The 92,250-nt window shown below is 64.7% G+C and carries 66 protein-coding genes (1 of these 66 cut by a window edge); 42 read left to right on the top strand and 24 right to left on the bottom strand.

Annotated elements, in window-relative coordinates; translation table 11 throughout:
* From VGN72_19310 to VGN72_19320, 3 genes are all read left to right on the top strand, one after another.
* A protein-coding gene (locus VGN72_19310; GenBank protein HEV7301521.1) for a helix-hairpin-helix domain-containing protein crosses the window boundary here: on the top strand, positions 1–4,558 show its 3' portion. 107 nt of this gene lie to the left of the window's left edge; 4,558 of the gene's 4,665 nt are visible here — the last part of the coding sequence; its start codon lies off the left edge, out of view; its stop codon occupies positions 4,556–4,558.
* 365 nt (positions 4,559–4,923) lie between these two features.
* On the top strand, positions 4,924–5,280 hold the full coding sequence (locus VGN72_19315) for a hypothetical protein (protein HEV7301522.1): 357 nt from the start codon (positions 4,924–4,926) through the stop codon (positions 5,278–5,280).
* Between the two features lie 361 nt (positions 5,281–5,641).
* Positions 5,642–5,992 carry a hypothetical protein gene (locus VGN72_19320; GenBank protein ID HEV7301523.1) on the top strand — a complete coding sequence of 117 codons (351 nt, stop codon included), beginning with the start codon at positions 5,642–5,644 and terminating at the stop codon, positions 5,990–5,992.
* Between the two features lie 210 nt (positions 5,993–6,202).
* Here the strand turns inward: VGN72_19320 and VGN72_19325 are convergent, their stop codons facing one another.
* The 4 genes from VGN72_19325 to VGN72_19340 form a co-directional block, all read right to left on the bottom strand.
* Entirely contained in the window at positions 6,203–6,730 is a 528-nt protein-coding gene (locus VGN72_19325; GenBank protein ID HEV7301524.1) for a DUF2809 domain-containing protein, read from the bottom strand.
* A 456-nt stretch (positions 6,731–7,186) separates the two neighbouring features.
* Entirely contained in the window at positions 7,187–8,356 is a 1,170-nt protein-coding gene (locus VGN72_19330) for a L,D-transpeptidase family protein (GenBank protein HEV7301525.1), read from the bottom strand.
* A gap of 104 nt (positions 8,357–8,460) precedes the next feature.
* Positions 8,461–9,057 (bottom strand): 5-formyltetrahydrofolate cyclo-ligase, encoded by a 597-nt coding sequence (locus tag VGN72_19335; protein HEV7301526.1) that lies wholly within the window; start codon positions 9,055–9,057, stop codon positions 8,461–8,463.
* 261 nt (positions 9,058–9,318) lie between these two features.
* Complete coding sequence (locus tag VGN72_19340; GenBank protein HEV7301527.1) at positions 9,319–10,752, bottom strand: replication-associated recombination protein A; 1,434 nt, start codon at positions 10,750–10,752, stop codon at positions 9,319–9,321.
* Positions 10,753–10,860: 108 nt separating this feature from the next.
* On the opposite strand from VGN72_19340, the gene VGN72_19345 reads away from it, so the two are divergent.
* The gene (locus VGN72_19345; GenBank protein HEV7301528.1) at positions 10,861–11,727 is read left to right on the top strand and encodes a bifunctional 5,10-methylenetetrahydrofolate dehydrogenase/5,10-methenyltetrahydrofolate cyclohydrolase; all 867 of its coding nucleotides are present in this window, start codon (positions 10,861–10,863) and stop codon (positions 11,725–11,727) included.
* A 569-nt stretch (positions 11,728–12,296) separates the two neighbouring features.
* Here the strand turns inward: VGN72_19345 and VGN72_19350 are convergent.
* Positions 12,297–14,201 (bottom strand): ABC transporter ATP-binding protein, encoded by a 1,905-nt coding sequence (locus VGN72_19350; protein ID HEV7301529.1) that lies wholly within the window; start codon positions 14,199–14,201, stop codon positions 12,297–12,299.
* Between the two features lie 233 nt (positions 14,202–14,434).
* Positions 14,435–15,310: a phytanoyl-CoA dioxygenase family protein gene (locus VGN72_19355; GenBank protein ID HEV7301530.1), complete on the bottom strand. Its 876-nt coding sequence runs from the start codon at positions 15,308–15,310 to the stop codon at positions 14,435–14,437.
* Positions 15,311–15,458: 148 nt separating this feature from the next.
* On the opposite strand from VGN72_19355, the gene araC reads away from it, so the two are divergent.
* The 3 genes from araC (at position 15,459) to VGN72_19370 (ending at position 18,239) form a co-directional block, all read left to right on the top strand.
* Positions 15,459–16,319 (top strand): arabinose operon transcriptional regulator AraC, encoded by an 861-nt coding sequence (gene araC, locus VGN72_19360; protein HEV7301531.1) that lies wholly within the window; start codon positions 15,459–15,461, stop codon positions 16,317–16,319.
* Positions 16,320–16,387: 68 nt separating this feature from the next.
* The gene (locus tag VGN72_19365; protein HEV7301532.1) at positions 16,388–17,509 is read left to right on the top strand and encodes a hypothetical protein; all 1,122 of its coding nucleotides are present in this window, start codon (positions 16,388–16,390) and stop codon (positions 17,507–17,509) included.
* Between the two features lie 79 nt (positions 17,510–17,588).
* Positions 17,589–18,239 (top strand): DUF1080 domain-containing protein, encoded by a 651-nt coding sequence (locus VGN72_19370; protein ID HEV7301533.1) that lies wholly within the window; start codon positions 17,589–17,591, stop codon positions 18,237–18,239.
* A gap of 36 nt (positions 18,240–18,275) precedes the next feature.
* On the opposite strand, the gene VGN72_19375 is transcribed toward VGN72_19370, so the two are convergent.
* Complete coding sequence (locus VGN72_19375) at positions 18,276–19,703, bottom strand: hypothetical protein (protein HEV7301534.1); 1,428 nt, start codon at positions 19,701–19,703, stop codon at positions 18,276–18,278.
* 129 nt (positions 19,704–19,832) lie between these two features.
* Here VGN72_19375 and VGN72_19380 point away from each other — a divergent pair, with 129 nt between their 5' ends.
* The 4 genes from VGN72_19380 to VGN72_19395 all read left to right on the top strand — a co-directional run bounded on the left by VGN72_19380 (position 19,833) and on the right by VGN72_19395 (position 25,111).
* Entirely contained in the window at positions 19,833–22,121 is a 2,289-nt protein-coding gene (locus VGN72_19380; GenBank protein ID HEV7301535.1) for a hypothetical protein, read from the top strand.
* A gap of 99 nt (positions 22,122–22,220) precedes the next feature.
* Complete coding sequence (locus VGN72_19385; protein HEV7301536.1) at positions 22,221–23,138, top strand: transporter; 918 nt, start codon at positions 22,221–22,223, stop codon at positions 23,136–23,138.
* A 129-nt stretch (positions 23,139–23,267) separates the two neighbouring features.
* Positions 23,268–24,335 carry an NAD(P)-dependent alcohol dehydrogenase gene (locus VGN72_19390; protein ID HEV7301537.1) on the top strand — a complete coding sequence of 356 codons (1,068 nt, stop codon included), beginning with the start codon at positions 23,268–23,270 and terminating at the stop codon, positions 24,333–24,335.
* A gap of 65 nt (positions 24,336–24,400) precedes the next feature.
* Complete coding sequence (locus VGN72_19395) at positions 24,401–25,111, top strand: hypothetical protein (protein HEV7301538.1); 711 nt, start codon at positions 24,401–24,403, stop codon at positions 25,109–25,111.
* Between the two features lie 45 nt (positions 25,112–25,156).
* On the opposite strand, the gene VGN72_19400 is transcribed toward VGN72_19395, so the two are convergent.
* Positions 25,157–26,155: a substrate-binding domain-containing protein gene (locus tag VGN72_19400; GenBank protein ID HEV7301539.1), complete on the bottom strand. Its 999-nt coding sequence runs from the start codon at positions 26,153–26,155 to the stop codon at positions 25,157–25,159.
* A gap of 112 nt (positions 26,156–26,267) precedes the next feature.
* Here VGN72_19400 and VGN72_19405 point away from each other — a divergent pair, with 112 nt between their 5' ends.
* The 7 genes from VGN72_19405 to VGN72_19435 all read left to right on the top strand — a co-directional run bounded on the left by VGN72_19405 (position 26,268) and on the right by VGN72_19435 (position 33,297).
* On the top strand, positions 26,268–27,044 hold the full coding sequence (locus VGN72_19405; protein HEV7301540.1) for an SDR family oxidoreductase: 777 nt from the start codon (positions 26,268–26,270) through the stop codon (positions 27,042–27,044).
* A 37-nt stretch (positions 27,045–27,081) separates the two neighbouring features.
* Entirely contained in the window at positions 27,082–27,867 is a 786-nt protein-coding gene (locus VGN72_19410) for an SIS domain-containing protein (protein ID HEV7301541.1), read from the top strand.
* Complete coding sequence (locus VGN72_19415) at positions 27,864–29,249, top strand: FAD-dependent oxidoreductase (GenBank protein HEV7301542.1); 1,386 nt, start codon at positions 27,864–27,866, stop codon at positions 29,247–29,249. Before VGN72_19410 ends, VGN72_19415 begins: the two co-directional genes overlap by 4 nt.
* A complete protein-coding gene (locus VGN72_19420) occupies positions 29,246–30,229 on the top strand; it encodes a hypothetical protein (GenBank protein HEV7301543.1) in 984 nt (327 codons plus the stop codon). Before VGN72_19415 ends, VGN72_19420 begins: the two co-directional genes overlap by 4 nt.
* Entirely contained in the window at positions 30,226–30,993 is a 768-nt protein-coding gene (locus VGN72_19425) for a sugar phosphate isomerase/epimerase family protein (protein ID HEV7301544.1), read from the top strand. The genes VGN72_19420 and VGN72_19425 overlap by 4 nt, the downstream gene beginning before the upstream one ends.
* 15 nt (positions 30,994–31,008) lie before the next feature.
* Entirely contained in the window at positions 31,009–32,097 is a 1,089-nt protein-coding gene (locus VGN72_19430; protein HEV7301545.1) for a Gfo/Idh/MocA family oxidoreductase, read from the top strand.
* A gap of 72 nt (positions 32,098–32,169) precedes the next feature.
* Entirely contained in the window at positions 32,170–33,297 is a 1,128-nt protein-coding gene (locus tag VGN72_19435; GenBank protein HEV7301546.1) for a Gfo/Idh/MocA family oxidoreductase, read from the top strand.
* Positions 33,298–33,528: 231 nt separating this feature from the next.
* On the opposite strand, the gene VGN72_19440 is transcribed toward VGN72_19435, so the two are convergent.
* From VGN72_19440 to VGN72_19450, 3 genes are all read right to left on the bottom strand, one after another.
* Positions 33,529–34,293: a class I SAM-dependent methyltransferase gene (locus VGN72_19440; GenBank protein HEV7301547.1), complete on the bottom strand. Its 765-nt coding sequence runs from the start codon at positions 34,291–34,293 to the stop codon at positions 33,529–33,531.
* Positions 34,294–34,467: 174 nt separating this feature from the next.
* On the bottom strand, positions 34,468–35,328 hold the full coding sequence (locus VGN72_19445) for a dolichyl-phosphate beta-glucosyltransferase (protein ID HEV7301548.1): 861 nt from the start codon (positions 35,326–35,328) through the stop codon (positions 34,468–34,470).
* Positions 35,329–35,527: 199 nt separating this feature from the next.
* Positions 35,528–38,857, bottom strand: coding sequence for a hypothetical protein (locus tag VGN72_19450; protein ID HEV7301549.1), 3,330 nt, complete (start codon positions 38,855–38,857; stop codon positions 35,528–35,530).
* Between the two features lie 220 nt (positions 38,858–39,077).
* Here VGN72_19450 and VGN72_19455 point away from each other — a divergent pair, with 220 nt between their 5' ends.
* Entirely contained in the window at positions 39,078–39,677 is a 600-nt protein-coding gene (locus VGN72_19455; GenBank protein HEV7301550.1) for a phosphatase PAP2 family protein, read from the top strand.
* 190 nt (positions 39,678–39,867) lie between these two features.
* Entirely contained in the window at positions 39,868–40,521 is a 654-nt protein-coding gene (locus tag VGN72_19460) for a hypothetical protein (GenBank protein ID HEV7301551.1), read from the top strand.
* Between the two features lie 305 nt (positions 40,522–40,826).
* On the opposite strand, the gene VGN72_19465 is transcribed toward VGN72_19460, so the two are convergent.
* The 3 genes from VGN72_19465 to VGN72_19475 all read right to left on the bottom strand — a co-directional run bounded on the left by VGN72_19465 (position 40,827) and on the right by VGN72_19475 (position 43,065).
* The gene (locus tag VGN72_19465) at positions 40,827–41,366 is read right to left on the bottom strand and encodes an HPP family protein (protein HEV7301552.1); all 540 of its coding nucleotides are present in this window, start codon (positions 41,364–41,366) and stop codon (positions 40,827–40,829) included.
* Between the two features lie 86 nt (positions 41,367–41,452).
* Positions 41,453–42,127, bottom strand: coding sequence for an SGNH/GDSL hydrolase family protein (locus VGN72_19470; GenBank protein ID HEV7301553.1), 675 nt, complete (start codon positions 42,125–42,127; stop codon positions 41,453–41,455).
* The gene (locus tag VGN72_19475; GenBank protein HEV7301554.1) at positions 42,124–43,065 is read right to left on the bottom strand and encodes an AraC family transcriptional regulator; all 942 of its coding nucleotides are present in this window, start codon (positions 43,063–43,065) and stop codon (positions 42,124–42,126) included. The genes VGN72_19470 and VGN72_19475 overlap by 4 nt, the downstream gene beginning before the upstream one ends.
* A gap of 280 nt (positions 43,066–43,345) precedes the next feature.
* Between VGN72_19475 and VGN72_19480 the strand changes: the two genes are divergently transcribed.
* From VGN72_19480 to VGN72_19555, 16 genes are all read left to right on the top strand, one after another.
* Positions 43,346–44,998: a trehalase family glycosidase gene (locus tag VGN72_19480; GenBank protein HEV7301555.1), complete on the top strand. Its 1,653-nt coding sequence runs from the start codon at positions 43,346–43,348 to the stop codon at positions 44,996–44,998.
* 66 nt (positions 44,999–45,064) lie between these two features.
* On the top strand, positions 45,065–46,681 hold the full coding sequence (locus VGN72_19485) for a hypothetical protein (GenBank protein HEV7301556.1): 1,617 nt from the start codon (positions 45,065–45,067) through the stop codon (positions 46,679–46,681).
* A 67-nt stretch (positions 46,682–46,748) separates the two neighbouring features.
* The gene (locus VGN72_19490) at positions 46,749–49,670 is read left to right on the top strand and encodes a sugar-binding protein (protein HEV7301557.1); all 2,922 of its coding nucleotides are present in this window, start codon (positions 46,749–46,751) and stop codon (positions 49,668–49,670) included.
* Positions 49,671–49,721: 51 nt separating this feature from the next.
* Positions 49,722–51,239 carry a hypothetical protein gene (locus VGN72_19495; GenBank protein ID HEV7301558.1) on the top strand — a complete coding sequence of 506 codons (1,518 nt, stop codon included), beginning with the start codon at positions 49,722–49,724 and terminating at the stop codon, positions 51,237–51,239.
* Between the two features lie 54 nt (positions 51,240–51,293).
* Positions 51,294–52,502 carry a hypothetical protein gene (locus VGN72_19500; GenBank protein HEV7301559.1) on the top strand — a complete coding sequence of 403 codons (1,209 nt, stop codon included), beginning with the start codon at positions 51,294–51,296 and terminating at the stop codon, positions 52,500–52,502.
* Positions 52,499–53,122 carry an acyltransferase gene (locus tag VGN72_19505; protein ID HEV7301560.1) on the top strand — a complete coding sequence of 208 codons (624 nt, stop codon included), beginning with the start codon at positions 52,499–52,501 and terminating at the stop codon, positions 53,120–53,122. Before VGN72_19500 ends, VGN72_19505 begins: the two co-directional genes overlap by 4 nt.
* A gap of 13 nt (positions 53,123–53,135) precedes the next feature.
* Positions 53,136–55,067, top strand: a complete 1,932-nt coding sequence (locus VGN72_19510; protein ID HEV7301561.1) for an alpha/beta hydrolase family protein — start codon at positions 53,136–53,138, stop codon at positions 55,065–55,067.
* Between the two features lie 161 nt (positions 55,068–55,228).
* Positions 55,229–56,296 carry a LacI family DNA-binding transcriptional regulator gene (locus VGN72_19515; protein ID HEV7301562.1) on the top strand — a complete coding sequence of 356 codons (1,068 nt, stop codon included), beginning with the start codon at positions 55,229–55,231 and terminating at the stop codon, positions 56,294–56,296.
* Between the two features lie 157 nt (positions 56,297–56,453).
* Positions 56,454–57,344, top strand: a complete 891-nt coding sequence (locus VGN72_19520) for a type II secretion system protein (protein ID HEV7301563.1) — start codon at positions 56,454–56,456, stop codon at positions 57,342–57,344.
* A 341-nt stretch (positions 57,345–57,685) separates the two neighbouring features.
* Positions 57,686–58,474 (top strand): alpha/beta hydrolase, encoded by a 789-nt coding sequence (locus VGN72_19525; protein HEV7301564.1) that lies wholly within the window; start codon positions 57,686–57,688, stop codon positions 58,472–58,474.
* A gap of 522 nt (positions 58,475–58,996) precedes the next feature.
* Entirely contained in the window at positions 58,997–59,950 is a 954-nt protein-coding gene (locus tag VGN72_19530; GenBank protein ID HEV7301565.1) for a PEP-CTERM sorting domain-containing protein, read from the top strand.
* A gap of 144 nt (positions 59,951–60,094) precedes the next feature.
* The gene (locus VGN72_19535) at positions 60,095–60,979 is read left to right on the top strand and encodes an alpha/beta hydrolase (protein ID HEV7301566.1); all 885 of its coding nucleotides are present in this window, start codon (positions 60,095–60,097) and stop codon (positions 60,977–60,979) included.
* Positions 60,980–61,091: 112 nt separating this feature from the next.
* The gene (locus VGN72_19540; GenBank protein ID HEV7301567.1) at positions 61,092–63,389 is read left to right on the top strand and encodes a hypothetical protein; all 2,298 of its coding nucleotides are present in this window, start codon (positions 61,092–61,094) and stop codon (positions 63,387–63,389) included.
* Positions 63,390–63,517: 128 nt separating this feature from the next.
* Positions 63,518–65,809 carry a hypothetical protein gene (locus tag VGN72_19545; GenBank protein HEV7301568.1) on the top strand — a complete coding sequence of 764 codons (2,292 nt, stop codon included), beginning with the start codon at positions 63,518–63,520 and terminating at the stop codon, positions 65,807–65,809.
* A gap of 305 nt (positions 65,810–66,114) precedes the next feature.
* Positions 66,115–66,339 (top strand): DUF1328 family protein, encoded by a 225-nt coding sequence (locus tag VGN72_19550; protein HEV7301569.1) that lies wholly within the window; start codon positions 66,115–66,117, stop codon positions 66,337–66,339.
* A 213-nt stretch (positions 66,340–66,552) separates the two neighbouring features.
* A complete protein-coding gene (locus VGN72_19555; protein ID HEV7301570.1) occupies positions 66,553–66,990 on the top strand; it encodes an NUDIX domain-containing protein in 438 nt (145 codons plus the stop codon).
* Positions 66,991–67,269: 279 nt separating this feature from the next.
* Here the strand turns inward: VGN72_19555 and VGN72_19560 are convergent, their stop codons facing one another.
* The 4 genes from VGN72_19560 to VGN72_19575 form a co-directional block, all read right to left on the bottom strand.
* Positions 67,270–68,985, bottom strand: coding sequence for a GTPase domain-containing protein (locus VGN72_19560; protein ID HEV7301571.1), 1,716 nt, complete (start codon positions 68,983–68,985; stop codon positions 67,270–67,272).
* Positions 68,986–69,390: 405 nt separating this feature from the next.
* The gene (locus VGN72_19565) at positions 69,391–71,076 is read right to left on the bottom strand and encodes a GTPase domain-containing protein (protein HEV7301572.1); all 1,686 of its coding nucleotides are present in this window, start codon (positions 71,074–71,076) and stop codon (positions 69,391–69,393) included.
* A 68-nt stretch (positions 71,077–71,144) separates the two neighbouring features.
* Entirely contained in the window at positions 71,145–74,642 is a 3,498-nt protein-coding gene (locus VGN72_19570; GenBank protein ID HEV7301573.1) for a hypothetical protein, read from the bottom strand.
* Positions 74,643–74,779: 137 nt separating this feature from the next.
* Positions 74,780–75,409 (bottom strand): DUF6655 family protein, encoded by a 630-nt coding sequence (locus VGN72_19575; protein HEV7301574.1) that lies wholly within the window; start codon positions 75,407–75,409, stop codon positions 74,780–74,782.
* Between the two features lie 910 nt (positions 75,410–76,319).
* Here VGN72_19575 and VGN72_19580 point away from each other — a divergent pair.
* Complete coding sequence (locus VGN72_19580; GenBank protein ID HEV7301575.1) at positions 76,320–76,856, top strand: ferritin-like domain-containing protein; 537 nt, start codon at positions 76,320–76,322, stop codon at positions 76,854–76,856.
* A 671-nt stretch (positions 76,857–77,527) separates the two neighbouring features.
* Here the strand turns inward: VGN72_19580 and VGN72_19585 are convergent.
* The 4 genes from VGN72_19585 to VGN72_19600 form a co-directional block, all read right to left on the bottom strand.
* Entirely contained in the window at positions 77,528–78,124 is a 597-nt protein-coding gene (locus VGN72_19585; protein HEV7301576.1) for a GNAT family N-acetyltransferase, read from the bottom strand.
* 601 nt (positions 78,125–78,725) lie between these two features.
* On the bottom strand, positions 78,726–78,881 hold the full coding sequence (locus VGN72_19590; GenBank protein HEV7301577.1) for a hypothetical protein: 156 nt from the start codon (positions 78,879–78,881) through the stop codon (positions 78,726–78,728).
* Positions 78,882–79,056: 175 nt separating this feature from the next.
* The gene (locus VGN72_19595) at positions 79,057–79,926 is read right to left on the bottom strand and encodes a hypothetical protein (protein ID HEV7301578.1); all 870 of its coding nucleotides are present in this window, start codon (positions 79,924–79,926) and stop codon (positions 79,057–79,059) included.
* 338 nt (positions 79,927–80,264) lie between these two features.
* Entirely contained in the window at positions 80,265–81,278 is a 1,014-nt protein-coding gene (locus VGN72_19600) for a HEAT repeat domain-containing protein (protein ID HEV7301579.1), read from the bottom strand.
* A gap of 183 nt (positions 81,279–81,461) precedes the next feature.
* On the opposite strand from VGN72_19600, the gene VGN72_19605 reads away from it, so the two are divergent.
* The 3 genes from VGN72_19605 (at position 81,462) to VGN72_19615 (ending at position 87,185) form a co-directional block, all read left to right on the top strand.
* Positions 81,462–83,306 carry an ABC-F family ATP-binding cassette domain-containing protein gene (locus VGN72_19605; protein HEV7301580.1) on the top strand — a complete coding sequence of 615 codons (1,845 nt, stop codon included), beginning with the start codon at positions 81,462–81,464 and terminating at the stop codon, positions 83,304–83,306.
* Between the two features lie 355 nt (positions 83,307–83,661).
* Positions 83,662–85,755, top strand: a complete 2,094-nt coding sequence (locus tag VGN72_19610) for an autotransporter-associated beta strand repeat-containing protein (GenBank protein HEV7301581.1) — start codon at positions 83,662–83,664, stop codon at positions 85,753–85,755.
* Positions 85,756–86,087: 332 nt separating this feature from the next.
* On the top strand, positions 86,088–87,185 hold the full coding sequence (locus VGN72_19615; protein HEV7301582.1) for a Gfo/Idh/MocA family oxidoreductase: 1,098 nt from the start codon (positions 86,088–86,090) through the stop codon (positions 87,183–87,185).
* 282 nt (positions 87,186–87,467) lie between these two features.
* Here VGN72_19615 and VGN72_19620 read toward each other — a convergent pair whose 3' ends face one another.
* Positions 87,468–87,872, bottom strand: a complete 405-nt coding sequence (locus tag VGN72_19620; GenBank protein ID HEV7301583.1) for a sialate O-acetylesterase — start codon at positions 87,870–87,872, stop codon at positions 87,468–87,470.
* A 390-nt stretch (positions 87,873–88,262) separates the two neighbouring features.
* On the opposite strand from VGN72_19620, the gene VGN72_19625 reads away from it, so the two are divergent.
* Complete coding sequence (locus tag VGN72_19625; protein HEV7301584.1) at positions 88,263–89,348, top strand: low specificity L-threonine aldolase; 1,086 nt, start codon at positions 88,263–88,265, stop codon at positions 89,346–89,348.
* A gap of 206 nt (positions 89,349–89,554) precedes the next feature.
* Positions 89,555–91,804, top strand: a complete 2,250-nt coding sequence (locus VGN72_19630) for a sugar-binding protein (GenBank protein ID HEV7301585.1) — start codon at positions 89,555–89,557, stop codon at positions 91,802–91,804.
* 104 nt (positions 91,805–91,908) lie between these two features.
* Here the strand turns inward: VGN72_19630 and VGN72_19635 are convergent.
* Positions 91,909–92,250 (bottom strand): hypothetical protein (locus VGN72_19635; GenBank protein ID HEV7301586.1); only part of this gene is annotated, 342 nt, incomplete at its 5' end.

A 92,250-nucleotide genomic window follows, 5' to 3' on the forward strand; every position in this document is an offset into this window, starting at 1 on the left:
CGCCGTGCTCGTGCTGCTGGCGATCATGGGGACGGCGTTCATCTCGACGACGCGCCTCGACCGCCAGAACGCCGCGCTGGGCGATGGCCAGCCCCCGATCGACACCGTCGCCCAGTTTGCCCAAGACGCGATCGTCGGCGACCTGTTCGGCACCGGCTACCGCGCCCCCAACGACCCCGCCTACGAACACTTCGACGGCCCAATGATGGACCCCATCACCGGCGAGTCGAAGGACAAGTGGCTGGCCACCCGCCTGCCGGAACTGCTCGACATCGACCTGGACGCCGATGGCGCGATTACCCCTGCCAACGACCTGATCGGCGTTCCCGCCTGGCGGTTCGCCAGCGACGTCGGCCAATCGTTTGAGGACGTCGAGAAGGGCCAGGTGATGACGTTCGACGTCGCCCAGCGCTACGCCTTCATCCCCACCGCCAAATCCGTCGTCTACGGCACCGACACGCAATCCAAGGAATATCCCGCCTTTCGCGTCGTGCGTTTCGACCCCATCTTAGCCACGTGGCGCGGCGTCGTGTTCGACGCGACGGCCGCCGTCGGCGCCCGCTGGCCCTTCGCGACCACGGCGTTCTGGAACAGCAACGCCGCCAAGTACCTCGCCGGCGACGCCGACGGCGACGGCATCGCCGACTCGCTGCTGTTCCGCGTGCCCGGCCCGACCGCCAACGGCAAGACCTACTACGGCGCCCTCCGCATCATCGACAACGGCTCGGCCGTGAACGTGAATACCGCGTGGAGCAACGTTACCGACTTCGGCACCACGATCGCCCAGCGGCGCAACGCGTTCGGTGGCACCATCACGGCGCCGCCGGCGACGCTCGGGTTCTTCCCGTCGCACGTCGGGCTGATGCAGATGCTCGCGGGTTACGATTCTGCCAACGACACGTCGAACGAGATGCAAGCGCTGACGCCGTACCGCTTCGGCGACGGCAACGGCGGCGACGACGACAACGCGTCGCTGGTCCCCGCGGGCGGACCGAATCCGCCCGAGACGGCATCGCCCCGCGCCGACTTCGTGTACGGCACGCAGGGGGAGGCCTTCTTCTTCCAGTCGATCGCGCGCACGCTCAACCCCAGTTACAACACCATCAGCACCGATCAGTACGCGCCGCTGGATGTGAAGCTGAACACCGCTGCGCTCGCCTACCGTTTCACGTTGATCGACCCCACGAAGAACGCCGACCCGCCGAACGCCACGGGCTATCCGCCGACCGGTGTCACCTTCCCGTTCCAGGCAGCGCCCTCCGAGGTCGAGAAGTACTTGGGGCCCTCGGTCTACGCGACGGCGCTGAACCACGTTGGCGAGGACGTGCTTAACGCGTTCACGATCTACCCGGCCAACGGCGTCTCCAACTGGTACGACTGGAACTTCAACGTCGCCGGCGCAGCGGTCTTCAACGAGTACGACCAGACGCCGTTGACGAACGACTCCTACGCGTCTCCCTACGAGCTCACCACGCCGCGGCTGATTCGTTCGATCCGTTCGCTGTTGACGGCGAGCAATCCCGTGTCGAACTATGTGGCATCGGCCAACCCGACCGCAGTGCCGCATCCGTCGATGCTGCCGTACGTGGCGCCGGCCGTTTGGAATGGTGCCGCCACCTATACGCCCGGCAACTTCGTCACCCAAACGATCGGCGGCGTCACCCGGGTGTTCCGCCGCCTCGAAACCGCCACAGGTAACCCGACGCCGACCGAGTTCACCCTGACGGGATCGCCCTTAGCTCCGACCGCTGCGTCCACCGCTTGGTCACGCGAGTCGTGGACGGAGACGCCCGCGAAGACCAGTCTGAACATCGCCGGCTTCGGCGAGCTGTTCCGCTCGTTCTGGCAAGTGATGAGTGGCACGACCGTCGGCACAACACCGTTCGATGCGTACATCGATGAGCGGCTCCGCGTTGCGCCGACCGATGCCACGTTGTGGCTACCCCCTTCTACGCCGACGTCCCCAGGTACGCTGAACGACCCTTATGTCGGCAACAAGTTCGCCGCCTTGACGCCGTTCACCGCCGATACCGTGCAGGACGTCTCGACGCCGCCGGCCTATCCGTCGTACCAACACCCTGCGCGCATGTTCCGCTCGTCAATACGTGCCTTGCCGCTGGATACCACCGGCGGATTTGACGGCACGTCCCCAAGGTTCACATCGCAGATGCAGATGTACCTGCGTGCCGCGATTGCCGCAGTGAACGCCGAGGATCTGCGCGACAGCGATGACAGTATCACCTATCGTGATGTGCCGCTGATAATGACCAGCAGTGCCGGAAATACGAACGTTACCGCCCGCGTCTATGGTCACGAGCGTCAGCCGTACATTACTGAAGTGTACGTGAACACCGATAACGTCCGAATCCGGCCATCCGCAGCTGGCCCCAATCCGGCCGGATATATTGCGATCGAGCTCTATAATCCTCACGACAAGGCGATTGACATTAGTAACTGCCGAATTGCCTCTGTACTGCGAGCAAATGATACGTCCTACACGACGAATCTAGTCACCATGACGAACGTCGTACTCGACTTGACTGCCGCCGTTTCGAACATCGCCACTCCCAGTTTCGGACCAGGCGTTGTCATTCCCCCACGTGGTTACGTCGTGCTGGAGAACTACAACGCGGTCGGCCCGGCGGCAGGAAACGACGCGTTGGCTCGTCCCGCAACTACAGGGTTGCCCGTAACAGGTGTCGTCCCGACGACTGTTGCACCGACCGATCCGGACGCGAAAAACTACGTCTACGTGAGCGGGCTAGAAGGGGTTATCGGTGTCGGTTCCGCGATGCTTAGCCAGGAGATGGTTATATTGCGAGGTCCTGACGCGGCGACTGTAACCTCAACGATTGATCCAGCAGAAACAATGGTTCAGTACCTTCCGGTTGCCTCTACGGTTAACGACGATGAGCTAGTGCCATTAGACCAGTTTGACTTCACGGGTTTGGCCGGAATGAATGGTACGGTTACGACGGCCACGGCTTGGCACTACGCCCGGGAAAGCGTGACCGTCGGCCGAGGGTGGCGCTTCGTCTATCCTGGTAGGTATAACGCGGGCACAGCTTTCGACGACACCACGCCCACTGCGCGACATCAAGGTGTGAATGTCACGACACCTTGGACACCTAACGCAGCCGGTGGTAATGGAGCCGATTTGCCACCCACGGACGATCCGTGGGACTCAACGGTTGGCGGGACCCCACCGATCGCACCTCCGATTACATTGAACGATGTTCTGCTGACACCGCTCACTGCGGCCGCGTCCTATCCCGTAACCTTCCCCATCCCGTTACCAGGGAACGAGGCTACGGGAATGCAGGCGCTGCGGGATCCGGCTGTTCCGAACCGATTCCCGTTCGGTGGCTTTGCCCGCGTGGGGGACGTGTTGAACGTGCCGTTCATCGGGGCGTACCGCGTTGATGTGCCCACACCGCTGGGGGGCGTCGACCCCACGCCGAACACGTTCTACGAGCTCAACTCCATCACCATGGACGCCGCGATGGCGGAGGACACCGATACCGAGACCGACCCGACGCTCACGCCGCCGGTGGTGCCGGCGTGGACCGACACAACGGCCTATCGCGCGGGTGACCGCGTAGCTCAAGCGGGGCAATACTACGTTGCCATCTTCCCTCATACGTCGGCGGTCGCTAATCAGCCATCGTTGACGAACTCGGCGCCCACCGCCGGCACGTTCTGGCAGCGCGATCCGGGGCCGACCGCGTTCGCCGAGAACGTCGGGCGGTTCGTGCCGGTCGTCATGGGCGCGCGCAACGACCTGTCGACCACCGATGGCGGGACGCTTCGCTACGGGTGGGCCACGGACATCTTCGATTACTTCACCGCCATTCAGAACCCGCAGGACGACTACCTGCCCAACGTGCTGCCGCGCAACTACCGCTATCAGACCGCCACCGGGTTCACCTACTATCCTGATCCTCCGGCACCGGTCGCCAGCAAGGAGGGCGTCGGGGCCAACACTGTGAACGCGCCATCCGAAGTCGATGCGCCCATCGAAGGCTTGGTGAACGTCAATACGGCCCCGCTGCGCGTGTTGTCGCAGTTGCCCTGGACGGATAGCCAAGCCATCAACCGCAACATCGCACAGTCGATCGTCGACTATCGCCAGAGTCACGGCTACACGCCGTTCCGCAGCCTGTATGACTTGGCCCGTGTTCCATACACCGGCGTTCCACTGGCACCCGTGGGCACCACCCTCGGGGAGATGTGGGCGTTTTCCAGAACTCCGCCGGCGGTGTCGGTCGAGACGACCGATGCATTACCCGTCGATGGTGACATAACCGCAGACGTAGCGCTTGGCGATGGTGCTGTGGATACGTACAAGGAACGCCTGCTGACGCTCGTGAAGGTCAGCAACCTCATCACCACCCGGTCGGACAGCTACACCGTGTACGGCCTCGTGCAGGGATGGGAGAACGCCGGCACCGCCACGCCGGTGATGGTCAGGCAGCTCCGGACGGCGTTCACCGCCGACCGGTCGGCGGTCACGGGGTTGAACCGGGAACCCAACCTTGTGGAGATCCCGGTGAAGTGACTTGTTCGTCGATGTCTCGCATTGCTACTGCTGAACGCGGCCCCTGACCTCACCGTCAGGGGCCGCTTTTCGTTTGTCGCTACGATAACCCGAGAGGGATCGCGATCGGCGACGGCGCCGCGGAGCAGGCGAAACCTCGCGACTTGGTCGGCCGCGAGTCGCGAAGGCCGGGGGAGGCCGCGCGCATGGGGCGGGGCGCGGGGGAGTTGGCCGTGAGGACCGACCGATGCGTTGCCGCGGAGGGCCATTGAATTACGGCCTTGGGCGAGTGGGCCGGGCGTCGCGGCCGATCGATGGGGGAGGGGGAGGGGGAGGGGGAGGGGTGTGTGGCGGGTGGCGGCGCGTCGCTTCGGAGTCTTGGCCGATTGACTTCGGTGCGCAGCCGATTGGTTGCGCCTCATAACCAATTGATTGCGGTGCGCGGCCAATTGGTTGCGCGTCATAACCAATTGATTGCGGTGCGCGGCCAATTGGTTGCGCGTCGTAACCAATTGATTGCGGTGCGCGGCCAATTGGTTGCGCGTCGTAACCAATTGATTGCGGTGCGCGGCCGATTGGTTGCGCGTCATAACCAATTGATTGCGGTGCGCGGCCAATTGGTTGCGCGTCGTAACCAATTGATTGCGGTGCGCGGCCAATTGGTTGCGGGTCATAAGCAATTGCTTGAGGAGCGGAATCAATTGGTTGCGCGGCGAAATCAATGGCTCGAGAGTCATAATTAATTGACCGAGTACGCTTGTCCGTTCGCCGCGGCGCGGGCGGACAGGAGGGGACGGGTGGGCCCGTGGCACGAGCGGCGATATTCTCGGACGCGGGGGAAACGGGGGACGGGGAGGGGAACGGCCAGCGTATCGGGGAGACACGACGACTGTCCGGAGCATGACCGCGACAAGTGGCCGGCGGGCAAGGGGAGGAACGGTCTCACCCGTCGGTCTGTCCCGTTCTGTCGGGGCGACAATCGTGTCGCCCGCTTCGCGTGGCCATGAAGGTTCCACCGTCGGCGTGAGGTCGAGCGCGGCAGATTTCGTCTCGACACAAGGGGGTTGAGGCCGAGGCGGAGGATGACGACGTCAATCGTCGGCTTTGGCGGCGTCGACCGCCACGCCGGGCGTGCGCTTGTACTTCGGCGATCGCGGGCGCATTCGCGGGCACTTCGGCCCGAACCCAGCCAACAAGAACGGCAACGGCCTGCCGACTGGGGTGCATGGCGTGATCATCGCGTTCGCCGGGACGACCGCGGGCGTGGGAACCGCTGGCGGCGCGCCCACCGGGGCCGAGGCGTGGCTGCGCCTGCCGAAACGGTCTGGCAGTCCGTTTGTGCACGAGGTAGAGACGGCCGCGCCGCGCACGTTCGCGTATCGCTGCCGGTACGTGAACCGCAAGGGGGAGCTTGGCCCGTGGTCGGCCCCGGTGGTGGGGACGGTGACGCCGTAGGCGATCGACGGGGTGGGGAGAAGGCGTCGCGGGCGGGCCGTGGCAGATCTGAAGAGGGGTTTGAACGCAAGACGCGAAGGACGCAGTGGGAAGAAGCGCCGAGAAGAGGAGGATGCTGGATCGCTCTTTAGGACGTGTGGAACCTGTGGGTGGGCTCGCGACGGGGCGACATTGGCGTGCTCGGCGTCTTGCGGTCAACGCGGCTGATGTTCAGCGGCGACGGCGGGGGCTGGCGGTGTGGCTGGCGGTGCGGATGAGCAGGGCGTCGACCGCGAAGGCGAGGCCGACGCCGGCGGTGTAGCAGAGCAGGTCGGTGGCGAGGAAGCCTTGGCCGAGGACGAGGCCGCCGAGGGTGGTGTGGCGAAGGTCGGTCAGCCAGGGGCGGTGGTAGAGCTGCGAGAACTCGATCGCGAAGCTGAAGGCCAGCGCCGCGGTGGCCCGAAACCACGGCGGGCGATGGGGAAACAGCAGCGAAAGGCCGAAGAAGACCATCGCCGCCCAGAGCGTGTCGCCGGCGTACTGGCTCAGGAACGGCGGCAGTGCGCCGCCGTAACGGCGGGAGGCCAGGCCGAGGATGATCGTCGCGACGCACGCGGCCGCATAGGTGGCGCGGCGGCGCCAGGTGGAGCGAGAGGACGGGCGCGTCGCGGGGAGGTTCACGGCCACATCGTAACCGCGAACGACGGCGATGCGTCTACGAGGCCAGGTGAAGGTGTCTTCGAACTGCGGAGCGCCCACGAATGATCACGAAGGCGTACGGTGCACGATGCGTTGCTCTTATTCGTGTCCCTTCGTGCTCATTCGTGGGCCGTCTTCATTCGATGGCGGTGGTCAGGGGGGACATCTGAGCACTCACGTCGCACGCGCGTACTTCGAGCGGTGTCGATTTACGTCTTCGCGTCCGCTCCGCCCATGACCGTGGTCGAAGCGGAAGAGGTTGTTGTGGCCGCAGATGAGGTTGTGCGGATAGTGACTTGTTCTGATCTTCGTCCTGCTGGTGGTCATGGGCGGGACGCCCATGCTACGGGCGGCGCGAACGCGTTGTTGCCCGACATCACATCATTGGATACGCGATCAATGTGAATGTGCATCGCAGGTGCCTGATACGGAAAGCAAAAGGCGTCGGACTTGTGTCCGACGCCTTTGCCATCTAAGCGATCTGCGACTCGTCCACATGACGGCCGCGGCGAAGGGTTAGTCCTTCACGACGACCGTGCTCTTGGTCTCGACGAACATGTCGAAGACCTGGGCGACGTTTTCGTTGACGAGGCGGATGCAGCCGAGGCTGGCCATCTTGCCGATGCTGTCGGGCTCGATGGTGCCGTGGATGCCGTAGCTTTCCTTGCCGACGGCGTGGCCGTCGATGCCGACGAGGCCCAGCCAGTATTCGCCGAGCGGGTTTTGCGGATCGTCGGCCTGGACGATGCGGTCGCCCTCCTCGCGGGGGTTGTAGTAGGTGGGGTTCTTCAGCTTGCTCTCGGGCTTCACCATCCAGGTGCCCAAGGGCGTGCTGTCGTCCTTACCGAGACCCACGGGGAAGGTGGTGACGTACATGCTGCCCGGGCCGCCGGGGGCGCCCAGGTACAGGTCGAGCGTGAAGCCGCTCTTGCTGACGATGCCGTGGAAGGGACCCTTCAGCAGCTTCAGGGTTTGGCCCGCGCGGAGCTTGCGGGGGTCGGTCATGCCGTTGATGCGGCAGAGCAGTTCCCACGTCACGCTGTGGGTGTTGGCGATCTTCTGCAGGCGGTCGCCACTCTGCACGACGTAGGTGCCGGCCCAGGTGTCGTCTGTGAACTTGCGTGGCGAGAAGACGATCGTCTTGTTCAGCTCGGCGATCGCGGCCTTGGCGATGCGCTCGTCGGCGGGCGACAGGCGGCCGTTGATAAGGGCGGCGTTGTAGTCGTTGCGGGCGGCCAGCAGTTGGCCGGCGTCGGCCTTGGTCTTCGCCTGCGTCAGCGTCGGCACGTTCGTCGCCGCTGGGGCAGCGGCGCCGGCAGGACGCGTGGTGGACGCGTTCAGCGCTAGCGCGGGCCTGGCGGCTTCGCTGACGGTGGGTTTGGTCGTTGGGTTGGCCGCGATCGGATTTGCGCTGGCGGCGAACGTGGTGATGCCCGCGGGCGTCAGCGGCTGGGTTGGCCGTTGAGCGGCGGGCTTGGCGGGTTCGTTCGCCTTCACGACCACGGGCGTCGCGTTGGACGCCGCTGGGCTGGCCATGGGCGCGGGCGCAGCGGTCGTGTCCGCCTCGGCGGCGACGGCGTCGCTCGGGCCCGAGCGGTTGAAGTAAACGATGGAACCAGCAACGATCGTGCAGGCCAGAACGCCGATCAAAGCGCGGCTAACCCGCTTGCGGGACTTGCGACTCACGAGAACCTCCGTGTTCTCGATTTGCGATTTGCGATTGCCGACTTGCGATCGGAGAGCAAACGTCTCCGTTCAATCGCAAATCGCAACTCTCAAATCGAAAATCTTCAAGATTGGATGCAATTCGTAGCGAAACGACGAATCCCCTTATCGGTCACCAGCATACTCAGTGGGACGTCGTGTTCAAGGACGGGAAGCTGTTCGAGCACCTGCAATTCGAACGCAAGGCCACAGCTGACACCGCAAAAGTTTGGTTGGGCGAGGAAGCGATCGTAGAACCCCATGCCGCGACCAATGCGGTACCCGGTCGGCGAGAAGCCCAGGCCCGGCACCACGACGAGGTCGACGAAGTCGGCGGGAATCGGCTTGCCGCTCACCGGCTCGCGAACGCCAGGCCCGGTGGTGGTCAAACCGGTGGTGAGGCTGGTGATCTCGGTGGGCATCATGCGCTTCTGGTCCCAGGAGACCTTTGGCACGACGACGGTCTTGCCCGCCTGCCAGCAGCGCAGCGCGAGGTTGGCGGTGTCCAGTTCCTCGGGCATCGCCAGGTAGAGCATGACGACCTTGGCGGCCTGAAACTCGGGCGACGCCGACAGCAACGCACAGGCGGCGACGCTCTTGGCGTGCCGGTCGACGACCGAGTGGGCAGCCAACGCTGCCTTCAGCTCGCGACGGATGGCGGGTTTGCCGTTCACATCAGACATTACGTCGTTTCCTCACGCGTGGTTCCCGAAACGGCCGTCTTATTTTAGGTCGGACTAACTCCATCGTTAGCCCGAGCAGCCGTTGCTTGCGTGTGGAGGAGAAGTAGTCGCCGAACCGGGGGCGGTGGGTGGTGAAGCGTCACGAGGACGAGCGTCTTCGCGGCCCACTACCCACTGCACGGCTCTCTTTTCCTCCGCCATTGCGATACGCGTACTAACCCTTGCGTAACGCAACGCACAGTCGACGATAATATCATTCGGTCATTCGGCTGTGTCCGCAAGAGGATTCTCCCCCGGGTCGGGCGAATTTCGAGCTTTTAACCGGTTCATACGGGCGGCAATCTCGGCCTCAAACCCCCGATCGGTAGGGGTGTAATAAGTTCGCTCGACGCCGAGGTAGTCCTGATCGACGTAGCCCCCTTCGTGGTCGTGGGCGTACTGGTAGCCCTTACCGTGCCCGAGACGCTTCGATCCAGAATAGTGCCCGTCGCGCAAATGCTTGGGGACGGCCAGCGTGCGGCCCTCGCGCACGTCCTTCATGGCCGCCCAGATCGCCAGGGCGGATGCGTTGCTCTTGGGAGCGGTTGCCATGTAGATCGCGGCCTGGCCGAGGGTAAGCTGCGCTTCGGGCATGCCGATCTTCTCGCACACGTCGAACGCCGCCGCCGCGACGACCAATGCCTGCGGGTCGGCGTTGCCGATGTCCTCGCTGGCGAGGATTGCGATGCGCCGCGCGACGAACCGCGGGTCTTCCCCCGCTTCCAGCATGCGGGCGACCCAGTAGACGGCCGCGTCCGGGTCGCTGCCGCGCATGCTCTTGATGAACGCGCTGGCGGCGTCGTAATGCTCGTCGCCGGTGGAGTCGTAGACGATGGCCTTGCGCTGGACGGATTGCTCGGCGATGTCGAGGGTGATGTGGAGTAGAGAGGACGAGGCGTCAGGAGCATCGGAAGACGGGCTCACTGAAGTGAGCACCGCCGCCGGCGGATCGCCCGCTTGCGGGTTAGTCTTCTGGCGTTCGGTTGAGAGGACTGCGACCTCCAACGCCATGAGCGCCCGGCGCGCGTCGCCATCGCTGGTGACGGCCCAGTGGGTCAGGGCGTCGTCGTCGATGGTGATCGCCATCTTGCCGTAGCCACGTTCGTCGTCGGCGATCGCACGTTTGATGAGGGCTTTGATGTCCTCCTCACTAATCGGCGAGAACTGGAAGATCTGGCTGCGGCTGATCAGCGGACTGTTCACCGCGAAGAATGGGTTCTCGGTCGTCGCGCCAACCAGAATCACCAGGCCGGCTTCCACGTCGGGCAGCAAAATGTCCTGCTGGGCGCGGTTGAAGCGGTGGATTTCGTCCAAAAACAGCACGGTGCGCGTGCCGGTGTTGCCCAGGCGATCGCGGGCGGTGTCGAGGATTTGCCGCACCTCTTTCACGCCCACCGCGGCGGCGTTCACCTGTTCGAAGTGGCTCTTCGTATACCCCGCGATCAACGACGCCAGCGTCGTCTTCCCCGTGCCCGGCGGGCCGTAGAAAATGACGCTGGTAAGCCGGTCCGCTTCCAGCATCCGCCGGAGCAACTTCCCTTTGCCCAGGAAATGGCTCTGCCCGACAAACTCATCGAGGTTTCGCGGCCGCATGCGCACCGGCAGTGGGGCGACGCGGGTCATGTTTTTCTTACGAACGTCGCCGAAGAGGTCCATCCCTCGATTCTATCGCACCGCCGGTCGGTTTCTCACGCCCGTGCCCGGAATTCTGAACGGCGGCGCGTCGTGCCAATCTACCAGCCGTGCCTTACAATCCCATGCCCTATGGCAGCCACGATTATCGACGGTGTCGCGATCTCCAGCCGCATTAAAGAACAGGTGAAGGCCGGCGTCGTCGCCCTTGGCAAGCCGGTGAAGCTGACGGCCATCATCGTCGGCGCGACCTCTGCCGGTGAGCTTTACGCGCTGCGGCAGGGCGAAGCGTGTCGGGCCCTGGGCATCGAATATCAGCTGATCACCTTCGCGGCCGACGTGACGCAGAAGCACCTCAAACAGCAGATTCGCTTGCTGAACGTCGACCCGTCCGTCACCGGCATCATGATGCACCTGCCGCTGCCGGCCCATTTAGATGCGCCACGGCTGCAGTACGAGATCGACGTCGTGAAGGACGTGGAAGGCGTGAACCCGGCCAACATCGGTTACGTCACCTACGGCCATGTGGTGATCGCGCCCTGCACGGCGCTGGGTGTGATCGAACTGATCGAATCGACCGGCGTTGACCTGCGCGGCGCCGAAGCAGTCGTGGTGGGGGCCAGCCAGATCGTTGGTAAGCCGGTCGCGCTGCTGCTGACCGAGCGCATGGCGACCGTCACCACCTGTCACATCGCCACGCGCGATCTGAAGGCGCACACCCAGCGGGCCGACGTGCTGGTGGTGGCGGTGGGCAAGCCCGGTTTGATCACCGCCGACCACGTGCGCGACGGCGCGACCGTGATCGACGTCGGCATCAACCGCATCGCCCAGCCGGACGGCACCAAGAAGACCGTCGGCGACGTCGACTTCGACGCGGTGCGCGAGAAGGCCGCCTACCTCACCCCCGTCCCCGGTGGGGTCGGTCCGATGACCGTCGCCATGCTGGTGAAGAACACGCTGCGCTCGGCGGAGATCTTGTACGGCGTAACGAAAGGGTGATCACGTCTTCGGGCCAATAGCGAACCACGAAAACACAAAGAGTGTTGCGCCGATTGCGCGTGGATGGCGCAGCGCGAGCGTAAAGAAGGACAGTGCGCTCTTTGACAATTGAATAGGTGACGTGCGGTGCATCACGCAGCTCATCACGATCAGTCGATGGTGCAGAATGGTGCATAATGGTGCACGGAGTCGCGTTTGCGCTTACCCAGACCGCCGCGGTGAACCTTTGCCGTCTTCTTCGCGGTCCTTCGCGTCCGCCCTTCGCGAGATTCGCGTTCGCATTTTCAACGTAGAGGCGTAATAGAGACAGACAAGAACGGACCGATGCACTTGAGAAAGTGGCCCGTTACCGAGCCGTCATCCTGAGGTACTCCGAAGGATCTCCCCCCGTACTACGTCGCGAAGAGATCCTTCGGGGTACCTCAGGATGACGGTTGCTTCGTCAAATGCATGTGTCCGGACAAGAATGTCCGTCCCACCAAGAGAGGCAAAGGCCGAATACGGGGGAAGCCGGGGGGAGAGACAGGCAGGAATGCCCGTCCTACAGAAGAGGGGCCCGTGACGCGGCGCTACGGGGCGACGATGCCGTGGGTTGGTTTCCAGTTGCGGGCGTCGGCGGCGGGGTCGACGTCGCCGGCGTTGCCGAACTGTTGGCGGACGAGTTTGGCGTACAGGCCGCCGCGGGCGAGCAGGTCGACGTGGTTGCCGATCTCGACGATGTGGCCGGCCTCCAACACAACGATGCGGTCGGCGTTGCGCACCGTGCTGAGGCGGTGGGCGATGATCAAGCAGGTGCGGTCCTGCATCAGCCGTTCCAGCGCCTGCTGGACTAGCGATTCGCTCTGGCTGTCGAGCGCGCTGGTGGCCTCGTCGAGGATGAGGATGCGCGGGTCCTTTAGAATCGCCCGCGCGATGCTGACGCGCTGGCGCTGTCCACCCGATAGTGCCACGCCGCGCTCGCCCATGCGGCTGTCGTAGCCGTCGGGCAGGCGCTCGATGAACTCGTGGGCGTTGGCGGCGCGGGTGGCGGCGAGGATCTGCTCGTCGGTGGCGTCGGGCCGGCCGTAGGCGATGTTCTCGCGGATGCTGCCGGAGAAGAGGAAGCTGTCCTGCTGCACGATGCCGATCGCCTTGCGCAGCTTGCGCAGACGGTAGTCGCGCACGTCCAGCCCGTCGATCACCAGCCGGCCGGCCTTCACGTCGTACAGGCGCGGCAGCAGCGAGACGAGCGTCGTCTTGCCCGACCCGCTGGGCCCCACCAGCGCGATGCGCTCGCCCGGCGCCACGTTCAGCACGATGTTGGCCAGCACCGGGTGGTTGCGCGGCTTGGGGGGCGGCAAGTCGCGGGCAGTTTCCTCGAGTTGGATGCGCGTCTCGTCGCTGTCGTCGTCGTAGTCGAAGCTGACGTTCTCGAAGCGCACCTCGCCGCGCGAGGGGCTCACGCGCGGGGCGTCGGGTTTCTCGACGATCTTCGGCGTGATGTCGAAGACCTCGAACACGCGGTCGATCGCCGACAAGCTGGTCTGCCAGATCACGTTGATCTCGGCGAACCGCCGCACGGGCAGGTACATGACGGCGAGGTAACCGAGGAACTTCACCACCTCGCCAGCGGTGATCTCACCGGTGATCGCCAGCCAGCCACCGTAGCCGATGACGATCGTCTGGCCGATGTGGATCAACCCCTCGCTGCAGGCGCTCACCAGTTGTGAGAGGTTGCTCTGGGTCATCACGCGGTCGAGGTGTTCCTCGGTATCCTCACGGAAGCGTTCGGCCTCGCGCTTCTCGGCGGCGTAGGTCTTCACGAGCGCGATGCCGGCGAGCCGTTCCTGCACGTTGCCGCTGATCATGCTGATCTGGCTCTGCACGCGCGCCGAGGCGGTCTTCACGCGCGGGTTCAGCTTGCGGAACAGCACGCCGTACAACGGCATGATCGCCAGCGTCGCCAGCGCCAGCTTCCAGTTGATGCCGAAGATCAGCCACAGGCCGATCGCGAGGTTGAAGACGTCCAGCGCCAGGTTCAGCAGCCCACCGTTGATGATCTGCGAGGCGGTCTGAATGTCGGTGATGATCCGGCTGACGATGCTGCCGGTGCGCTCCTTGGCGTAGAAGTGCAGCGACAGTCGATGCAGGTGGTCGAACAGGTCTTGCCGCAAATCACGAATAATGCGGTTGCCCAGCTTGGCCGACAGGTGCCCGCGCGCGAAGTGTGAGATCGCATGGGCGATCGACAGCACGACGCCCAACCCGATCAGCAGCCAGAGCCATTGCGTGCGCTCCTCCCACGTCGCGGGGTTGAGCGGTTGAATGACGTGGTCGATCGCCGAACCGATGAGCCACGGGAAGGTGTAGTTCAGCGCGAACTTGCCAAAGCCGGCGAAGATGGCCAGGGCCAACAGCGCACGGTAGTCGCGCACGTAGGCGAAGAATCGCCACATGGACGAGCGCGTCTGGATGTTCTCGGGCGTTTGGGACATGTGCGGATATTCCCCAATACCGCCGATGCCCCTGCGATGCAATGGACGACAACCCGCGACCGGCCTGCATTCGCCTGACTGGCCGCCTTAGCGGCTGTTTTTGCCAGGCTCAACCGATGACCTTGAAGAGCGTGAGGAGGACCCATGATCCGTTCGCTTCACTTGCTGAAAGCAAAAAGGGCAGGCCCGGAGGCCTGCCCCTGCATCATCACATTGCGGCTCGAAAGCAGCGTCTAGTGAACCGCGCCCATGCTGGCTTCCAGCGTGCCGCACGGCCCACCACCGGTCGCTTGGGCGATCTCGAGCACTTCACCGCGGAAGGTCAGGGGGCGCTTGTACCAATGCGACAGCTCCTGCGCGTTGCGCGGTACGTAGTGGAAGATCAGCGATCGGCGGAAGCGGTCCTTGCTGGTGTTGGGATTCGACCCGTGGATCACGCTGCCGTTGAAGAACAGCACGTCACCGGCCTTCAACCGCACGATTTGCGGCTCCTTACCGGCCGGGGGCGACACGTGGTCGGTCGTGAAGAAGCGCGCGGGGTCAGCCTTCTCCGGGCAGGCGATGTCGAGGTCGCTGGTCTCCGGCACGCACATCATGCCGCCGTTCTCCTCGTCGGCGTCGTCCACCGCCACCCAGGCCGCCATGCATGTGCCCGGCGACACGCGCAGGTAAAAGTTGTCCTGATGCAGCGCCTGCCCCCGCGCGCCGGGCGGCTTGAAGTAGAACATGCTCTGCACGGCCACCGGTTCGTCCTGCAAAAGGGCCGTCAGCGCGGCCTCCAGCCGGGCGTCGAGCAGGTACTTCAGCGCCACCTTGCCCACGGACTTCTCGTCGTGCAGGTGGGGATGCATCATGCGCGGGTAAAACGCCAGCGGGTCGGCAGGGTCGTAGCCACCGTTGTTGCCGTCCACCTTGCCGCGGCGAATCTCGCTCAGGCCATCGATCGGCCCGTCCTTAGCCGCGTCCATGAACGTCTCACGGATCTCGGCGATCTCGGCGCTGCTGAAGAGCTGCCGCGCCGCGATGAAGCCATCGCGACGGAACTGCTGCAACTGCTGGGGCGTGAAGATTTCGGTGGTCGGACGCTCGGTTGTCACGGAAGCGTTCATCTCGGATTCTCCTGTTGGCCGATCGACATAGCACCGGCTCGGCCGGCCCTTGTTGCCCGCGGCAACCATGAACCAACGGCCAAAGCTTAGCCATCAACCATCGCCACGCGTGATAGCGACGGATGCTAAAAAGATATAATATACTGCTATGGCCAGCAAAGCGGTCGAACGCGACGTGACGTATCACCGGACGGTGACGGACCTGTATCCCGGTCACCTGCGCGAGGGTGCCGGTTATTACGCTTATCGGCCCGACGGCACCGCCGACTGGCTGATGATCTACACCGTCGCCGGTCGCGGCCGGTTCGGGCATGCTGGCGGCGACGCGATCGCTAAGCACGGCGACGTCACGCTCCTACGGCCCGGCACGCTGCACGACTACGGGGTCGAGGAGGCGCTGCAGCAGTGGGAGCTGCTGTGGGTTCACTTTCACCCGCGGGCGGCGTGGTTGGAATGGCTGGGATGGCCTGAAGATGCGCCCGGGCTGATGACCCTTCGCCTCGGCAGCGATGCGGTGTCCCATCGAGTACGACAGCGCTTCGTCGACATGAACGCGCTCTACGTCGGCCCGCACCGCCATGCCCGGCACCTGGCCATGAACGCGCTGGAGGAGATCGTACTGACGTGCGACGGCGTCAACCCGCTCACCCAGCAGGTCAAGATCGACGCCCGCATTCGCGACGCCATGGAACACGTCGCGCGACACCTGGCTGATCGCCACACGGTCGAAGACCTGGCCGAGGTCGGTGGGCTATCGGTGTCGCGGCTGGCGCACCTGTTCCGCGAGCAGACCGGCCGCACGCCGCAGCAGTTTGTGGAAACGCAGCGCATCAACCGCGCCACGCAGTTGCTGGAACTCAGCGGCAAGAGCATCAAGGAGATCGCCCACGAATTGGGCTTCGAAAACCCGTTCTACTTCACGCTGCGTTTTAAGAAGCACGTCGGCGTCAGCCCGAAGGCGTACCGCCAGCAGCGCAAGATGGAGGCGACGGGGGCAAGCGGGAGCTGATTGATCCACGCCCCGGTTCGTGCGCGATCGCCATGGTTCGACGAACGCAGGAATGGTAACGTTATGCCATGTTTCGACCTCGCACCTGCCTGTACGCGTTGTGCCTGACCTTGGTCATTACAACGATCGCGACCGCGCAGAAGGCGCGCATCGACTTTCTGCTGAGCGGCCACTCCCTGACGGACGAGCCGATCGGGCAGATGGTCCACGACATCGCGACCAGCCGTGGGCACGAGGTGGGGTGGCAGCGGCAGAACGGCATCGGCTCGCCGATCTTCACGCGCACGCTCGGCCATCGTGGCGACCCGCGCGATCCGGTCGGGCAGCCCTGGACCGGCTATGCCTCGGCCCGCGGTCGCGATGGCGAGGCGATCGACCTCGTGCGCGAGCTGCGCCGGCCGGCGACGATCGGTGGCGAGACCTACACGCACCTGGTGGTCGCCGAGCGGCACGACTCGCTGAGCGTCGTGCAATGGGAGAACACCGTGCCGCTGTTGCGCCACTTCTACGAGCTGGCCCGCGAGGGCTCGCCGGACGTGAAGGGCTACTTCTTCACCACCTGGGCCGACGTGGCGGGCGTCGGCAGCAGCAAGGCGGACCCGGCGGGGTGGGTGCGCTACGAGCGCGCGCAGCTGCGCTTCTGGGAAGCGGTCGTCTCGCGCATCAACGACTCGCTGGCCCGTGAAAAACGGCCGGATCGACTTGCCACGCTTCCCGCGTCGGGCGCATTGGCCGAGCTCGTGCATCGCGCAACCACCGGTAAAGTGAAGGGCGTGACCGGCGGCACGGTACGGCAGACGATGGACGCGCTCTTCTCCGACGATGTCCACCAGACGATGCTCGGCCGGTACTACGTCGCCTGCGTCACCTACGCCTGCATCACACGGCAGTCACCGGTCGGGGCAACGCATCCGCCGGAAGTATCGCGCGAGGCGGCGGCATCGCTGCAGGCGATCGCGTGGGAGTACGTGAGCGACTACTACCGCGGGAAGCCGCAGGGCCCACACCATGACTTTGCGGCACGCGCCGAGAGCGCTCGCGCCTTTGTGCCGATGTTCTGGGCGTATCGGGGCCGGCCAGAGCAGAGCGAACAATCGGTCCGGTTCTTCACGCGCGCGACGCTCGAGAACCCGTTGTGGACGTCGACCAACGTTGATGAATCGCAGTACTGGTTTCCGCGCTTGCCATGACTCGCTCGCGCGGCTCGTTCGCCATTAGCCGGATTTGCGATGGCCCCAATCTGCCGCCAGCCCGTTAAGATCTCCGCCCATGAACGCTCCCAACACGCTATCTGCCGACGAGACCGCCGCGGGCTTTCGCTTGCTGTTTGATGGCCGGACCACCGCCGGGTGGCGCGGCTACCGGCAGGAGGAGATCTACCCGCACTGGCGCGTGGTCGACGATGCGCTGATGTTCCACCCCGAGCCGAACCCGCAGTACGGGCACGACATCATCAGCGTCGACCAGTTTCGCAACTTCGAGTTTCGCATCGAGTGGAGGCTGCAGGAGGGGGGCAACAGCGGCATTATGTACCACGTGCGCGAGACGGACGACCGGCCGTACATGACCGGGCCGGAGTATCAGTTGCTGGACAACGACCGGCACGGCGACGCCCGTAACGGTCTCGATCGCCACACCGGGGCGTGCTATGCGCTCTACGCCCCCACGGAGCCCGCCAGCGCGCCGATCGGCACGTGGAACCGGACGACGATCATCGTCGATGGCGGTGACGTGCAGCACGTGCTGAACGACCGCACCGTCTGCACGTACACGCTGGGCTCGGCCGACTGGCAGCAGCGCATCACCGGCACGAAGTTCGCCGATTGGCAGGGATTTGCCGCCGAGCGCAACGGTCACATCTGCCTGCAGGACCACCTGGATCCCGTCGCGTTCCGCAACATCCGCATCCGCACGTGGTGATGCGGATGCTGCGGCCAATCGTCACCGCAACGCCGGTCACCAGACGGTGATGACCGGGAAGTGCAGGTACGGCATGCCGTCGTCAACGGTCGGCGTGACGGGTACGTCGGGGTTGCGCGCTTGCTCGATATCGTCGACGATCTTGTGGCACGCGGCGCGCTGGGCCGGGTCGGTGGGCAGTTCGATCACGACCGCTTCGATGCTGGACCGGCCGTTGATGTCGCGCATGCCGGTCTCGAACCAGACCGTCTTGGCACCGGCGGCGTACCACGCTTCAACCTTGTCGTTGTAGACGCCGGACTTGCCGTTGGCCACGTAGGCGCGGGCCTCGTGCAGGTGCTTGGAGTCGATCAGTTCCTGGATCTCCGCACGCGCTTCGGACTCGGGCGTTGCGCCGGGCCCGCCCGCTCCGCCACCGCCGAGCGTGCCCATGCCCACCGCGGCCACGCCGCCCCAACTGAGGACGCTGCTGAGCAGCAGGAATAGCAGCGCCCAACGAAGGATATAGTCGAACACCGCCAGCACGAGCACGACCAGCCACGAGTCGCCGGAGTCCATGCTGAACAGGTAGATCAGCAGCGCCCAGTAGACGCCGAGCGAGATCGGAAACGAGATGATGCCGGACATGCCACTGGCGCCGGCCGATTCCAAAGCGGCTTCCACGATCGTGGTTACGCCATCGCTGAATGCCGCGATCGCGGCGAACTTCAGGGCGGCGGTCCAGATGCCACCGAAGCTCACGCCGAGCGGGCTGGCGACGATCATCGCGAAGACCATCAGCAGCACGGCCTTGAACGCTGTCATGATGCCCAGGCCCAGGAACGTCAGCATAAAGCCGGTCCCGGTCAGTTCGTATTTGAACGCGTGGTAACCGACGTACAGCGCGAAGCCGGCGAGGAAGACGCCGATCGGCGCGTAAACGTCGCGCGTCATGTCGATCAGGTTGGACGTCGCGAAGCGATCCTTCTGTGCCGCCGTCGGCCTGCCGCGGTAGCCCAGCACCGCCTGCCCGTTACCGGCCGCGCCACCTCGCCGCGCGACGGGGCGCGGTGGCGTGGGACCGTCGACGAACGCGGGCGCCATGACCGGCGCTAGGGGCGGTGGGGCGACCTCGTCGCCGGACAGATCGAAGTTCTCGGTTGAAGTGTGACCGCCCCCCGACGGGGCCAGGTCGTACAGGTCGTCCAGTTCAACGTCACCCGCGGGCTTCGCCGCCGCCACCTTCACGGGCGCCGCGGTCTTCACCGGTTTGGCGACAACGGTTGGCGCCGGCGTTACCGGCACGACCACGCGCGGCGCAGCGGCCTTGGGCGCCGCCACTGGCACTGGCGCGTCCATCGATGCCGGCACGCTGATGATCGTGCCGCACTTGCACTTGGCGCGCTTACCCGCCAATTGCGGTTTCCATTGAAACGACTTGCCACACCCACTGCACGTGAGTTTCCCCGTAGCGGTGCTCGACATGTTATGCTCCCCGGAACGTACTGAACCCTGAGTCCATATCATCGTCGCAATCGGCGGCAAAATGGCAAGAGGCAGATTCGTCCGGCCTACTTGGCCGCTTGTGATGGCAGAACGCGGAGGACATTCTCGATGGCGCAAGTCAATCCCACGGAACCACTTGGAGCAACGGTCGATCTGGGATCTCTGTTCGGCACCGTACGGCTGATCGACCGCGTAAGCTGCGGTGACACGACCGATGCCCATCGCTTCACCGAAGGCCCTGTCGGTGCGAGTCGCGTCGAAACGATCCTCGGCCAAGCCTGCCGTGTGCTGCCGGTGGAAGGGGCGGCAAAGTACTTTGCGTATCGCCTTGGCGAGGGAAAAGGCCTACGCGTGGGTGCGGCATACGTGCTGGCGGTCGAGTATCCGGAAGACCAGCCGCGCACTTTCGTCGTGCAGAACCGTGGCGCAGAGTACGCGCGCGGCGTCTACACCGGACAGGCGATCGGTGACGTTCTTTACACCTACACGAACAACAATTGCGAGTCGTTGCGTGTGCCGCTGACAGGTCGCTTCGAAGCGCAGCGGTCACTCTTCTTCCTGCACGAACACCTCACCGAAATCTTCCAACCGCGCGGCATCGAACCCGACGAGCGCGGCACAGAAGACGAGAAGGGTATGCGCCCGCTGTCGCCCGCCGACGGCTTCTGGGTGGTGGTCACGCAGTCTCGCGACGAGAACATCCCGCTCGGCGGTGGGGCGGCCGTCGCTAGCATCAGATTGTACGAGGTGGCGGACGTCGATCGACTTTATGCCGACGTAAAGTTTCCGCCCGCCGGCCTGCCGCGACGGCATCTGTTTTTTCGCGAGGAAATGTCCGACGGCATCATCAACAGCCGCAACCCGACCGATCGCGGTGTGGAGGACCAGACTCGCTGGTTCGAGCACAAGGCACGCCTCATGCGCGTGCTGGGCGTGAACACCTGGGCCAAGGACATCCTGGAGTTCGGTGGTAATCCGCCGTTCGACACCACCTATCGCGGCAACGACGCCGGTGATCGCTGGTACCGGCAGACGCGCTTCCCCACGCGCTGGGCAGATCAATTGGCGATGCTGGCCAAGTACGGCATCGACGTCCTGCCCTACACCGAGTACGCCGGCAGCGATTCCAAGATCGATGGCCTCGGCCGCGAGAAGCGCTGCCACACGCTCGCCGGCACCAACACGTACACGCACATCGTCTGGAGCGAGAAGTACAACGCCGACGTGACCGACCCCGACACCTTCGAGGACGTGCGCAAGCTGCTCGACAGCGCGATCCTGCGGCACAAGGGCGTCGTGCCGTTCGTCGGCATCTGGTTCCGCACCCGACCGAGCCATCTGTCGATGAGCTTCTCCGACCGCTGCCTCGGCCTGTTCGCCGATGCGGCCAACGATGGCCAGCCGATCACGCGAGATCAACTGCGGGCCGACGCGGCGTTGTACGAGCGCTACCGCGCCTGGTGGTTCGAGCAGCGGAAGGCGTTCCTGCTGCAGGTGCGCGACTACCTCCGCCAGCAGGGCGTGGATGATGCTGTCGTCCTCTTCACCGCCGACAGCACCGAGCCCGGCGTGCCGTTGCGCGGCGGCATGACGATCCTTGACGAAAACCTACAGGTGCCGGCCGGCAAGATCGGCGTGGTGACCGACGACGTGGAAACCTGGCGCCGCATCCTCGCGAACCACCCCAAGGCCGTCGCGATCGACATCAATGCCGTGATTGCCAACGACCTGCACCTGACCGCCGCCACCAGCCCGCAGCCCACGTGGGGCGATTGGGAATGGCAGCATTCGGTGCCGGAGGCAGACCCGCAACGGTACAAGGACGTGCCCGGCGTGATGATGACGCTGCCGTTCAACCGCGCCTACATGGTCGGCTCACCGCGCGCGTTCGACGCGTTCCGCACGCCATCGGGTGGCGCGATGATCCACCACGCGCCGTTGAACGAAAATTCGATGCACAAGGAGCTGGGCTACTTCGTCGCCGACATGGAACGGTCGCGCATGTACAGCATGCTGAGCGAGGCCCGCGCCGTCGCCTTCGGCGACCCGTGGTACATCGGCTACATGCACGCCAACAGCTTCAACCGCGGCTTCCCCGAATACGTGCGCGACTTCAACACGAACTTCCTGGCGCTGCCGGCGCTACCGAGCGCGGTGCTATCCAACGCCGCGTCGGACGACGAAGTCGTAGTCCGTCAGATCGACGCGCGTGAACACGGTAGCTATTTAGTGATCGTAAACGTCGGCCTGACCGACAAGACGGACGTGACGGTTCGCCTGCCGCAAGCTGGGACCGTTTTGGATGCGGTGACTGGCGCGAAAATTGAGACGGTCGACCAAACGATCCAGCTGTCGTTGCGCGCCTGCCAGCTTCGCTCGCTGCGAATCGTGGGATAGGCGTAAGTCATCACCATACTCACGGTCCCTATTCGCAACGGGCGTACAAACGCAACTGGATTGCATTGGTTGGCCGTGCCTGCTATCTTCGCGCGTCCTATGACCCAACACGGACGCTACATCGGATTGGCCCTCCTCGCGCTCGTTCACGCCACCGCCGTCGGGCAGACGACGCAAGACCTGCACGACGACCACGACGATCACGGTCAGCACGGCCACGATCACACGCACGATCACGACCATGCCCACGGCGACGGCCATCGCCATCGGCCGGCGGGTACGGGGGCACACGACCACGCGGGGCACGCGCATCCCGGTGTGGGGCTGAGCCACCCGATCGTCATCGAGTCGCCGTTGCCCGAGACGAAGCTGCGCGTGAACTACAGCTTCGCCGACACCGGCGAGGGTGTCGAACACGTGGCCGAGCTGGAAGGGGAGTACGCCTTCACGCAAAACTTCAGCATCGAAGCGGTTGTGCCGTACGCGTTCGTGAACCCGGAAGAGGGCCCATCGGAAAACGGCTTGGCCGACGCCATCCTGGCGTTCAAGTTCGCTTCCTATGCCTGGGTGGACAGCAACCTGCTGCCGGCCGTCGGGCTGGAGGTCATCCTGCCGACCGGTGACGACGAGTCCGGCATCGGCAGCGACCACATCGTTGAACTGGAGCCCTTCGCGCGCTTGGGCTACTGGAACGAAAAGTTCGAGATCATCGGATCGGTCGGCGTCGGCATCCCGCTGAACCAGACCAGCGAGGAACGCGACGAGGAAGACTTCGCGCTCGCCTACGGCGTCTCCACGCTCTACCACGTCGCCCCCAGCCTTCAGGCCCTCATCGAAGTGCACGGCGAATCCGTCTTCGGCGCCGAAGACGTGGCGGCCCTCTACGTCAGCCCCGGCGTGACGTTCCAACCCTTCGATGACAAGAGCATCAACTTCGGGGCCGGCATCACCCTGCCCATCACCGACGACCGCGACTTCGATTACGCGATCAACCTGATGTCGATCCTGCACTTCTGATCGATCGGCCACCGCGCCGTCGCGCGACCCCGCGCGACGGCGCACAACGATATTCCCTCACACGCTTGATCGAGCTCTGCCGCGCGCCTAAAACGCCGGTGGGGTTCACGTTCACGAGAGGAATGTCCAATGGCCACAGTAAAGGCGTTCGCGACCGGTGGTCCCAGGTCGCAGTTGGCCGCCGCCACAATTCCGCGGCGCGAGGTGGGCCCGACCGATGTCGAGTTCGACATCCTGTTCTGCGGCGTGTGCCACTCCGACCTGCACACGGCGCGCAACGAGTGGGACGCCTGGCCGACGATGTACCCCTGCGTGCCCGGCCACGAGATCGTGGGGCGCGTGACGCGCGTCGGCACGCAGGTAAGCGGCTTCAAGCCCGGTGACCTGGCGGCCGTGGGATGCATGGTCGATTCGTGCGGCACGTGCCCCAGTTGCAGTGAAGGAATGCAGCAGTACTGCGACACCGGCGCGACCGTCTTTACCTACAACTCCCCCGACCCGCACAAGACCGCTCCCGCGACCTACGGCGGGTACTCCGAGCGCATCGTGGTCGAGGAGAAGTTCGTCCTGCACGTGTCCGACAAGCTGGACCTCGCCGCCGTCGCGCCGCTGCTGTGCGCAGGCATCACGCTCTACTCGCCGCTGCGCCATTGGAACGCCGGGCCGGGCAAGAAGGTCGGTATCGTCGGCTTGGGTGGCCTGGGGCACATGGGCGTGAAGTTCGCCCATTCCTTCGGCGCGCACACCGTTCTGTTCACCACGTCGCCATCGAAGATTGAGGACGGCAAACGCCTGGGCGCCGACGAGGTGGTCATCTCGCGCAACGAAGACGAGATGCAACGGCACGCGCGCAGCTTCGATCTGATCGTCAGCACCGTGGCGGCGTCGCACAACCTCGACCCGTTCATCTCGCTCTTGAAGCGAGACGGCACGCTGGTGCTGGTGGGCGCGCCCGAGCATCCGCACCCCTCGCCGGGCGTGTTCAACCTGCTGATGGCGCGCCGGTCGCTCGCGGGCTCGGCAATCGGCGGGATCAAAGAGACGCAGGAGATGCTCGATTATTGCGCGAAGCGCGACATCGTGTCGGACATCGAGCTGATCCCCGTCCAGCAGATCAACGAGGCGTACGAGCGCATGCTGAAGGGCGACGTGAAGTACCGCTTCGTGATCGACATGAAGAGCCTCAAGTCGTCCTGATAAAGGGGCGCTGCCCGCGGGTTGCACGTTCTCTTGGAATCGACCAACTGCTACAGTTTTATGCAATGCTGAAGCGATACCTTAACGGGCAGGCCGATCGGTTGATGGCGTGGGTGGTGCCAGACATCGACACGTGTCGGCAGGCGGCCCACGAACTGCTCACGCGCGATCCCAACGCGTCGCGCGAGGCGCTGGCGCTGGAGGCGATCGCCATCGCCAGGAAGCGCGGCGTGGCCGTGGGCGGGGTGACCGGGATCGCATCCAACCCGCTGACGATGCTGCCGGCCACGCTGGCCGATGTGGGCGCGATGCTCGCGATCGAGGGCACCATGGCTGGCACCGTGGCAGCGCTGCTGGATCCGGGGTCACTCGACGATCCCGAACAGTTCCGCACCGATGTGCTGGCCGTCGTCTTCCCCGCCGCCGTGAGCCAGGCGCTGCGGCAGGTCGGCATTCGCGCCGGTGGCCGGTTCACCAAGCAGGTGGTGCAACGCGCCGCCGGCAAGGGCGGCTTCGAAACGCTGGCGAAGATTGCCGGCAAAGTGCTGGGGACGCGGCTAACGGGCAAATCCATCCTGGGCCATGGTTTGCCACTGGTCAGCGTGGGTATTGGCGCTGGCTGGAATTGGTTGGAGGTGACGGCCGTCGGCCAGCGCGCGATCGCCTACCACACCGGCCAACCCGTGGGCATCGGCCGCGTTCGCCGGTTGACTGACCGCGTTCGCCAGCTTCGCGCCGCCGTCCGCAGTCGCGATACACAAAAGCGGCTGGAGTAACGCTCCGCGGGCAGTGGGCAGTCGTCCCAAAGGCCGCAACAGGCGTCACGTCAAACGCACGATCGGTCGGGGCGACAGCAACAGGTGGAACGCCGGGCTGGTGTCGCCGCCGATGCGCCTGACCGCGGTGGCTGCGACCGTGTTGGCCAGCTCTTGCCACGGAATCGCAATCGTCGACAGGTGCAGTGCCTCGGCGACCGGGGCGTCGTCAAACCCAAACACCACCGGCACGCGCAGGCGCGACTCCGAAGCGGCCTCCAGCAGGGCCTGCGCCAGGCGATCATTACAGGCAAAGACGCCATCGGGGCGCGTCGCGAGAACCGCCTGAGCTGGACCGATCGCATCCTCGCGGAACCAACTGGTCGTGTGGATGACCGACGCCGGCGTCACGCGCGAGGTGAACCCGCTGACGCGCATGGCGCTGCGTGCGTCGTCCCACGGGCCCGCCAGCACCGCGACCCGCGACCGCTTGGTCAGCCGTTGGCCGATCAACTCGGCGGCGCAGGCACCACCGAGCGCATCGTCGACGGACACCGAATCGATCAACAGCGCCCCCAATCCCGCAGCGGGGCGATCGTTCAGCAGCAGGCCCGACCGCCGTTGCGCCGCCAACGATGCGGCCGTGTCCGGTGATTCCCAGAGGATGGGATAGGCGCTCGCTGCCAGCCTGACCGCTTCCCCGGGTTCCACATAATGCCGCGTGTAGCGGATCGCGCTACGATTAAGCCGTTCCTCGATCGTCGACATCAGCCGCGCGCCGAAGCTGCCCGCGCGTCTCGCACGGCGATTGAATACCAGCTGCACGCTGTCCAACGCGCGACCGCCCCCACAGAGATACGTGCCCGACCCGTGCCGTCGTTCCAAATGCCCCTCGGCGACCAACTCGCGCAGCAAGCGGTCGGCGGTCTGATAACTGATCTCGTAGTGGCTGGCGATCGCCCGGGTGGAAAAGAAGCGGTCACCGGCACGGTGCAGGCCATCGCGCAGGCGCGCGATCAGCTTCTGCTTGACGAGCTCTACATGTGCGGTACGCGGGCGAGCCATAGTGCTTCTATTATCATATCACTTTCCAGATCATGTGAAATATCAATCTGGACTTGATGGTCGTGGGCTCGTTACCGTTTGAGGACAAATGGCAGCGTTGGATGGAAAAGCGGTGGTGATCGTCGGCGGCACGACGGGCCTCGGGTTGTCGGCGGCCAAGGCGTGCGCGGGCGAGGGCGCTCGCGTGGTCGTCTCCGGTCGCAACCCAGACAGCGCGGCCGCGGCGCAGCAGATCTTGGGCCGCGACGCCGCGCTCGCCATCGCCGCCGATGCGGCCGATCCGGCGTCTGCAGCACAACTGATCGCCACGTGTGAAGAGCGATTCGGTCGGTTCGACGCGCTCTACCACGTCGCGGGCGGGTCGGGCCGTCGCATGGGCGATGGACCGCTGCACGAAATCACAGACGAAGGTTGGGCCGCGACCATCGCGCTGAACCAGACGACCGCCTTCAACAGCGCCCGCGCCGCCTGCAGCGCATTCCTGCGCCGCGGGCATGGCGGGTCGATCCTGTTGATGGGCAGCGTGCTCGGCTCGCATCCTTCGGCCAAGTTCTTCGCCACCCATGCCTACGCCGCGACGAAGAGCGCCGTGATCGGCTTCGCCCGATCGTGCGCGGCCTACTACGCGCCCAACGGCATCCGCTTCAACGTGATTGCTCCGGCCTTGGTGGAAACGCCGATGGCCAAGAGAGCCGCGGGTGACGAGACCATACTTGAGTTTATCCGCACCAAGCAGCCGCTCGATGGCGGCCGCATTGGTCAGCCCGAAGATCTGGATGCGGCGGTCGTCTGGCTGTTAAGCGACGGCAGCAAGTTCGTCACTGGCCAGCAGATCGTGGTGGACGGCGGCTGGTCGGTCAGCGAGGGGCAGATTCCGGACGAGGCGTAGCAAGGGTGCGAGTGCCGTGAATGTGATGAGGAACCGAATGAAGCCATCAACCGATTTTCTCGATGCCTCTGCGAAACTAATCGAAGTCGTGCGCGCGCAACAGCCGCTGATCGAGCAGGCGGCCGACCTGTTTGCCAAGACGATCCTCGCTGGCCGGATGGTGCACGTGTTCGCCAGCGGGCACAGTCGCATCATGGTCGAAGAGATGTGGCCGCGCTACGGATCCTTCCCGGGCTTCAACCCGATCGTCGAGCTTTCGCTGACGTTTCACAACCTCGTCGTTGGCGCCAATGGCCAGCGGCAGGCGATGTTCCTGGAGAACGTCAGCGGCCTGGCCGACCGCATCGTGCGCAACTTCGCGATCACCGACGCCGACAGCGCGCTCGTCATCAGCAGCAGCGGCTGCAACGTGGTGCCGATCGAAATGGCCGCCGCGTTTCAGCAGCGCGGCGTGAAGGTCGTCTCAATCATCAGCACGCTTCACAGCGAGAAGAGCCGCAGCAACGACGCGCGCGGCCGGAAGCTGCAGGACTGCTCGGATCTCGTGCTGGACACCGGCGCGCCGCCCGGCGACGCGATGGTGCACATCGAAGGGCTCGACACGCCCGTGGCCCCCGGTAGCACGGTGGGCGGATGTTTGCTGATCAACTGCATTAAAGCTGAAGTCGCGGCGCGACTGACGCGGGCCGGCCACCCGCCGAAGGTGCTCAGTGGGGCGGCCGTGGTGGGGCGGGAACGTGCGACGCAGTTGTTCGAGTCGGCGTACGACGAGCATGCGCATCGCCTGGCGAAGCTGTACGCGACGGTCGGGGAGGGCCTGTGAGCGCCGCTGCAACGACTGGCATGATCCTGCACGACCGCGTGCCGCTGATGGCCGAGGTGGACGTGCTGATCGTCGGCGCAGGTAGCGCCGGTTGTTGCGCCGCCATCGCCGCAGCCGAGGGTGGTGCGCGCGTAATGCTGGTCGAGCGTTACGGCTTTGCCGGTGGCACGAGCACAGGCGTGCTCGACACGTTCTATGGCTTCTTCACGCCCGGCCCGCAGCCGCGCGTGGTGGTCGGCGGCATCGCGGGGCGCGTGGTCGATGCGCTGGCGAGCCACGATGCGATCTACCTGCGGCCGAACACCTACGGCGCTGGCACCGGCGTCACCTACAACCCCGAGATCCTGAAGATCGTCTGGGATCGCCTGTTGACCGCTGCGGGTGTCGATGTGTTGCTGCATGCGCTGCTGATCGATGTCGAACAGGACCCGCACGGCCGACTGATCGGCGCGGTCCTGGCGACGCGTGGCGGGCTGCGGCGCGTGCGCGCCACGCGGTTCATCGACGCCAGCGGTGATGCGGAACTATGCCATCTGGCCGGCATCGAGTACGAACGGGCCGGCGACCTGGAACCGGCGCAAACGCTTACAACCACGTTCCGCTTGGCCGGCGTCGACATTGCCGCGTTCAACGCCGCCGGTGGCAAGCAAATGCTGGCCGAGAAGATGGCGGCCGCGGATCTGGATCGCTATCCGTTGCCGCGCCGCAAGGGAAGCTTCCACGCAATGGCGATTCCCAACTCCGCCTCGACCGTCGCGGCCCGCGTGGCAGACGTGAACCCAATGGATTCGACCGACCTGACGCGCGCCGAGATCACTGGGCGCGAGCAGGCCATCACCTACGAGCGTTTCGTGCGCGAGCAGGTGCCTGGCTACGCCAACGCGCGACTTAGTGGGCTGGCGACGTTCATCGGCCTTCGCGAGACGCGGCGCGTGTACGGTGAATATCGCTTAACGCGCGACGATTGCATGACCGCGCGCCGCTTTGACGACGCCGTGCTGCTGTGCGGTGCGCCGATCGAAGATCATCGCCAAGGGAAGGATGGTCAGGACGAGACGGCTTGGGCCTACGTGCCGGACGGGGCGGCGTACGACGTGCCGTACCGCACGCTCGTGCCGCGCGGGCGGGATGAGGTGTGGGTGGTGGGCCGCTGCTTCAGCGCGACGCACGATGCGCACGCCAGCTGTCGCAGCATGGCCCAGACGATGGCAATGGGCCACGCCGCCGGCGCGGCCGCGGCGATGTCGCTGACCGGCAAGTGTGGCGCGCGCGAGGTGTCGGTGGCTTCGCTGCGCGACAAGCTGCGAACCGAGGGCGCGGTGCTGGAAACACCGACCAAGGTCGCCCAGACGGCAGCCGATGCATGGAGGCACAACCGGTGAGTGTTGCGCCCGCTGCATCGTTCGTGCGCACCGTGCTCGGTGACATTTCGCCAGAGCAGCTTGGGGCGTGTTACGCGCACGAGCATCTGATCATCGATGAAAGCTACACCACCGAGCAGTCGCCGGACTTTCTGCTGGACGATGTCGACCGCTGCGCAGCGGAACTGACCGATGCGCGCAACGCCGGCGTCAGTGCGATGGTCGATTCAATGCCCATGGCGTGCGGTCGCAACGTCGTGAAGCTGGCGGAAGCATCGCGGCGATCGGGCGTGCACATCCTTTGCCCGACAGGGTTGCACCTGCGCAAGTACTACAGTCACGGCCACTGGTGCACGCGGCTGACGAGCGAGCAACTGACGACGTTGTTCGTGCGCGAGATTCAACAGGGCATCGATGCCAACGACGGCAACGGCCCCGAGTGGATGCCGACGCCGCACCGCGCTGGCCTCATCAAGGTCGCCAGCGGGTTGGATGCGATCGACGAGCATGAACACCGCATCTTCCTCGCCGCCGCCGCGGCGCATCGGCTGACGGGCGCGCCGATCTTGACGCATACCGAGCAAGGCACCGCGGCGATGCAGCAGGTTCAGCTGTTTCAGGATAACGGTGTTGATCTGCGTCACGTCGTCATCAGTCACACCGATCGCAAGCATGACGTCGCGTATCACCGCGTGTTGCTCGCGACCGGCGTGCGCGTGGAGTACGACAGCGCGTTCCGCTGGAAGGCGGGTCAGCCGAACCACACTCTCGATCTGCTGCTGGCGCTGCTCGACGAGTTCCCCGATCAGATCATGCTCGGCATGGACGCAGCCCGGCGATCGTACTGGTCGCGCTATGGTGGCGCGCCGGGGCTGACGTTCCTGATCGGCGCGTTCGCCACGACATTGCGCCAACGCGGCGTGTCGGACGCATCGCTGCACCGCGTCTTCGTCACCACACCGGCGGCCGCGTTTTCGTTTGCGAAGAAGGAGCAAGCATGAGTGTTCAGATCGCGTTCAACAGCGCCAACCTCGTCGCCCACTACAGTGGCTACCAATTCAAGCTGGCCGAGTGGGGCAAACAGCACGAACTGGCTTCTCAGCGCACCGGCATCGCCGAGTGGAACGACATCTGCCAGCGCATCCGCGCGTGCGGGTACGACGCGATCGAGGTCTGGGTCGCGCTGGTCGAGCGATGCGAGACCGACGAAGTGATGGCCGACGCGTTCGCCAAGGCGCTGCGCGACAACCAGCTGAAGCCCGCCATGCTGGCCGGCACGCTGAACGACAAGACGGCGACCATCTGCAAGCGCCTCGGCATACCGGCGGTCGCCGGTGGGTACTGGGGCAGCGATAAGGCGACCGCGACGCGGGTGATGCGCGCGACCGGCATCCACTACAACTTCGAGAACCATCCCGAAGACTCGATCGACGCCATCCGTCAACGGGTCGACTACGGCGCCAATGGTTTTGCGGTCGCGCTGGATACCGGCTGGCTGGGCACGAAGAACATGGACGCGCCCGATACCGTTCGCCAGCTGGGCCGCCTCATCCGTCACGTGCACCTGAAGGACGTCAAGGCCCTCGGTGGGCACGAGACGGTGAAGCTAGGCACCGGCGTTGTCGACATTCCGGGCGTCATCCGCGAGCTGAAGGCAATCGGTTACACCGGCGTGCTGAGCTGGGAGGACGAGCCCGAAGATCGCAACCCGTTCGACATCGCGGCCGAGATGCGCCAGTACATCGCGCAGCATTGGGCGAAATAAGGAGATCAGTCAATCATGAGCAAACTGAAGATCGCTGGCGTCAATTTCGATCACATGCACATGGGCGATCTGCTGCGCATGGCGAGCGAGTCGGCCGATGCGGAGATCGTCGGCGTAAGCGACCATCGACCTAATCGCGTGCATGGCGTGCTCGATCAACTGAAGCTCCCGCGGTCGCTGTACGATGCAGATTGGCACGCGATGCTGTCGCGCACGAAGCCGGACCTGGTGATCATCTGCCCGTCGACCGCCGCGCATGCCGAGTGGACGGAGAAGGTTGCGGCGTTCGGTTGTCACGTGATGGTGGAGAAGCCGTTCGCGTCGACGCTCGCCGATGCCGATCGCATGATCGCCGCGCTGGCGAAGACGGGGCGGCAGCTGTTCATCAACTGGCCGCTGCGCTGGTACCCATCGCACGTCACCGCCAAGCGGTTGGTCGACGAGGGCGCGATCGGTGAGCTGCTTCAGGTGCACTACTACGACGGCAACCGCGGGCCGCTGCGCCACATCGCCGACAAGGTCGTGGTGCCCGAGGACGTCGCCAACGCTGAGAAGGCCAAGAGCTGGTGGTACAGCAAGGAAGCCGGCGGCGGCAGCCTGCTGGACTACCTGGGCTACGGCACGACGCTGGGCACGTGGTACATGGATGGTCGCGCGCCGATCGAGGTGACGTCGATGGTCGACCAGCAGGAAGGGCTGGAGGTCGACGAGCACTCGATCACCATCTGCCGCTACGACATCGCCGGCAGTGGCCTGAGCAAGTTCGAGACGCGCTGGGGCACGTTCACCGACCCGTGGACGTTGCAGCCGCAACCGAAGTGCGGCTTCGTGCTGGTCGGCCGGCGCGGCACGATCGCCAGCTACGATTACGAGAACCACGTGCGCGTGCAGACGCGCGAACAGGAGGCCGGCTACGACGTGCCGGTCGACACGCTGGTGGCGCCCGACGACAACCCGATCAACTACGTCGTCCATTGCCTGCGAACCGGCAAGCCGGCTGAGGGGCCACTGTCGCCGGCAATCGCACGCATCGGGCAGGAGATTGTCGACGCCGCCACCCGCAGCGCGCGCGAGCGGCGGACGGTCCCGCTGCGCGAGCGGTAACAAGGCGCGAGCAGCAGCAGCTTTCACAACGAATCGATCAACAGCAACCACATCAACGCAAGCGAGGACACGATGGCGAAGAAGCGAGCGTACAATGACATGAGCGAGGCGAAGTCGGGCAACATCGAGGCGCCGGTCTTACCGTACCAGCCGCCCCGGCCGCGCAAGTACAACCCGCCGATCGGCGTGATCGGTTGCGGTGGTATCTCCAAGTCGCACCTGTCGTCGTACAAGCAGATGGGGCTGAACGTCGTGGCGCTGTGCGACGTCATCCCCGAGCGTGCCAAGAGCCGTCAGGCCGAGTTCTTCCCCGATGCGCAGGTCTACACGGATTACAAGCAACTGCTGAAGCGCGACGACATCGAGGTGATCGACATCCCCACGCACCCGCAGGACCGCGAGTACATCCTGCCTGACGTGTTGCGCGCGCGCAAGCACACGCTGAGCCAGAAGCCCTTCGTGCTGGATCTGGACAAGGGTCACAAGTTCGCCGATCTGGCCGACAAGATGGGGGTGACGCTCGCGGTGAACCAGAACGGCCGCTGGTCGCCGCACTGGTCGTGGGTGCGGCATGCGATCAACAAGGGCCTGATCGGCGAGGTGGCGGGCGTGCACCTGCAGTGCCACTGGAACCACAACTGGATCGCTACGAACCACTTCAACCGCGTGCATCACATCATTTTGTACGATTACGCGATTCACTGGTTTGACGCGCTGGCCTCGTTCATGCCCGGCAAGACCGCCAAGCGCGTTCACTCTACGCTGGCCTGTTCGCCGAAACAGAAGGCGAAGCCGCCGCTGTTAGGGCAGTCGCTGGTGGAGTTTGACGAGGGGCACGCATCGCTGGTGTTCGACGGGTCCGTGGAGATCGGCGGGAAGGACCACGGCTACATCTTCGGCACCAAGGGTTCGCTGCGCTACGACGGCGACGGGTTGGGCCGGCACACCGTCGACCTCGTGACGAAGAAGGGGACCGCGCGGCCCCAGCTGGAAGGGTCCTGGTTCAACGACGGCTTCGTCGGCAGCATGGGCGAACTGCTGAGCGCGATCGAGAAGAAGCGCATGCCCGTCAACAACGCGGTTGACAACCTCCGCGGACTGGCGATCTGCTTCGCGGGCATCGTGAGCGCTGAGAGCGGCAAACCGGAGACGGTCGGCAAGGTGAGGAAGGCACCGTTGCGGACGTGTACGGTGGCGTGAGCGATAAGTCCGGCAGGACAAACTCCGCGTGATGGCCCCGTGTCATCCCGAGCGGAGCGGTAGCGACTCGAGGGATCTCGAACGGCAGACGCTTTCCCAGGTGGGCGATCCCTCAGGTCGCTACCGCTCCCTTCGGGATGACAATTCGATGTTGGATGCGGTTTAAGGAGCGCGTCTATGCCCCCAAACGCTCGGGCGGGCATGCCGCGATCAGCACGCGTGTCTGGTGCCTCAGTCTTTCTTCGCCCACATCAGGCAGCTCGTGCCCCAGGGCAGGCCGACTTTTTTCTCGACGGCGAACAACGCGTGCATGATGCGGCTGGCGATCGGCATGCTCTTACCGTCGCCGGCCTCGGCCACGGGGTAGTTCTTGCGCTTCTTCACGCTGAAGTGCCACGCGATCGGCACGAGGCACATGCCGAAGTAGCGCAGCTTGTGCAGGTGAACGCCGTCGGGCAGCACGTCGCGGCACATCTTGAGCGTGTACCGGCGATAGTGGCCGAGCTGCTCGTCGTGATAGCCGAACAGCTTCGGCCCGGCCGGCACGGTGATGAACAGGTCGCCGCCCGGCGTCAATAGCGACAGCATCGCACGCACTGCGGCCACGTCGTCCTTGATGTGCTCGATCACGTCGGTCGCGATCACCGCGTCGTATTGCCGTCCCGCATTGGCGGCGGCGAAGTCCTCGATGCCGGCGACGCTGAAGGTCAGGTTCTTGAAGCCCAGTTGCTCCGCCTGTGTCTTGGCCAGTTCCACGTATTCCGGACCAGGGTCGATGCCCTCCACGCGGTGGCCTTGCGAACCCAGCAGGAACGAAAACTCGCCCGACCCGCAGCCGGCGTTCAGGATGTCGCGGTTGGCGCCGCCCTTGGCGATCCACTTGGCGAGGATGTCGTACTTGGCGTTGGCGTAGGCGTCTTGGCCGCGGCTCTTGAAGTCGGCGTACTGGTAGGCGTTGAAGGTCAGGTCGTGGTTGCTGGTGGTCGTCGTGGTCATGTTGGTTTGGGTCTGCCGCCCGTTAGCTCGCTTGCAAAGAGCGTGGGAGGATCGTAGAGACCTGGAAAAACTGGCCGCTGAAGCGGCCAGTCCGGCGATGTGCCGATGAGAACGATTTTCGTTGTCACGCGAGCGGCCGTCCCTGGGGGGCCATTCGACGCAACCCACGACCGATCACTTCCCGCGCGCGGCACCAGCGGTTTGCAGTTCCTGCGGCACCGAGACGGTCACGGTGATCGGCGATCCACCGATCGTCGCGGCGGATGCGGAGGTCTGCTCGCGGGCGCTGTCGCCGTCCCAGCGGCAAGCTTCATCGTCGTCGTAGCGCATGAAGCGGATGCGGGCCAGTTCCTTGAAGTTCTTCCAGGTGCCACCGATCGGGTCGTACCGGCTGTCACCGTCGTCCTGCCAGCGCACGCCGACGTTCTTCAGCTTGTAACCGAGCCGCTTGGTGAGGCGCAGGATCTCGATGTCGAACATGTAGCCGTCGATCTTCTGACGACCGAAGATGTCCAGCGCCGCGCGCCGGCGGAAGAACTTGAAGCCGCACTGCGTGTCGGGCACGTGGCCCAGGCCCAGCAGCGTGTGGACGATTGCCCCGAAGACCTTCGAGCCCACCCGGCGGTACATCGGTTGCGCCCGCTCGACCTGCGCATCGGGCGTCGCCCGGCTGCCGATCGCCACGTCGTAGCCTTTGTCCAACCAAGGCAGGACCTTGTCGAGCTCTTCGATCGGCGTCTTATAGTCGGCGTCGGCAAAGCCGATGATCTGCCCTTTGGCGCGGGCGACACCATTGCGAATGCCACGGCCCTTGCCGCCGCGCTCGGCCGAACCGATGACGGTCAGGCGGGGGTCGTTCTTGGCCATCTCGGCGACCCGTTCGCGCGTGCCGTCGTTCCCGTCGGCGCTGACGATGATCTCGTAGGTGTAAGGCTGGCGGTCTAGGTAGGCCCGCATGGCGTCGATCGCGCGCGCGATGCTCTTCACCTCGTTATACGCGGGCACGATCACGCTTAAGTAGGTGCTGTTCGGCATGCGGCAGAAACTCCCTGAGCGCGCCAGTCTAACGCAGATCGACCGACGCAGGGCGTTTAGTTATCGCCTGCGCTCAATTTTATCAAGCGCAAAGGTCGCGCAGAATGCCTTACGTGGTCAGGATTACCGTTGAGTTCGGTTTAATCAAAATGAGCGAGCCGTGGTTTACACCCACGGCTGATATTCAGATCGGCACCCACTACGGCGTGGCTTGGCGCTCGAATCCCATGAACGTGATCTGGGCACCAACCGATCGGCCATCCGGCACGGGCAGTATCTGCGTGTTGTCGAATGACAGCTCGATCTTCCTGCGACCATGTCCGGCCGGCAATTGGCCAGCGATCTCGAAGTGGCCCACGGGCAATTGCTTAGAGGCGATCGTCACGCCGTCCACCTTCAGTACCGCGGTGCTGGTGTGATCGGGGTTGCCCACGAGCGGCACCACGCCGCGCACGGCGACGCGGTCGTCCGTCTCGGGCATCAGGATCGCATGAACGATCCCGGCCGCCCAGCCGTCGGTTGATACACCTTCGTACACGACCGCTTGTTGCGTCAGGTCGGTCGGGAAGGCCGAGAGCGCGCGGGGAACAAACGTCGCCGGTTCAAACCCGACGAAGAAGATCTTCGCTGCCACGGGGCGGTTGTCGGGAGCGGGGAAGTATTGGTTGTCCTCGAAGGTCAGCTCAACCCGCCGGCGGCCTTGGCCGGGGGGCACGTCGCCGATCAGTTCGAACTCGCCAAGCGTAACCATCTTCTCGGCCAGCACTTGGCCATCGAGCTTCAGCACGGCCTTGGTGGAATAACCCTTGTTGCCCACGTTCGGCACCTCACCGCGCACGGAGAGCTTGTCGCCGGGCTCGGGCTTCAGCATATAGTAGGACGCATCCGACACCCAGCCGTCCTTTTCATAGATGCCAGAGTATTCCACGTGCTGGTTCATCAAATCTTTGGGGAACGTGGTTAGCGACCGCGGCGCCCGCAGGTTGGCGTAGTCATCCTCGCCGACCACCGAAATGCCGCGGGCGAAGCAGACCAGCTTGCGATGGTCGAAGGTGATATCGTTACCCCACAAGTTCATTAACCGCACCCGTTGGAAGGGGAAATAGGTGCCGAACTCGTTGAGGTCGATCATGACGTAAGACCGTCCCTTGATCACCTGCGGCTTCAGGGGTGGCGAAAAGACACGGGCCGACCCGCGGCCCACCAGCGGCAGTGTCACGCGCGTATCGCCGATCGCGTCGGCCTTCGGTAAGAAATTGGCCTTGTCGGACTTCAGCGTCGCGGTGATGTCGAGTACGAGCCGTACCTGTTCCGTGGGCTGAAGGACTTCGAATAACAGATAGCGCCCAATCCCGATGAACCGCGCGCCGGGGATCAAGCGGTCCCGTTCGACTTGGTAGAACGTAACCCGCTCCGCCTGCTTAAGGCTGCCATAGTAGGCAATCCCGAACTCGCTGAATTTGTACAACAGGTGGTTCCGCACCGTTGCCATCGGCTTCACAATGAACGGCTCCGCGTGGCTGGGCTCGTAGTGGAAGCGGTTCAGGACCGACAGGGCCGTACCGGTCCCGATCAAGTACTGGCTCTGTCCGGGGTCGCCATCGATCAGGCCGACCCGGGAGTAGCGGAACGGGTTCTCGTGTTCACGGCCCAGCCCGTTAGGGTCCGAGGTCGTAAGTTCCGGATCGTTCGGATCCCGCTTCAGATCGAAAGCGGCATCCCCGCGTTTTTCGGCGACCGCGGCGAGCAGGCGGGCAGAGGCGTCGACGATTACCGGCGACCGTACCCGCGCGCCCAAGTCGACCGACTCGATGTTGCCGAAATAATCATGGGTCGGGAAACCGCTTGGGATGCCGCTGGCGTAGACCGACTCGAACTTCGACAGCGTGATGCTCGACGTGTCCAACAGCAGCGACGCGGGGCCCAGCTCCCGGATCGTCTCGTTGAACTTTTGGGTCACGCGCATCTCCGAGGCCTCATAGATCTCGGTGAACCCCGCGCCGCGCGACTCGGCGACGTACCCGCGCTGGATCCACGCAGTCGACAGCAACAGCGCCACGAACATCGCCAGTCGCGCTGGAGCAAACCGGCCGCGGCTGAGGAGCACGATCGCCACCACGCCGAGCATGAACGGCTGGAGGAACATCGCCAGCTTGTACAGACCGAACGCCGATCGCCCCTGGAACAGTTGGACGCCGACGACGAACATCACCACCATCACCGTCGCGGTCGCCTCCCCGCGCCACGCGAGGCGAGCGCCCAACAGGACCACGGCGACCGTCGCGATCAGTCCGGTCAGGATCGTCAGGGAGAGGAAGGGCTCAAGCGGCAGGGTGGCGATCATCTGCAGGTTCCACAGGTTCGCCAGCCCGCTTGGCAGCAGGTAATAGGGAAAGAGCTTCACCTGCACGTCGGTGTTGGCGCTGCCGGTTTGCACCTGATCGAGCAGGAACAGCACCGCGTTGACGCTGTAGGTCTGCATCATCACCGCGACCACGACCGCAGCGAACAGCACTACCCCGGTAACGCGCCGCCACGGCGCGCGGCCGCGCCGGCGGACGATCTGCACCACCTGATACCCCACCAGCGACACGCCCAAGAACGGGGCCGATTCCGGGTAGATCACGAGCAACCCAGCGCCCGCGATGCCCGTCAGAATGCCGTACCGCCACACGTGCCGGCCCTGCACGGTGTGCAGCGGACGCAGCAGCAGGGCGGCCAGCAGGGTCAGGATGCTCAGCCCCGCGACCTGCGCGATCAGCTGATACATCGCCCCGAACGTCGACAGCGCCGACACCGCCATCAGCGCGCACGCTCCCAGCGCCACGCGGTACCGCCGGCGCGACCGGTAGACCAGACCCGCCGCCGCGCTAACGAGGCCGCCGTGCATCGCGATGATGGCCGGCATGAATACCTCGTGCACGGTCAGGCCCGTCGTGCCCGCCGCCCAGGCGATGATCAGTTCGCACCCCGGCCGTTGGGCGTCCCGGGCGTGCATGAACCAGAAGTTCTGGTTGTAGTTGCGCCCCTCGGTCAAGGCTTCGACCGGCGGGATGTCGAAAAACCCGTAATGCAGGAACCGCTCAGCGGCCATGGTGTAGTTGGCCATGTCCTCGTTGCAGTAGCTGAGCCAGTTAAACCCGAACTCCAGCATCGGTCGGCCGGAAAGCACCAGCGCCACCAAGATGATCACCGCGAACGGTGTGTACGGATTCAACCACGGCCGCCGCCGGCGGCGGCGTTGTGGCAGGGGGCGCATTAGCCCCGCGGTATCGCGCCGATGCGCCCACCACAGCCCTGCGCCGGCCACTACGATCAACAGTAGCGTCACCGGTAGCGCCAGCGTCTTGACGGGAATGCCCATCCGGTTCACGAAGAAGACCGGCAGCACCGTGCAGACCACCCCCAACGGCGGGGCCAGCAGCACGCTCTGCAGCTTGTTCCGTGTCACGTCCAACGCGCGCATCAGCACGTAACCAAGCGATGTCCAAAGCGACAGAAGCAGGACGCAGAACAGTAAAGCGAGCAATGCCGATCTCCAAAGCGGGGTGAAGTCGTGGGCCGGGCAGGGTAATGGGCGCAAAGGGGAAGATCAAATGTGAACGGTACAAGCACGAAACGCGCACCAACGTTTAGTCGTGGGCTTGCCCGCGATTGGTGACCGACGAATCCATCGCGGGCAAGCCCGCGGCTAAACATCGTGCTGGCTAGCCTATGGCCCCCGCTTGGCCTACACTGCCGCCCCTGGCATGGAATTCAACGTCTTTTTGTTCGCGGGCCTCTGCGTCGCCTGCATTATCTTGATGATCGCCGAGCGCCGCGGTGCGCCGGTCGTGCTTACGTTGCGGCTGAAGAACGACATCAAACGCGAGACCCGCTTCCTCCAGCAGTACGGCCAATTCACGTGCTGCACGATCGTTGTGGCGATCGTCTTCTGCCTGGGTGGCTCCAGTTGGCGCGGCCATGGGCAGGGCATTGTCGTCCCCCTGGCCGTGGCGCCACTGGTGGCCGGCGGGCTGGGGATGTTCGTTAAACGGCTGCTGAGCCGGGTGCGCCCCGGCCACGAGAACGCCGGTAAGTTCCTCGGCCCCCAAAAAGGCCACGCCAACTTCCGCGAAAGCTTCCCATCCAATCATAGCGCCACCGCCATGGCGCTCAGCGTCGGACTGTCGTACCTCTACCCGCCAGCCGCGATTGTCTTCTGGACGCTCGCGGTCGTCACTGGCCTGCTGCGATACCTTTTAGATGCCCACTGGCCTAGCGACGTTCTGGGCGGCTTGGCCTTCGGTTATGCGATTGCCTGGGCGGTTTGGCATGGGATCGCGGCGGTGGGTGGGTTTACTTTGTGAGGCTGGCGCGATCCTCCGGTCCCTCTCCCGGTACGCCGGGAGAGGCTAGGTGAGGGTGATTTCGAACTGCTGACGACTTGGGCAGATCGAAATCACCCTCACCCTAACCCTCTCCCGGCGTACCGGGAGAGGGGATTAAAGGGCAGCCGCCTTCCAATTGGTCCTTGGACATTCACCCTCCCCCTTCCCCATGTCGTTCAAATGGGACTTTTCCACCCTCGCTGACCACCTCGGCCAAGCCCTTCAGGCCGTCGAGGCCGACTTGCGGCTTGAGCAGGCCGTCTACGGCTTAGACGCCAAGGACGAGCGCACGATCCAAGCCATCCTCGGCGAGCGCCTCACGGCCCACTACGACGTGGCGCGCGAGGTGCACTACCCATCATCGGCCGGGAAGAAGCTCACGCACCGCCAGCGCTGCGACCTTGTGCTGACGCCCAAGGGCCGGCCATTGAAGTTGGACGTCGCGCCGCCGACGCTCTTTGATCCGGCTAACCTGTGCGATCCCGCTGACGCGCTCTGGCTTGAGGTGAAGATTGCCTATCAGTTCCGCGAGGGCGGCCAGCGGCACGGCGGCTATGGCCAGCAGTGGCGCACCGCCGTCGTGCGCGACTTGCAGAAGATGGAGGCCGAGGAGCGTATCCACGAGGCCGGCCTCGTGCTGATCGTCTTCAACGAGTCGGGCGAGGTGCTGGGAAAGGACCTGGACCTGTTCGAGCGCGTGCTGATGCAAAAAGAGGTGTTGGCCGGCTATCGGCACGTGCGCTCAATCGACATCTGGGAACGCATCGGCCATCGCCTTGCCACCGCCGCCGTCTGGCCGACGCTGCAGCGGGGGGAGGGGTAGGAGTAGATGGAACTAACGAAGGCCAAGGATGCTGAGTCACGAGAGGGTGGCAATAGACGCGTCCGCTCCGCTCCGACCGTGGCATGGGCGTCTCGCCCATGCGTGCATTAAGTCCAGAAAACCAGATTTGTTTCGGCAGCTTTGGTCAGCGCGGTGCGGAACAAATAAGCTCTTCTATTCCAATCCGCACGCATGGGCGAGACGCCCATGCCACGGTCGGAGCGGACGCGATCATCTGCTGTAACACCCCTCAGGATGACGGCGCTTGCGTCGCGGTTACACCCGCGTCGAACCAGCCCTACCCTCTACCGTTCCGGAACGAGTGCCCGCCGCGCAAGTGCCCAGACCGCGGCCCGTTGCATGCCGACGAGCATGGCGGTCACCGCGACGGCGGCGGCGAACGTGACGATGCTGCTCTCGTCGCCCGCGCGGAACGCGAACGCCAGCGACGTCGACACCGCCGGCGGGTGCACGGCGTCCAGCGTGATCATCAGCGTGATCGTCACGACCATCGCCACCCCGCCGGCGACGTAGGGGCTGGTCGACCCCAAGGCCTTGTACGCACCGAACCCGATTACCGCCGCCAGCAGCTGTGACAGGACCAGCGTGCGCACGCGGTTGGTGCCGTGCTGCGGGTCGAGGTAGATCAGAAACGCGCTGCTCGCCAGCGAGGCGAACAGCAGCCGCTGGTTGCTGACGAACTCGACGAGCAGGAAGACCGCCAGCACGACGAACGTCGGCAGCATCGCCAGCATGAACTCGTCGCGCAGCGACAGCCGCCGGCGCGGCGCGGTCTGCGTCTCGTTGGTGCCGATCGGCTTGAGGCTGTCCATCTGGTCGGTCACGCGCGTCCCACTAAATCGTCCCACGGCCGACGCTTGCCGACCCGCGGCGCCACTGTACAGCGCTAGTGAAAAACCCGCCGCGCCCGTTACGGTAGGGCGGTCGTGGCGGGCCAATCGCCGCTGGCAGCGGCGATCTTCAGCAGATGCTCGGCAATGAACTTGGCCTGCCTGGCCCGCGCGGCCTCGTCGTAATGCACGTGGTCGATGAGCGACTCGGGCAGCAGCGCCTGACAGAACGCCGCAAAGTCGATGACGTGCGCGTCGGCGTCCCGCATCACGCCATCGGCGATGGCGTTGTACCGGTCCACGTCGGCCTGATAGCGGTGAAACGAGGCGCGGGCGTTGTGGATCTCGTCCACCACTGGCGTGATGCGCAGCCACGCCAGGGTGAGCCCCATGGCTGCGACTTCCTGCGTGATCGCGCGCAGGTTCGACTCGAACTGCTCGATCGGCACCTGTTTGGCCTTTGTCGTCGGATGGGTCTTCAGGTCGTGCAGGCCGCAGCTTAGCAGCAGAATGTCGGCGGGAATCGGGTCGTTCTGGCGGCGGTCCTTCAGATACGCGAGCACCCGGCTTGAATCGCCGCCACTGGCGCCCTGCGCCACGTCGAGGTTGTCTTCGGCCCGCTTGCCGTCGGTGGCGCGCTTGCGGTCGTAGTGCATCCGGCCGGCCAGTTCCCGCTCGAGGTACGGGCCGAACTGAAGCGTGAGGCTGGCGCCGACGACGAAGACGCGGGGCATGGACATCTCGTTCTGGGTCATTCCAAGGCTCCTGCAATGGGCTTCCCGCCCGTAGGCCGATCGGTGCCGAATCGCATCTTGTCGCGGTACGTGCGCGGCGACATGCCGACGCGTTTCTTGAACTCGGCCGAGAAGTAGAGCTGGCTCGCGTAACCGAGCTGATCGGCGATCGACTTTATCGGGTGGTGCGAGCCGGCCAACAGGCTTTGGGCGACCTGCATCTTCAGGTTCAGGAAGTACGCGATCGGCGCCATGCTGAAATGTTCGAGGAACAGCCGGTGCAGGGTCGACGGGCTCAGTTTCGTCATCTCACAGAGGCGCGGGACGGTTAAGTGGTCGCCGGGGTGGGTCTTCATGTAATCCACCGCCTTGCGCAGGCGCGGCGGCACCCCGCTGCGCGCGACCGAGCGGCTAAGTTCGATGATCACCTCGTAGGCGATCGCCGATGCGACGCGGGCCGAGTCGACGGTGGGGCGTTGCAGGGTCTGATGGGCGCGCTCGAACTGCGCCGTCAGCCAAGGCAGGTCGGCGGGGCGGACGACGTCGTGGTCGGCCAGGCCGGTTAAACTGAGCAGCGTGGGCACGAGCGGGCCGGCGATCTGCATGACCTTCTTCAGGCCGACGCCCGGCGTCGTCAGCGACATCTCGTTGTCTTCACCGGGCCGCACGAGGAACACCTGGCCCGGTTCGACGGTGTACTCCTGATCGTTCTGCACGAACCGAAACGTGCCATTCACCACCAGTTCCAGCGCCAGCTCGCGCGCGTTGCGCCGCTGCCTCAGGCAACCCTGGACCCACTCATCATCCCCGACGGAACGCAACTGCAATGGCCACGCGGGACTGGGGTCGCCGTCCTTGGCGAACGTGAAGTGGTGATTGGGATAGGGGCCGACGTTGTAGCCTTCGACGCGCGTGATGCCGTCATCGATCGTAAGCACGTGCCGGCGTCGAATTACCATGATCGGACCTCCCCGGGCTGCTGTTGGAATGAAAGCATATCGTATATAAGACCGCATGGCTATCGGCATGAGATCGGGAATTCATTTGGCTAATGCAGAATTCTTCCAGACCCGCTATGGTGTTTTCAGGCCGACTGCGGTGATGCTAATCGAAGCTAATGAGATTTTTTATCCAAGGATGTGACAGTATTGGACATATCGTGCCGGCATCCGCCATTTGGCCGACGCTGACAGCATGGTGTATGTTTGGGGTATGCAAGTCTTAGATGCTTCGGAGCACGTGTCACTGCGTTCCCCGGCGTTGCGCAGCGTGTGGGGGGGTGGGCAGTTGCTGGCGCTGTCAGGCATGACGGGACCGACCGATTACGAGCGGGGCTTGGTCGGCCGCACGAGCTTTAGCGGGTGCGGCATCGACCTGGTGCTTCCTTATACGGCATCCCTTCGCTTCTCAGGCTCGGCGCCGATGTCGGTCTTCCTGGGCGGGGATCACTTCCAGTTAATCTTGGCCGACGCTCCCGCGGTGCGCGGGGCGTTCATCGACGCGCACCACCTGCTGGTCGAAGGCACGTGCGCGTTCGTCGGCGCGGGGTACGACACCGTCATCAATGGCAGCCGTACGCTGATCGCGCCGACAGGCTTGCTCGATCGTCGTCACCTTGTGATCGACCTGGACCAGCTGATCGCCGACCGCCAAAAATGGACGACCGACCTGCGCCTGCCGGCCGGCTGCGATGAAGCGACCGCCGACGCCTACCTGAAGGCGCGCGTGATGATTCGCACGCAGACGCTGGCGGCCGAGGGAGCGATGACCGGCCTGTGGACGACGCCCGACCGTTGGCCGCACCGCGACATGTGGCTGTGGGACAGCGTGTTTCACGCGATCGGCATCGCCCACTTCGATCGCGCGATGGCCCGCCGGGTGCTGGATGCGATGTTCGACGTGCAACGGGTCGACGGCTTCATCCCCCACCAGGCCGCCGCCACCGGTTGGCGCTCGCAGATCACGCAGCCACCGGTGCTGGCGTTCGGCATGGAACGCGTGATGGGCGACACGTCCGACCTCGACTGGATCGCGGCCCGGTTCGACCAATTGGCGGCTTATCTTCGGTGGAACGAGCAGAACCGCGACACTGATGGGAACGGACTGGTCGAGTGGTACATCGAGGCCAACGAACATTGCCGTAGCGGCGAGAGCGGGATGGACAACTCGCCCCGCTTCGACGATGCGGTGCAGTTGGACGCCGTCGACTTCAACAGCTTCATGGCGGCCGAGTACCGCACGCTGGCGCGCTTCGCGCGACTGCTGGGCCGCGACGACGACGCCCGACGATGTGATGCGCGGCATCGCGAGTTGTGCGCGTCGATCAACGGCCTGCTGTGGGACGAGTCGACCGGCTTCTACCAGGATCGCGACGTGGTCACGGGGCGGCGCACGGGCATCCTGGCCAACTCAGGCTTCCTGCCGTTGATCTGCGGCGCGGCCAGCGCCGAACAGGCCCAGCGGCTGGCGCGGCACCTGGAAGACCCCGCGACGTTCGGCACGACGGTGCCGGTGCCGTCGGTCGCCGTCTCGTCGCGGCGGGGCGGGGAAAAGGACATGTGGCGCGGCCCGATGTGGGTCAACCTGAACTGGCTCATCGAGATTGGCCTGCGCGACTACGGCCTTACCCAGGCCGCCGACCACGTGCGCGAGCGAACGGTGGCGGAAATTGTTCGCCACCACCAGCGCCACGGCACGTTCTACGAGTTTTACGACAGCGACGGTGCGACCGAGCCGGGCCACCTGGACCGCAAGGGCCACCGCGCCAGCCCCGGCGGCAATCCGTACCACCGCGTCATCCACGATTTCGGCTGGACTGCCACGCTGTTCATCGACATGGTCCACCGTGCAGCACTCGATCGCGCCCAGCCCGGCCAAGTCAAGCGCGTCTAAGCGTCGTTTCAACCGATTCGAATTTCATGATCGGCCAACCGATGGCCACGACAGAGGAACTGGCCCATGCTCGATTTTCAACGCAATCACACGGCCGTCGTTGAAGGCGCGGCGCCGTCGCGTCATCGCGGTCGTGTTGCCGTAGCCGCGGTTGTCGCGCTGCTGTCGGCGGCGCCGCACGCGAAGGCCGCCGACCCATCGCTCGTCGACGCCGTCGTCAACTACGCCGACACGATGCTCGAGCACGGCCGTGACCGGTACGGCGAGAAGCACACGCCGTTCTTCATCACGAACCTGTCGCGCACCGCCGAGGTGCCCGAATACCTGCACGAGGGCAACATTTCGCCCGAGAGCAAGAAACTCTACGGCTGGACCGACCGCTATTACGACCGCGCCTGGGGCGGGGCCAATCTGTTCCACCACATGCAGCTGCACGAGCTGCTCGCGTCGCTCAGCGAGTCCACCGGTAACCCGAAGTATCGCGACGCCAGCGATGCCGCGATCAAGTTCCTGTTCACCGATACGCAGAACCCGGAAACGAACCTGCTGCTGTGGGGCGAGCACCTGAATTGGGACGTTCGCCGCGACACGTTTTACTACACGAAGGACAAGTCCAAACCCCACGCCGATGCGCACGAACCCTTCGAGCCCGTCGCGCCCGAGTTCTGGGACCGGGCGCATGCGCTGGCGCCGGAGAACTTCCGCAAGTACGCGCTGGGCGTGTGGGAACACCAGATTTACGACCAGAAGACCGGCGTCTTCTCGCGGCACGCGAATTGGTCCACCCACCGCCCGCAGACCGATGGCGCCTTCCCGCGCGTGGGCGGTTGGATGATCCTGCTCTGGACCAAGGCGTACGCGTTGAACCCCGACGACGCCCAGCTGCGCGAGCAGATGCTGCACGCGATCGACGTGATGACCGTTTTCTTCGAAAGGCAGATGGTCGAGTCGACCGGCGCCCTCCGCGCCGGCCTTAATAAGGACGGCCAGGCCGTCGGCATGGCGCAGATGGCGTGGCTGGCGAACAACCTGATGTTCGCCGTCGACACCGAGCTTGCGGCCCAGTGGTTGCCCGAAACGCAGGCGAAGCGCCTGCGCGACCTCAACCGCCGGATCGACGAGTGGGCGCTGACGAAGCTGAATCACAACTTCGATGGCGAGCAGGCGGATCGTCCGCGCGGGTACCTGATCAAAGTCTACTCCGAGGACCTGCTGGCCGACGGCACGCATCGCCCGGGCGACCCCACCATGCCGGCTCGGCCGCGTGAATGGCCTTACACCAACGAATGGCTCACCGGGTACGGCTCGTCGCTCGCGTCGGAAACGGGCCGGTTGCTGCTGGAGCGTTACCAGACCACGCGCGACCCGCGCCTGCTGGCGCTGGCCCTGCAAAGTGCCGACGTCTACCTGACGTCCGAGCCGGTAACCGAGAACCTGCTTGCCACGGCGATGGCTAACGCGATCGAGTTCATGATTGAGGTTCACGGCGTGACGAAGGAGCAGAAATACCTCGACCGGGCCGTCCACTTCGCCGGCAAGGCCCGGGAGCTCCTGTTGACGGGGGACTCGCCGCTGCCCATGGCCTCGTCGAGCCATAACCATTACGAGGCGCTGGCCGGTTCCGACGAACTGCCGCTGGCGATGTGGAAGCTGGCGCAGGTGTTGAACGAGAAGCCGCAGTAGATCGGCGGACCCACGGCTCGCAGCTTCAATTACGGCACACGCTTAACGACCTTGCTCGGAGAACCCTTTGTATCGCCAACTAGTCAAGATCGCTTTGGTCCTGCTCGTCTCAGCAACCGCGTCGACGGCACGCGCCGCGAACTACGACATCCCCCGGCTCGACGGCATCACCATCGACGGCGACGTCGCCGACTGGGGCGACCGCGGGTTCCGCGTTGGCCTGTTCGATCGGTGGGTGCGGCTGGCGATGAAGCCGACGCTGACCGACGAGGCGGACCTGCGCGTCGGGTGGGACGACAAGGGCCTGCTGTTGCGCGTGGCGCGCGAGGACGCGCAACACTTCGAGCACGAGCAGCACTGGCGGCTGGACGCGATCGAACTGTTCGTGTTCGACCAGCCCGGCGGCAAGAACGGCCTGCAACTGGTCGTCACGCCCGGCCTCGACGAGACGCTGAAGGAGCTGCGGTGGGGCACCTACCTCGACATGCGCCCGCCCGGTTCGCCCAAGGCAACGCTGGAGGCCGTCCGCACCGTCGTGCCCGGCGGGTACGTGATGGAGATTCGCATCCCCTGGTCCAACCTGAACATCGAGCCGGCCGTCGGTCGTTCGATCGGGGCGCAGATGGTCATCGTCGACGCCGACGCCTCGCGCGATCGTGCCGACGTGGAGTTCATCTGTTGGTACCCCGACAAGGCGACCGCCTCCGATTCGTCGAAGGTGCACCGCCTTACGCTCGCCGATGCGCCGAGCGCGCCGGAGATGGCGCAGGTGGAACTGGTGCCCGACGGGCCGATGCGCGTCCGCACGCCCGACCGCCTGGCCGGCAAGACGCTGACGATCGAGCAGGACGGCCGCACGCTCGGCACGGTCGAGTTGGCCGGCTCACCGATCGCCGCGGCCGAGGTGGCGCTGAAGGAGCTCGATTTGAACGGACCACCGGCGACGCTGCGCGCGGCTGACGAGGTGCTGTCGGTCGTCACGTTCTACCGGCCACTGCCCGCCGCCCAGCGCGCGGTGCTGAGTCAGGCGATGAACACCGCCGACGAGAAGGAACGGTATCGCCTGCTGCGCTTCCTGCAGGCCGACGTGCAGTCCGACCCACGCCTGCAGGCGGACCTCGACAACCTGATGACGGTCGTCGACGCCTGGGCGAACAACTACGACCACGCCATGGCCGGTCGATTGGCCGTGCCCGGCACGTACCTCAACGCCATCGCCGCGCCCGGCTCGCCCGAGGAGGTTCGGGCCGATTCACCGGTCTACCCCATCTTCTGCCTGTATCGCGGCCGGCACCTCGCGTGGTGGGTCGTGGAGTACGGGCGGGGCTTCAGCCGCGCGTCGCGACAGGCGATCCTGACCGAGGCGCACCGACTGTTCGAGGTGGCCCACAAGGCCGCGCCGGGCAACCCGATCATTGGCATCTACCTTCGCAAGCCCATGCCGACGCCACCGCCGTTCGCGCCCGATGCCGCGGCGCCGGAATGGGCCAACGAGCAACGCGTGGCGACCGAGGGTCTGGCCGACATCATCCACTGGTGGATCGATCACCGTCAGCTGCCCGATGGCTCGTTCGGCGGCGAGTGGGGCGACGACGTCGAGATGTGGCGCGAGTGGGCGCCGATCCTCATCGCGTTCGACGACCCGAAGATCAAGGATGCCCAGGAACGCCTCTCGGCCTCGCTGTTCCGCCAGCCCCACATGGCCGGTGGCTACACGGCTGACGTAACCGACGTCGAACACACCAGCGAGGACTCGGCCGACACGATCACGCCCATGCTCCACCTGGCGCCAAACGACCCCGATTGGCGCGCCCGAGCCGAGCGGCTGGCGGAACTGACGCGCGATTTGTGGACCGGCATCAACGAGCGCGGACACCGGCAGTTCAAGAGCGTCGTCTTCAGCGGGGCAAGCGTCAGCGATCGCGACGTCGACGCGTTCGACACCGTCTACCACCCGCGCGTCGTGCAACCGGCGCTGCTGCTCTGGCAGCGCAATCGTAATGCGGCGATGACGGAACTGTTCACCTCCTGGCTCGACAACTGGGTCGCCGCTGCGGCACGTGAGGACGCGGGTAAGCCGGCCGGCATCGTGCCCAGCGCGATCCACTGGCCCAGCGGCGACGTCCGCGGCATCGATGGCCAATGGTGGCGGCCCGGCGCGTATCGCGACTCGATTTTGTACCAGTGGCCCAGCTCGCTGCGGCTTGTGCTGAGCACCCTGTTGCTGGGGTACGACATCACGGGCGAACCGCGATACCTCGAGCCGATCCTATCGATGGCAAAAATGCGGCAGGCCCACGTCGCCGCGGGCCTTGGCGATAACCCCGCCGACCATGAACCCGGTTCGCTAGCGTGGTGCGCCGCCCAGTTGAACGCGCCGCTGCTGGACGACGGCACGCTCGCCAAGTACCGAATGCTGACCGGCGACAAGCAGTTCGACGACCTGCTGCTGAAGGAGGCTGATGGGTACGTGCGCTACCGCCTCACCGGCGACGACGCCGCCGTCACCGCGGCGCTGCGCGGCACCGCCAACGCGATGCGCGTCGACCGTCCCGCCTACACCTCCGAGGTCCGCTGGACCGATCGCGTGTTCGTGTTTCACAACCGGTACTACAAGGAGAGCGGCGAGCGGGACATGACCGCCGCCGACACGCGGATGTTGTACGGCTCGCTCACCGGCGACCCGGGCTCGCCGCTGTACTTCCCGATGAACGCCGTGCGATGGAAGACCGTACCGCGCGAGTTCGCCGCGCTGGTGGACCACACGGCCGACCGCGCGTTCACCGCGCGCCTTTACCACTTCGGCCAAACGCCCCGGGCGATGTCCGCAGAGCTCTACGGACTGGCCCCCGGCGAGTACCAGGTCACCCTCACCGCGCAGGGCGCCGAACTGGCGAGTTCGACGGTTTCGGTCGAAACGTCCTCGACGATCGTCAGCCTCCAAGTGCCGCCGCGTGTGGTGTGCGTCCTGACGGTCAAAGCGAAGTAGGCGTGGCGAGTCACCGTCGTTCGGTCTGGCAGATACCCGAAAGGTTCTTGCATGTCACAGTTCAGAAAAGTAACCGTCGCCCTGTCCCTGTTCATCGGTCTGTCGTCCACGGCGAGCACCGCTCAGACGACGACCCAACCGGCCGACCCACAGCGTTACCTGCAGGTCGTGCAGCGGACTGCAGATACGCTGCTGGATACGGGTGTCGATACCTACGGCAGCGAGAAGACGGGCATGATCTTGTCGGTGCTGGACCGCAAGACCGGCAAGCCGCTGACGAAGCTGCCCAAGGCGCCGCACGGCGTGCGCTGGGGCGACCGCACCGGGCCCGGTGGGTCGAACGCCAACCTGCAGCAGGACCTTTACCGCACGCTGTACCACCTCAGCCGCATCACCGGCGACAAGCGGTACGCCGAGGCGTCCGACAAGGCGCTGTCCGACTTCCTGCGCATCGCCCAGCACTCGGAGACCGGCTTGTACGCCTGGGGCGAGCACCTCTATTGGAACTGCGTGAAGGACATGGTCGGCGACCACGACCCGGGCAACACGCACGAGCCCAAGCGGCCGTTTGCGACCATCGAGCGCGCGCTCGAGCTCGAGCCCGAAAGCGTCATCGCCTACGCCCGCGGCCTGTGGGAATACCAGATCACCAACAAGGAAGACGGCAACTTCTCGCGCCACGGCAAGTGGCACCGCCTGAGCTCGGGCAAGGACATGGACTTCGAGAAGGAGGCGTCGTACTTCATCGACACCTGGTCGCACGCCTACGCGCACACGAAGGACCCGCTGTTCGACAAGGCCACCCGCATCCTCACGCAGCGTTACCTCGATCGGATGAACGACCGCAACCTGCTCGACCTGGATTCGTCCGGCCGCGACGTGAGCAAGAACAAGACCGTGCCGCTGTGGATGGTGTCGATGGCGATCGAGACGCACGGCGCGATCGACCTCATGCCGCCCGAGACCGCAAAGGTGCTCGCCGAGTCGGCCCGCCGTCATGATGAGGGCTTCCTCGCGCTGAAGCACGAGCCGGCCGATCCGCAGAAGGGCTTCCTGTACTACGCCTATACGGATTCGGGTCTGCCGCACCCCGACAAGGCCAAGGAGACCGACGGGTACAGCCGGGCCTGGGGCCTCGGGTACGGCGTCAACAGCACCTCGATGTTCGTCCCGCTGCTCTACACGCGTCAGGCGCAACTCGGACAAACGCCCGAGGGCGACGCGTACCGCAAGCTGATCCTGCAAGCGGCCGATTTGTACAAGACCGCCCGGCCGACCGCCGAGCAGGACATTTGGGCGGGCGAGTATGGAACGGCGATCTTCACCGAACTGGCCGCCTATCGTCTGTCCGGCGACGCTGCTTCTCTGGATGCGGCCCGCGAGCTGGGCGATCTGGCGATCACTGCGCTCTGGGACGACGGTAAGACGGCGTTGCCCAGCGGCAGTTCCAAGACGAACTATTATGACGTAACCACCTATCCCGATACCGCGATCTTCGCGCTGCTGGCGCTGCACGAGGCCGTGAACGGGCTGGAGCCGAAGGTGCCGATCAGCGACAGCACGCGATAGCACGGGGTAGATTGATCCGCGCGTCCGACAAAAAGGCGAGTAATGAGCCAGACGATGAACGTGTTTCAAACCCAGGTGCGCCCGCTGCCGGTGGCCGACCGCTGGTGCGTGATGGCGTATTACTCACTGTCGCCGTACGCGCCGGATAAGTCCGGGCGATTGCTGATGGCGGGCGCCGATCTGGATCGTGGCGTGGGTGAGGTGCTCGTGCTGGATGCCGACCGAAAGGTCGTCGACCGGTTCGGCAGCGTGCCGGTTACACCGAGCTTTTGGCACACGGGCCTGTGGCAAAGCTGGTCGCGGGATGGGCGGTACGTCTACTACCAGTCGGGCACGCATCGCGAGCCGCGCGTGGTGCGCCGCACCTTGAGCACCGGCCAGGAATCTGAGGTCGCCGGCGACATGGAGGGGATCTGCCCCGCGGGTGAACCGGGCGTCGCCTGCGCGCACGGCATGCTGTACGCCGCGGGCTACGGCAGCGGCCATTACCGGCCGGAACTGTCGCCGTTCCCGTTCCAGTCGCGCGACGCGCATGGCATGTGGAACGTGTCGTTCGACCCGCCGACGTCGCGCCTCGTGCTCAGCACGCAGCAGATCCTGGACAGCCACCCGCATCGCGACCGACTTCTGGAGGCCGATCGGGAGATCGCTGCGCGGCTGGGGCCCGGCGAGGGCCTGACGCTGATGACGTACTGCGTCCGCTGGAACAACGAGGGAAGCCGCTGCCTGTTCTACTTCGGCAACCACTGCGTCGACCGCAGTCGCGGCGAGCCACGACTGGCTTACGTCTTCACGGCCGACCGCGACCTGCGCGACATTCGCTTGGCGCTGGACTTCGGCTTCGGCCGGTACGGCGTGCACTGGTCGTGGCAGCCGGACAACGAGCGGTTGATCGGCTACGGCCCCGACCCCGACCACCCCGGCCGCACCTGCCTGGCCGAGGTGCGCTACGACGGCAGTGGCTATCGGCGCCTCAGCGGCCACGCCAGTGGCGGGCATCCGTCGGTGTCGCCGATCGATGATGATTTGATCGTGACCGACGAGGGGGGCGTCGGTCACGGCAACGTACTGTTCCTGTCGCGCCGTACCGGTGAGGAGATCGCGCGCATCGCGCTGCCGAAGAACACCGGCGTGCCAGAGCGCGGCCAGCGCGACGCGACGCGCGTCTGCCATCATCCCGCCTTCAGCCCGACCGGCGACCGCGTGCTCTGCAACACGCTGCCGGGCCGGCACGCCACTTGTGCGGAGATCCTGATCGCGTGAGCCTGCTGTTCCGCATCCTCGATGGTGGCCTTAGCACGCCCGCCCGACGCACGCTGGGGCAGCGGCTTACGCTTGGGCTGGGGCGATGGCTGGCGCTGCGACACGCGCACGTGCAGGTGCCACCGAGCTGCATGGTGCATCCCGAAGCGCGCATCCACCCGCGCACCGGCACCATCCGTCTGGGCGAACGCTGCAGCATTGCGGCCGGCGCGGTGGTGCAGGGGAACGTGGAGCTGGGGGACGACTGTTCGATTCAGACCGGCACGATCCTGGTGGGGTACGGAACGCGCGACGATCGGGCGGGCCTGATCCGCATCGGCAACGGTGTGCGCATCGCGCCGATGGTGATGATGATCGCCTCCAACCATCGCTTCGACGGCGATCGACCGATCCGCCAGCAGGGCATGCAGCACGCGCCGATCACGATCGGCGACGACGTGTGGATCGCGGGCCGAGTGAACGTGATGGCCGGCGTAACGATCGGCCGCGGGTGCGTGGTGGGCGCCGGCGCGGTGGTGACGAAAGACATCCCGCCCAACTCGATCGCCGTGGGCGTGCCCGCGCGAGTGATCGCCAGTCGCACGGCGTCGCGCGATGCAGCTGTGGATGCGATGTACTAGCCGGAGCGAGCCGTTGATCACGTCATTCAAACCTTTCACCGACGGCTTCTACGAGACCGGCCACCAGGTGCATGACTGGGTCCTGCGCGAAGCGCGCGGCCACTTCCAAACCGACCGCGCCCGCCGCGCGAAGGTTACCGACGCCGCGTCGTTCGCCGCCTATCGCGAGCACGTGCGGGTGCAGTTTCTGAAGTCGATCGGCGGCCTGCCGCAAGAGAAGGTGGAGGCCGCGCCCATCGAGACCGGCCGCATCGCGGGGGACGGCTACGCGATCCGAAAGCTGATCTACCAGGCGCTGCCCGGCTACTACGTCACCTCGCTGCTCTACGTGCCCGACGGGCTGAAGGCCCCGGCCGCAGGCGTGTTGATGGCGTGCGGGCACAATGGCGCGGGCAAGGCGGCGCCGGCGTACCAGAAGGTCTGCATCGACCTGGTGCGCACCGGCTTCGTGGTGCTGATCATCGACTCGCCGGGACATGGGGAGATGGTGCAATGCCTCGACGCCGAGACCGGCCAGCCGATCGTCGGGATTAATACCGTAGAACACAGCTTTTTACAGATTTCCTCATCCATTTTAGGTCAGAACGTCGCGCGGTACTTCCTGATCGCCGCGATGCGTGGAATCGACCTGCTCGAGAGCCTGCCCGAGGTGGACGCAAGCCGGATTGGCGCCACGGGCAACTCCGGCGGGGGCACGCTCACGCAGTACCTGATGGTGACCGACCCGCGCGTGCGGGCCGCGATGCCGTGCTGCTCGGTCAGCACGCGCGAGAGCTACCTGCACACCGGCTCGCGCGCTTACGACGGCGAACAGAACCTGTTCGGCTGCCTGCCGGGCGGGGTCGATTACACCGACTTCCTAGCTGCCTTCGCGCCCCGCCCGGTGCGCGTGGGGGCAGCCGAGTTCGACTTCTTTGCCATCGAGGGGGTCGAGCAGGCCGTCGACGATGCGCACCGCGTCTACAGCGCGCTAAACGCCGAGGCGGCGATCGATCTGTGCATCGCCGTGGGTGAATCGCACGGCTACTCCACGCGCCTGCGGCGCGGGTGCGTCGACTGGTTCGCACGACACCTGCAGGGGCGCCCGGTCGAACCGTTGACCGACGACCCCGCGGTTCGCACGCCGGCCGAATTGCAGTGCACGCGTTCGGGGCAGGTAATGCGTGAATTTGCCGATGCGCGGTCGATCCTGGACCTCAACCGCGAAACTTGGCAACGGCAGCAGCCGATGACGCCATCGATTACGCGCGACGAGCTCGCGGCGCTCTTGAAGTTGCCCCCCGCGACCCCGCTGCGCGCCCGCCGGACGTCGCGCAGCGAGGGGGACGGCTGGACCGCCGAGCGCCTGTTCTTCTTCAGCCAACCCGGCATCGTCACGACAGCGGTGATCTACCTTCCCCGCACGCCGGTCACGCGCGCGACGCTGCTGCTGGTGCCCGATGGCACCGAGGGGCAGGAACCCTTCGCTAACGACATCGGTCAGCGCGTGGCCGCGGGCCAGGTCGTGATGGTCTTCGACGTGCGGGGCACGGGTGCCGTGAAGATGAACAAACGGAACGACGGCGCCGGCCTGGCCTTTCGCAGCACCGAGTTCCGCGTCGCCAGCGATCACTTCCAACTCGGCACCAGCCTCGCGGCCCGTCGGGCATACGACGTGCGGCAGGCACTGGCCTACCTGCGCGGGCGACCCGAGGTCACCGCCACCACTCCAGTCGAACTCGTCGGCCGGGGCTGGCCCGCGATTTACGGCCTGCTGGCGGCGGCGCTGGACGGTAAACTGACGGCGTGCGACGTGGAGCTTGGGGTCGACTCTTGGGAGACCGCGTTCGAACCACGGCCACTCGAAAGTACGGCGATTTCCGAGTCGCTCATCCTGCCGGAACTCGCCGGGCGCGCCGATCTGGTCGACCTTCATCGCTTGGCCAACGACAGCGAAAGCAAATAGTTCGCAAATCTTCCCTTAGCCGTGAACGGACAAGTATTAGCGACCGCATAAGCGGCCGGTTCTGCGCGTCTGCACCACCGGAATCCAACAAAAAAGTGGCCCCAAGCATGCAACAATTGTATGATTCGGTTGGGACGTTGTACGTGCAAAGGAAAACATAGGTGCTGAGCAAAACGATCAAGCCTCGTAAAATCATCGCTGAGAATGGCAAATCGTTCGCGTTGCGTGACCTTGCGAAGCTGGCCTCGGTCGATGTCAGCACCGTTTCGCGCGCGTTGAACAACGATCCGCGCGTTAAACCGACACGGGCAGCCATGATTCGCGAGTTGGCCGAGCAGATCGGCTACCGGCCGCGTCCGCTGCGCAGCAAACGTGCCCGGTCGGTCGGGTTGCTGGTTCCGCCCACGCCTGCGGGTGGGTACGACCAGTTTCTGGAGCGCATCGGTTGGGCCGCCCAGCGCGTGCTGGCCCAGCGGAAGATGCACGTGAACCTCGAGGTGGTAGGCGAGAACGGCTCTCGCCAGCTGCCGGCCATCGTCGAGCAGAACCGCGTGGATGGCGTCCTGCTCGCCGGCGCGTCTTCACCTGAACTCGCGCGGCAGATTCGCGAGCTGGGCATGCCGGCCGTCGGCATCAACGGCTCGATGGAACTGCTGGGGATCAGCTGTGTCCGCTCTGATCCGGCACCGGCCATCCACCAGGCCATCCTGAATCTGGCGGCCCGTGGACACGAGTCGTTCGCGCTGCTGATGAAAGCGATGAACTTCCCGACCGCCCACGCGCGCCACAGCGCTTACCTAGAGTCGTTAAAAGAGTTAGGGATCGACGCGAACCCCGAATGGATCGTCACCGACCTTCAGGAAGACCTCGCCGGCGGGCGCGAGGGCGTGCGCCAACTCCAAGAGCGGGGGGCGCTACCGACCGCCATCCTGTGCGAGAACGACTGGCTGGCCCTAGGGGCGATGCACGAGCTGCAGCGACAGCAGATCCGCGTGCCGCAGGACGTCAGCGTCGTCGGCCACGATGACCTGTGGGTCTGCGAACGCCTCGAGCCCACCCTGACCAGCATCCAGCGCGCCGAAGGCGAACTGGTGGAAAAGGCGGTCGACCTGCTGGTCGACCACATCGAGGACCGCCAAAAGGAACCGATCGAAATTCTTTTGCAAGGCAACATGGTCTGGCGCCAAAGCACCGGCCCGGCCCCCCAGCGCCTGCTCAATCGCAAATAAACCCGTCGACAAGGTGATTCGATGTTGAAACAGTTGACAAAGAAACCCGGAATAAAAATCCAACAGTTGCATTTCCGCGTTTGTGTGGTAGGTTGAGGGGGTAGAGTAGTTATTTCATTTCCCTGTCCGCCCACATCCTTTTGTTCCGGAGGCCGCGGTGCCAAATAACCAACAGATGCGTCATCGGTCGAACCGCCCGATCACTGGTTTCACGCTGGTCGAGCTGCTTGTCGTTATCGGAATTATCGCGCTGCTCATCTCGATGCTGTTGCCCGCCTTGAACAAAGCCCGGGCGGCGGGTGCGAAGATCACCTGCGCCAGCAACCTGCGGCAGGTCATGATCGGCACGATCATGTACTCCAATGACAATAGGGGTTCCTTCCCCTGTTTTTATTGGAATGCGACAAGAACGAACTACAATGCTTCCCGAGTTCGACCCGCAGCGCTGTTGAGCACCGGCAATCGCGGTCCGGTCTATCTGTCTCCGAAGGTCTGGGACTGCCCATCCGATGACACCCGCGGCAGAGACTTCGTCTCAGATCAAAGCACAGGCGCCTTTTATCCCGCCGGGGGATACAAGGCGGGTGGCGGTGCTAATAGTTGGTTCGCTACCTCCGGTAGTTTGATGACCGATAAGACCGTCGAGATGAACATCTCGTACGGCATCAACCGCACAGCGGGTTATGTTGACAACGAAAGCGGCTCGCCTGCGCTTTTCGCCATCTACAAACCCGCCAACCGTGGCGGGCGGTCGATCACAGACCCGATCTACTTCGACATGGAAGCCGGCGTCGACGGCGCGCAGCATTCATTGGAATGGCAGCATACGTGGTTCAGTCGGCTGACGGGTGGCTATGGAGATTCGCGGTACTCGGGCCGGCACAACGGGTACATCAACGTCGCCGCCGGAGATGGTCACGTCGAGTCGATTAAGATCCCACGTCGATTTAACACAAATTCTGGTGGCGTCGGCATGACCGGTGCCGAAATGCGACCATTCGTCAATGACGTGTCGCGCAACAGGGCGAATCAGAAGCAGTATCAATAAGTAAGCCGCCGAGCCCGGACCACGCGACGGCAGGCCGAGTGCATAGCACGGTCCTTCCATTCATCATTTGATGGATGGAAGGATCTTTTTATTCCGGAGTTCGTCTGGAAGGGTGGTGATTTGACGTTCTGGCTGGCAGCCCGAGCGTCTTCCGCGCTCAGGCCGATGGGTGGTCACGGAGCAGTGTCCTCATGATTTTGACCCTACAGTTGGGCGCGACCCTGTTTTTGGTCGCTCTTATGGCAACTACCGGCACGGCGCAGCAGGATGCTGCCGCAACGCGGGTTACGACAGCGTCGTCGGACGTCAATCGAGCAGTGGTGGAAGAAGCCGTACATCCCTTGCGAGACATCCCGTATCTCGGGCCTGACCGCAAGGAAAAGATGGACCTCTACCTACCCGCGGCGGCCGTAGAGGGGCAAAAGCGGCCGGCGATCGTGATCATTCACGGGGGTGGGTACACCGGTGGCAGCAAGTCGTCGAGGCGCGAGATCCAAATGGCGCAGACGCTTAGCGCCGCGGGATATGTGTGCGCCAGTATCGACTACCGCCTGGCCAGCAAGGGAAATCCCTCATGGCCCGGCGTGTTGGAAGACTGCCGCGCTGCCGTGCGATTCTTGCGGGCGCATGCCGATGAATACGGGATTGATCCGGAGCGCATCGGTGCCATCGGTGGCTCGGCTGGCGGGCTGCTGTCGCTGTTGCTGGGCACGCGCGAGGAGGCGCCGGCCGCCGACGGTATCAGTGGTCGAGTGAGCGCGGTCGTCGCGCTGTATGCCCCGACCGACCTGACCGTGACCGAGCGAGAGCGCACGGTCCTGATCGGCCATTCCCGTGCTGAGCGCCCCGACCTTCACAAGGTGGCCTCGCCGCTACATCGGTTGACGCCCGATTATCCCCCAACGCTCCTCATTCATGGAACGGCCGACAAGACCGTCGAACTGGCGCAATCGGAACTGCTGAAGGCCGCCATGGAGAAGATGAACCTCCAGCATGAGCTGATCGTCGTGCCGGGCGGCGCGCACTCCTTTCCATTAAAGAACGACGCCGTCGACTTTCGAGCTAAGGTCGTGGAATTCTTGGATAGGTCGCTACGCGTTGCTCCGCTCCAGCTGAGCCCAGCGAGGTAGCAGCAGCCCGATCGTGCCTGTTGCGACAGCGACAACCCCACTTATTGTCTGGCGATCATCTCAAAAAGGGCGTGGTGAATCCGCAACGTTAAGCTGCGTTCACAACTGCCGCGGTGTTGCCCCAAGGTATAAGTGTAAGTTGCTGCGCGGCGGCAGCGGGGTCGTTCTTCCGCTTCAAAACAAACATTCAACCACATCGGCTGCTGGCGCATTTCTCATGTCCAAACGTAAGCCTAGGTTGCCAACTGTTGGCAAAATGCTCGCATTGTTTTTGCAATTGTTGTAATCGGTGGTAAGTTTCACCGATCGCCCATGTCTTGGGTGTGACTGGAATTCATTTAGGAGGTGTTGATGAACGCGGTTGGTAAATTGGCTTGTGCGTGCGCCGGTGTGGTGCTTCTCAGTTCTCTTGTTCCCGCTGTCCATGGCGAGGCGGTCGTCGAGTGGCAATTTAATGGTGACACGAACGTCGCCGCAAATGGTGACGTGGCCCTGACCACTCCCGTCGCAGGCACATCCGAGGTGTCACGCCTTGGCACCAACGTCGGCAACACGTACCAGGCGGGTTCCACCGGGATCAACACGACCCAATTCCAGTCGTTCTTGGGCACAGGGTACTACGACGCGCCGAGCGGCGATTCGGGTGGCGGCGTTTACAACGAGTATGGGCTTCGCACGCTTGGCGGAAATGGTGAGGTGCGCGACTACTTCGGATTCAGCGGTTTCGGATCCTCGGCCAATGCGCGAGGTGGCACCGCATACATGGTCATCCGACCGAAGGATGGCTTCACCTCGGGCACACGGGCGTTGATGGGCACCGGGTATAACTTCGGCGCGACCACGAGCACCGGCGCGCTTCGTCTCTATTCCTCGGGTGGCGCGGGCAACCCGCTGGTGTTCGAGGCAGGTATGGGTGAGCAACCGAACCGCAGCGGCCTTTACGGCGGTGCTGTGGACACGGACATCAACGGCGACGGTGATGTTGGCGATTGGGTTATCGCCTCGACGTCGGCCACGACGAGCTGGGACTCGGACAGCTGGTACTTCATCGGGGCCAGCTGGCAGGGCGGCCAGGCACCGGTCCTGTATCTCCGCGAACTGAGCGAGGGCTCGGTCGCGGCGATCGGGCAGGCAGCGGCGGCGGGCGGCAACGTCGTCGCGGGGATTCCCAGCGTGACCGGTAACGTGGACCCCGGCGCAGGCGCGTTTGTCCTGGGCGCCTATCCGGTCGATTCAGGTGGTGGTCCCCGCATGCGTAACGCCGCGCTGGCCCAGTTCGCCTACGCCCGCCTCGACAACACGTTCAGCAGCACGGCGGACATGGCGGCGGTTTACGAGAGCCTCGTCGTGGCCGTGCCCGAACCGTCATCGCTGGCGATCGGCGCGGTGGCGGCGGGCCTGCTCCTTCGTCGACGCCGAGATGCGGTCGCTTCGTTCGACTGCCCGCATGTAACTTCGCCGGCTCGATCAGCATGAATGAGGGGGTAAATCGGGCTGGCACTGCAAAACCGCAAGCGATCCTCAACGGGTCGCTTGCGGTTTCACCGCCATGCGAACGGGCGATGGATTGGCCGCTACGCCCGATACTGCGACCCGGTCTGACGCTGTTCTCCATTTAGCATGACGCGCAACGCCGACCTCACCATCGATCTGTGGACAAACGCTGTGCCTGGCGAGGTGGCCGGTCATACGGTGACTGAGCGGCTGCTCGATGACGATGGCGTGCAGCGCGTCTCGCACGTCGTGCGGCCGCAACTCTTTGTGTTCAATGCCGATCCACACGCGAAGGCGGGCGGGCGAACGACCGTGCTGATCCTGCCGGGTGGGGGGTACAGCCGGCTGGCGATGCAACACAATGGGGAGCATCCCGTGCAAGGATGGCTGAACAGCATCGGCGTGCACGTGGCGGTGCTGAAGTACCGATTGCCCAGCGACGAGATCATGCAGGACAAGTCCGTCGGCCCGCTGCAGGACGCGCAGCGGGCGGTCCGCCTTGTTCGACAGCGCGCCCACGAGTGGAGCGGCCAAGAGGCGATCGTCGGCATCTACGGCGGGTCGGCCGGTGGGCACCTCGCCGCCTCCGTTTGCACCTGGTTCGATGAGCGCATCTACCCGCTGGAAGCCAACGTCCCGACCGCTCGACCGGACTTTGCGATGCTGATGTGCCCGGTCATCACGATGGTCGATCCACTGGTTCACGCCGGCTCGCGACGCGCGTTGCTCGGCGAGTCGCCCAGCAGCAAGCAACTGGATCGTTTCTCGGTCGAGAAACAGGTCGGGCCGCAGACGCCGCCGACGATCCTATTTCACGCGATCGATGACGGGTCGGTGTCGTACCAGAACAGCGTCCTGTACCTGGAAGCGTTGCGACGCGCCGGCGTGCCGGCCGAATCGCATTTTTACGAGCGCGGCGGGCACGGTTTCAAACTTGGCAAAGCCGGTGAGAGCACCCTCGCCTGGCCCACCAACGCCGAGGCTTGGATGCGGATGCACGATTGGGTGTAACGCCCTCACGGCGCCGGAAAGCGCACGAAATTCTTCGTTCACGTACGCCGGCGGGTGAATCAGCCCCCGGCGCGTTTTGTTTAGCCGTTGGCAGTCACCAAAGGACAGCATCATGAAACATCTCAGCAGACTGATCGCCGCAGCGTTCGTAACGACCGGGGCGATGGCGTGGGCCCAGCAGGGCGGTGACACGGGGACGCAGGACGCGCTCGCGAAGCTCGATGCCGACGGGAATGGCCTGTACGACGACGCGGAGCGCAAGGCGCTGCTGGACGTGCTTCAGAAGCAGTACCCGACCGAACTGGCCGGCACCTTCGACCACGACGGCGACGGCAAGGTGACGATTCCCGAACAGACGCAGGGCCGGCATCCGCTGTCGACCGTTATCCCCAAGACCTTCCCGCAGAGCGACGTGAAGATTCCGTGGGGCATCGACATGTTCCCCGAGTGGATCTCGACGGCCTACCTGCAGGAGGACCTTGAGCCGGGCGAAGTGAAGGAACACGCCCCCCGCGGCCTGTTTACCAAGCACAACGCCACCCCGGTGAACGACAGCAAGCTGCCCAAGCGTGCCGCCGACCGCGGCGGCATCGAGTTCGCGGCCAACTCGGGTCAGCAGCTGACGATGCCGGGCGCGCGCGATGCCCGTTGGAACTACCGCTGGTGCGTGCTGACGTTCAAGGTCGATTCCGGCACCGGCACCGATGCCGAGACGCTCCTGCTCGACCTGAACACGGGCAACGGCCCGGCGCGGTCGTCGCCGAAGGTTTGGTTCCACATGGACACCGGCCTGCACGTGCAGTTCGTCGGTTCGAACAAGAGCGGCCTCGACAAGCGCGTGATGGTCGCCGAGAACGTGCTGGCCGACGGAAAGACGTGGAACGTGCTCGTGTGCGGCATGCGTTACGGGCAGATGTTCGCGTCGGTGAACGGCGTGGAGCTGAAGACCCAGTCTCCCCAGCCACCGCGATTCTCAACCGCCCGGCCGGATGTTCCTGCGGAAGAGCTGAATTCGTATCTCGGCGATCCGGGGCAAGGCGCCATGGCGTGGGCGTACGACTCGCTGATCTTCGGCCTCACGGAACCGTCGGAGGCGATGGTCCGCAAGATGACCGGCTGGGCGGCGCACCGGCTGGGGTTCCAGGAAAGTTTGCCGGCCGACCATCCGTACCGGAGCGCCCGCCCGGTGATGGACGCCGAGGACCTGCCGGACCGCTATGTGCATGATGAGGCGAAATGGCTCGTGCTGGGTGAGAAGGTGAAGGACAAGTCCGTCACCCGCGTGAACGCTGGCGGACCGCGCGTTGATCCCAAGGGGTTCGAGCGCGTCTTCCACGACGATTTCCGCGCCAACCGCCTCGGGGACAGCCGCAACGGCGACGGCGACCTCTGGGTGGGTCCTGGCTTCAACACCGCCGTCGGTGTCGATTCACCACTGATCCCACCGGGGCAGGAGCCCAACGCGTATCCGTACGACGAGAAGAACCAGAAGCAGACCGTCGCGCTGGTCGACGAGGGGAACGGCCGCTGGCGTGCTGGGGCGCTCTACACCGTAAACGACATGGGGTACGGCTACACGTGGAAGGGCCCCAAGGTCTTCCGCATCCGCTGCATGTTCCCCAAGAGCACGCAGGCGGATCTGACCGGCGGGCTGTTCCCGGCGTTCTGGTCGTACGACCCCGACTTCCTCTTCTGGCGCACCGCCAACCGCACGGAAGTCGATTACTTCGAGTTCGACGGGCAGAACGGCAACTGGCTGAACGGGCTGTCGACCCATCACCATTACTCGCACCTGCGCGAGAACATCTTCGCCAAGAACCCCGGCACGTATAAGCGGTTCAAGGTATACGGCGGTGAGCTGACCGAGGAGAAGAGCAACATCCCCGGCGGCATCTTCCTCTGGGACGGCCAGTACCACACGTGGGAGTTCGTCTTCGACCGCGACATGACGTACATCAACGTCACCATTCCCGGCCCCGATGGGAAGGACCGCTGGGTCGAGATCTGCCGCGCCCCGACCGCGCCGACGTACCTGAACAACCTGGACCTGCAGTTCAACATGGCGCTGAAGGCCCGCTACGGCAAGCCGACGAGCCGCGAGGACTACACGGTCGACTTCATCGAAGTGCTGCAGAAGTCCGAGGACCTGCAGACCGTTCCGGCGCCTTTCACCGCCAAGCCCACGCTTAGCGGCTCGAGCGCCGCCGGCAGCACGATCACGTGCGAGCCGAACCTGAAGGGCGTCACCGACGTTCGCTACTACTGGTTCGCCGATGGCTACCCGCTGACCTACAGCCCCAGCAACACCTACAAGATCACCGCGGCCGAAGCCGGCAAGGAGATCCGTTGCATGGTGAGGGCCGTCGGGGCGCTGGACAAGCCCGAAGCGTGGAGCGAACCACTCAAGTAATCCGTCCGGTTTCATGGCGACCGCGGTTCCAGCACGCTTCGACGGCTGGCGCTGCGGTCGCCCTGTTTTGTATCGTGTTCAACTTGTCGGCACAGGCTGGTTCATCTGAACCGCACCTCAGGAGACCTATGAAGAAATCCTCATTCGCAATCGCGTCGGCCGCTTCCCTGGCGCTGGCCGGCGCCGTGTGGGCGCAATCGCTTCCTGCGCAGAACGCCACAGCTCCGTTGGACGCGGACGGCAACGGCCTTTACGACGACGCCGAGCGAAAGCAGTTGATCGACGTGCTGCAGCAGAACGTCCCAAGCATTAAGGGTGCGACGTTCGACGCCGACGGCGATGGGAAGGTTACCGTTCTCGAACAGGCGCAGGGTCGTCACCCTCTGACGATGACGATCGGCGGGGAACTGCTCAAGAGCGGGGTGCAGATCCCATGGGCCATCGATGCGTTTCCCGAGTGGATCACGACCGCCTATGTGCAGGAAGACGTAGCCGAGGGCACGGTGGCCGAGCACCCCACACGCGGCAACCAGAAGCGGCACGGCACGCAGGAGTCGGAAGACTCGCGCCCGCGGCGGGCGGCCGATCGTGGCGGCGTGGAGTTCGCCGCAAACACCGGCCAGCACCTGACGGCGCCCGGAAGTCGCAACGCGCAGTGGGATTATCGCTGGACGCTCCTGACCTTCCGGATCGACAAGAACACCGGCTCGGCCAACGAGACGGTGCTGCTGGATCTGAACAAGGGAGATCGCTCGCTGCGATCGTCGCCGAAGGTATGGTTCGACAAGCAGAGCGGCCTGCACGTGCAGTTCGTCGGCCGGAACAAGGGGGGGCTGGACCGACGAATCATGGTTGCAGACAACGTCGTGGCCGACGGCGAAACTTGGAACGTGCTGGCCTGTGGCATGCGATACGGACAGATGTACGCCACGGTCAACGGGGTAGAGCTATCGACGCAGGAAAAGCAGCCGCCGCGATTTGCCGGGGAGCTTCCCCCGGGCGAGGGCCTGCTGACCCACCTGGGCGATGCGCGCAAGACGAACATGGCGTGGGCGTATGATGCGCTGGTGTTCGGCTTAACCGAACCCTCGGAAGCGATGGTGCGAAAGCTAACGGCTTGGGCGGCGCACCGCGTTGGAAGCCAGAAGCTGCTCCCGGAGAACCACCCGTATCGCGCCCATCGCCCGACCATCGACCGCGAGGACTTCCCATATCGATACCTGCCCAACGAAGAGCAGCGCCTGGCGTGGATTGGGAAGGTAAAGGGTGATGTGGAGGCCAAGATGGTCAACGCGGCCGGACCACGTGTTGAACCTGAGGGATTCGAGCGGGCCTTCTACGACGATTTCCGCGCCAACCGCCTCAGCCCGAGTACCAGCGGCGAGGGGGACCTCTGGCAGGGGCCGGGATGGAACAGCTCGGTCGGCGTGGACGCTCCAATGCTCGAGCCCGGCCGCACGCCCGACGTCTATCCCTACGACGCCGAGAAGCAGCACCAGGGCGTGTCCGTCGCCAACGACGGCGGCAACATGCGCAGTGGCGCGATCTACACCATTAACAACCAGGGCCACGGCCACACTTGGCGCGGTCCGAAGATATTCCGCGTCCGCGCCCGTTTCGACAAGCCGCTGGAAGGCCAGGGCCCTCCAGGCGGGCTGTTCTCCGGATTCTGGTCGTACGACAACGACTTCCTCTTCTGGCGCACGGCCAACCGCATCGAGATCGACTATCTCGAGTTCGACGGCATGTATCCCAACTACCTGAACAGCTTCTCCACCCACCTGCACTACTCGCATTGGCGTGAGAACATCCACGCGCTGAAGCCGGCCGGCTACCCGCGCGCCAAGGGATACGGTGGCGAGCTGACCGAGGAGAAGAGCAAGCTTCCCGGTGGAATCTACATCTGGGATGGCGAGTTCCGCACCTGGGAGTTCGTCATCACCGAGGGGACGACCTACGTCAACGTTACCCTTGCTGACAAGGACGGGAAGGAGCGTTGGGTCGAGGTCTACCGCATTCCCACCGAACCCACCTACCTCGAGCGCTTGGACCTGCACTTCAACCTCGCTCTAAAAGGCCGCCGCGGTGGACCGGCGGAGGGGAAGCGGGAATCCTACGCGGCGGACTGGATCGAGGTCCTGCAGAAGACGGATCAACTCCAGCAGGTGCCGGCGCCGTTCACGGCCAAGCCGAAGCTGGCCGGCAGCGTGACGGCCGGCAGCACGATCACGTGCGAGCCGAACGTCGAGGGCGTCACCGACATCCGCTACTTCTGGTACGCCGACGGCTATCCGCTGACGTGGGGCACCGACAACACCTACAAGATCACCGAAGCCGAGGCGGGCAAGTCGATCCGTTGCATGGTGAAGGCCGTCGGCGCTCTGGACAAGCCCGAGGCGTGGAGCGACGTGATCAAGTAACACCGATCGCTACGAAATGTCATTCTTCAAATCGCCACCGGCTTGCCGGTGGTCTTTTTTTTTGAAGGCATGTTCGTCCGCGTGTAGGGACGATACCCCGTGTCGCCCCTACAGGTTCCCCATCCTTTCACTACAGATATTCGGCGCCTGGTCTTCAATCTCCCTCAGAATTTCCCATTTTTCCCTGCAACCGCCCTCATCCCTACGGCACGCGGGTTGCTCTAGAGGTTCCTTGACTACCACGGTAACGAAACGCGAGCTTTGGCGCTTGCGGCCGATGGGAAGGGAACGAACAGGAGACTGCCATGTTGACCACACTTGCTGCCGGGGCCCTGATTGCCCAAGCCGTGCCAAACCTGCTTTGGCTGGCCATTGTGTTCTTTATTATCGCAATCATCGCGTACGTGCTGGGCGCCCGCGGCGTGGCCGGCATGAGCGCTGGCATCGGTCGCACGCTCCTGTTCGTGTTCATCGTGTTGGCCGTCATCGTCGCGATCGTCTCGCTGATGAGCGGTGGCGACGCGGTATAACCCCGGCACCCAAGTTACCCAACCTTGTCGCATCTGCGACAAGGCTTGGGAGGCTCCGACCTGCATCGCCAAAACTGAGGCGTCGGAAAGCCAGAAGCACACCGGCTGGGCTGCAATCGTGCAGCCTGGCCTATCGGAAAGTTCGCGAAGGCACGCCCGCTCAGATCGCTTGGGTTTTGCGTTGGACCGGAGTTTGTATCCTCCCCCAACGTCATGACCTCAGAACGATCGGCGGGCGTCGTCGTTTACATCTCCACCTTGCACGGCCGCGAGTACCTGCTCCTCGATTACGGTCGGTACTGGGACTTTCCCAAGGGCCACCTCGAAAAGGGCGAGGACGACCGCACGGCTGCGCTGCGCGAACTGCAGGAAGAAACCGGCATCACCGACGTGGTGCTGGACGCCAGCTTCTTCCATGAAATCCAGTACACCTTCCGCAGCCGCAAAGGACCGCTGGTTGATAAGACCGTCGCGTTCTTCATGGGCCAGACGCAGACGCGCAAAGTGAAGATCAGTGACGAGCACGTCGCGTACGCCTTTGTGCCTTATGAGGATGCGGTAAAACAGGTGACTTACGCTAATGCGCGAAACCTGCTGAAGAAGGCGGAAAGCCGACTGGATGACGCCGCTAAGAGCGACAGGATGGCGTAGGTAATCGTGTCGGTTGTTGTTAGCGAGCTCGTCAGCCGGAGGATCTCTTTCTGCCCGGCGCGAATACGGGGGGAGATCGTTCGAAGTACCTCAGGATGATGATTCTTGTTTGAAGACGCTAGAGCGTGTTAGGCACTTTCGGGGTCAGTAACGCAGGCGTGACGACGCTGGGTGCCACGGTTTGGTACGCCAAGCCGTGTCTGCGTGTACCGGCACGGCTTGGAGTACCAAACCGTGGCACCCAAGCCAGTTTCTGAGCTGGAAAGTGCATAACCCGCTCTAAGCTTTCTTCCCCACCGTCTGCCGCGCCTTCTCCAACTCCATCGCAACGTTCTGCGTGCGCACATGAGCCACGCGTAGCGGTTCAGTAAGAGCCGACGCCCAATTTAGCGATTGCCGCGACAAATCCAGTTCCGCGGGCCCCTCGCCAGTCGACCACATCGCCAGCCAGCGCGTCACCCGGCGGCCCGTCATCCAGCGCAGCGCGAGCCAGAGCACCACGAAGTAGATCACCAGGAACGACACCGTGGTCAGCAGGTATGTCGTACCGAGAATGCGAACCATCAGCAGGCCCAGTTCCTGCCCGGTGCGTGCAAAGCCCGGCTGCAGCGCCGCCTCGAGCAGGGGTTGGACGAACGGGAACCAGAGCAGTGCGCCGATCGTCAGCGTCCAGCGCAACAGCGCCGAAATTGGGTTGCGAGAGCGCCCGTAGCGGGCCAGCACGTAAGACCGCTGGCGTTCGATCGTATCGATGAGCACGCTGCGCAGCTGGATGACCGCCAGTTCGGCGTCGCGGTCATCCCACAGCTTTCGGCCGATGAAGATCGTCGCGACGGCTGGCGAGGTCTGCCGTACGTGGGCGAACGTCGCCTGCAGTACTTCGTGCATCGGTCGGCCGTTCAGCGTGAGGTACGAATCGACCCATCCACCCGTCGACCCCAGCGCCCGCACCGCGGCGCCACCGCGCACGATCGCCAGCAGCGCGATCAGCAGTGGCGACAGCAGCGAGTGAACGAGGTTCACCAACGGCCACCGCGCGACGCGCACGCCCGTGGCCTCGTCGATCAGCGAGGCGCGATAGATCGGATCGCTCGCCAACCGCGGCAGAGACTGCTCGAGCAACGGCCCGACCACCCGCGCCGCCAGCAGTTCCTCGGTGTCATTGCGCAGCCGAGCGAGCCGGTCGGCACGCTCGGGCAAGTTCTGCGTCGCCATCCACGCCACGAGCGACCGGTCGCGCTGCTGCCCGGCCAACTGGCTGGCCTGCGCGACCTCGCTGCGCGATCGCTTGCGCGTCACCGCCCGCTGCAGTTCCGGCAAGTCGTACGCGGCCGGCTCGCGCGCGCTGACCACCCAAACGCGCGGCGGCTCCATGCCGACCGCGGCGCCGACGCGGGCGGCGTAGTCGTCGCGAATCTCGATTATCGCGGCCTCGTCGCCGCGCAGCTGGTCGGCCTTGTTCAGCACGAAGACGAAGTTGCGCGGGTCGTTCCCCTCGGCCACGCGGTTGAGCATTTGCCGGGGCTGCTGGTCGGCGTACTTCTCGATGCTGACGAGCCAGATCGGGTAGAGCATGTGCCGCAGCATCCGCCGCGTGAGCGCCAGGTGAGACTGAAAGTGGCTATCAATATCGGGCAGGTCCAGCAGCACCCGCGCCGGGTCGCCCGCCAGTGTGTGCAAGACAATGCGATACTGGCCCGCCGCCTCGCGCTCGAGCAGTTCGCGCACGGCCGGCTCTCGCGACTCGTGCACGTACGCCACCACGCCATCGGTGCCCGCCCCATGCGAAGTGACCGCCGTCACCGTCTGGCCCGCCAGCGCGTTCACCATCGCGCTCTTGCCGACCTCCTTCCCACCGATGAGCCCGACGAAGTAAAAGTCGCTCTCGTCGATGTCGCTCGACAACGTCGGCGCATCCGCCTCCAGTAACCGCGGTGGCGCGGCGCCGGTCAGCTCGATCGTGTCGCGGACAAGTTGATGAAGGTCGGCGGACATAATCTCTCGGCAGACGGGTTTTCCGGTCCCTCTCCCGGTACGCCGGGAGAGGCTAGGTGAGGCACTGTCTGACGGATCCACGTAAACGGGCATCGGCGCGATTGTCATCCCGAAGGGAGCCTAAGGCGACCTGAGGGATCTCGACCGACCGACGGTGCGGGCCATGGGAGATCCCTCAGGTCGCCAAGGCTCCCATCGGGATGACACGCGTGTCGCCAGCGTGCAATCCATTGGACAGGCTTCAAGTGATTTCCCAACAAGCGAAAACCCACCCGTGTCATCCCGAGCGGAGCGGTAGCGACTCGAGGGATCGGTACTGAGGACAGTTTCGGACAGTTCGAGATCCCTCAGGTCGCTACCGCTCCCATCGGCATGACAACTGTCGCCACCTTTGTTACTCGTTCTTCACACCATCTCCTCCATTTCGTTCGCCGCGTTCTCGATCGACTCCAGTGCTCGTTTGTCCGCCGACCGCGAATCAAGCCACGCCGTGACCGAGGCGATCTGGTCATGCGCGAGCTTCGTGAAGCGATCGGAGATGGCGACGTTCGTGGCGCGGGTGCGGGCGGTGACCTCGTTGCTCAGGCGTTCGGTCATCCACGCCGCCAGGCTGTAGCCGCCGAGGATGATGAGGTCGATGGGGCCGAAGAACGCGTGGTGCGTGGCGACGACGATCGTCAGCAGGTACGGCGCGGCCTCGGAGAACTTCGACAGCCGGTCAGCGCCTGGCAGCACGCTCATCAGCTTGCGCAGCAGGCGCGTGTCGCGCGGGTCGGCGTTCCAGCGGGCCTCCAGCCATTCCTTCAGCGCCGCCAGTTCATCATCGGCAATCGCCGCGGCACGATCGGCGGGCAGGAAGGCATCGGTGTAGGTCGGGTCGGCCGTCAGTGGGGCAAGCGCATCCGACGATCGCACGGCGTCGTCCACGCGCGATCGCACGACGGCGAACGCATCCATCAACAGCTGCCGGAAGTCGGGGACGTTCTTCGCCTCGTCGGCGTACGACGGCGCGCCGCCAGACGACACCTCGCCGCGCGCCACGTAGTCCCATGCTGCGCGTGGTAGGCGCGCCAGTAGCGACGGAATCTGCCGCGCGCGGTCCAGCACGCGCTGCGGGCCGATCAGGTAAAGCACGCTGCGCTGTTGCAACCGGCGCTGCAGCTGCTGCGTGATCGGGTTGACGTCGACCCCGGCCGGCGGCGTCTCCATCGCGCGCAGGCGGTTGATGACATCGTCGACGGCGCGACGTTCGGCGCGCAGCGGCGCAATGACATGATCGCGCAGCCGGCCAACCAAATCGTGCAGGCGCGCCGCGGCGCCGTCGCGCGCCTCGGCCTGTTCGTTCACCTTTGCCAACCAATGTTGCAGGTCGGCCAGCGCTGCGCCGGGCGGCGGTTCGATCGCGGCATCATCGCGCGGCACGACGAACACGCTGGCCTCAGGCCAATCCCGAGAAGCCAGCAACGCGCGGTAATCGTCCAGCACCACGCGCTCCTCGCACTTGTTCATCACGAACGCCGCCGGCAGCTGGTACCGCGACGCGAGGCGGTAGTACGGCAGCAGCTCGGTCATCTGATATTTTTCCGGCGTCACCACGAACACGACCGCCGTCGCCCAGCGGAACGCACGGTCGGCCTGCGCGTGGTGGGCGGGGTGGTCGCCGTCGAGGTCGGGCGTGTCGATCAGCACCACGTCCGTCGGGGCGCCGGCGACGATCGCCAGCTGGTCCGGCGTGCCGCGCGCGGGTAGCGGCACGTCGGTGACATGTTCAACCCCTAACCAGCCGGGCGGCACATCCTCGCGCTTTCGCGCGACCGCGACGCAGCCGGCGGTGTGCGTGCGCCGGAAGCTGGCGGCCGTCAGCGTCTGGTCCAACAGGCGATTGACCAGCGTGCTCTTGCCCGTGCCGGTGCCGCCCAGAATGGCCACCAATGGCGTTGCGCCGCGGCCGCGATCCAGGTGAAACGCCAGCGCCGCCGCGTCCGTCCGGTGTCGCCGCACGGCTTCGTGCGCCGCGGTAGCGGGCAGCGACGACAACGCCGCGTCAAGGCGGCGCAGGTGCGACCGAATCTGGCTGGTGGAGGCGCTCATCGTGCGTCAGGATCATACGCGCTTCAGCCAAGCGGTGCGCGGGGTCGGTGGGACGCGCGTCCTGCGAGCTATTGCCCGGCGGCGGGTTGCGCGCCGACGTCGCCGAAGAGGATGTCCTTCAGCGAGTCGCCGATCTCCGTGAGCGCGCCGGGCGCGACCTTCAAATCGCCGAGCGTGCCGGTGACGGAGACGGCTTGCAGGCTGCCCTGCAGGACGCTCAGGATGTCGTCGGCGCTGGCCAGGAAGGGGACCTTCGTGTCGCGCAGCGGGCGCAGGGTGCCGGTGAGCCAACCGACCACCGGCGATTCCTGACCGGCGGACAGATCGCTTACGGTGGCGATGCCGCGCATCTCCACGCCGTTCTCGAAGTAGGTGAACTTGTTGAGGTCGACGCGCCCGCGCTCGATGCGCGCGACGATCGTGCCGGTGCCGTTGCGGCCGCCGCCGCCGCTGAAGACCACGTTTAACTGCTTCATCACCTGCCCGATCGGGCCAAAATTGGTCAGGTTGCCGTCGCTGAGATTGACGCGTGCATCGCCGATCAGGTTGGCCATCGCGATCTCATCGGCGAAGAAGTTGATCTCGCCGGCGAGTGAGGCGTCCAGCGGCTTGTCGTCGGGCTTGGCCGCCTGCACGAGCGGGTTGAGCTGCAGGCCCTCGAAGCGCAGCGAGACCTGCGACATCACGATGTCGGCCCGGCCGGCCTCGCGCAGGATTGGGTCGTCGGTGACGTGGCGCGCGGCGCGGGCCCACAGGTCGACCGTGCCGCCGGCGATCTCCAGGCGCACCTTGTCGGCCACGACGCGCCACGTGTCGCTCGGGTCGATCGCCAGCAGCGCGTCGAGGTTGCCGATGGTGATCGTGCGGAATCGGCCACCGTCGCTCGTCAACGTGATGTTGGCCGACAGGGGCGCCAGCGCGCGCGGGGACGGGTCGGGGGCCAGCGATGCCATGCCGCTGAACGTGCCGGCCAGCCCCTCGGCGGCGGGGGTTAGCTCGGCGATGGCACCGGCGTTCAGGTCGGACCAGTCGAATCGCGCGATCGCCTCGCGCGGGCGGTCGAGGTCGATGCGGGCCGTGCCGGTCGCGGTGCCTTCGAGCAGGTTCACGTTCAGTTCCTGCAGCGTCACGATGCGGCCGTCGGCGTTCAGCTTCATCGCGGCGTCGCCGATGCGCACGCCGTTGCGGAAGGCCATCGCGCTCAGCTCAGCGTCGCCGGTGGCGCTGAGTTCCGTCAGGTCGACCTGAAGGTCGCTTTGCACCGAGGCGATGGCGCTGGACGTGTCGCTCTCGGTGGGCATTGGCCACGCGTCGACGTCCGTCTTCACGCGCAGCTCGGTCGGCGCATCGAGCGACGTGATCAGTTCGATGTCGGCCTCGCCGTTGTCCTGTCGGAGGGTCAGCTCGTTGCGCAGCGTGCCGTTGGTCAACCACGTACGGCCGTTGAGCGATTGCGCGACCACGGGCCCGGCCTTCAGATTGACGCCGTTGAAGACACCGACGGCCGTAAGGTCGGCCGGTGTGGTGCCGGCGATGTCGAGCGTCCATTGGCCATTCACGGTGCCGGCGACGTCCTCGCGGCCGGCGATCTGGCCGAGCTCGCTCATCGGCAGCTCGTTCACCGCCACCTTCACGCGCGTAGAGTTCCACGGCGTCGGCGAGACGGCTTCCAGGCTCCAGCGCCCGCCGAACAGCGACAGCTCGCGCGTCTTCACGTGCAGCGCGCCATCGGTGGCGACCAAGCCGTCCAGCTCCACCTTCAGGTCGCCCAGCGCGCGCTCGGCGATGACGACGTTGCGGCCGGTCAGCCAGCCCTGCATGTGCAGGTCGACCGGCGACACCTTGCCGTGCACGAAGAAGTCGCCCATCACGCGTCCGCCCACCAGCGGTGGAGCGCCGTCGGCGACTTCCAACGCCGGGTTTTCTTCCACCTGCGTCAGCGACAGGTTCAGGAAGACCGGCTCGGGCTGTGTGGCGAGGTAGTAGCCTTTGGCGGTCAGTTCGAGGTCGCTGTCGCGCAGGTAGAAATGCTTCAGGTTGTAGAAGTCGCCCACGCCGTACGCGTCGAACGAGAACCAGAGCGGGTCGGGGCTGCCACCGGGCAGGCGCGGGCCCAGGCCGTGCGCCCAGCCGTACCAGTTGCCACTGCTGATGTCGTAGGCGCCGCCACCGGTTAAGGCAGAGCTGTCGGGGCGCGACAGCGACGTCAGCGTGACCTTTCCGTCGGCGGCCGTCAGCTCGGCGACGGTGTCCTTCAGGTTTGCCTTGCGGTCACCGGCCGTCAGTTGCATGCGTTCGAGGGCGATCGTCCAGTTCGACTGGCCATCGCCGCGCGTGGCACCGTCGACGTTGACGATCGCATCCCACGTCGCCGTGCCGACGCTGCCTACGCTGGCGAGCCGCGCGTCCACCAATGGCCGGCCGGCGATGGGCTGGGTGACCGACAGGCTCGCGCTGCCCGATCGCAGCGTTGCGGCGGCGACGGTGATGTCCTGCCAGAGCGCCTCGCCCTTCAGCGACCCGATCACCGTCTCGTACCGCGCCGACACCGACGCCGTGCCACCCCCGATCTGCGACCGCAACCGATCGACGACCACGGCGTCGCCCTCGGTGCGAATGGCGCCACCGACGAGGTCGACCTTCGGCAGCGCTTCGACGCCGGTCGAAAGCGTCAGGCCCTGCGGCTGCGCCTCGATCGTCTCACCAGCGCGAATCGCGATCGGCCCGCTGGCGGAGAAGTTGTCGAAGGCGGCGTTCTTGATGTCCAACCTGCCGGTCACACCACCGCCGGCAAGGCGGCCGCGCCATTCGGCGTCCAGCTTGATGTCGTGCTCGAAATCGGGCGCGATTAGCGCGATCCACTCGTCGATGTTGCGCAGCGTCACGTGGACCTCGTGCGCGAAGTCGCCGCCGGGCACCACGCGGCCAACGGCCTTCAGCTGGTCGGCGACCGCGACGTCGTACTGCCAGGTGAGCGCGTCGATCGGCTCGCCCTGCACGGTGAGGGGGGCAAGTTCAAGCTCGCGGCCGGTGTTGGCGATGATGCGCACCTGGCCGTTGGTGATCGACACCTCCGGCAGCGGCAGCGGGCCAGATGCACCGCCCGACTGCTGTGCGTTGCCCGAGCCGCCGGCGCGGGCCAGCAGTTCGGCGACCTCCTGTAGGTTCCACCGGCCGGCGGCGTTCTGCCGCACGACGAGCGTGGGGTCGGCCAGCGCCACCGAATCGAGCGCCACGGTACGCTTCAGCAGCAGGCCGGGGATCGACGTGTGATCCACGCGCAGCTCGGCGGCCTTGAAGAACGATTCGTCGGCCAGCGGGAGCGACAGCGTGACGTCGCGCAGCGTGGTGTGACCGAAGAAGCCGGTCGACAGCGTCTCGGCTGTCACGCGCAGGCCGAGCGTCCGCTGGACGATGCCCAGCACGAGGTCGCGCGGCAGGTTGGTCCAGAAGACCACCTGCACCGCGACGATCAGCAGCACGATCAGGATGCCGATCGTGATCAACCCGCGCAGCAACCACCGGCGAACGCGCGAACGAGGTTTTGCAGGAGCGGTGGTGGCCATTGCTGGAGATTATAGGTCCGGCGTTCCTTCGTGTTTCGAAGATAGAACCGGTGTCCACTCTTCAGGTTCACAACGGGGCCACCCTCTTGCGTCGAGCGTCGGACATTCCATGCACCAGTCCGTCGGCTCGGGCCGTCCTACCGTTCCTTTTCGACCGTTGGAATGTCGCCGGTGGTGCGCGGGCCGATGCCGAAGAACCACCAGTCCTCGCGGCGCGTGCGGCCGACGAACGGGCCGGACTGGTAGACGAGCTCGCCGGTGTCCTTCCAGTAGGCCACGAAGGCGACGCTCGCGTAGCCGTACTGTTTCGTGCTCTTGATGATCGACAGTTCCGGCGTCGCGACCGGCACGCCGACGTTGCTCGTGCCGCCGTTCAAGTAGAGGCCGGGAATGCCCAGTAGGAACTCGACGCGGTCGATGCCCAGCCCGGGGCTGCGCACCTCCAGGATGATCTGCGCGTCCTCGCGCACGTTCGCGATTCGGGCGCCGGCCGTCAGGATGCGGGCGCGCATCTCGCCGAGCAGGAACGAGATGTCGGTCGACGGGTTGTCGACCGCCGACAGGTAGGTCGTCTCCACGTAGACCGGTCGGTCGCGCAGCGCGTCGAACGACAACTGCGCGATCGACGTGATGGCGGCCTGGCGGATCAGGAACTGCTCGGTCGCGGTGCGCGGGGGGTCGGTCGTGCGGATGGTCGCGCAGCCGCGGGTCGCGGCGCCAAGCGCCAGCAACAGGCACAAGAGGATGAGTGGCGGTCGAGCGTTCATCACGTTCCAGCATCTTCGCTGCCCGTGCGCTGGCGTCCAGCGCACGAGCGGGATTTATGTCATATCCGCAGCAGCGGCATAGGACAGCGTACGAATCCGACGCGGCGATAGATTTGCCGACCGTAAGCCGTAGTGGCGACGCCTGCGTCGCGGTCGACGTGTCGCGGCGAGAGTCGTCGGACCAAACTCACAGCCTGGCCGTCATCCTGAGAGGGTGTTTATTAAGATCGTCAAGCCTGCTCCGGTCCCTCTCCCGGTACTCCGGGAGAGGCTAGGTGAGGGTGCATTCTGTTCTTTCTGAAGTCGTCAGCAGCTCGAAATCACCCTCGCCCTAACCGACTCCCGGAGTACCGGGAGAGGGGACCAGACTTCATAAAAACCGTCTGAGGTACTCCGAGGGACCTCCTCCCGTACTACGTCGCGAAGAGATCCTTCGGAGTACCTCAGGATGACGATTGCTTTGTGAAGTGTCTAAAGGCTAGCGGACAAAACCCGGTCGCATCGACGTGTCCACTTGTCATCCCGATGGGAGCCTAAGGCCACCTAAGGGATCTCGAACCACGGACGGTTCCGGGCCTTGGGAGATCCCACAGGTCGGCAAGCCTCCCATCGGGATGATACGTCCCTTATCAAGGCAGACATGGGCGGGCCGTCCATCGTACCGGTATGCGGCGCTGCACCGCGACGCAGGCGTCGCCACTACAAGATGTGGTGTGCTTTACCCGTGTTAACGCGATCAATCTGTCGCGGCCCACGGGCGAATCGTCGTGGTCGGTTGGGCAATCTGATAGGGAACCGTCGCGTTTGCCGCGCGTCTACGCAAGCGGCACATGAGTTGCAAAGCGGTTGTTGAGATCGCAGCCGCGTATCGCGGCGCGTCAAAACCGCCCCAACGGGCAAAGGAAGATCCGTGGAACTCGAAACGCTCCAAGACCTGATGGTCGAAAACCTCCGTGACCTCTACAGCGCCGAAAACCAGATCCTCAAGGCCGGGCCGAAGATGCTCAAAGCCGTCGAGAACGAGCAGCTGCGCACCGCGCTCGAGGAGCACTTGGAAGAGACCAAGGGTCAGGTCGAACGCCTGAAGACGATCTTCCAGCAGCTCGGTGAGAAGCCGACCGGCCATCACTGCAACGGCATGGAAGGCCTGCTGGAAGAGAACAAGGAGATGATGGAAGAGGACGGCGACGCCGAGGTGATCGCCGCCGGCCTGATCGTCGGCCAGCAGAAGGTCGAGCACTACGAGATCGCCGGCTACGGCTCGGCCGTCACGTTCGCCAAGCTGCTGGGCAACAAGCAGGCTGCCGACCTGCTCGGTCAGACGCTGAACGAGGAAAAGAAGGCTGACGAGCTGCTGACGAAGATCGCAAAGCAAACGATCAACGTGGAGGCGAAGGCCGCCCAAAACGATATGCCGAACAAGCCGAAGTCGAAGAAGAAGAAATAGCCGCAGGCTGGTTTCACCGTGGCATGGGCGTCTCGCCCATGCCTGTGGACTGGAACATGAAATTTCTTTAGTGGCTGGCCGCGCTGACCCAGCAGCAGCCACGAAATCGGATCGTTCGGCCGTACGCGAGCATGGGCGAGACGCCCATGCCACGTGAGGAGCCCAGTACGCGACCGGCCAAGCGTTCACTGAACTGTTTTTCCGTCACCGCTAGGATGGGCCGGGTAAGCTATCGCTCGGCCCATCCTTTTGATAGCTCTCGTTGCAAGGCTTTAATTTGTTCGTCGAGGGGAGTCGAAGTACCGAAACGGCGAATTTCTCCAGACGTTGCATGGACGAACACCGGTCCGTTACCTGCTAAGCGTCCTCTTCGGTCACCATCAACTATCCATCTTTTGTGATCGTAGAAGAAGATCCAGCCCAACGGTACGGTCCTGCATCGATCATGGAGCACTATATATTGGCCCATGCTGTCCAGAATTATTGCGCAGAAATTTTAGGACGACCTCACGTGCTTTCTCTTCTGTCAACATTGGGACACCTAGTTCGTGCGCAGCAACCCATCCCCAATCCTGATCTTCAAGAATCGCCTTAACTGCGTTTTGACCATTCAGAAAACATATTCCTCCATCCTTCGACGACATTAACTGCATGTGTTTGTGTACCGATCATCACAGGTCGATGCGGTACCGGTTCTTCTCGGTCTCGCCGCGTTGGCGCAGCAAGTGGTTGTGGGGCAGGGGGACGACATCGACGAAGGTCGCGCCGAGGCGTTCGATGGTGCGGCGGGAGGCGATGTTGGTCGGGTTGCAGGTGATCCAGACCGGCCGCACGTTGTGGGCTTTGGCCAGCGGCAGGATGAGCCGGGTCGCCCGTTCGGCGAAGTGGTGGCCGCGGGCGGGGGGGAAGACGTTGTACCCGACGTGGCCGATGTACTGCACGATGTCCGGTGTGTCGCCGATGCGCAGCGCGACCGACCCCACCACGCGCGGGCGGTCGCCGCTACCGTCGTTCCAGAGCATCCAGAACTGGTAGCTCGGCACGCGCCCCAGCATCAGGTCCGCCGGCTGACGGCCGCCGTCCATTTGCGCCAGGAACTCCAACACCTGCCCGCGCGACATTGCGGCCACCTCTGGTTCTAACTCCTGGGTCAGTGGATGGCGCAGCGTCGCGAGCATCCCGTCCACAAGCAGGTGCGACGGGGCGACCAACTCCAGCTCGCGATCGACGAGCGGAAACGGATTCAGAAATCGGAATCGACCGAACACGGGAGGGGGAGGTAGAAGGCTTGTAGAAGAACCAGACTATTAAGAACACGGTTCCATGAAGCGTCACGGCTTGCCGTCGGTCATCCGTCGAGAGTGTTAAAAAACATCGGACTTACGCACTGGACGATCCGACGTCATCCTGAGGTACTCCGAAGGATCTCCCCCCGTATTTGCTTCAAGCGGAAAGAGATCCATCGGAGTACCTCAGGATGACGAGTTGCGCCATTGGTGCATGAAGTGCATAGGTCCGAAAAACATTTGTCGCAGCTGCCTTTCCGTGGGCATGGGCGTCTCGCCCATGCGTGTCGAGTGGAACGAGCAATTCCATTTATGGGCTGCTGCGCCGACCACGCCGCTGCAACCAATCTTGTCATCCGGCCTCACGACAGGCATGGGCGAGACGCCCATGCTACGGTCGGAGCCGACGCGGCACTGTCTATAACACCCTCTCAGGACGGCCGTAGTTCAACCCGAAAAGAAGAGAAGCCTGACCGATCCTTCTTTGAATCTGTCAGGCGACTTCTTGTGCGGCTCGAACTACTGATCGCCAGAAACAAGCTACGGACACGCGTCTGTCTCGCGTGCCCGGTCCCGTTCCGTTTTACCAAAGCCCGTTGCCACCAAACAGTTCGCGGGCACGCATCCACAGCAGGATGAGCCCGACGAGGCTCAGGGCAAAGCCCGCGCCCGCTAAAGCGGTGTAGGCATTATTGGTGGGGGCCACTTCAACGATATCGACGCCACCGGCTCGGCTCATGATTTAACTCCGCTTGTGCGTGGTCTTTGCAGACAGTGTCGGAATGAATGATTTTGCTTTGGAACCGTCGTCCTGAGGTACTCCAAGGGATCGCTTCGTCTCGCGCTTGGGACAGAAGAGATCCTTCGGGGTACCTCAGGATGACATTCGGGGCACTAGCCGCACTCGGCTCGCCTTACAGCTGCGTCTTCACTTCGGCGCCCGGGGCGATCGAGGCGGTCTCGGGACCGGCGATGCGGCCCGCGGCTTCGTTGGCCTCGACGGCCGTCACGGTCAGCGTGCCCAGGAACTTGCCCGTGCCGCGTTCGACAACGTTGAACTGCATGCCCTTGCTCACGCTGTCGGCGCTGCCGACCGAGATCGTGGCGTACATGCTGCCGGCGAGATCTTCGACCTTGCGGATGACACCGTTGATCGGCGGACCCACGCGGGCACCGGCGGCGACGGCGTTGGGCGAGTCGACTTCGATGCCGGCGGCCCTGGCCTGGTTGCCGATGCGGTCGACCGTGCTGCGCGCGTCGGCCAGCTGCTCGGCCAGGAAGCGGCGCTCACGCTCGGTGACGTCCAGCTGGTTGGTCAGGTCGCTGATGCGCGAGTTGAGCTGCGATGCCTCGGTCACCCGGGTGTCGAGCGTGCCGCGCAACTGGGCGACGGCGTCGTTCAGCTTCGTCTGGGCGTCCTGGCTGGCCTTGACGGCCTCGGCCAACTTGGCGTTCTCGGCCAGCTGCAACGCCGACTTGCTCGAGGCGTCGGCGAGGGTCGCGGCCTGCTCGTTGTTACGACGCTGGGCATCGGCGAGCGACGCCTTCAGCGTGTCGACCGTGCCGGCCATCGTGTTGACGTTGCTCTTGTACGTCGAGACCTCGGCCGCCAGGGCCTGCGTCTCCTCTATACGCTGGTTCTCGGCCCGCTGCGCTCGAGCGGTCGCCGCGTCGGCGTCGGCGCGGAAATCTTGTTGCTTGTTGACGAACACGATCACACCGGCAACCAGCATGGCCGAGATGATCACATGAAGGGCGACGAACGTTTTAGTCAGCGGGCTCAAGGCGGGCTCCTTTTGACAGGCCGTCTACAAGGGTGAGGGGACACGTCCCAATTCGGCTCGCAACCGTTTCGCAACCGCAAATATCACCGACATCTGCCGTGCACTTCGTGGGGAACCGTAACCATTGGGAACTGCTGCAGGGTCGAACGCCTCCGCGCGTCCGCGTCGTCCGATCCGGCCAGAACGACTTAGGACCACTCGTTAATCCTAATCTACGACATACAAGTGTCAAGTTTTTCCGGGCGTTGCGCGAGGCCGATAATTGATGCGGTAGTGGGCAGTCGACAGTAGTTCATGGGCAGAAAGGAAGGGCGACTCGGCCGTCCTTCAGATAGAAACTAGTCAGCCAACTGCAGGATCGCGCCGGCGGTGGCGACGCGGACGTCGGTGTTGTTGTCCTTCAGCAGGGGAGACAGCGCATCGATCGCGTCGGGTCGGCTGATGGCGCCCAAGGCCAGCGCGCCGAGCGTGCGTTTGCGGGGGTCGACACTTTTGAGGCCGGTGGTGGCGATCGTGTACCCCTCGTCGCTGCCGAGCATGCCCATGGCGCGGGCGGCGACGAGGCGCACTTCCTCATAGTCGGCCGTCAGACCCCCGCGCACGTGCTCGATGATCCGCCGATCGCGCGGCTGGGCCAACGCGATGAACGCGACCATCTGGTCGTCCGGATACGCGCTGACCGCGGCCGCGGCCAGGTTGGCCAGGCCCCGTTCCTGTCCGAGCCGCCAGAGCGCCTCGGCCACCTGCAGGCGCACGATCGCGTCGCGGTCGCCTTGCATGGGACGAAGGAGCTTTACGGCGCTGGGCTCTTCGAGCATGCCCAGGACCATCGCGGTCATCCCGCGAATGCGGGCGTTGTCGCTTTGGACGAACAGCTCCAAATCGCGCGACAGCCGGGTGTCGCCCAGGCGGTGCAGCGCGAAGCGGACGGCGATCTGCACGAAGTTGTCCTCGTCCGCCGCCAGCTTCAGCAAAGCCGGGTAAGCCGCCGACAGTTTCAGTTCACCCACCGCCAGCGCCGCGGCGGTGCGGGCGATGGGAGCCGGGTCTTCCAATGCTGCGACGATCTCTTTTTCAAACACCGTGGGGGTGGATTGACGCATCGCCTCGATCGTGTGGGCGCGAATGAGGCCGTCGGACGACTTCAACCCGGCCCGCAGTTCCACGGTCGCGGCGGTGACCTGTTCCGGGGAGATCGTCACCTGCCGGACCGGAGGGGCGGCCGGCGGTTGCTTCGACCGCGGCGTGAGTTTGGCCGCGAGCGGTTGCTGGGGTTTGGGTTTGCCGGCAGGGGCGCAACCGATGACCGTCGCCGTGCCCAAAATAGCGGTGAATAGGAGAAAACGTCGCATAATAGCGTTATCGGACTAAGTGCCAGTGGGAATGTAGTCGTCGGCGATCTTTTGTGAGATCGCGGTTCTCATCGCAGAATTTGAACCGTTTCACCGATCGATCATTCAGCTATGGCCGCATCTCCTTCGACGCCCCCGCCGCTAGCCGCTACAATCTTGCCCCCGCGATTGAAGCGGGTACTTATGGCCCTGCTGCAATCGATTAAAAACCTCAGTAAGTCGTTCGGCGTTCGCCCGCTGTTTCGTGGCATCAACATCAGCTTCGACGACACCGAACGCACAGGGCTTATCGGCCCGAATGGCGCCGGTAAGTCCACGCTGCTCAAGATCTTAGCAGGAATTGAAGCCCCCGATGAGGGCACGCTGGAAGGCCGGCGGAACCTGCGGCTGGGATACCTGGCGCAGGCGGATGAATTCCCGGCTGGCCAGACCGTCGAAGGCGCCATGCTGGCCGCCGTCGCGGACGTGCCGGGCGACGAACACGAGCATCATGTCGACATCTCGATCCTGCTGGATAAGGTCGGCTTCAAGGACGTCGACCAGAAAGCCAACACCCTCTCGGGCGGTTGGAAAAAACGGCTGGCGGTCGCGCAGCAGCTCATTCGCAAGCCTGACCTGCTGCTGTTGGACGAGCCGACGAACCACCTCGACCTCGATGGTATCCTCTGGCTGGAAAGGCTCTTGCTGTCGAGCAAGTTCGCGTTCGTCACGATCAGCCACGACCGGGCGTTCCTCGAACGGGTGACCAACCGTACGGTAGAGCTAAGTCGTTCGTATGCCGACGGTTACCTTAGCATCAGCGGCCCGTACAGCGCGTTCGTCGAGAAACGGGCCGAGTACCTCGCGGCCCAATCATCGCGGCAGCAGTCGCTGGCGTCGCAGGTTCGGGGTGAGATCGAATGGCTCCGCCGCGGTCCTAAGGCGCGCGGCACTAAGGCCAAGGGGCGCATCCAGCAGGCCGGCGAGATGATGACCGATCTGGCCGAGCTGAAGACCCGCAACAACCAAGGCGGCACCGCCCAGATCGACTTTTCCGCCACCGCGAGGCAGACGCGCAAGCTGATTAACGTCGAGAGGGTCGCCAAAACCCTCGGCGATCGTAAACTGCTGACAGACATTAGCTTCGTGCTTGCCCCCGGCACCAAGCTGGGCCTGATCGGCCCCAACGGTAGCGGCAAAAGCACGCTGATTCGCCTGCTCTCGGGCCAACTGGAACCCGACGCCGGCACCATTCGCCGGGCCGATGCGTTAAAGGTTGTCGTGTTCGATCAGAACCGCGCCCAGCTCGACCCCATGCTCACGCTGCGCGACGCGCTCTCGCCCACAGGTGACACGGTCTACTACGCCGGCGGCTCGCAGCATGTGACCGGTTGGGCCCAGCGGTTCCTGTTCCGCACCGAACAGCTCGACCTGCCGGTGGGCCAACTGTCTGGTGGTGAGAAGGCGCGGGTGATGATCGCCCGCATGATGCTCGAGCCGGCCGACGTGCTGATCTTGGACGAACCGACCAACGACCTCGACATCCCCTCGCTCGGCGTGATCGAACAAAGCCTCGACACCTTCCCCGGCGCCTTGGTCCTGGTCACGCACGACCGCTTCATGCTCGAACGCCTGACGACCGACATCCTCGGCCTCGACGGCCGCGGCAACGCGAACCTCGTCGCCGATGTTGACCAGTACCTGCAGTGGCGCGAAACGCAAGCTGCGACCAAATCGACACCTGCGAGGCAGGCGACCGGGAACAGCGCCAGTAAGCCCGCGGCTAAACCGTCGGTCAATCCGTCGCTTGCGCCCACGGCTGCAACGAAGAAGCTGTCGTACATGGAGCAGCGAGAGTTGGACGGCATTGAGGCGAAGATCCACACCGCCGAGGCCGCCCTGGCGACCGCCGAGGCAGAGGCCCACGATCCCAAGTTGGCCGCCGACTGGCAAAAGTCCCACGACCTCTTCGCGCAGGTCGAAACTGCCCGGCAGCAGGTGCAGAAGCTGTACGCGCGATGGGAAGAACTCGAGTCACGTCGACAGTAAAATCGGCAGACGTGACCCTTGCCCCAGGCGTGGGCAATCAATCGTAAAAAGCCTGGGCGTATTTGACTGTACGAAAAGCTGAGGTATGTTCAGTGCAACAGTTTAGTCAGATGCGTTGTCTTTTGCTTTTTTAGGGTTGGCATTGCGATAACCGCAACGGGCACCTCGATCACTCCAAGTAAACTTGTTGAAATAACCAGACTGCCACGTTGCCCCAGGCATCCTGGCATAGTTAATTCTCTATGGCCTGTCGGTCTGTAGTGAAGGTGGACGAGGTGTCTCTCTCCACTTTGTTGGCGTACCGTCGAAAATGAGATTCCCCGGAGGACAGATGAAGTCGTGCGAAGTGCAACACTTGCGTCAGTTGGTTCTGCTTGCGGCTGTGATGGCGACGCTCGGTGGCGGAACAATGGCTGGCGCGGCCACCTACGAGTGGCAACCCGTCGCGGCCGGCACGTACTCGTGGAACAACGACACCCACACCGTCTCCGCAAGCGACGATGACGACAACTGGAACGCCGGGCCAGACGCCAGCACCGTCTTCCCGAACGCCGCGCAGGACGTGGCGAACGTCAACAACGACATCGTTGGCAACGTCGGCATCAACCTACAGCAGGACGTCACCATCGGTGTTCTGAACCTCGGCGATGCCAACGGCAGCAATGCGTTCGCGTTGAACTCTGGCGTTGCCGGCAGCAGGCTCACGTTCGACAATGGCTCATCGGCAGCGCAGGTGAACCTCCGCAACGAGGGCACGGTCACCCACACGATCGGCGCCCCGATTGCGCTGAACTCAAACCTCAACATCGATCTGGCCGCCAGCATCGTCGCCACCAATTCGGCGCGTCTTACGTTGAGCGGCAACATGACGCTCAACAATCGCACGGTCACCGTAACCGGCGGTTACGTTGGCGGCGCGAATGAAGCCAACCAAATCACCTTGGCGGGTGGCGACACCCTGATCGGCAACGGCACGATCGTCAACAACAGCAACTCGCCGCTGGTGATCACCGGCGACAAGAGCCTCTTTACCGGCACGTTGATCGCCAACGGCCAAGGCGTGGGCGGCAGCAACACGGGCACGTTCACCCTCACCCAGGCATCGGTCCGCAACGCGGCCGAGATCGTCATCAACGGCAACCACAACGGTTCGTCGCAACTCGGTGGCAGCGTGCACATCGGTACCGGCAGCACGCTGGCCCCTGCGATAAACCAGCGCCTGACCCAGAACCGCGTCACCATGAACGGTGGGCTGCTCAACATAGGCGGCATCCCGTTGGCGCCTGGCAATACAACCACGGTGCAGACGGAAAACGTCGCCAACCTGGACTTCAACAGCGGCTACGCCTTCGTCAACATGACCGCGTCGAACACGACCGGGGGCAACCTGCTGAACGTGGCGACCCTTGAGCGAGGTGAGGGCGCGACCGTGTTCTTCCGTCAGAGCGCGCCACAAACCAACGCGTCCGGCGCCGTTTACGCACGCTTCGCTGCAGGGAACGCCGATTCGTTCGTAGTCGGTTCGACCGCCACCAGCGGCAACGCGACCCGCGTCATCCCGTGGATGATCTCCTCGACGAACGTCAGCAACCTCGGCATCGGCGGACTTGCGACATACGACGCCGTCGAAGGTTTCCGCCCGCTGCGCACCGGCGAGTTTGCCGAATCGTTGACGAGCGGCGCCAACGTCAAGGTCGGCGGGACCGACAATCTCTCGCAGGATTACACACTCAACTCGCTGCAGCACACCGGCAATGCCGTCTCCAACATGATGCCCAACGCGTCCACCCCACGGACGATCACGATCAACAGCGGCGCGCTGGCGTTCAACAGCAACAACTCTGGCATCGGCGCCGCGGGCAACAACAACGGTCGGGCGGGCACGCTCGACTTTGCCGGGGTCGAGGCGGTCGTCATCAACACCTCGGCCAACACCAACAGCATCGGCGCCGCCATCACCAACGCCAGCGGCCTGACCAAGGGGGGCACCGGCACGCTCGTCCTCACGGGCGACAACGACTACAGCGGTAACACGAACGTCTCCGGCGGCACGCTTCGCGTCGGTGACGGCACCTACGCCTCGAACCTCGGCGACGGCGACGTCACCGTGCATGCCGGTGCCCTGCTCGACCTGCTGTCCGACGAGGCGATCAACGACGCCGCGACCCTGTCGCTCCTGTCCCAGGGGTTGTTCAACGGCAAGGTGAACATCGGTGAAAACCTCGTCGAGACGATCGGCTCGCTGATCCTGGCCGGCGATATCTACGGCGAAGGTTACTACGGGTCCAGCGCCGCGGCGTCGGCCAACCCATCCTTGATGGTGAACGTCAACGACACGTACTTCACCGGCACGGGTGTGCTCGAGGTCGCGGCCGTCCCCGAGCCGGGCAGCCTTGCCCTGCTGGGCATGGCGGCCCTGGCGACGCTCCGGCGTCAACGTCGGGCCTAACAGGGCCGATTCATGAAGGTGAAATAGCGGGCCTGGCCTCTCGTGCGACGCACGGATGCCAGGCCCGTTGACTTTCCCGAGCGATCGTTTCTTCGCCATAAGAGCCGCAACCGATAGACAGATTCGAGTGCTATGCCGGAATAGCCAACGTTCGGAAACTGCCGGTACTTCATGACAGGCCTGATGATGCGCCGGCGTCGATCGGCTGCTTGGATTGTCGTTCCGATGCGCCGCTCGCGGCATTCTTGTAGGCTGATAGGCTGATCGGTGGTGGGGGCGAATCGTTTCAGGTTCTTCGCACGCGTTGCGTTGTCTATTTGAAGGAGCACTGGATGAGGATCGCACTCAACGGCCAGTTGGCCGACGAGCGTCGCGTGCGCGTGGGGTTTATCGGGTGTGGGTCGCACGCGTTTCGCAATGTTTTCCCGGCGTTTCAGTTCACGCCGATCGAGCTGGTGGCGACGTGCGACCTGCAGCTGGACCGGGCGCGGGCGTACGCCAGGCAGTTCGGCGCTGCCGATGCGTACGACGATCCCGAGCGGATGCTGTCGCGCGACGATATCGACGCCGTGTTTATCGTCACCAATTACGACGAGCGGATGCGCCCGCGTTACCCGCAACTGGCCGCCCGCGCGATGGCGGCGGGCAAGCACGTGTGGATGGAGAAGCCACCCGCCGCCACGTTGGCCGATGTCGACCTGATGCGCGACGCCGCCCAGAAGCACCGCCGGCACGCGATGGTCGGCTTTAAGAAGATGTTCGCGCCGGCCAACCGGAAGGCGAAATCGCTGGCGAGCGGTGCCGACTTTGGCCAGCTGTCGATGATCACGATGCAGTACCCGCAGTACGTGCCGGAACCGGGCGACATCAAACGGTACCTCGCCGGCGAGCCGGTCGGCACGGCCCGCGATTTTCTGGACCACCTCTGCCACCCGATGAGCCTCCTGCTCATGCTGAACGGCATGCCGCGCGACCTCGTCTACCAGCGCAGCCGCTTTGGCGCGGGCGCGCTGACCTTCACGTACGCCGACGGCGTGGTCGCCAGCATGGCGTTCACGCATGGCATGGCCAACGACGGTGGCATGGAACGCACGATGCTGGTCTCCGACCGCGGCCGGCACATTACCGTCGAGAACAACACCCGCGTCACCTATCGCCGCACGCCACCCAACCTGGGCTACGGCACGTCGCCCGACTACTTCCAAGGCGACCCCGATCAGGCCAGCAACATCTGGGAGCCGGAGGTGTCGCTGGGCCAGTTGTATAACAAGGCGATGTTCCTGCTGGGGTACTACGCCGAGGTACAGGCGTTCGCCGAGTGCGTGTTGAACGACCAGGCGCCCACGTTAGGGTCACTGGAACACGCGCGGCAAGTCACACGCGTGTTCGAAGCGTTCGCCAGTCCGCCTGGGCAGGTCATCACGCTTTGATGTCGGTGGCTGGCTTTCCCGTTGCCGGCCACCGATGTCGATGCGGCGTATCATTTGGCTAGATCTCAGGCGCAGATCGTGCAAGATGTGACATAACGCGCGTGGACAGCGGACGTTTCGAACCGGTACTACATCATTTCTGCTGGTATGTGAATTAAGGCAACACAACTGCCCACGCCGACTACATGAATGCGCCACGCACCGCCGATGGAGGCGCAAGCTGCGGGGGTGTCGTGCGGGGTGTGAAGCGGGCGGGTTCAACCCGCGCATCTCATGAGAGGTTTAGCAAGGTCTGGATCGATGGGCTTGCGGCGCCGTCGCACGGTATAACGGCTTCACGTCGAACGGCGAGCCGCCGACTGCGCACGGCACAAGGCCGATCGTGATCGACCGCCTTTGCTTCACCATGGCCGTGGCGAACGCGATGCCCGGCCCTACGCCCGGATCGATGTGCCCGATCTTCCCGTGAATCGGATCACGCGCGACGACCCAACGGCCGTGGGGACCTTGGACGTCCAGCGCCAGCACGCGCGCATCGTCCACTTGCGCGTCGAGGTCTCGCGTGTCGCGGCCGGCCATGTTCGACTGACCCATCAGCAGGTAGACGTGGAACTGCGCCTTCGCTGGCGGCTGCACGACACGTGGGGCCGGTTGCGTGGCAGGTGCCGTGGTGGCCTGCGCCGGCACGGCGGATACTGTGATTCCAGCAGCAGGGTTGGCTGCCTCAAAACCTCGGCCGACGAACTGGACGATGAACAGTTAACAATGGGCATTACAATTGTTGGGGTCAGAATCCGCGGCATTCTGGGCCAGACGCAACGTATTGCGATAAGCAACCGCGCACCGCTCGCGAGGTATGGAGATGCAAAGGCCGGGGAACTCGGCTTGTTTCTTTATGCCGCCCGACCCGCCGTGCCGAGATCGCCTGCCGGTGGATCGCATCTTTCGGTTGACGATCGTGCCAAGCCCTAGGACGATGCTGCGAGTGCGCCGGCCGCGAGCGCCAGAGTGGGGGCAAAGCGGCGCGCTGATCGAACCGTGCGCCACGCGTGCCGAGCAAAGTACGGGAGAGCCTGCATGTCCACCTTGCCTGCAAACGCCTCGTCGACCGCATCACCGCTGCGCCGTCGCAACTTTGCCAGCGACAATGGCAGCGGTGTCTGCCCGGAGGTGTGGGAGGCGATGCGCGCCGCCGACGCCGCCGGGCACTGCCCCGGGTACGGCAACGACGAGTGGACGCGCCGCGCCAGCGACCTGATCCGCGCGACGTTCGAGCAGCCGCAGGCCGACGTCTACTTCGTCTTCACCGGCACGGCCGCCAACAGCTTGGCGCTGTCGAGCCTGTGCCAGAGCTACCACGCGATCGTCTGCCACGAACTGGCCCACGTCGAGACCGACGAGTGCGGCGCGCCCGAGTTCTTCTCCAACGGCAGCAAGATCATCACCTGCCCCGGCGACCAGGGAAAGCTGCAGCCTGCGACGGTCGAGCAGCTCGTCGTCCGCCGCACCGACATCCACTTCCCGCGCCCGCGCGTGCTGAGCCTGACGCAGACAAGCGAACTGGGCACGGTCTACGCGCCGGCGGAGGTCGCGGCGCTGTCGGCGGTCGCGAAGCGGCACGGGATGCGCGTGCACATGGACGGCGCACGCTTCGCCAACGCGGTCGCCTCGCTCGGCTGCGCGCCGGCGGAGGTCACGTGGCGCGCGGGCGTGGACGTGCTGTCGTTCGGTGGCACGAAGAACGGCATGGCGGTCGGCGACGCGGTCGTCTTCTTCGACCGGGCGCTCGGCGAGGAGTTCGCCTACCGCTGCAAGCAGGCGGGGCAGTTGGCGAGCAAGATGCGTTACCTGTCGGCCCCGTGGCTGGCGTCGCTGAACGACGACGTCTGGCTGCGCCGCGCCGGCCACGCCAACGCGATGGCCCGCCGGCTGGCGACGGGGCTGGGGCAAGTGGAGGGGGTAAGCCTGCCGCTGCCGACGCAGGGCAACGTCGTCTTCGCGAACCTGCCGGCGGCGCGGCTGGCGCACCTGGCGGGGCGCGGCTGGCGGTTCTACACGTTCATCGGTGTCGTCGGCGCCGCGCGGTTCGTCTGCTCGTGGGACACCACCGAGCAGGACGTCGACGATCTGCTGGCCGACGTCGCATCGGCGACAGCGAACTAGCAGGATGTCCCGCAGTCTCACAGGAGACTGCGCGCCGCCCGCACCAGCCGCTCGTGTACTGTCCGATAGCTCCTCCTACGGTTCCGCTGACTTCGTTCACAGAAGTTCAGCTATGCAATATTTGGAAAAAAAATACAACTGTTGTATATTGATGATGCGGTTACTCGTTGCCCAAGATGTTTATTCGTTTGAATGGAGGATATCCGATGGTTTTTCGATTCGTGGCTACGCTGGCGATCCTTGTGTGGGGCTGCTGCGCCGGGCTCGTAATAGCGGCACCGTCGGTCACCATTCCAGCGGCCGCGCCAAGCAACCTGTTCCAGCCGGGGGATTCGATCGCCTTCGACGTGCGCCTCACCGGTATGTCGGCGGGGAACGTCGAGGTCAGCGCCCGCGTCACCGATTACTTCGGCAAGGAAGTTTGGTCGAAGAACCAATCCGTGCCGGCCGGTGATGACGGCAACGCGTTGCTACCGGTCAAGCTGGAACAACTCGGAAACGGTTACTACGAACTGCATGTCTCGGCCCGGCAGGGCGGGGGTGACGAGGCCCGAGCCAAAACGATGGTCAGCTTCGGCGTCGCGCCGTTCGTCGAGCGCTCCGCTGCAGAGGTACGCGAGAAGGAGTACCGCTTCGGTCTGAAAAAGTGGAACTGGAGTTCGCCCCTGCGCGGCACGGAATGGGACGAGCGTAAGGCCGTCGCTGCTTCGGTCAAGCTCGGGCTGCAGTGGACGCGCGAAATGCTCCAGGAGCAACGGCACCTCGGCACGATCGAGATGATCGAAACGTACCCGATGAACGTCGTGATGAAGATCGAACGCTTCCCCGCCGAGATGTACGACGAGCAACGCTACGGTCCGAAGGCGGCCTGGGAGGCCGAACAGGGCAAGGGGCACTGGGTGCTCAAAACGTTGCCGCAGAAAGCGCCCTATCAGAAGTGGCTGCGCGAGCACGTAAGCAAAATTCCCGCCGAACAGAACGTGTTCGAGATCTGGAACGAGCCGTGGGACAAGATGAACCCGGAGGACTTCGCCGAACTATGTAAGTGGATCGCCGAGGTCGTGTTCGACGTTCGCCCCAACGCCATCCTCGGTCCGAACCTGCTCGGTTCCACCAGCGACTATTACTTCGATGCCCGCTTCATCAAGGCCGGCGGCATGGAACGCATGAACATGGTGGCGCTGCACCCGTACGGCAACTCGGCCGACCGCGAGTGGCTGCGCAGCTACCGCAAGTGGATCAACGAGAAGGCCGGTCGCCCGATCGACATCTACGTGACCGAGTTCGGCTCACCGTCCACACCGGAAGGCCCCGGCCGACGGTCCGAGCAGGAACAGGCGCAGCGCGTGGTGTCGCAGTCGCTTTACCTGTTCGCCGAGGGCGTCACGGTCTTCATGCCGCACACGATGGGCCAATCGGAACGCGATCCGACATACCTCGAGGAATGGTACGGCCTGTTCCGCTTCAGCCACGAGCCCAAGCCTGCCATCATCGCCTATGCTAACACGGCCCGCCTGATCGACGGCAGCCGGTATGTGGGTGACCTCTGGTACGGCCCGGGCGTCGACGCGATACTGTTCGAGCGCGACGGCACGTTCACGTTGGCCTTGGGCACCCGATCGGAAAAGGCGGAGGTCGAGGTCGAGCCGGGCGTCGAGCAAGTGACGCTAATCGACATGGTCGGCACCGAAACGAAGCGAGCCGTGACCGACGGTAAGCTGCGCCTGCCGGTCAGCGCCGATTGGACTTACCTCGTCGGCGTAAGCCCGTCGCTGGAAACCAAGGCCTCCACCGAACTGCGGCCCGACCGGTATCCAAGTGATGCCAAGCAGGCACGCAATCAACGCCAGCTCGCCCGCATGTCCGCACCGCCCACGTTCGACGGCCGCTTCGATGACTGGAAGAACGCCACCCAACTGGCCATGATCAACCCGAAGGTCAACGGCAACGACGCCAGCGGCACCGGTTACCTCGCGTGGGACGCCGACCATCTCTACGTCGGCGTGAACATGCGCGATAATCAGGTCCACAACACCCAGCCGCAGGCGAAGCTCTACCTGCACGACTCGCTCGAGCTCTTCGTCAGCACCGTGCCCCGCGACGAGGGCGCGGGCGCCGCGCCCACCGACCACCAGTTCTTCATCACGCCCACCTCTGGCGAGAAGCGCGCGATGTTCACCGAGGTGATGGACTCGCCTGACACCTCGGTGCAGGAGGACGTGAAGGAGGGCAAGTCCCACATTGGCCCCGGCGGCAACGGATGGGTGGCCGAGGTCGCGATTCCGTGGTCGCGCCTGAGCGACTTCAAGCCGAAGCCGGGCGCGAAGATCGCGATCGAGATGCGCGTGAACGACGCCGACACGGCCCACGAGCGGTTCAAGATCGATCCGAGCGACGCCCAAGGCGTGCCGCCGCTCGACCCACCGAGGTGGTCGCTGCATGAACTGGTCGAATAGCCTGCCGTGCTTGTTGTCAGTTTCGTGGCGGCGCGAGAGCGGCCGCACTGGCCTGTGAATGGCTGGTGCGGCCGCTGCGCTAGATCGAGCTGTCGCAGGCCTACTTAGGCGGCCTTGCTGAACTCACCGAAGTCGCCGTTATCGTCATCAAATGGGATGGCGGCCGCGGCGGCGGATTTGGGGGCGACGCGCTTTGGTGACTTGGTCTTGACCGGGGTCTTCGCGGTGGACGACGCGTGCGGCCGGACGGATGCCGCTGTCGTCTGCGTGCGTCCGGCAGCGGCCGACTTACCGCTAACGAGCGCGACCAGTTCCCCGACGACGCCCGACAGCTGCTCGGCCTGGCTGCTGAGCTCCTCGGCCGCCGCGGCGCACTCCTCGGCCGACGCGGCGTTGCCCTGCGTCACCTGGTCCATCTGCGTCACCGCCGTGTTCACCTGACCGAT

It is taken from the genome of Tepidisphaeraceae bacterium, from assembly GCA_035998445.1.
Taxonomy (GTDB): domain Bacteria; phylum Planctomycetota; class Phycisphaerae; order Tepidisphaerales; family Tepidisphaeraceae; genus DASYHQ01.

Bases quoted from the DNA above. Each gene is read 5' to 3' on its own strand.
- araC (HEV7301531.1), top strand. From the start codon at position 15,459: ATGGCCAGCAAAGCGGTCGAACGCGACGTGACGTATCACCGGACGGTG.
- VGN72_19590 (HEV7301577.1), bottom strand. From the start codon at position 78,881: ATGAGCCGAGCCGGTGGCGTCGATATCGTTGAAGTGGCCCCCACCAAT.
- VGN72_19600 (HEV7301579.1), bottom strand. From the start codon at position 81,278: ATGCGACGTTTTCTCCTATTCACCGCTATTTTGGGCACGGCGACGGTC.
- VGN72_19555 (HEV7301570.1), top strand. From the start codon at position 66,553: ATGACCTCAGAACGATCGGCGGGCGTCGTCGTTTACATCTCCACCTTG.
- VGN72_19615 (HEV7301582.1), top strand. From the start codon at position 86,088: ATGAGGATCGCACTCAACGGCCAGTTGGCCGACGAGCGTCGCGTGCGC.
- VGN72_19370 (HEV7301533.1), top strand. From the start codon at position 17,589: ATGAACGCTCCCAACACGCTATCTGCCGACGAGACCGCCGCGGGCTTT.
- VGN72_19445 (HEV7301548.1), bottom strand. From the start codon at position 35,328: ATGCCGAACAGCACCTACTTAAGCGTGATCGTGCCCGCGTATAACGAG.
- VGN72_19335 (HEV7301526.1), bottom strand. From the start codon at position 9,057: ATGTCTGATGTGAACGGCAAACCCGCCATCCGTCGCGAGCTGAAGGCA.
- VGN72_19430 (HEV7301545.1), top strand. From the start codon at position 31,009: ATGAGCAAACTGAAGATCGCTGGCGTCAATTTCGATCACATGCACATG.
- VGN72_19495 (HEV7301558.1), top strand. From the start codon at position 49,722: ATGTCACAGTTCAGAAAAGTAACCGTCGCCCTGTCCCTGTTCATCGGT.
- VGN72_19545 (HEV7301568.1), top strand. From the start codon at position 63,518: ATGAAGAAATCCTCATTCGCAATCGCGTCGGCCGCTTCCCTGGCGCTG.
- VGN72_19355 (HEV7301530.1), bottom strand. From the start codon at position 15,310: ATGAACGCTTCCGTGACAACCGAGCGTCCGACCACCGAAATCTTCACG.
- VGN72_19575 (HEV7301574.1), bottom strand. From the start codon at position 75,409: ATGAACGCTCGACCGCCACTCATCCTCTTGTGCCTGTTGCTGGCGCTT.
- VGN72_19455 (HEV7301550.1), top strand. From the start codon at position 39,078: ATGGAATTCAACGTCTTTTTGTTCGCGGGCCTCTGCGTCGCCTGCATT.
- VGN72_19345 (HEV7301528.1), top strand. From the start codon at position 10,861: ATGGCAGCCACGATTATCGACGGTGTCGCGATCTCCAGCCGCATTAAA.
- VGN72_19395 (HEV7301538.1), top strand. From the start codon at position 24,401: ATGCTGAAGCGATACCTTAACGGGCAGGCCGATCGGTTGATGGCGTGG.
- VGN72_19485 (HEV7301556.1), top strand. From the start codon at position 45,065: ATGCTCGATTTTCAACGCAATCACACGGCCGTCGTTGAAGGCGCGGCG.
- VGN72_19475 (HEV7301554.1), bottom strand. From the start codon at position 43,065: ATGGTAATTCGACGCCGGCACGTGCTTACGATCGATGACGGCATCACG.
- VGN72_19380 (HEV7301535.1), top strand. From the start codon at position 19,833: ATGGCGCAAGTCAATCCCACGGAACCACTTGGAGCAACGGTCGATCTG.
- VGN72_19500 (HEV7301559.1), top strand. From the start codon at position 51,294: ATGAACGTGTTTCAAACCCAGGTGCGCCCGCTGCCGGTGGCCGACCGC.
- VGN72_19570 (HEV7301573.1), bottom strand. From the start codon at position 74,642: ATGGCCACCACCGCTCCTGCAAAACCTCGTTCGCGCGTTCGCCGGTGG.
- VGN72_19605 (HEV7301580.1), top strand. From the start codon at position 81,462: ATGGCCCTGCTGCAATCGATTAAAAACCTCAGTAAGTCGTTCGGCGTT.
- VGN72_19565 (HEV7301572.1), bottom strand. From the start codon at position 71,076: ATGAGCGCCTCCACCAGCCAGATTCGGTCGCACCTGCGCCGCCTTGAC.
- VGN72_19410 (HEV7301541.1), top strand. From the start codon at position 27,082: ATGAAGCCATCAACCGATTTTCTCGATGCCTCTGCGAAACTAATCGAA.
- VGN72_19435 (HEV7301546.1), top strand. From the start codon at position 32,170: ATGGCGAAGAAGCGAGCGTACAATGACATGAGCGAGGCGAAGTCGGGC.
- VGN72_19440 (HEV7301547.1), bottom strand. From the start codon at position 34,293: ATGACCACGACGACCACCAGCAACCACGACCTGACCTTCAACGCCTAC.
- VGN72_19390 (HEV7301537.1), top strand. From the start codon at position 23,268: ATGGCCACAGTAAAGGCGTTCGCGACCGGTGGTCCCAGGTCGCAGTTG.
- VGN72_19425 (HEV7301544.1), top strand. From the start codon at position 30,226: ATGAGTGTTCAGATCGCGTTCAACAGCGCCAACCTCGTCGCCCACTAC.
- VGN72_19470 (HEV7301553.1), bottom strand. From the start codon at position 42,127: ATGACCCAGAACGAGATGTCCATGCCCCGCGTCTTCGTCGTCGGCGCC.
- VGN72_19625 (HEV7301584.1), top strand. From the start codon at position 88,263: ATGTCCACCTTGCCTGCAAACGCCTCGTCGACCGCATCACCGCTGCGC.
- VGN72_19560 (HEV7301571.1), bottom strand. From the start codon at position 68,985: ATGTCCGCCGACCTTCATCAACTTGTCCGCGACACGATCGAGCTGACC.
- VGN72_19375 (HEV7301534.1), bottom strand. From the start codon at position 19,703: ATGTCGAGCACCGCTACGGGGAAACTCACGTGCAGTGGGTGTGGCAAG.
- VGN72_19350 (HEV7301529.1), bottom strand. From the start codon at position 14,201: ATGTCCCAAACGCCCGAGAACATCCAGACGCGCTCGTCCATGTGGCGA.
- VGN72_19540 (HEV7301567.1), top strand. From the start codon at position 61,092: ATGAAACATCTCAGCAGACTGATCGCCGCAGCGTTCGTAACGACCGGG.
- VGN72_19550 (HEV7301569.1), top strand. From the start codon at position 66,115: ATGTTGACCACACTTGCTGCCGGGGCCCTGATTGCCCAAGCCGTGCCA.
- VGN72_19365 (HEV7301532.1), top strand. From the start codon at position 16,388: ATGTTTCGACCTCGCACCTGCCTGTACGCGTTGTGCCTGACCTTGGTC.
- VGN72_19400 (HEV7301539.1), bottom strand. From the start codon at position 26,155: ATGGCTCGCCCGCGTACCGCACATGTAGAGCTCGTCAAGCAGAAGCTG.
- VGN72_19535 (HEV7301566.1), top strand. From the start codon at position 60,095: ATGACGCGCAACGCCGACCTCACCATCGATCTGTGGACAAACGCTGTG.
- VGN72_19340 (HEV7301527.1), bottom strand. From the start codon at position 10,752: ATGGACCTCTTCGGCGACGTTCGTAAGAAAAACATGACCCGCGTCGCC.
- VGN72_19630 (HEV7301585.1), top strand. From the start codon at position 89,555: ATGGTTTTTCGATTCGTGGCTACGCTGGCGATCCTTGTGTGGGGCTGC.
- VGN72_19460 (HEV7301551.1), top strand. From the start codon at position 39,868: ATGTCGTTCAAATGGGACTTTTCCACCCTCGCTGACCACCTCGGCCAA.
- VGN72_19385 (HEV7301536.1), top strand. From the start codon at position 22,221: ATGACCCAACACGGACGCTACATCGGATTGGCCCTCCTCGCGCTCGTT.